The 114,361-nt window shown below is 62.5% G+C and carries 103 protein-coding genes, 1 tRNA gene and 5 pseudogenes; 54 read left to right on the top strand and 55 right to left on the bottom strand.

What is annotated here, in order from left to right:
- Positions 1–108: 108 nt before the first annotated feature.
- Both dnaA and K8M09_RS00010 read left to right on the top strand, forming a co-directional pair.
- Positions 109–1,560 (top strand): chromosomal replication initiator protein DnaA, encoded by a 1,452-nt coding sequence (dnaA, locus tag K8M09_RS00005; protein WP_206366680.1) that lies wholly within the window; start codon positions 109–111, stop codon positions 1,558–1,560.
- A gap of 80 nt (positions 1,561–1,640) precedes the next feature.
- Positions 1,641–2,141 (top strand): GNAT family N-acetyltransferase, encoded by a 501-nt coding sequence (locus K8M09_RS00010; protein ID WP_160786642.1) that lies wholly within the window; start codon positions 1,641–1,643, stop codon positions 2,139–2,141.
- Between the two features lie 129 nt (positions 2,142–2,270).
- Here K8M09_RS00010 and hemW read toward each other — a convergent pair whose 3' ends face one another.
- Genes hemW through rph form a run of 4 tightly spaced genes read right to left on the bottom strand, consistent with a single transcriptional unit; the run spans position 2,271 to position 5,270 of the window.
- The gene (gene hemW, locus K8M09_RS00015; protein ID WP_160786641.1) at positions 2,271–3,464 is read right to left on the bottom strand and encodes a radical SAM family heme chaperone HemW; all 1,194 of its coding nucleotides are present in this window, start codon (positions 3,462–3,464) and stop codon (positions 2,271–2,273) included.
- A 6-nt stretch (positions 3,465–3,470) separates the two neighbouring features.
- The gene (gene rdgB, locus K8M09_RS00020; protein ID WP_160786640.1) at positions 3,471–4,115 is read right to left on the bottom strand and encodes an RdgB/HAM1 family non-canonical purine NTP pyrophosphatase; all 645 of its coding nucleotides are present in this window, start codon (positions 4,113–4,115) and stop codon (positions 3,471–3,473) included.
- 8 nt (positions 4,116–4,123) lie between these two features.
- Positions 4,124–4,540 carry a VOC family protein gene (locus tag K8M09_RS00025; protein WP_160786639.1) on the bottom strand — a complete coding sequence of 139 codons (417 nt, stop codon included), beginning with the start codon at positions 4,538–4,540 and terminating at the stop codon, positions 4,124–4,126.
- Positions 4,541–4,553: 13 nt separating this feature from the next.
- Complete coding sequence (gene rph, locus K8M09_RS00030) at positions 4,554–5,270, bottom strand: ribonuclease PH (protein ID WP_160786638.1); 717 nt, start codon at positions 5,268–5,270, stop codon at positions 4,554–4,556.
- 151 nt (positions 5,271–5,421) lie between these two features.
- On the opposite strand from rph, the gene hrcA reads away from it, so the two are divergent.
- Together hrcA and grpE are read left to right on the top strand one after the other, a co-directional pair.
- On the top strand, positions 5,422–6,501 hold the full coding sequence (gene hrcA / locus K8M09_RS00035; protein WP_160786637.1) for a heat-inducible transcriptional repressor HrcA: 1,080 nt from the start codon (positions 5,422–5,424) through the stop codon (positions 6,499–6,501).
- Positions 6,502–6,590: 89 nt separating this feature from the next.
- A complete protein-coding gene (grpE, locus tag K8M09_RS00040; RefSeq protein WP_160786636.1) occupies positions 6,591–7,202 on the top strand; it encodes a nucleotide exchange factor GrpE in 612 nt (203 codons plus the stop codon).
- Positions 7,203–7,348: 146 nt separating this feature from the next.
- Here grpE and ptsN read toward each other — a convergent pair whose 3' ends face one another.
- From ptsN to lptC, 6 genes are all read right to left on the bottom strand, one after another.
- Positions 7,349–7,813, bottom strand: coding sequence for a PTS IIA-like nitrogen regulatory protein PtsN (gene ptsN, locus K8M09_RS00045; RefSeq protein ID WP_160786635.1), 465 nt, complete (start codon positions 7,811–7,813; stop codon positions 7,349–7,351).
- Between the two features lie 73 nt (positions 7,814–7,886).
- The gene (hpf, locus tag K8M09_RS00050; RefSeq protein ID WP_160786634.1) at positions 7,887–8,462 is read right to left on the bottom strand and encodes a ribosome hibernation-promoting factor, HPF/YfiA family; all 576 of its coding nucleotides are present in this window, start codon (positions 8,460–8,462) and stop codon (positions 7,887–7,889) included.
- A 251-nt stretch (positions 8,463–8,713) separates the two neighbouring features.
- Positions 8,714–10,261, bottom strand: coding sequence for an RNA polymerase factor sigma-54 (gene rpoN / locus K8M09_RS00055; RefSeq protein WP_160786633.1), 1,548 nt, complete (start codon positions 10,259–10,261; stop codon positions 8,714–8,716).
- A gap of 129 nt (positions 10,262–10,390) precedes the next feature.
- A complete protein-coding gene (lptB, locus tag K8M09_RS00060) occupies positions 10,391–11,188 on the bottom strand; it encodes an LPS export ABC transporter ATP-binding protein (RefSeq protein ID WP_380734963.1) in 798 nt (265 codons plus the stop codon).
- Between the two features lie 23 nt (positions 11,189–11,211).
- Positions 11,212–11,775, bottom strand: coding sequence for an LptA/OstA family protein (locus tag K8M09_RS00065; RefSeq protein ID WP_160786632.1), 564 nt, complete (start codon positions 11,773–11,775; stop codon positions 11,212–11,214).
- A gap of 7 nt (positions 11,776–11,782) precedes the next feature.
- On the bottom strand, positions 11,783–12,448 hold the full coding sequence (gene lptC, locus K8M09_RS00070; RefSeq protein WP_380734965.1) for an LPS export ABC transporter periplasmic protein LptC: 666 nt from the start codon (positions 12,446–12,448) through the stop codon (positions 11,783–11,785).
- Between the two features lie 205 nt (positions 12,449–12,653).
- On the opposite strand from lptC, the gene sppA reads away from it, so the two are divergent.
- From sppA to K8M09_RS00085, 3 genes are read left to right on the top strand one after another with little or no spacing between them, the layout of a single operon-like run.
- Entirely contained in the window at positions 12,654–13,601 is a 948-nt protein-coding gene (sppA, locus tag K8M09_RS00075; protein ID WP_160786630.1) for a signal peptide peptidase SppA, read from the top strand.
- A gap of 27 nt (positions 13,602–13,628) precedes the next feature.
- Entirely contained in the window at positions 13,629–13,928 is a 300-nt protein-coding gene (locus K8M09_RS00080; protein ID WP_117367685.1) for an integration host factor subunit beta, read from the top strand.
- Between the two features lie 29 nt (positions 13,929–13,957).
- The gene (locus tag K8M09_RS00085) at positions 13,958–14,302 is read left to right on the top strand and encodes a lipopolysaccharide assembly protein LapA domain-containing protein (RefSeq protein ID WP_160786629.1); all 345 of its coding nucleotides are present in this window, start codon (positions 13,958–13,960) and stop codon (positions 14,300–14,302) included.
- Here K8M09_RS00085 and K8M09_RS00090 read toward each other — a convergent pair whose 3' ends face one another.
- The gene (locus K8M09_RS00090; protein ID WP_160786628.1) at positions 14,303–14,752 is read right to left on the bottom strand and encodes an SRPBCC family protein; all 450 of its coding nucleotides are present in this window, start codon (positions 14,750–14,752) and stop codon (positions 14,303–14,305) included. It abuts the gene before it with no gap.
- Positions 14,753–14,889: 137 nt separating this feature from the next.
- Between K8M09_RS00090 and K8M09_RS00095 the strand changes: the two genes are divergently transcribed.
- From K8M09_RS00095 to K8M09_RS00115, 5 genes are all read left to right on the top strand, one after another.
- On the top strand, positions 14,890–15,984 hold the full coding sequence (locus K8M09_RS00095) for a class I SAM-dependent rRNA methyltransferase (protein WP_160786627.1): 1,095 nt from the start codon (positions 14,890–14,892) through the stop codon (positions 15,982–15,984).
- Positions 15,981–16,835, top strand: coding sequence for a TrmH family RNA methyltransferase (locus K8M09_RS00100; protein WP_160786626.1), 855 nt, complete (start codon positions 15,981–15,983; stop codon positions 16,833–16,835). Before K8M09_RS00095 ends, K8M09_RS00100 begins: the two co-directional genes overlap by 4 nt.
- Complete coding sequence (lspA, locus tag K8M09_RS00105; RefSeq protein WP_160786625.1) at positions 16,832–17,323, top strand: signal peptidase II; 492 nt, start codon at positions 16,832–16,834, stop codon at positions 17,321–17,323. Before K8M09_RS00100 ends, lspA begins: the two co-directional genes overlap by 4 nt.
- Before the next feature lie 56 nt (positions 17,324–17,379).
- Positions 17,380–19,629 (top strand): hybrid sensor histidine kinase/response regulator, encoded by a 2,250-nt coding sequence (locus K8M09_RS00110; protein ID WP_160786624.1) that lies wholly within the window; start codon positions 17,380–17,382, stop codon positions 19,627–19,629.
- An 84-nt stretch (positions 19,630–19,713) separates the two neighbouring features.
- Complete coding sequence (locus K8M09_RS00115) at positions 19,714–20,592, top strand: GNAT family N-acetyltransferase (RefSeq protein ID WP_160786623.1); 879 nt, start codon at positions 19,714–19,716, stop codon at positions 20,590–20,592.
- A gap of 61 nt (positions 20,593–20,653) precedes the next feature.
- Here K8M09_RS00115 and K8M09_RS00120 read toward each other — a convergent pair whose 3' ends face one another.
- Entirely contained in the window at positions 20,654–22,939 is a 2,286-nt protein-coding gene (locus tag K8M09_RS00120) for an NADP-dependent malic enzyme (protein WP_160786622.1), read from the bottom strand.
- A gap of 137 nt (positions 22,940–23,076) precedes the next feature.
- On the opposite strand from K8M09_RS00120, the gene mutS reads away from it, so the two are divergent.
- From mutS to murJ, 3 genes are all read left to right on the top strand, one after another.
- A complete protein-coding gene (gene mutS, locus K8M09_RS00125) occupies positions 23,077–25,812 on the top strand; it encodes a DNA mismatch repair protein MutS (RefSeq protein WP_160786621.1) in 2,736 nt (911 codons plus the stop codon).
- Between the two features lie 94 nt (positions 25,813–25,906).
- The gene (locus K8M09_RS00130; protein ID WP_229342040.1) at positions 25,907–28,750 is read left to right on the top strand and encodes a [protein-PII] uridylyltransferase; all 2,844 of its coding nucleotides are present in this window, start codon (positions 25,907–25,909) and stop codon (positions 28,748–28,750) included.
- A complete protein-coding gene (gene murJ / locus K8M09_RS00135; protein WP_160786620.1) occupies positions 28,747–30,327 on the top strand; it encodes a murein biosynthesis integral membrane protein MurJ in 1,581 nt (526 codons plus the stop codon). Before K8M09_RS00130 ends, murJ begins: the two co-directional genes overlap by 4 nt.
- A 4-nt stretch (positions 30,328–30,331) precedes the next feature.
- Here murJ and K8M09_RS00140 read toward each other — a convergent pair whose 3' ends face one another.
- A complete protein-coding gene (locus tag K8M09_RS00140; protein WP_229342042.1) occupies positions 30,332–30,808 on the bottom strand; it encodes a YcbK family protein in 477 nt (158 codons plus the stop codon).
- A gap of 269 nt (positions 30,809–31,077) precedes the next feature.
- On the opposite strand from K8M09_RS00140, the gene trpS reads away from it, so the two are divergent.
- From trpS to trmB, 15 genes are all read left to right on the top strand, one after another.
- Positions 31,078–32,145, top strand: coding sequence for a tryptophan--tRNA ligase (gene trpS, locus K8M09_RS00145; protein ID WP_160786619.1), 1,068 nt, complete (start codon positions 31,078–31,080; stop codon positions 32,143–32,145).
- Positions 32,146–32,180: 35 nt separating this feature from the next.
- Positions 32,181–32,672 (top strand): universal stress protein, encoded by a 492-nt coding sequence (locus tag K8M09_RS00150; protein ID WP_160786618.1) that lies wholly within the window; start codon positions 32,181–32,183, stop codon positions 32,670–32,672.
- Positions 32,673–32,769: 97 nt separating this feature from the next.
- Entirely contained in the window at positions 32,770–33,339 is a 570-nt protein-coding gene (locus tag K8M09_RS00155) for a NifU family protein (protein ID WP_160786617.1), read from the top strand.
- A gap of 30 nt (positions 33,340–33,369) precedes the next feature.
- Positions 33,370–34,017 carry a tRNA (adenosine(37)-N6)-threonylcarbamoyltransferase complex dimerization subunit type 1 TsaB gene (gene tsaB / locus K8M09_RS00160; RefSeq protein WP_160786616.1) on the top strand — a complete coding sequence of 216 codons (648 nt, stop codon included), beginning with the start codon at positions 33,370–33,372 and terminating at the stop codon, positions 34,015–34,017.
- Between the two features lies 1 nt (position 34,018).
- Positions 34,019–34,513 (top strand): GNAT family N-acetyltransferase, encoded by a 495-nt coding sequence (locus tag K8M09_RS00165; protein WP_160786615.1) that lies wholly within the window; start codon positions 34,019–34,021, stop codon positions 34,511–34,513.
- Positions 34,514–34,549: 36 nt separating this feature from the next.
- Complete coding sequence (locus tag K8M09_RS00170) at positions 34,550–34,975, top strand: Fur family transcriptional regulator (RefSeq protein WP_160786614.1); 426 nt, start codon at positions 34,550–34,552, stop codon at positions 34,973–34,975.
- A 70-nt stretch (positions 34,976–35,045) separates the two neighbouring features.
- Positions 35,046–35,834, top strand: coding sequence for a lysophospholipid acyltransferase family protein (locus K8M09_RS00175; RefSeq protein ID WP_160786613.1), 789 nt, complete (start codon positions 35,046–35,048; stop codon positions 35,832–35,834).
- Positions 35,835–35,885: 51 nt separating this feature from the next.
- Entirely contained in the window at positions 35,886–37,256 is a 1,371-nt protein-coding gene (gene miaB / locus K8M09_RS00180; RefSeq protein WP_229342044.1) for a tRNA (N6-isopentenyl adenosine(37)-C2)-methylthiotransferase MiaB, read from the top strand.
- Between the two features lie 27 nt (positions 37,257–37,283).
- Positions 37,284–38,336 carry a PhoH family protein gene (locus K8M09_RS00185; protein WP_160786611.1) on the top strand — a complete coding sequence of 351 codons (1,053 nt, stop codon included), beginning with the start codon at positions 37,284–37,286 and terminating at the stop codon, positions 38,334–38,336.
- 14 nt (positions 38,337–38,350) lie between these two features.
- Positions 38,351–38,860: an rRNA maturation RNase YbeY gene (gene ybeY, locus K8M09_RS00190; protein WP_160786610.1), complete on the top strand. Its 510-nt coding sequence runs from the start codon at positions 38,351–38,353 to the stop codon at positions 38,858–38,860.
- Positions 38,861–38,869: 9 nt separating this feature from the next.
- Positions 38,870–40,009, top strand: coding sequence for a hemolysin family protein (locus K8M09_RS00195; protein ID WP_160786609.1), 1,140 nt, complete (start codon positions 38,870–38,872; stop codon positions 40,007–40,009).
- Positions 40,010–40,126: 117 nt separating this feature from the next.
- A complete protein-coding gene (lnt, locus tag K8M09_RS00200) occupies positions 40,127–41,710 on the top strand; it encodes an apolipoprotein N-acyltransferase (RefSeq protein ID WP_160786608.1) in 1,584 nt (527 codons plus the stop codon).
- Between the two features lie 148 nt (positions 41,711–41,858).
- Positions 41,859–42,278 carry a helix-turn-helix domain-containing protein gene (locus tag K8M09_RS00205; RefSeq protein ID WP_160786607.1) on the top strand — a complete coding sequence of 140 codons (420 nt, stop codon included), beginning with the start codon at positions 41,859–41,861 and terminating at the stop codon, positions 42,276–42,278.
- Positions 42,279–42,479: 201 nt separating this feature from the next.
- Positions 42,480–43,718 carry a methionine adenosyltransferase gene (gene metK, locus K8M09_RS00210; protein ID WP_160786606.1) on the top strand — a complete coding sequence of 413 codons (1,239 nt, stop codon included), beginning with the start codon at positions 42,480–42,482 and terminating at the stop codon, positions 43,716–43,718.
- Positions 43,719–43,725: 7 nt separating this feature from the next.
- Positions 43,726–44,427 (top strand): tRNA (guanosine(46)-N7)-methyltransferase TrmB, encoded by a 702-nt coding sequence (gene trmB, locus K8M09_RS00215; RefSeq protein WP_160786605.1) that lies wholly within the window; start codon positions 43,726–43,728, stop codon positions 44,425–44,427.
- 18 nt (positions 44,428–44,445) lie between these two features.
- Here trmB and K8M09_RS00220 read toward each other — a convergent pair whose 3' ends face one another.
- Both K8M09_RS00220 and K8M09_RS00225 read right to left on the bottom strand, forming a co-directional pair.
- A complete protein-coding gene (locus K8M09_RS00220) occupies positions 44,446–44,703 on the bottom strand; it encodes a BQ00720 family protein (protein WP_064332367.1) in 258 nt (85 codons plus the stop codon).
- A 132-nt stretch (positions 44,704–44,835) separates the two neighbouring features.
- Positions 44,836–45,267 (bottom strand): Hsp20 family protein, encoded by a 432-nt coding sequence (locus K8M09_RS00225; protein ID WP_160786604.1) that lies wholly within the window; start codon positions 45,265–45,267, stop codon positions 44,836–44,838.
- Positions 45,268–45,449: 182 nt separating this feature from the next.
- Here K8M09_RS00225 and K8M09_RS00230 point away from each other — a divergent pair, with 182 nt between their 5' ends.
- Both K8M09_RS00230 and K8M09_RS00235 read left to right on the top strand, forming a co-directional pair.
- On the top strand, positions 45,450–46,391 hold the full coding sequence (locus K8M09_RS00230; RefSeq protein WP_160786603.1) for a nucleoside hydrolase: 942 nt from the start codon (positions 45,450–45,452) through the stop codon (positions 46,389–46,391).
- Positions 46,391–46,750: a hypothetical protein gene (locus K8M09_RS00235; RefSeq protein WP_160786602.1), complete on the top strand. Its 360-nt coding sequence runs from the start codon at positions 46,391–46,393 to the stop codon at positions 46,748–46,750. The genes K8M09_RS00230 and K8M09_RS00235 overlap by 1 nt, the downstream gene beginning before the upstream one ends.
- A 93-nt stretch (positions 46,751–46,843) precedes the next feature.
- Here K8M09_RS00235 and K8M09_RS00240 read toward each other — a convergent pair whose 3' ends face one another.
- The 3 genes from K8M09_RS00240 to K8M09_RS00250 all read right to left on the bottom strand — a co-directional run bounded on the left by K8M09_RS00240 (position 46,844) and on the right by K8M09_RS00250 (position 51,553).
- Positions 46,844–49,171: a methyl-accepting chemotaxis protein gene (locus tag K8M09_RS00240; protein WP_160786601.1), complete on the bottom strand. Its 2,328-nt coding sequence runs from the start codon at positions 49,169–49,171 to the stop codon at positions 46,844–46,846.
- 242 nt (positions 49,172–49,413) lie between these two features.
- A complete protein-coding gene (locus tag K8M09_RS00245; protein ID WP_160786600.1) occupies positions 49,414–50,316 on the bottom strand; it encodes a ribokinase in 903 nt (300 codons plus the stop codon).
- A gap of 43 nt (positions 50,317–50,359) precedes the next feature.
- A complete protein-coding gene (locus tag K8M09_RS00250) occupies positions 50,360–51,553 on the bottom strand; it encodes a DNA recombination protein RmuC (protein ID WP_160786599.1) in 1,194 nt (397 codons plus the stop codon).
- A 111-nt stretch (positions 51,554–51,664) separates the two neighbouring features.
- On the opposite strand from K8M09_RS00250, the gene def reads away from it, so the two are divergent.
- Genes def through truA form a run of 3 tightly spaced genes read left to right on the top strand, consistent with a single transcriptional unit; the run spans position 51,665 to position 53,918 of the window.
- Entirely contained in the window at positions 51,665–52,189 is a 525-nt protein-coding gene (gene def / locus K8M09_RS00255; RefSeq protein ID WP_160786598.1) for a peptide deformylase, read from the top strand.
- 44 nt (positions 52,190–52,233) lie between these two features.
- Complete coding sequence (gene fmt, locus K8M09_RS00260) at positions 52,234–53,175, top strand: methionyl-tRNA formyltransferase (RefSeq protein ID WP_160786597.1); 942 nt, start codon at positions 52,234–52,236, stop codon at positions 53,173–53,175.
- Complete coding sequence (truA, locus tag K8M09_RS00265) at positions 53,175–53,918, top strand: tRNA pseudouridine(38-40) synthase TruA (protein WP_160786596.1); 744 nt, start codon at positions 53,175–53,177, stop codon at positions 53,916–53,918. Before fmt ends, truA begins: the two co-directional genes overlap by 1 nt.
- 6 nt (positions 53,919–53,924) lie before the next feature.
- Here truA and K8M09_RS00270 read toward each other — a convergent pair whose 3' ends face one another.
- The 4 genes from K8M09_RS00270 to dapD all read right to left on the bottom strand — a co-directional run bounded on the left by K8M09_RS00270 (position 53,925) and on the right by dapD (position 57,034).
- Entirely contained in the window at positions 53,925–54,521 is a 597-nt protein-coding gene (locus K8M09_RS00270; RefSeq protein ID WP_160786595.1) for a hypothetical protein, read from the bottom strand.
- Positions 54,508–55,707 carry a succinyl-diaminopimelate desuccinylase gene (dapE, locus tag K8M09_RS00275; protein ID WP_160786594.1) on the bottom strand — a complete coding sequence of 400 codons (1,200 nt, stop codon included), beginning with the start codon at positions 55,705–55,707 and terminating at the stop codon, positions 54,508–54,510. The genes K8M09_RS00270 and dapE overlap by 14 nt, the downstream gene beginning before the upstream one ends.
- A gap of 79 nt (positions 55,708–55,786) precedes the next feature.
- Positions 55,787–56,173, bottom strand: coding sequence for a DUF805 domain-containing protein (locus tag K8M09_RS00280; protein WP_160786593.1), 387 nt, complete (start codon positions 56,171–56,173; stop codon positions 55,787–55,789).
- A 3-nt stretch (positions 56,174–56,176) separates the two neighbouring features.
- Complete coding sequence (gene dapD / locus K8M09_RS00285) at positions 56,177–57,034, bottom strand: 2,3,4,5-tetrahydropyridine-2,6-dicarboxylate N-succinyltransferase (protein WP_160786592.1); 858 nt, start codon at positions 57,032–57,034, stop codon at positions 56,177–56,179.
- A 175-nt stretch (positions 57,035–57,209) separates the two neighbouring features.
- Between dapD and K8M09_RS00290 the strand changes: the two genes are divergently transcribed.
- Complete coding sequence (locus K8M09_RS00290; RefSeq protein ID WP_160786591.1) at positions 57,210–58,106, top strand: LOG family protein; 897 nt, start codon at positions 57,210–57,212, stop codon at positions 58,104–58,106.
- Between the two features lie 59 nt (positions 58,107–58,165).
- Here K8M09_RS00290 and K8M09_RS00295 read toward each other — a convergent pair whose 3' ends face one another.
- Both K8M09_RS00295 and K8M09_RS00300 read right to left on the bottom strand, forming a co-directional pair.
- Positions 58,166–59,119, bottom strand: a complete 954-nt coding sequence (locus tag K8M09_RS00295) for an EF-hand domain-containing protein (RefSeq protein ID WP_160786590.1) — start codon at positions 59,117–59,119, stop codon at positions 58,166–58,168.
- A gap of 138 nt (positions 59,120–59,257) precedes the next feature.
- Entirely contained in the window at positions 59,258–59,953 is a 696-nt protein-coding gene (locus K8M09_RS00300) for a pyrimidine 5'-nucleotidase (RefSeq protein WP_160786589.1), read from the bottom strand.
- A gap of 94 nt (positions 59,954–60,047) precedes the next feature.
- Here K8M09_RS00300 and K8M09_RS00305 point away from each other — a divergent pair, with 94 nt between their 5' ends.
- Positions 60,048–60,965 (top strand): DMT family transporter, encoded by a 918-nt coding sequence (locus K8M09_RS00305; protein ID WP_160786588.1) that lies wholly within the window; start codon positions 60,048–60,050, stop codon positions 60,963–60,965.
- 13 nt (positions 60,966–60,978) lie between these two features.
- On the opposite strand, the gene argB is transcribed toward K8M09_RS00305, so the two are convergent.
- The gene (gene argB / locus K8M09_RS00310) at positions 60,979–61,866 is read right to left on the bottom strand and encodes an acetylglutamate kinase (protein WP_160786587.1); all 888 of its coding nucleotides are present in this window, start codon (positions 61,864–61,866) and stop codon (positions 60,979–60,981) included.
- Positions 61,867–62,140: 274 nt separating this feature from the next.
- On the opposite strand from argB, the gene K8M09_RS00315 reads away from it, so the two are divergent.
- Complete coding sequence (locus K8M09_RS00315; RefSeq protein ID WP_160786586.1) at positions 62,141–62,704, top strand: hypothetical protein; 564 nt, start codon at positions 62,141–62,143, stop codon at positions 62,702–62,704.
- A gap of 29 nt (positions 62,705–62,733) precedes the next feature.
- Here the strand turns inward: K8M09_RS00315 and yihA are convergent, their stop codons facing one another.
- The 4 genes from yihA to rpmH form a co-directional block, all read right to left on the bottom strand.
- Positions 62,734–63,390 (bottom strand): ribosome biogenesis GTP-binding protein YihA/YsxC, encoded by a 657-nt coding sequence (gene yihA, locus K8M09_RS00320; RefSeq protein WP_160786585.1) that lies wholly within the window; start codon positions 63,388–63,390, stop codon positions 62,734–62,736.
- 127 nt (positions 63,391–63,517) lie between these two features.
- Positions 63,518–65,320 carry a membrane protein insertase YidC gene (gene yidC / locus K8M09_RS00325; protein WP_160786584.1) on the bottom strand — a complete coding sequence of 601 codons (1,803 nt, stop codon included), beginning with the start codon at positions 65,318–65,320 and terminating at the stop codon, positions 63,518–63,520.
- Positions 65,320–65,709, bottom strand: coding sequence for a ribonuclease P protein component (gene rnpA, locus K8M09_RS00330; RefSeq protein WP_160786583.1), 390 nt, complete (start codon positions 65,707–65,709; stop codon positions 65,320–65,322). Before rnpA ends, yidC begins: the two co-directional genes overlap by 1 nt.
- 31 nt (positions 65,710–65,740) lie before the next feature.
- Positions 65,741–65,878, bottom strand: coding sequence for a 50S ribosomal protein L34 (rpmH, locus tag K8M09_RS00335; protein WP_119257473.1), 138 nt, complete (start codon positions 65,876–65,878; stop codon positions 65,741–65,743).
- Positions 65,879–66,301: 423 nt separating this feature from the next.
- Between rpmH and K8M09_RS00340 the strand changes: the two genes are divergently transcribed.
- The 3 genes from K8M09_RS00340 to K8M09_RS00350 all read left to right on the top strand — a co-directional run bounded on the left by K8M09_RS00340 (position 66,302) and on the right by K8M09_RS00350 (position 70,154).
- Positions 66,302–68,296 carry a HAMP domain-containing methyl-accepting chemotaxis protein gene (locus K8M09_RS00340; RefSeq protein ID WP_160786582.1) on the top strand — a complete coding sequence of 665 codons (1,995 nt, stop codon included), beginning with the start codon at positions 66,302–66,304 and terminating at the stop codon, positions 68,294–68,296.
- A gap of 158 nt (positions 68,297–68,454) precedes the next feature.
- Complete coding sequence (locus tag K8M09_RS00345) at positions 68,455–69,939, top strand: sensor histidine kinase (RefSeq protein ID WP_160786581.1); 1,485 nt, start codon at positions 68,455–68,457, stop codon at positions 69,937–69,939.
- 138 nt (positions 69,940–70,077) lie between these two features.
- Positions 70,078–70,154: transfer RNA gene (locus K8M09_RS00350), tRNA-Arg, on the top strand.
- Here the strand turns inward: K8M09_RS00350 and K8M09_RS00355 are convergent.
- From K8M09_RS00355 to K8M09_RS00410, 12 genes are all read right to left on the bottom strand, one after another.
- Positions 70,125–71,789: a recombinase family protein gene (locus K8M09_RS00355; protein ID WP_160786580.1), complete on the bottom strand. Its 1,665-nt coding sequence runs from the start codon at positions 71,787–71,789 to the stop codon at positions 70,125–70,127. The two genes, K8M09_RS00350 and K8M09_RS00355, sit on opposite strands and share 30 nt — an antisense overlap.
- A 91-nt stretch (positions 71,790–71,880) precedes the next feature.
- Positions 71,881–72,429, bottom strand: a complete 549-nt coding sequence (locus K8M09_RS00360; protein ID WP_160786579.1) for a hypothetical protein — start codon at positions 72,427–72,429, stop codon at positions 71,881–71,883.
- 50 nt (positions 72,430–72,479) lie between these two features.
- On the bottom strand, positions 72,480–72,719 hold the full coding sequence (locus tag K8M09_RS00365) for a hypothetical protein (RefSeq protein WP_160786578.1): 240 nt from the start codon (positions 72,717–72,719) through the stop codon (positions 72,480–72,482).
- Positions 72,709–75,330, bottom strand: a complete 2,622-nt coding sequence (gene mobF / locus K8M09_RS00370) for a MobF family relaxase (protein ID WP_160786577.1) — start codon at positions 75,328–75,330, stop codon at positions 72,709–72,711. The genes K8M09_RS00365 and mobF overlap by 11 nt, the downstream gene beginning before the upstream one ends.
- Positions 75,331–75,371: 41 nt before the next feature.
- On the bottom strand, positions 75,372–77,156 hold the full coding sequence (locus K8M09_RS00375) for a helicase HerA-like domain-containing protein (protein ID WP_160786576.1): 1,785 nt from the start codon (positions 77,154–77,156) through the stop codon (positions 75,372–75,374).
- Positions 77,157–77,780: 624 nt separating this feature from the next.
- Positions 77,781–78,320 (bottom strand): hypothetical protein, encoded by a 540-nt coding sequence (locus K8M09_RS00380; protein ID WP_229342045.1) that lies wholly within the window; start codon positions 78,318–78,320, stop codon positions 77,781–77,783.
- A 2-nt stretch (positions 78,321–78,322) separates the two neighbouring features.
- Positions 78,323–79,534: an IS256 family transposase gene (locus K8M09_RS00385; RefSeq protein ID WP_160788268.1), complete on the bottom strand. Its 1,212-nt coding sequence runs from the start codon at positions 79,532–79,534 to the stop codon at positions 78,323–78,325.
- 129 nt (positions 79,535–79,663) lie between these two features.
- Positions 79,664–80,044 (bottom strand): type 2 periplasmic-binding domain-containing protein, encoded by a 381-nt coding sequence (locus K8M09_RS00390; RefSeq protein ID WP_229342047.1) that lies wholly within the window; start codon positions 80,042–80,044, stop codon positions 79,664–79,666.
- Positions 80,045–80,264: 220 nt separating this feature from the next.
- Positions 80,265–81,254: a DNA cytosine methyltransferase gene (locus tag K8M09_RS00395; protein WP_160788200.1), complete on the bottom strand. Its 990-nt coding sequence runs from the start codon at positions 81,252–81,254 to the stop codon at positions 80,265–80,267.
- Between the two features lie 139 nt (positions 81,255–81,393).
- Entirely contained in the window at positions 81,394–82,962 is a 1,569-nt protein-coding gene (locus tag K8M09_RS00400) for a hypothetical protein (protein WP_160788199.1), read from the bottom strand.
- Positions 82,963–83,449: 487 nt separating this feature from the next.
- Entirely contained in the window at positions 83,450–84,301 is an 852-nt protein-coding gene (locus tag K8M09_RS00405; protein ID WP_160788198.1) for a hypothetical protein, read from the bottom strand.
- A 205-nt stretch (positions 84,302–84,506) separates the two neighbouring features.
- Positions 84,507–84,719: a hypothetical protein gene (locus tag K8M09_RS00410; protein ID WP_160788197.1), complete on the bottom strand. Its 213-nt coding sequence runs from the start codon at positions 84,717–84,719 to the stop codon at positions 84,507–84,509.
- Between K8M09_RS00410 and K8M09_RS00415 the strand changes: the two are divergent.
- The 11 genes and pseudogenes from K8M09_RS00415 to tnpC (K8M09_RS00465) form a co-directional block, all read left to right on the top strand.
- A pseudogene (locus K8M09_RS00415) lies at positions 84,652–84,795 on the top strand (ATP-binding protein); the annotation flags it as partial. The gene K8M09_RS00410 and the pseudogene K8M09_RS00415 overlap by 68 nt on opposite strands.
- 351 nt (positions 84,796–85,146) lie before the next feature.
- A protein-coding gene (locus K8M09_RS00425) for an IS3 family transposase (protein ID WP_160788196.1) occupies positions 85,147–86,234 on the top strand; the annotation gives its coding sequence in 2 pieces (ribosomal slippage) (positions 85,147–85,408 and positions 85,408–86,234; 1,089 coding nt in all).
- A gap of 48 nt (positions 86,235–86,282) precedes the next feature.
- Positions 86,283–86,624, top strand: a pseudogene (locus K8M09_RS00430) (IS66 family transposase); the annotation flags it as partial.
- 83 nt (positions 86,625–86,707) lie between these two features.
- The gene (gene tnpA, locus K8M09_RS00435; protein ID WP_160788234.1) at positions 86,708–87,178 is read left to right on the top strand and encodes an IS66-like element accessory protein TnpA; all 471 of its coding nucleotides are present in this window, start codon (positions 86,708–86,710) and stop codon (positions 87,176–87,178) included.
- Positions 87,175–87,531: an IS66 family insertion sequence element accessory protein TnpB gene (gene tnpB / locus K8M09_RS00440; protein ID WP_160788235.1), complete on the top strand. Its 357-nt coding sequence runs from the start codon at positions 87,175–87,177 to the stop codon at positions 87,529–87,531. The genes tnpA (K8M09_RS00435) and tnpB (K8M09_RS00440) overlap by 4 nt, the downstream gene beginning before the upstream one ends.
- A 48-nt stretch (positions 87,532–87,579) precedes the next feature.
- Entirely contained in the window at positions 87,580–89,154 is a 1,575-nt protein-coding gene (gene tnpC, locus K8M09_RS00445) for an IS66 family transposase (RefSeq protein ID WP_160788236.1), read from the top strand.
- On the top strand, positions 89,151–89,714 hold the full coding sequence (locus tag K8M09_RS00450) for a YecA/YgfB family protein (RefSeq protein ID WP_064334525.1): 564 nt from the start codon (positions 89,151–89,153) through the stop codon (positions 89,712–89,714). Before tnpC (K8M09_RS00445) ends, K8M09_RS00450 begins: the two co-directional genes overlap by 4 nt.
- A 60-nt stretch (positions 89,715–89,774) precedes the next feature.
- Positions 89,775–89,879: pseudogene (locus tag K8M09_RS23760) on the top strand (transposase domain-containing protein); the annotation flags it as partial.
- Between the two features lie 280 nt (positions 89,880–90,159).
- Positions 90,160–90,618, top strand: coding sequence for an IS66-like element accessory protein TnpA (tnpA, locus tag K8M09_RS00455; RefSeq protein WP_113460323.1), 459 nt, complete (start codon positions 90,160–90,162; stop codon positions 90,616–90,618).
- Complete coding sequence (gene tnpB / locus K8M09_RS00460) at positions 90,599–90,952, top strand: IS66 family insertion sequence element accessory protein TnpB (protein ID WP_037160879.1); 354 nt, start codon at positions 90,599–90,601, stop codon at positions 90,950–90,952. The genes tnpA (K8M09_RS00455) and tnpB (K8M09_RS00460) overlap by 20 nt, the downstream gene beginning before the upstream one ends.
- 54 nt (positions 90,953–91,006) lie before the next feature.
- Positions 91,007–92,599, top strand: coding sequence for an IS66 family transposase (gene tnpC / locus K8M09_RS00465; protein WP_160787948.1), 1,593 nt, complete (start codon positions 91,007–91,009; stop codon positions 92,597–92,599).
- Between the two features lie 84 nt (positions 92,600–92,683).
- Here the strand turns inward: tnpC (K8M09_RS00465) and K8M09_RS00470 are convergent.
- The 13 genes and pseudogenes from K8M09_RS00470 to K8M09_RS00535 form a co-directional block, all read right to left on the bottom strand.
- A pseudogene (locus tag K8M09_RS00470) lies at positions 92,684–92,968 on the bottom strand (transposase); the annotation flags it as partial.
- An 87-nt stretch (positions 92,969–93,055) separates the two neighbouring features.
- The gene (locus K8M09_RS00475) at positions 93,056–94,273 is read right to left on the bottom strand and encodes a glycosyltransferase family 4 protein (protein WP_160787947.1); all 1,218 of its coding nucleotides are present in this window, start codon (positions 94,271–94,273) and stop codon (positions 93,056–93,058) included.
- Complete coding sequence (locus K8M09_RS00480) at positions 94,270–95,577, bottom strand: glycosyltransferase (protein WP_160787946.1); 1,308 nt, start codon at positions 95,575–95,577, stop codon at positions 94,270–94,272. Before K8M09_RS00480 ends, K8M09_RS00475 begins: the two co-directional genes overlap by 4 nt.
- Positions 95,574–96,623, bottom strand: coding sequence for a non-hydrolyzing UDP-N-acetylglucosamine 2-epimerase (wecB, locus tag K8M09_RS00485; RefSeq protein WP_160787945.1), 1,050 nt, complete (start codon positions 96,621–96,623; stop codon positions 95,574–95,576). Before wecB ends, K8M09_RS00480 begins: the two co-directional genes overlap by 4 nt.
- Positions 96,620–98,260, bottom strand: a complete 1,641-nt coding sequence (locus K8M09_RS00490; protein ID WP_160787944.1) for a class I SAM-dependent methyltransferase — start codon at positions 98,258–98,260, stop codon at positions 96,620–96,622. Before K8M09_RS00490 ends, wecB begins: the two co-directional genes overlap by 4 nt.
- Positions 98,261–98,270: 10 nt before the next feature.
- The gene (locus K8M09_RS00495; RefSeq protein WP_160787943.1) at positions 98,271–100,055 is read right to left on the bottom strand and encodes an ABC transporter ATP-binding protein; all 1,785 of its coding nucleotides are present in this window, start codon (positions 100,053–100,055) and stop codon (positions 98,271–98,273) included.
- Complete coding sequence (locus tag K8M09_RS00500) at positions 100,048–100,833, bottom strand: ABC transporter permease (RefSeq protein ID WP_160787942.1); 786 nt, start codon at positions 100,831–100,833, stop codon at positions 100,048–100,050. Before K8M09_RS00500 ends, K8M09_RS00495 begins: the two co-directional genes overlap by 8 nt.
- The gene (locus tag K8M09_RS00505) at positions 100,830–103,106 is read right to left on the bottom strand and encodes a D-glucuronyl C5-epimerase family protein (protein ID WP_160787941.1); all 2,277 of its coding nucleotides are present in this window, start codon (positions 103,104–103,106) and stop codon (positions 100,830–100,832) included. The genes K8M09_RS00500 and K8M09_RS00505 overlap by 4 nt, the downstream gene beginning before the upstream one ends.
- Entirely contained in the window at positions 103,103–105,700 is a 2,598-nt protein-coding gene (locus K8M09_RS00510) for a glycosyltransferase (protein ID WP_160787940.1), read from the bottom strand. Before K8M09_RS00510 ends, K8M09_RS00505 begins: the two co-directional genes overlap by 4 nt.
- Entirely contained in the window at positions 105,697–107,628 is a 1,932-nt protein-coding gene (asnB, locus tag K8M09_RS00515) for an asparagine synthase (glutamine-hydrolyzing) (protein ID WP_160787939.1), read from the bottom strand. Before asnB ends, K8M09_RS00510 begins: the two co-directional genes overlap by 4 nt.
- Before the next feature lie 3 nt (positions 107,629–107,631).
- Positions 107,632–108,759, bottom strand: coding sequence for a DegT/DnrJ/EryC1/StrS family aminotransferase (locus K8M09_RS00520; RefSeq protein ID WP_160787938.1), 1,128 nt, complete (start codon positions 108,757–108,759; stop codon positions 107,632–107,634).
- On the bottom strand, positions 108,759–110,321 hold the full coding sequence (locus K8M09_RS23700) for a Gfo/Idh/MocA family oxidoreductase (RefSeq protein WP_160787937.1): 1,563 nt from the start codon (positions 110,319–110,321) through the stop codon (positions 108,759–108,761). Before K8M09_RS23700 ends, K8M09_RS00520 begins: the two co-directional genes overlap by 1 nt.
- Positions 110,322–110,336: 15 nt before the next feature.
- Entirely contained in the window at positions 110,337–111,686 is a 1,350-nt protein-coding gene (locus tag K8M09_RS00535) for a nucleotide sugar dehydrogenase (protein WP_160787951.1), read from the bottom strand.
- A 236-nt stretch (positions 111,687–111,922) separates the two neighbouring features.
- Between K8M09_RS00535 and K8M09_RS00540 the strand changes: the two genes are divergently transcribed.
- The gene (locus K8M09_RS00540) at positions 111,923–112,108 is read left to right on the top strand and encodes a hypothetical protein (RefSeq protein ID WP_160787936.1); all 186 of its coding nucleotides are present in this window, start codon (positions 111,923–111,925) and stop codon (positions 112,106–112,108) included.
- 133 nt (positions 112,109–112,241) lie between these two features.
- On the opposite strand, the pseudogene K8M09_RS00545 reads toward K8M09_RS00540, so the two are convergent.
- A pseudogene (locus tag K8M09_RS00545) lies at positions 112,242–113,351 on the bottom strand (IS1380 family transposase); the annotation flags it as partial.
- A gap of 80 nt (positions 113,352–113,431) precedes the next feature.
- Here K8M09_RS00545 and K8M09_RS00550 point away from each other — a divergent pair.
- A complete protein-coding gene (locus K8M09_RS00550) occupies positions 113,432–114,100 on the top strand; it encodes a helix-turn-helix transcriptional regulator (RefSeq protein WP_160787935.1) in 669 nt (222 codons plus the stop codon).
- Positions 114,101–114,361: the final 261 nt, after the last annotated feature.

Genomic DNA, 114,361 nt, shown 5'->3' on the forward strand with positions numbered 1-114,361 from the left:
ATGCAGATGAATACGGCCAGAGCGGCTGGTGCATTCGTGAACGGGGAAAATGCACGACAGGCACTTCCGCAAGAAGGGGTGCGAGAGGCGGCGGGAGTTCCATCCGACATGAAACATGACGCGCTTTTCGAACGGGTCAGTGCGCGCCTGAAGGCGCAGGTCGGTCCGGACGTCTTCGCGAGCTGGTTCGGTCGCCTCAAGATCCATTCGGTTTCCAAGAGCGTCGTGCGCCTTTCGGTGCCCACGACCTTCCTGAAGTCCTGGATCAACAACCGTTACCTCGACCTCATCACCAATCTCTTCCAGCAGGAGGATGCTGAAATCCTCAAGGTGGAAATCCTGGTGCGCACCGCCACCCGCGGCGTCCGCGCCGGCATGGCCGAGGAAACGGCCGTTGCTGAGCAGCCCGCCCCGCAGGCGCAGCAGCGCCGCCCGGCCGGCGGCCCGCAGCCGGTGGCCAATGTCGTCGCATCGGTAGCCGCCACGGCCCAGCCGCGCGCGCCGCAGTCCGGCCCGCTCTTCGGCTCGCCACTCGACCAGCGCTACACGTTCGACGCCTTCGTCGAAGGCACATCGAACCGCGTCGCCCTTGCCGCTGCCCGCACCATCGCGGAAGCCGGCGCCGGCGCCGTGCGCTTCAACCCGCTCTTCATCCATTCCAGTGTCGGCCTCGGCAAGACGCATCTCCTGCAGGCGATCGCGCTCGGCGCGCTCTCCAGCGCCCGCAATCCGCGCGTCGTCTACCTGACGGCCGAATATTTCATGTGGCGCTTCGCCACCGCGATCCGCGACAACGATGCGCTCTCCCTCAAGGAGACACTGCGCAACATCGATCTGCTGATCATCGACGACATGCAGTTCCTGCAGGGTAACTCGATCCAGAACGAGTTCTGCCACCTGCTCAACATGTTGCTCGATTCCGCCAAGCAGGTCGTGGTCGCCGCCGACCGCGCGCCCTGGGAACTGGAATCGCTCGATCCGCGCGTGCGTTCCCGCCTTCAGGGTGGCGTCGCCATCGAGATGGAAGCGCCGGACTACGAGATGCGCCTTGAAATCCTCAAGCGCCGCCTCGCCGTGGCGCAGCAGGAGGACGGCTCGCTCGATATCCCGGTCGATATCCTCAGCCACGTCGCCCGCAACATCACGGCCAGCGGCCGCGAGCTTGAAGGCGCGTTCAACCAGCTCCTCTTCCGCCGCTCCTTCGAGCCGAACCTGACGATCGAGCGCGTCGACGAACTGCTCGGCCATCTGGTCGCCGCCGGCGAGCCGCGCCGCGTGCGCATCGAGGACATCCAGCGCGTTGTCGCCAAGCACTACAACGTCTCGCGCCAGGAGCTGGTCTCGAACCGCCGCACGCGCGTCATCGTCAAACCGCGCCAGATCGCCATGTATCTCTCGAAGACGCTGACGCCACGCTCCTTCCCGGAGATCGGCCGCCGCTTCGGCGGGCGCGACCACACGACCGTGCTGCATGCCGTGCGCAAGATCGAGGAACTGATCTCGGGCGACACCAAGCTCAGCCATGAGATCGAGCTTCTGAAGCGCCTGATCAACGAATAGGCCGTCGGCCTTTCCAACGAGCGCCGTGCCGTCCCCGAGACGGCACGGCGTTTTGCCGTTCAAGGGGGGGGGCTACCGGCATGAGACTGCTCGTCACCTATATGGAACTGTGCACCCCACCGGCGAACCGGCCGGCGCTGACCGTTCCCTCCGCCGGCCTGTCCATTCAGCCGGAACGTCTCTCCGTGGTGGATTATGTCGCGCTCTACCGCGCGGTCGGCAAGCCGCTCGACTGGGATTCCCGCCTGCGCTTGCCGCAGCCGGCGCTGTCTGCCTTCCTGTCCGCCCCTTCGACGACGATCGTCGTGCTGCGCGAGGCGGGGGAGGCGATCGGCCTCTGCGAGTTCGATGCCGTCGATACGCCCGATATCGAACTCACCCATTTCGGCCTCGTCCCGGCCGCCTATGGCCGGCGACTCGGGCCTTTCCTGCTGGACACGGCCCTGCGGGCCGTCTGGAGCGGGACGACGCGACGGCTCTGGCTGCATACGGATACGAAGGACCACGCCAAGGCGCAGGCGACCTATGCCCGGGCGGGCTTCACGGTCTTCAAGGAGCAGGTCGAGGAATTTCCGGACTGAGCCATCAGGCTTGCCCCCATCGACGCGCGTCTTCTGAGGGTGTTTTCAGACAAGCGTGCGCGGTGGATGCCGGAAGGCATCAAATGCGCGAGCCAAACGGGCGGAGCGCTTGCATGAAGCGGAAGCGCTTTAGCAGGCAAGGTCCGCGACGACGGCGTCGAGGATCAGCATGCCGGCCGGCGTGCAGCGCAGCCGCGAATTGCCGAGCCGTTCGATGAAGCCGTGATCGATGAGGAACTGTTCGCGGTCCGGGTCGAGGTCGCGGCCGGAAAGGTTTTGCCAGCGGGCAAGGTCCACGCCCTCCTTCAGCCGCAGGCCCATCAGCAGAAGCTCGTCCGCCTGCGCCTCGTATTCCAGCACTTCCTGATCGACCATGCCATGGCCTTCGGCCTCGACAAGCGACAGCCAGCCCTCGGGTTTCCGCTCCGTCGCGGTCGCGATCTTCGCGCCACCGGTCGTCAGCCGGCCATGAGCGCCGGGGCCGATGCCGACATAGTCGCCATACCGCCAGTAGGTGAGGTTGTGGCGGCTTTCAGAACCCGGCCGGGCGTGGTTGGAGACCTCGTAGGCCGGCATGCCCTCGCGCTCGGTGATCTCCTGCGTCGCCTCGTAGAGTACGGCGGATTGTTCGCCGTCGGGCACGACGAGCTTGCCGGCCTTGTGCAGGCCGTAGAAGGGCGTGCCTTCCTCGATGGTGAGCTGGTAGAGCGAGAGGTGGTCGACCGCGTAGGACACGGCCTCCTTCAGCTCCCGGTCCCATTCCTCCACCGTCTGGTTCGGGCGGGCATAGATCAGGTCGAAGGACATGCGCGGGAAGATGTCGCGGGCAAGGCGGATCGCCTTCAGCGCGTCGGCGACGTCATGCAGCCGTCCGAGGAATTTGAGGTCCCGGTCGTTCAGCGCCTGCACGCCGAGCGAGACGCGGTTGACGCCGGCGGCGCGGTAGCCGCGAAAACGCTCGGCCTCCACGCTGGAGGGGTTCGCCTCCATGGTGATCTCGATACCATCGGGCACATGCCAGTGGCGGGCGATGCCGTTCAGGATCGCATCCACCGTCTCCGGCGCCATCAGCGAGGGCGTGCCGCCGCCCATGAAGATGCTGGTGACGGAGCGCGAGCCGGTCAGCCGGCGCATCGTCGCCATTTCCTTCAGGAAAGCCTGCACGAAGCGCGGCTGGTCCACCGGCTGGTGGCGTACATGGCTGTTGAAGTCGCAATAGGGGCATTTGGCGGCACAGAACGGCCAGTGCACATAGATGCCGAAGCCAGGATCGGAAAGGTCCGCTCCCATGCTCGGCCGGATATCGAAGGGCACTGCCGTCATGACGTCTCAGGCCTTCAGGCAGGTTTCGACGAAGATCTTGAAGGCGCGGGCGCGGTGCGAGAGGGCGGTGGCGTCACCGGGCTTCCAGCCGTGCTTTTCCTCTGCGCTCATCTCGCCGAAGGTCGTCTCATAGCCTTCCGGCTGGAAGACGGGATCGTAACCGAAGCCCTTGTCGCCGCGCGGCGGCCAGACCACATGGCCTTCCACCTCGCCGCGGAAAAGCTCCACATGGCCGTCCGGCCAGGCAAGGCAGAGCACGGAGACGAAGCGTGCGGTGCGATCCTTCGCGTCCGTCGCGCCTTTTTCGGCCAGAGCCTTCTCGACCTTCTCCATGGCCATGGCAAAGTCGCGCGTGCCGTCTTCCTTCTCCGCCCAGTTGGCGGTGTAGACGCCCGGTGCGCCGTCGAGCGCATCGATGACGAGGCCGGAATCGTCCGAAAGCGCCGGCAGGCCGGAGGCCTTCGCCGAGGCGAGCGCCTTGATCGTCGCGTTTTCCTCGAAGGTCGTGCCCGTCTCGTCCGGTTCCTCGAATTTCAGCTCGGCGGCCGATTTGGCGGAAAAGCCGAAGGGGCCGATCAGGTCCTCGATCTCGCGGATCTTTCCGGCATTGTGGCTGGCGACGACGATCGTCTTGGTATCGAGCTTGCGCATAAGGGTTCCTAAGCGATGTTCCAGAGACCGGGCTCTGCACATTCGAGACTGTTGCCGGCGGGGTCGCGGAAATAGATGGAGCGGGCGCCGTTCGGCCAGCGAAAATCCGCTTCGATGGCGATGCCGGCTTCTTCCAGCTTTTTCACCCAGAAATCAAGCGCGGGGCCGGGAATGCGGAAACAGGCGTGGCCGGGGCCGCGGGTGCCATGCACCGGCACGGGAAAGGCCTGCGGCGGCGGGGGCATCGCGGTCTCCTTCGCATTGAAGATCAGGAGAACGCCGGGGCCGCAGCGAAAGAAGACGTGGCGGTTGCCGTGCCGCGTGATTTTTTCGAGGCCGAGAATGCCACCATAAAAGGCTTCCGCCGCGTCGAGGTCGTCCGCATAGAGCGCGGTTTCGAGAATGCCTTCGATCGCGGCGGTCATGACGATGCCCTTCTCAGGCGATGGCCTGCTTCTGCAGGGCGACGAGGTCGGTAATGCCGGCGCGGGCGAGCGCCATCAGGCTGGAGAATTCCTCCTCCGTGAACGGCTTGCCTTCCGCAGTGCCCTGGATTTCGACGATGCCGCCCGAGCCGGTCATGACGAAATTGGCGTCGGTCTCGGCGGCGGAGTCTTCAAGATAGTCGAGGTCGATCACCGACTGGGCGGCGAAGATGCCGCAGGAAATGGCGGCGACATGGTCCTTCAGGACCTTCTCCACCTTGATCATGTTGCGCGCTTCCATCCACTTCAGGCAGTCGTGCAGGGCGATCCATGCGCCGGTGATGGAGGCGGTGCGCGTGCCGCCATCGGCCTGAATGACGTCGCAGTCGACGGTGATCTGGCGCTCGCCGAGCGCTTCGAGGTCGACGATGGCGCGCAGCGAGCGGCCGATGAGACGCTGGATTTCCTGCGTGCGGCCGCCCTGCTTGCCGGCGGCGGCTTCACGCTTCATGCGGTCGCCGGTGGCGCGCGGCAGCATGCCGTATTCGGCCGTCACCCAGCCCTTACCGCTGTTGCGCAGCCACGGCGGCGTCTTGTCCTCAAGGCTTGCCGTCACCAGAACGTGCGTATCGCCGAACTTGACGAGACAGGACCCCTCGGCATGCTTGGAAACGTTGCGCTCGAAGGAAACCTTGCGCATCTGATCGGTTTTTCTGCCGGACGGCCGCATTGCGAACTCCTGTCTGAGATATGTGTGAGGCTGCTTTAGACCACTTCGCCGGGCGAGGGAATGCCGCAGGCCGGGGACCGAGGAAAATCCGTTTTGCGCCGGCCGGCGAAATCACTATATTCCGGGCGGACAACAGGGTTGCAGTTCAAAGATGGTTTTGAGATCTCCGGGACCTGACATTCAGGCGGCGCTCGACGAGCGTTCGGGCGAAATTTTCCGCCGTATCGTCGAGACCTATCTGGAAAACGGCGAGCCGCTCGGCTCGCGCAACCTGTCGCGCATCCTGCCCATGTCGCTTTCGCCCGCCTCCGTGCGCAATGTGATGAGCGACCTTGAGGAACTCGGCCTTATCTATTCGCCGCATGTCAGCGCCGGCCGCCTGCCGACGCAGCTCGGCCTGCGCTTCTTCGTCGATGCCTTCATGCAGGTCGGCAACATCTCCGCCGAGGACCGCGCCTCCATCGAGCGCCATGTACGCCCGCACGGCCAGAAGCACACGGCCGTCGAGACCATGATGAACGAGGCGAGCCAGGCGCTGTCAGGCATGTCGCGCGGCGCGGGTCTCGTCATCACCACCAAGAACGACGCCGTGCTGAAACACGTCGAGTTCATCCGGCTGGAGCCGACCAAGGCGCTGGTCGTGCTCGTCGGCGACCACGATCAGGTGGAGAACCGCATCATCGAGCTGCCGGCCGGTGTCACCGGCTCGCAGCTTACCGAGGCGGCCAATTTCCTCAACGCGCATCTCTCGGGCAACACGCTGCTGGAGGCGCGCTCGCAGCTTGAGCGCCTGCGCGGCGAGATCAGCAGCGAGCTCGACAAACTGTCGCAGGACCTCGTGGAGCGCGGCCTTGCCGTCTGGTCGGGCGGCTTCGAGGAGGCAAAGCCGACGCGGCTCATCGTGCGCGGCCGGGCAAACCTTCTCGAAGGCCTTGCCGGCGCCGACGATATCGACCGCCTGCGCATGCTCTTCGACGATCTGGAGCGCAAGGACAGCCTGATCGAACTGCTGAATCTCGCGGAAACCGGGCCGGGCGTGCGCATCTTCATCGGCTCGGAAAACAAGCTCTTCTCGCTCTCCGGCTCCTCGCTCATCGTCGCGCCCTACCGGGACGGCGACGACAAGATCGTCGGCGCGGTCGGCGTCATCGGGCCGACGCGGCTCAACTATTCCCGTATCGTGCCCATGGTGGACTATACGGCCCAGCTCATGTCGCGGCTTTCGCGCTGAACCGGCTTTCCGGCCCGCAGGCCTTGATTTTTCAGGCCCAAAGCTCGATATCGGGCGCAACCCCTTAGAAATGCAATTCGGAGACCGTCATGACCGACGAGAACAAGAAACACGGACCTGACGAAGCGGTGGAAAACAACTTTGCCGCTGAAGCTGACGTGACCGCCGAGGCCGAGACGCCCGCCGAGCCCGACCCTGTCGATGTGCTGCGTGCGGAAAACGCCGACCTTCGCGACAAATACCTGCGCCTTGCCGCCGAGATGGACAATCTGCGCCGCCGCACCGAACGCGACGTGAAGGACGCCAAGTCCTATTCCGTCGCCGGTTTCGCCCGCGACATGCTGGCCGTGTCGGACAACCTGCGCCGCGCGCTGGATGCCATTCCGGCCGATGCCCGTGAGGGCGGCGATGCCGGCCTCAATGCGCTGGCGGAAGGCGTCGAGATGACCGAGCGCTCCATGCTGGCTGCGCTCGAGCGCCACGGCGTTCGCAAGCTCGATCCGATCGGCGAAAAGTTCGACCCGAACTTCCATCAGGCCATGTTCGAGGTGCCGAACCCCGAGATCGCCAGCAACACGGTCGTGCAGGTCGTGCAGGCCGGCTTCGTCATCGGCGAGCGCGTGCTGCGCCCGGCCATGGTCGGCGTCTCCAAGGGTGGCCCGAAGGCCCCTGCCGGTGAGGCGAGCGCCGCACAGGCCTGACAGGCTTTTCCTTCGACAATCGAAACGCCCGCATCAGCAATGGTGCGGGCGTTTTTCTTGCGCCGTTTTCGGTGGCCAGAAAAAACGAAAACCGCCGCAGGACGCTGGTCCGCGGCGGCTTCGCAAGCAATCGATATCTGGCGGCTTTACGCCGCGTTGGACGCCTGTTCCTCGCTGAGGCAGGCGTAGATGGCGCTCTCGGTGTCGGAGGCGCGCAGCTTTGCGACCATTGCGGGGTCGCGCAGCACGCGGGCGATCCGCGAAAGCGCCTTCAGGTGGTCCGCGCCGGCGCCTTCCGGCGCAAGCAGCAGGAAGACGAGGTCGACCGGCTGGTCGTCCAGCGCCTCGAAGTCCACGGGCGTTTCGAGCCTCGCGAAGAGGCCGGTAATCTGCGAAAGCGCCTTCAGCTTGCCGTGCGGAATGGCGATGCCATTGCCAACGCCGGTCGAGCCAAGCCGCTCCCGCTGAAGGATGACGTCGAAGATCTCGCGTTCGGGAAGCCCGGTGATCTTGGCCGCTTTTGCCGCCAGCTCCTGAAGCAGTTGCTTCTTGGAATTGGCCTTCATCGCCGGAATAATCGCACTCTGCTGCAGTAGACCTGCCAATGCCATGCTCTTGTCCTCGTGCGCTGGGTGAAGGGTTTGAAGAAGCGTGGCGCCCGTCCCGGCGCCACGCTCCCGTCACTCAGCCTTTGATATTGGCTGCATCGATCCAGCCAATATTTCCGTCGTTGCGTCGGTAGACGATATTGAGCTGCTCCGACCCGGCGCTGCGGAAGAGAAGAACCGGCTCGTCCGTCATGTCGAGCGCCATGACGGCGCTTGCGACGGACAGGGTCCGCAGTTTCTTCGTGCTTTCCGCGACGATGGTCGGCGCGTAGTCCTCGGGAAGCTCTTCGTCTTCGTCGGGGACCGAATCCATCACCGTGTAGGCCACTTCCGCAAAGGCGTCGTGACCGTTGCCATTGTGGTGTGCCTTGAGTTTGCGCTTGTACCGGCGAAGGCGCTTTTCGATCCGCTCCGAGGCTGCCTGGAAGGCCGCCAGCGGATCGTTCGCCTCGCCATTGGCCTGCAAGGCCGTTCCCGTATCAAGGTGAAGCTTGCAGTCCGCACTGTACCGCGATCCCGCTTTTTCCACGGTGACCTGGCTCGAATATCCTCCGTCGAAATATTTGGTTACGGCTTCTCCGACCTGCTCTTCAATCCGCTGGCGGAAGCTGTCGCCGATTTCCATATGTTTACCGGACACACGCACACTCATGGAGGTTACCTCTCTTTCATGATTTGCGCGCACCAGTCTATTCCAACCTCATCTGCGTTCCAAGCTTTTCACGCATGCGCTGTTTGCTGCATCGCACGCTCAAGAAAAGCGGGGATATGTTTTGGAAGTCCGGTATGCCTTTCCTTCGAAAGTGGGGCGCGCATTAGCCCTTCCAGCCGGTGGAGTCAATCGGCCGATTCAGCTATCGTTAACTTCTGGCAGCCTGAAACGGCGCTTATCCCGGCTTTGTTTCAGCCGCCGGACGCCTTGGCGAGCGCGCGCTTTTCGCGCCTGCGCTGCACGGAGGAGGGGATGTTCATCGCCTCGCGGTACTTGGCCACCGTCCGGCGGGCCAGCTCCACGCCGCCTTTGTGCAGCGCATCAACGATATCGTCGTCGGAAAGCACCGCCTCCGGCGTCTCCTGCGCGATCATCGTGCGAATCCGGTGGCGCACGCTCTCGGCCGAATGGGAATCGCCGCCCTCCGCCGAGCCGATGGAGACGGTGAAGAAATATTTCAGTTCGAACAGGCCGCGCGGCGTCAGCATGTACTTGTTCGAGGTGACGCGGCTCACCGTCGATTCGTGCATGCCGATCGCCTCGGCCACGGTCTTGAGGTTCAACGGGCGCAGGTGGTCGACGCCGTGCATCAGGAAGCCGTCCTGCTGGCGCACGATCTCGTTTGCCACCTTCATGATGGTGCGGGCGCGCTGGTCGAGGCTGCGCGTCAGCCAGTTGGCCGTCTGCAGGCATTCGTTGAGGAAGGCGTAGTCCGCGCTGTCGCGGCTCGTGCGGCTGGAGACCGCGGCATGGTAGTCGCGGTTGACGAGGACGCGCGGCAGGGTGTCGGGGTTGAGTTCCACATGCCAGGAGCCGTCCGGCGCGGCGCGCACGACGATGTCGGGCACCACGGCCTCCGAGGCGCTGGTCTCGTAGCGCGTGCCGGGCTTCGGGTCGAGCTTGCGGATTTCCGCCAGCATGTCGAGCAGGTCTTCCTCGTTCACGCCGCACAGCTTCTTCAGCGTCGCGAAGTCGCGCCGGGCGAGCAGCTCGAGATTGTCGACCAGCACGGCCATGGCCGGGTCCAGCCGGTCGAGGGCGCGGAGCTGGATGGCGAGGCATTCGCTGAGCGTGCGGGCGAAGACGCCGGGCGGGTCCAGCTCCTGAAGGCGGGCAAGCACGCGCTCGATATTGGCGACGGGCTTGCCGAGCTTCAGCGCCGTCTCGGCGGTGCTGCCCTGGAGGTAGCCGGCCTCGTCGAGCTGGTCGACGAGGTGCTGGGCGATCAGCCGGTCGATGGCGTCCGTGAGCACGAAGGGGATCTGCTCGTTCAGCACGTCGCGCAGCGTCTTGCGGCTCGCCACGAAGTCGTCGAGGTCGTAGCCCTCGCCATCCTCGCTGCCGCCGGGCATGGATTTCCACTGGCCGAGGAGCTCCGGCGCATCCGCCGCACGCGGGCCGGTGTCGTCGGGAAAGACATTGTCCAGCCCGCCGTCGAGCGTTTCCGGCGCGCTGCCGGCGCTGCCCGTCGTGGCATTGTCGTAGAGGTCCGGCTGAAAGCTGTCCTCGCCGCCGGCATTTTCGGCATGGGAGGGCTCGTCGCCGGTGAAGGGATCATCCGCGCCGCGACCGTCCTCGCCGGCGGCGATCTCGAGCAGCGGGTTCTTCTCGACTTCCTGCTCGATGAATTGCGTCAGCTCCACATGCGTCATCTGCAGGAGCTGGATCGACTGCATGAGCTGCGGCGTCATGACCAGCGACTGGTTCTGGCGCAGGAAAAGGCTGGCGGCGAGGGCCATGCGGACGCTCTGTTCTCCCGGAAAGCGGCCTCCGGCCATCGTGGCCGGGACGGCAAAATCCAACTGGCCCGAAAATTGCGTTTTTACGGGGTTTGGTCAAGCCGTGGCCGGGAACGTGGTGAAGATCGGCTAGAGGCTGAAATTGTCGCCGAGATAGAGCCGGCGCACGTCGGCATTGTTGACGATGTCGTTCGCCCGGCCATGGGTCAGCACCTCGCCGGCATGGATGATATAGGCGCGGTCGATGAGGCCGAGCGTCTCGCGAACGTTGTGGTCGGTGATGAGAACGCCGATGCCGCGCGAGGTGAGGTGGCGCACCAGCGCCTGGATGTCGGCAACCGAGATGGGGTCGACGCCCGCGAAGGGTTCGTCCAGCAGCATGAAGGTCGGGTCGGTGGCAAGCGCCCGGGCGATTTCGAGGCGGCGGCGCTCGCCGCCCGAAAGGGCGACGGCCGGCGACTTGCGCAGATGCGCGATGGAGAATTCGGCGAGCAGGCTGTCGAGCTTCTCCTCGCGCCGCGCCTTGTCCTTGTCGTGGACTTCCAGCACGGCGCGGATGTTCTCTTCCACCGTCAGGCCGCGGAAGATCGAGGCTTCCTGCGGCAGATAGCCGACGCCGAGCCGGGCGCGGCGATACATCGGCATGGTGGTGACGTCGTGTCCGTTGATCTCGATGGAGCCCTCGTCGACGGGCACGAGACCGGTGATCATGTAGAAACAGGTCGTCTTGCCGGCGCCGTTCGGGCCGAGCAGGCCCACGGCCTCGCCGCGCCTGACGACCAGCGACACGCCGTTGACGACCCGGCGGTCGCGATAGGTCTTCGTCAGCCCGCGGGCGATCAGCGTGCCTTCATAGCGCGACAGGTCGCTGTTGCGCTGCGGCTCCGGCGCGGCCTTCTTCTGGCGGCGCGTCAGTCGGGTGAGCAGGGAGGAAGACACGTGGCGCTATATCAGTTCGTTTGCTTGCGGGATTTCGGATCGAGCTGGATCATGACGCGCCCGCCGCAGGCGTCGAGCTTGGCTTCGCCGGTCTTCATGGCCACGGTGAGCTGGCAGCCGACGAAGACGTTCTCGCCCTCCGACAGCACGACCTTGTCGCCCTTGAGCAGCAGCGTCTCGTTGACCATGTTGAAGGTGCCGGTGTCGGCCGTCGCTTCCTGGCTCTGCGACTTCAGGTAGACCTTGTCGAAGACGTCGATCGTCTCGATATCCGCGTCGCCGCCGGAGATCGAGCCGGCGCCGCCCGACTTGTAATGCACGACCATGCGGCCGGCCTGCAGCGTCGTGGTGCCCTGCACGACCTTCACATTGCCCGTGAACTCGGCCTTGCTCTCCTGGTCGCGGATCTCGAGCTTGTCGCTCTGGATCTGGATCGGCTGGTCGTTCGACAGCTTCATGCCCTTCATGTTGCTCGACGTCTGCTGGGCGCCGGCGGAACCGGCGGCAAGCACGAGGCCGGCGGCAAGAGCAAAAAGGCTGGCGGCCCGAAGGGGGGCGGAGAAACTGGCGGACATGGGGCTCTTACTTTTCCCGGTTGCGGATGGCGGCAGGATCGACGTCGACGACGACCTTGCCATCGAAGACGATGACCCGGCCTTTATCCGTCATTCGCAGCGACTGCGCAACAATGGATGCGGAGGGCGCGCGGATTGAAACCGGCTCCGTCGTCGACATGGTTCCGCCGCTGACGTCGAGGTTGGCGGAACGGAAGGCGGCGGTCAGGCCGTTGTTGAGATTGATGGTGAAGGGCGCGGTCATGTCGAGCAGGTTCTTGCCGCGGTCGTAGACGCCCGTTTCGGCGAGCACTTCGGCGGTCGTCTTCTCGTCGACCGGCATTTTCGCCGTGATGTTCTCGAGCGTGATGACGTCGGGCTGCTTCATGTCCTGCAGCGCCCGCTCGGCCTTCATCGAATAGCTGATGCCGTCGTCGTTGCGCCCGGCGATGGCCGGATAGCGCATGACGAGCTTGCCGTCCTCGATGGTCGCGCTCTCGACCTGGAGATTGGACGGAATGTAGGTGCGCACGATCGAGACGACCGCGAAGACCGCGCCGATGAGGAGGGCGGCGACCGGCAGGGCAATCTTCAGGAGGCGCACGCGCCGGGAATGCCGCGTGGCGAGGCGGTAAGCCTCGGCGGTTCCGCCCATGCCCTGCGCACCCGTCGGTGCTTCTGCCACGTTGTCCAGCATCCTGCCTGCTTGAATATCCGTTCTGGTCGTCGCCGCCAAAGGGCCGCAACCATAACGGGCCTGATATGGCGATTATTCCTGAACAAACAATGGATGTCCAAGAAAGTTCGGCGACGAATTGCCATTTGCGCCGGGAATGCCATATCGATAGGGCCTTCCGCAAGCCACCTTGAGAGGCGGCAGCCAGCATCGAGGATACGACATGGACCAATCCGCCATCGCCGACCGCCGGCAACTGCGCCGCAAGCTCACCTTCTGGCGGGTCGCGGCCGTGCTGATCGCGCTCGCCGCGGTCTTTGCGGTGGTCGCCTGGCGCTGGCCGGGCGATACGCAGGACCACATCGCCCGCGTCAGCATTTCCGGCGTTATCCAGGACGACCGGGAGCTTCTGGCGCGCCTCGACGCCATTGCCGAAAACGAGCGGGCCAAGGCGCTCGTCGTGACGATCGCTTCGCCCGGCGGCACGACCTATGGCGGCGAGGTCATCTTCAAGGCGCTGCGCAAGGTGGCGGAAAAGAAGCCGGTCGTTTCGGATGTGCGCACGCTGGCGGCCTCGGCCGGCTATATGGTCGCCACGGCCGGCGACACGATCATCGCCGGCGAAAGCTCGATCACCGGTTCCATCGGCGTGCTCTTCCAGTATCCGCAGATGAAGGAGCTGATGGACAAGATCGGCGTCTCGCTGGAGGAGATCAAGTCCGCGCCGCTGAAGGCCGAGCCTTCGCCCTTCCATCCGGCGAGCGAGGAGGCCAAGGCGATGGTCCGCGCCATGGTGATGGACAGCTACGACTGGTTCGTCGATCTCGTCGCCGAACGCCGCAAGCTGCCGCGCGCCGAGGTGCTGCGCCTTGCCGACGGCAGCATCTTCACCGGCCGGCAGGCGCTGGCCGCAAAGCTGGTCGACACGCTCGGCGGGCCGGAGGCGATCCGCGCCTATCTCGACACCCGCAAGGTGCCGAAGGACCTTCCCTTCGTCGATTACGAGGCGCCGCGCCGCTCGGCCATCCCCTTCCTCGGCGGCAGCATCCGCGAGCTTGCCCGCTCCGTGCTCGGGCTGCCGGTCGACCTGCAGCCGACGATTGAAAAGCTGACCGGCGAGAAGTTGTTTCTTGACGGTCTTGTTTCGGTTTGGCAGGTTGATCGCGATTGAAAAACAAGAATTTTTGAGGGGGATACAGTGATCAAGTCGGAACTGGTGCAGATCGTCGCAGCCCGCAATCCCCACCTCTATCACCGCGACGTCGAGAACATCGTCAATGCGGTGCTGGACGAGATCACCGATGCGCTGGCCGCCGGCAATCGTGTCGAGCTGCGCGGCTTCGGCGCCTTTTCCGTCAAGAACCGTCCCTCGCGCTCCGGCCGCAACCCGCGCACGGGCGATGCGGTCTTCGTCGAGGAGAAGTGGGTTCCGTTCTTCAAGACAGGCAAGGAGCTGCGCGAACGCCTCAACCCCGGTCAGGCCGACCAGGACGATTGAGGCTTCGCCGCTGCCGACAAGGTGACGTTATGATCAAGAGAATAGTCAACGTCGTCATCCTCATCCCGGTCGCCATCGTGCTGATCGTGCTGTCGGTGGCGAACCGTCAACCGGTGACGCTGGCGTTCAACCCGTTCCGGCCGGAAGACAGCATGCTCTCCGTCACCGCGCCCTTCTTCGTCTATCTCTTCCTCGCGACGATCCTCGGCCTCGTGCTCGGCGCGCTCATCACCTGGTTCGCGCAGGGTAAGTACCGCAAGCGCGCGCGCCTCGAGGCAAGCGAGGCGGTGAAATGGCACACGGAGGCCGACAAGCACCGCGGCCGCGCCGAAGCTCTCGCCTCTCAGGCCGTGGTGCCCGTTTCCGGAAAGTGATCAGGCGGCCCCGCCGTTCAGCTTCGCGCCGAGATCGGCAAAGAACTGCGTCGCCAGCTTCTTCGACGTCGAATCGATGAGGCGCGAGCCGAGCTGGGCGAGCTTGCCGCCGATCTGTGCCTTCACGTCGTAGGCAAGGATCGTCTCGCCGCCGTCTTCGGTGAGGCGCACATCCGCGCCGCCCTTCGCAAAACCGGCAATGCCGCCCTTGCCCTCGCCGGAGATGGTGTAGCTTTCCGGCGGGTTGAGGTTGGAGAGTGTCACTTCGCCGCTGAAGCTGGCCGAGACGGGGCCGATCTTGATCTTCACCGTGGCTTCCAGCTCGGTCGGCGATTTCATGGTCAGCGACTGACAGCCCGGAATGCAGGCCTTCAGGACCTCCGGATCGTTGAGCGCCGCCCAGACGGCTTCGCGCGGGGCGGCAATGCGTTCTTCGCCGGACATGTCCATGGTCGATCCTCCTCCCGGAATGGTTCGGAATTTATCGCAATCGGAAAGCGCTTTGCCAAGTGGGGGAGGGATGGTATGGGAGCCGCTTGTTTTCCGGCGCTGCCGGCTCATTTTCAACCGACGACGGACGATCGATCGTGAAGGACAAACACCGCCGGCCGAAGAGCGGCCCCGCCGCGCCCGCAAGGACGCAGGCCCACAGCCGGCCGGCCGGCAAGGCGACGCCCGCCGCAGCCCCGAAGCCCGCCCAGGCTCCGAAGAAGGAGCCGCGCCCCGCGCCCGAGGCCCCCGCCCGCCCGCTGATGCGCCGCGAAGGCGAAAAGCCCGCCGAGCGCGTGCCGGTCATCCTCGAAACCGCCGGCTCCAGCCAGTACCGCCTCATCGATAGCGGCGCCGGCGAGAAGCTGGAGCAATACGGCCCCTACCGCATCGTGCGCCCCGAGGCGCAGGCGCTCTGGCAGCGCAGTCTGCCGGCCGCGCTCTGGGACAAGGCCGACGCCCTCTTCACCGGCGATACGGACGAGGACGGCATGGGCCGCTGGAAGTTCCCCAAGGCGGCGCTCGGCGAGACCTGGCCGATGCAGCTCCTCGGCATCGATTTCCACGGCCGCTTCACCGCCTTCCGCCATGTCGGCGTCTTCCCCGAGCAGCTCGCCCACTGGAGCTGGATGAAGGAGAAGGTCGAGACCGCCGGCCGCCCCGTCAAGGTGCTGAACCTCTTCGGCTATACCGGCGTCGCCTCGCTGGTGGCCGCCAGCGCCGGAGCCGAAGTCACCCATGTCGACGCCTCCAAGAAGGCCATCGGCTGGGCGCGCGAGAACCAGACGCTCGGCCGCATGGAGAAGCTGCCGATCCGCTGGATCTGCGAGGATGCCATGAAGTTCATCCAGCGCGAGGAGCGCCGGGGCAGCAAATACGACATCATCCTCACCGACCCGCCGAAATTCGGCCGCGGGCCGAACGGCGAGGTCTGGCACCTCTTCGACCACCTGCCGCTGATGCTCGACATCTGCCGCGAGATCCTGTCGCCCAAGGCCATCGGCCTCGTGCTGACGGCCTATTCGATCCGCGCGAGCTTCTATTCCATCCACGAGCTGATGCGCGAGACCATGCGCGGCGCCGGTGGCATGGTGGAATCGGGCGAACTCGTCATCCGCGAGAGCGGCCCGGACGGCGGCGACGCCGGCCGCGCGCTCTCCACCTCCCTCTTCAGCCGATGGATCAGCGCATGAGCCAGGACCACCACGGAGCCCGCCGCGTCGGGCAGGTGAAGGAAGTCACGAGCCTTTCGAACCCCATCGTCAAGGACATCAAGGCGCTGGCCAACAAGAAGGACCGCGACGAGACGAAGAGCTTCATGGCCGAGGGCCTGAAGCTTGTCATCGATGCGCTGGAACTCGGCTTCGAGATCAAAACGCTGGTCTATGCCAAGAACGTCAAGGACAAGCCGCAGGTCGTGCAGGCCGCGACGAAGACCGTGGCGCGCGGCGGGCTGGTGCTTGAGGTCAGCGAGAAGGTGCTCTCCTCGATCACGCGGCGCGACAATCCGCAGATGGTCGTCGGCATCTTCACCCAGCGCTGGACGAGCCTGCGCGATATCCGCCCGAAGGCCGGCGAGACCTATGTGGCGCTCGACCGGGTGCGCGATCCCGGCAATCTCGGCACGATCATCCGCACGGCGGACGCGGCGGGCGCAAGCGGCGTCATCCTGATCGGCGAGACGACCGACCCCTATTCGATGGAAACCGTGCGCGCCACCATGGGCTCGGTCTTCGCCCTGCCGCTGGTCAAGGCCAGCCCCGCCGATTTCCTCGCCTGGAAGAAGGGCGCGGGTGTTTCCGTCGTCGCCACGCATCTTGCCGGCGCGGTCGACTACCGCACCATCGATTACAGGAAGAAGCCCGTCGTCCTCCTCATGGGCAACGAGCAGCAGGGCCTGCCGGACGAGCTTGCCCGCGAGGCCGATGCGCTCGCCCGCATCCCGCAGGCCGGCCTTGCCGATTCGCTGAACCTTGCTATCGCCACCGGCATCATGCTCTTCGAGGCGCGCCGCCACCTGCTGACGCTGGAAGAGCGCGAATGAGCGAGCGCATTCCGCTGTTCTCCCGGCCGCTGCCGGTCGTCGTCCTCATCCTGTGCGCGCTGCTGCTGGATCAGGCCGTCAAGTTCGCCGTCGAAACCTGGCTTCCCTTCCAGGAGCCGGTGCATGTCATGCCCATGCTGGCGCTCTACCGCACCTACAATTACGGCGTCGCCTTCTCCATGCTGTCGGGCATGGAGGGCTGGTTCATCGTCACGCTCCGGCTCTTCGTCGTCGCCTTCGTCGTCTGGCTCTGGCGGCAGACGCCCAAGGCGCGCGGGCTTGCCCATGCCGGTTATGCCTTCATCATCGCGGGCGCCTTCGGCAATCTCATCGACCGCGCGCTCTTCGGCTACGTGATCGACTATATCCTCTTCTACACCGAGACATGGTCCTTCGCCGTCTTCAATCTTGCCGACAGCTTCATCACCATCGGCGCGGGCCTCGTCGTCCTTGACGAGCTTCTGCTGCTGCGCCGCCCGAAAAGCTAAAATTCGAACGACTTGCTGAAGCCGATCTGAACGGACCCTGTGGTAATGGGGTCCGCATGAGCGAACCCGTCAAGCTTCAGAACCGGCTCCAGGCCGAATTCGCCGAACCGCCGCGCCGTACCGCCCCCATCCCGGCCGTGGGGAATGAGGCGGGCGATTTGCCTGCCGCCGCACCGGCCGGCCATGCGGCCATCCGCAACGTGATCGCCGGCCTCGGGCTGCTGATGGCGGTGCTTGTCTTTGCGGCGGGCATGACGGCGGGGTTCTATGTCGCCGCCATCGGCCTCGGCCTTGCGGGCATTGCCGGCGCTGTCTTCCTTCTGCGTGCTCGCCTGCCGGCAACCGGCATGGAGGCGGCGCATGACCGCTCCTGGGAGCGCAGCGAGACCTCGCAAATCCTTTCGGCCATCCATGACGTGCTTGGCGATATCGTCGTCATGCGCGCGCTCGACGGCCGCATCCTCAGCGCCAATGCCGTGCTCGGCACGCTGACGGGCATCGCCGATGTCGAGGGCAGGACCTGCGAGGCGCTGGGCCTTGCCTTCCGCTCGCAGGCGACCCCCCATCGCTACGATGTCGACGTTGCCGGGCGCATCTATTCCTGGCACGACGTCACCGTGCGCGATCCGGCCTCCGGCGACCTCGTGATCCATTCCATCGCCCGCGACGTGACGGAGGAGCGGCGGGCGGAGCGGGAGCGCGAGCATGCCCGCCAGCGGGCGGAGGAGGCGAGCGCTGCGAAATCGCGCCTGCTGGCCACCGTCAGCCACGAGATCCGCACGCCGCTGTCGGGTATCCTCGGCATGTCGCACCTCATCGGCCAGACGCGCCTTTCGGCCGAGCAGAAGAACTACCTTTCCGGCATGCGCCAGTCGGGCCATGCGCTGGTCCAGCTCGTCGACGACCTTCTCGACTTTTCCTCCATCGAGGCCGGCCGCTTCCAGCTTCGCCCGTCGGAGGAGCCGGTGCGCCCGATGCTGGAAAGCGTCGTGGAAATGCTCTCGCCGCGCGCGCATGAGAAGGGCATCGAGATCGGTTCCTTCGTTTCTCCCGAGGTGCCGGGGCTTCTGCTTTACGATGCGCCGCGCCTGCGCCAGGTGCTCTACAATGTCGTCGGCAACGCCGTGAAATTCACCCATACGGGCGGCGTCTTCCTCGAAACGACGCTCGACCGTAACGCCGTCATCATCCGCGTCACCGATAGCGGCCCCGGCATGAGCGCCGGGGAACAGGCGCGTATCTTCGAGGAATTCGAGCAGACCGGAAGCGCCGCCCAGCGCAGCGGCGGCACCGGCCTCGGCCTTGCCATCTCGGCCCGCATCCTCGCCGAGGCGGGCGGCGCGCTGACGCTCGAAAGCGCGCCCGGCAAGGGCAGCACCTTCACCATCCGCATGCCGGTCGACCTGCGCACGGTGGCCGCCGGCGGGGCGCGTGGCGGCGTGCTGGCCGGCAGCCTCGTCTTCCTGCTCGCGCCCGAAGGGCCGGCCGCCCGGGCGCTGGTGCGCACCGTCGAGGCTCTGGGCGGCGCGTGCCATCTCGCCACCACCGTCGCCGAGGCGCTGGAACGCATCCAGTCCCTTGCCGGCCGCAGGGCGGAACTGACCGATATCATCGTCGACAACCGCCTTGCCGGAGCCTTCCGCCGGGAACTGGCCGACCTTGCCTATCTGCGCGACAGCGGCGCGCGGCGCATCTATCTCGTCAATCCGGAAGAACGCGGCGCGCGGGCGATCGGCAATGGCGAGGGCTACGATTCCTGGCTCATCCGGCCGCTGCGCGAGCGCTCGCTGGTCGAGGTGCTGCGCGGGCGCATGAAGGGCATCGAGGTGCGCGACGCCATCAACGACAATCGTCCGATCCTGAAGGACCTGCCGCCCGCCGTGTCCGACCCGGTGCCGACCGCCCCGACGGGCGCACGCATCCTCCTTGCCGAGGACGACCCGGTGAATGCCATGCTGGTGCGGTCCGTGCTGGAGCGGGCGGGCCATACCGTGCGCCATGTGCCGGACTATCCGGCCCTCGTCGCCGCGCTCGGCGGGGCGACGGATGCCGGCCCCTTCACCGCCGATCTCATCGTCACCGATCTCGGCATGCCGGGCGGCGAGGGCAGGGAGATGATCGCCCGCATCGCCAGGGGCGACTACGGCAATGCGCCGCTGCCGGTGGTCGTGCTGACGGCGGACAGCCGCGCCGGTCTTGGCGAGGCGCTGCGCGATGCCGGCGCGAGCGCGGTTCTGGCCAAGCCCGCGGATCCGGCCCGATTGGTCGCGGAAATCGCCCGCCTTGCGCGCCGCGCCACCGCATGAGGCTACACAAGCCGGCCCTGCGTCATTATCTTGTTGCAGAATCGTGGTTTAAACCACGCAGTTTCGCATGACAGGTACAGTATCATGACGCTCGACCTCGCCCCGACCATCGCACCGCAGGAGACGGCCCAGAAGCCGGCTTCCGTCGCCGGCCGTTCGGGCACGGACGTGCTCGGCCGCATCGGCAATCTCGAAACGCGCATCGCCCGTTCCGTCTCGGAGATCGACGCCGCGCAGGCCGTCCGCTACCGCGTCTTCGCCGAGGAAATGAACGCCACGCTCTCGTCCGATGCCGTGCGCCGCAAGCGCGATATCGACGCCTGGGACATGGTCTGCGATCACCTGCTGGTGCTCGACACCACGATAGAGGGTGACGCGGAAGAACAGATCGTCGGCACCTACCGCCTCCTGCGGCAGGATATTGCGGCCGGCTCCGGCGGTTTCTATTCCCAGTCGGAATTCGACGTCGATGCGCTGATCGCCCGCCATGCGGACAAGCGCTTCATGGAACTCGGCCGCTCCTGCGTGCTGCCCGCCTATCGCACCAAGCGCACGGTGGAACTGCTCTGGCAGGGCGCCTGGGCCTATTCGCTGCGGCACGGCATCGACGTGATGTTCGGCTGCGCCTCCTTCCATGGCGTGGTGCCAGAGGAACATGCGCTGGCGCTCTCCTTCCTGCACCACAACGTTCTTGCGAAGGACGAATGGAGCGTCTCGGCCCGGCCGGAACGCTTCCGCACCATGGACCTGATGCCGGCGGAGGGGGTCGATGCGCGCAAGGCGCTCGTCGCCATGCCGCCGCTCGTCAAGGGCTACCTGCGCCTCGGCGCGGCCATTGGCGACGGCGCGGTCGTCGACCACGGTTTCAATACTACGGATGTGCTGATCGTCCTGCCGATCGGCAAGATCTCGGGCCGCTACCTGAATTATTACGGTGCGGATGCGGGGCGGTTCGCCAGTTAGCCTTTGAGCCGCTTCGGTTGGTTTTCCGCCCGCTCCAGAGCTTTGGAGCGGGCGGTTTTCGTTATACGCCGGAATTGTAGGCGGCGAGCGCGGCCATGTTGACGATGTCGCTGTCCTTCGCGCCCATCGAGACGATCTGCACCGACTTGTCGAGACCGACGAGCAGGGGGCCGATGACCGTCGAGCCGCCGAGTTCCTGCAGCATCTTGGTCGAGATCGAGGCCGAGTGGAACGCGGGCATGACGAGCACGTTGCCGGGAGCCGACAGGCGGCAGAACGGATATTGCTCCATGATGCGCGGGTTCAGCGCCACGTCGGCGGCCATCTCGCCGTCATATTCGAAATCGACGCGGCGGCGGTCGAGGATCTTCACGGCCTCGCGCACCCGCTCCGAACGCTCGCCCGAGGGATGGCCGAAGGTCGAGTAGGCGAGCATCGCCACGCGCGGCTCGTAGCCGAGGCGGCGGGCAAGACCTGCCGCTTCTTCCGCGATATCCGCCAGCTCCTCCGAGGAGGGCATGTCATGCACGGCCGTATCGGCGACCAGCACGGCGCGGCCGCGGCAGAGCGCCAGCGAGGCGCCGATGACCCGGTGGCCGGGCTTGGCGTCGATGCAGCGGCGCACGTCTTCCAGCGCGGTCGAGTAGTTGCGCGTCAGGCCCGTCACCATGCCGTCCGCATCGCCCAGCGCCACCATGCAGGCCGCGAAATGGTTGCGGTCGTTGTGGATCAGGCGCTGCGCATCACGGAAGAGGAAGCCCTTCCGCTGCAGGCGGGCATAGAGATAGTCGATATAGACGTTGTTGCGCTTGGAGATGCGGGCATTGACCAGCTCGATGCCGGGCCGGTCGAGGTCGATGCCGGCCTTTTCGGCCGTTTCGCGCATCTGCTCCTCGCGGCCGAGCAGGATGGCGGTGCCGAGCTGCTGGTTGGCGTAGGAGACGGCGGCGCGCATCATCTGCTCTTCTTCGCCCTCGGCGAAGACGACGCGCTTCGGCTGGCGGCGCACGCGGGCGTAGATCTGCTGTAGCGTCGAGGCGATCGGGTCGCGGCGGGCGCGAAGGTCGCGGGCATAGGCATCGAGGTCGGGAATGGCCTTGCGCGCAACGCCCGTATCCATCGCCGCCTTGGCGACGGCAACGGGGATTGCCGAGATGAGGCGCGGGTCGAACGGCACGGGGATGATGTATTGTGCGCCGAAGCGCGGGCGCACGCCCTGATAGGCGGCGGCGACGTCGTCCGGCACGTCTTCCTTGGCAAGATGCGCCAGCGCCTCGGCGGCGGCGATCTTCATCGCGTCGTTGATGGTGGAGGCGCGAACGTCCAGCGCCCCGCGGAAGATGTAGGGGAAGCCGAGCACGTTGTTGACCTGGTTCGGATAGTCCGAACGGCCGGTCGCGACGATGGCGTCGTCACGGATGCGGGCGACTTCTTCCGGGGTGATTTCCGGGTCGGGATTGGCCATGGCGAAGATGATCGGCTTCGGCGCCATGGAGCGGATCATCTCTTCTGAGAAGGCGCCCTTGGCGGAAAGGCCGAACACCACGTCCGCGCCCACCATCGCCTCGGCCAGCGAGCGGCGGTCGGTCTTGACGGCATGGGCCGACTTCCACTGGTTCATGCCGTCTTCGCGGCCCTGGTAGATGACGCCCTTGGTGTCGCAGAGGATGACGTTTTCCGGGGCGAAACCCATCGCCTTGATAAGCTCGATACAGGCGATGGCGGCCGCGCCCGCGCCGTTGCAGACGAGCTTGGTCGTCTTGAAGTCGCGGCCGGTCAGCGCCAGAGCGTTGATGAGGCCGGCGGCGGCGATGATGGCGGTGCCGTGCTGGTCGTCGTGGAAGACCGGGATGTCCATCAGCTCGCGCAGGCGCTGCTCGATGATGAAGCAGTCGGGAGCCTTGATGTCTTCCAGGTTGATGCCGCCGAAGGAGGGGCCGAGATAGCGCACGCAGTTGATGAACTCGTCGACATTCTCGGTGTCGACCTCGAGGTCGATGGAATCGACATCGGCGAAACGCTTGAAGAGGACGGACTTGCCTTCCATCACCGGCTTGGAGGCCAGCGCGCCGAGATTGCCGAGGCCGAGGATGGCGGTGCCGTTGGAGATGACGGCGACCATGTTGCCGCGCGTCGTGTAGTCATAGGCGGTGGCCGGGTTCTCGGCGATGGCCTTCACCGGCACGGCGACGCCCGGCGAATAGGCGAGCGCGAGGTCGCGCTGCGTCGCCATCGGCTTGGTCGGCGTGATTTCCAGCTTGCCGGGACGGCCGTTGGAATGGAAATCCAGCGCCTCCTGGTCCGTGACGGTTGCCCTCTGGCGATCTGATTTGTCGGTTCCCGGCATGCTCCCCCCTTCACACTCCTGTGGGCGATAAGCCCATGACTGCATACGGCAGTTGTCATCTATAGCTCCGCGTGGCTAGGGTGACACCTCTTTTTTGGGAAGAACAGACCCTCCGTTTTGGAAGAAACAGTATCTCCGTGAACGATCAGATCGTGCGAGCGAACGACATCCTGTCGACGGCAGAGCTTGCCAGCGACGAAAGCCGCGCATCGGCCACGCCGATGATGGAACAGTATATCGAGATCAAGGCGACCAATCCGGACAGCATGCTGTTCTACCGCATGGGCGACTTCTACGAGCTGTTCTTCCAGGACGCGGTGGACGCCTCCCGCGCGCTCGGCATCACGCTGACCAAGCGCGGCCAGCATATGGGCCTCGATATTCCCATGTGCGGCGTGCCGGTCCATGCGGCGGACGACTACCTTCAGAAGCTGATCGCCGTCGGCTTCCGCGTCGCGGTCTGCGAACAGGTGGAAGACCCGGCGGAGGCCAAGAAACGCGGCTCGAAATCGGTGGTGCGCCGCGATGTGGTCCGCCTCGTCACGCCCGGCACGCTGACCGAGGAAAAGCTGCTCTCGCCCTCCGACGCCAACTACCTGATGGCCGTCGCCCGTATTCGCGGCGGGGCGGAGCCGGCGATGGCGCTCGCCTGGATCGACATTTCCACCGGCATCTTCCGCCTGTCGGAGACGGCGCAAGGCCAGCTTCTCGCCGATATCCTGCGCATCGACCCGCGTGAGCTGATCGTGCCGGACACGCTGTTCCACGACCCGGAATTCCGCCCGGTGCTGGACGTCGTCGGCCGCGTCGCCGTTCCCCAGCCCGCCGTGCTCTTCGACAGCGCGACGGCGGAGGGCCGCATCGCCCGCTATTTCGGCGTCTCGACGCTCGACGGTTTCGGCACCTTTTCGCGCGCCGAACTGGCCGCGGCCTCTGCCGCCATTTCCTATGTCGAGAAGACGCAGATCGCCGAGCGCCCGCCGCTCGGACGGCCGGAGCGCGAAAGCTCGGCCTCCACGCTCTTCATCGACCCGGCGACGCGCGGCAATCTCGAACTGGTGCGCACCCAGTCCGGCGACCGCGCCGGCACGCTGCTGAAAGCCATCGACCGCACCGTCACCAGCGGCGGCGCGCGGCTTCTCGCCGAACGGCTGATGTCGCCGCTGACCGATCCCGACGCGATCAACGTCCGCCTCGATTCCATCGCGATGCTGGGCGAGTGCCCGTCCTTCAGCGAGGACCTGCGCCGCGCGCTGAAGGCGCTGCCCGACATGCCGCGCGCCCTTTCGCGCATCGCGCTCGGCCGTGGCGGCCCGCGCGATCTCGGCGCCATCCTGCAGGGCCTTTCGGTATCCGCCGGCATCGCCCAGACGATGGTGGTGGAAGACCTCGGCGGCGAGCTCGCCGGCGCTCGCGCCGCCATCGCCGCGCTGCCGATCGACCTGTCGCACCGCCTCGCCGTGATGCTGGCCGATGAACTGCCGCTCCTCAAGCGCGACGGCGGTTTCATCCGCGAGGGGGCGGATGGCGAGCTGGACGAGATGCGGGCGCTGCGCGACCAGTCCCGCCGCGTCATCGCCGGCCTGCAATTGCAATATGCCGAGGAAACGGGCGTCAAGTCGCTGAAGATCAAGCACAACAACGTGCTCGGCTATTTCATCGAGGTCTCGGCCGGCAATGCCTCGGCGCTGACCGACGGCGACGAGGCGAAAGCCCGCTTCATCCACCGCCAGACAATGGCTGGCGCGATGCGCTTCACGACGACGGTGCTCTCCGAACTGGAAACCAAGATCGCCAACGCCGCCGACCGTGCGCTCGCCATCGAGTTCGCCGCTTTCGACGGACTGGTCGAGGCGGTCGTCGCGGAGGCAGAGGCCATCAAGGCGGCGGCGCGCGCGCTCGCCGTGGTCGACGTCTCCGCCGGCCTGGCGGCGCTTGCCGAGGAACAGGCCTATTGCCGGCCCACGGTCGACAGTTCCACCATGTTCGCCATCGTCGGCGGCCGGCATCCGGTGGTGGAGCAGGCGTTGCGCCGCCAGCAGGCCGCCGCCTTCGTCGCCAATTCCTGCGATCTTTCGCCTGACGACGGCAAGGGCCACGGCGCGATCTGGCTGCTGACCGGCCCCAACATGGGCGGTAAGTCGACCTTCCTGCGTCAGAACGCCCTCATCGCCATCCTCGCGCAGATGGGCGCTTACGTTCCGGCGGAAAGCGCCTATATCGGCGTGGTCGACCGGCTCTTCTCGCGCGTCGGCGCGTCGGACGATCTGGCGCGCGGCCGCTCCACCTTCATGGTCGAGATGGTCGAGACGGCGGCGATCCTCAATCAGGCGACCGACCGCTCGCTGGTCATCCTCGACGAGATCGGCCGTGGCACCGCCACTTTCGACGGCCTTTCCATCGCCTGGGCCGCCGTCGAGCACCTGCACGAGGCGAACCGCTGCCGCGGTCTCTTCGCCACCCATTTCCACGAGCTGACGGTGCTTTCGGAAAAGCTCGCCCGCCTTTCCAATGCCACGATGCGCGTCAAGGAATGGGACGGCGACGTCATCTTCCTGCACGAGGTCGGGCCCGGCGCGGCCGACCGCTCCTACGGCATCCAGGTGGCGCGCCTTGCGGGGCTTCCGCCATCGGTCGTGGCGCGGGCGAAGGATGTGCTCGCCAAGCTGGAGGATGCCGACCGCAAGAACCCGGCAAGCCAGCTTATCGACGACCTGCCGCTGTTCCAGGTGGCCGTGCGCCGCGAGGAAGCGCAGCGCAGCGGGCCGTCGAAGGTCGAGGAACTGGTCAAGGGCCTCAGCCCGGACGACATGACGCCGCGCGAGGCGCTGGATGCGCTCTACGCGCTGAAGAAAGAACTTGGCAAAGCCTAGCGGCTCGGATCATTGTCCTTGCATGCTGAAAGGGTCTATAGGCATGCGAACCGAACGGGCGATGGACGACAAGCGGGACGCAGGCCGGAATCCGATGGAAAAGAAGCTTCTGGCGCCGGCCGAGTCCGGCCTGCTCGACGTTCCGGCGTTGCGCGCCCGCTGCGAATTCATCGCCAGCACCAATGCCGATTTCCGCGACCGCATGCGCCGCGAGCTTCTGGCCGAGTTCAAGAAGGTCAATACGGCCGGCCGCGCCCGCGCCCGTGAACTGCTTTTCGAAGATGGCAGCGGCCTGCAATGCGCCGCCCGCATCTCCTGGCTTCAGGACCAGCTCATCGCCGTCCTGCACGATTTTGCCCTCAACCACGTCTTCAGCGCGGGACAGGCCCCGCCCGATACGCGCATCACGGTCACGGCCGTCGGCGGCTATGGACGTGGCACGCTGGCCCCCGGCTCGGATATCGACCTGCTCTTCCTGCTGCCGGCAAGGCCGGCCGCCTGGAGCGAGCCGGCCATCGAGTTCATGCTCTATATCCTGTGGGACCTCGGCTTCAAGGTCGGCCACGCCACGCGCAATCTGGAAGAATGCATCCAGCTCTCCAAGGGCGACATGACCATCCGCACGGCAATCCTCGAGGCGCGCTATATCTGCGGCTCGGTGGCGCTGTTCGAGGAGATGGCGGTGCGCTTCGACCGCGAGATCATGCGCGGCACAGGCCCGGAATTCATCGCCGCGAAGCTCGCCGAGCGCGACGAGCGCCACCGCAAGGCCGGCGACACGCGCTATCTCGTCGAGCCGAACGTCAAGGAAGGCAAGGGCGGGCTTCGCGACCTGCACACGCTGTTCTGGATCGCCAAGTATTTCTATCATATCAAGGACCCCGCCGAACTGGTGAAGCTCGGCGTGCTCTCCCGGCAGGAATACAAGCTCTTCCGCAAGGCGGACGATTTCCTCTGGGCGGTGCGCTGCCACATGCATTTCCTGACGGGTAAGGCGGAGGAGCGGCTTTCCTTCGATATCCAGCGCGAGATCGCCGAATGCCTCGGCTACCAGCCGCATCCGGGCCTGTCCGCCGTCGAGCGCTTCATGAAGCACTATTTCCTCGTGGCCAAGGACGTCGGTGACCTGACGCGCATCTTCTGCGCCACGCTGGAGGACCAGCAGGCCAAGGAAGCGCCCGGCATCACCGCCGCCATCAGCCGCTTCACGCGGCGCACGCGGAAAATCGCCGGCACGCTGGAATTCCTGGAGGATCGCGGCCGTATCACCATCGCCGACCCCGATGTGTTCAAGCGCGACCCGGTCAACCTCATCCGCCTCTTCCATATCGCCGATATCAATGCCCTGGAGTTCCACCCGGACGCGTTGAAGCAGGTGACGCGCTCGCTGGCGCTCATCAATAGCACGCTGCGCGAGAACGAGGAGGCGAACCGCCTCTTCCTCTCCATCCTCACCTCGCCGCGCGACCCGGCGCTGATCCTCCGCCGCATGAACGAGGCCGGTGTGCTCGGCCGCTTCATTCCGGATTTCGGCAAGATCGTCGCGATGATGCAGTTCAACATGTATCATCACTATACGGTCGACGAACACCTGATCCGCTCCGTCGGGGTGCTGGCGAATATCGACCAGGGCCGCGAGAAGGAGGCCCATCCCCTCAGCTATCAGGTGATGCCGAGCATCGAGGACCGCATCCCGCTCTATGTCGCGGTGCTGCTGCACGATATCGCCAAGGGCCGCCCGGAGGATCATTCCGTGGCGGGCGCGAAGGTCGCGCGAAAACTCTGCCCGCGCTTCGGCCTCTCGCCCAAGCAGACGGAACTGGTCGTCTGGCTGATCGAGGAACACCTGACCATGTCCATGGTCGCCCAGACCCGCGACCTCAACGACCGCAAGACCATCGTCGACTTCGCCGACAAGGTGCAGTCGATGGAGCGCCTGAAGATGCTGTTGGTGCTGACGGTCTGCGATATCCGCGCGGTTGGTCCCGGCGTGTGGAACGGCTGGAAGGGCCAGCTTCTGCGCACGCTCTACTACGAAACGGAACTCCTCATCTCCGGCGGCTTTTCCGAATTGTCGCGCAAGGAACGGGCGCAGGCCGCCCGCGAAATGCTGTCCCAGACATTGCCGGACGACTGGAGCCAGAAGGATCGCAAGACCTATGCGCACCTTCACTACGAACCCTATCTCCTCACCGTGTCGCTGGAGGATCAGGTCCGTCACTCAGCCTTCATCCGCGAGACGGACCGGGCGAAGCAGACGCTCGCCACCATGGTGCGCACCCATTCCTTCCATGCCATCACGGAAATCACGGTGCTTTCGCCCGACCATCCGCGCCTCCTGACGGTCATTGCCGGGGCCTGCGCGGCGGCCGGCGCGAACATCGTCGACGCGCAGATCTTCACGACCTCGGACGGGCGCGCGCTCGACACGATCCTCGTCAACCGCGAATTCCCCAACGATGCGGACGAGATGCGCCGCGCCGGCACCATCGGCCGGATGATCGAGGACGTGCTGTCCGGCCGCAAGCGCCTGCCGGAAGTGATCGCGACGCGGGCCAAGAGCCGCAAACGCACGCGCACCTTCACGGTCTCGCCGACCGTCACCATCTCCAACGCGCTGTCGAACAAGTTCACCGTCATCGAGATCGAGTGCCTCGACCGTCCCGGCCTTCTGTCCGAGGTGACGGCCGTGCTCTCCGACCTTTCGCTCGACATCGCCTCGGCGCATATCACCACCTTCGGCGAGAAGGTCATCGATACCTTCTACGTCACCGACCTCGTCGGCCAGAAGGTCACCAACGAAAACAGGCAGGCCAATATCGTCGCGCGGCTGAAGGCCGTCATGGCCGACGAGGCGGATGAACTGCGCGACCGCATGCCGCCCGGCATGATCGCGCCCGTTCCCGCCGTGGCGAAAAGGATCAGGGCAGAACAATGAGTCTCGTCAAGAAATTCGCGACCGTGGGCGGCGCGACGCTCGGCAGCCGCGTGCTCGGCTTCGCGCGCGAAACGCTGATGGCCGCTGCCCTCGGCACCGGGCCGATGGCCGACGCCTTCTACGCCGCCTTCCGCTTCCCCAACCTCTTCCGCCGGCTCTTCGCCGAGGGCGCCTTCAACGCCGCCTTCGTGCCGCTCTTCGCCAAGGAGATCGAGGCCGGCGGCATCGAAGGGGCCAAGCGCTTTTCCGAAGAGGTCTTCGGCGTGCTCTTCACCGTGCTCATGGTGCTGACCGTCGCGATGGAGTTCCTGATGCCGCTCCTCGTCGCCTGGGTCATCGCGCCCGGCTTCGTGGGCGATCCGGAGAAGTTCGACATCACGGTGCGGCTTGCCGCCGTCATGTTCCCCTATCTCATGTGCATGTCGCTGACGGCGATGCTGTCGGGCATGCTGAACTCGCTGCACCACTATTTCGCCGCCGCCGTTGCCCCGGTCTTCCTCAACGTCGTGCTGATCGGCGCGCTCGGCTACGGTCTCTGGCAGGGCGCTTCCCCGCTGGAAACGGCCTGGTATCTCTCCTGGGGCGTGCTTGCCGCCGGCATCCTCCAGATGGCCGTGCTCTATGCCGGGGTGCGCTACGCCGGCATGCGGATCGGCTTCCGCCGCCCGCGCATGACGCCGAACGTGAAGCGCCTGCTCTGGCTCGCCTTCCCGGCGGCCGTCACGGGCGGCATCACCCAGATCAATCAGCTCATCGGCCAGATGATCGCCTCCACCCGGGAGGGCGCGATTTCGGCCCTGCAATATGCCGACCGCGTCTACCAGCTTCCGCTCGGCGTCGTCGGCATCGCCGTCGGCGTGGTTCTGCTGCCGGAACTGGCGCGGGCCCTCAAGGGCGGGCACGAGCGCGAGGCCGGCAACCTGCAGAACCGCTCCCTGGAATTCGTGCTGTTCCTGACGCTGCCGGCCGCCGGCGCGCTCTGGGTCATCTCCGACGAGATCGTGCGCGTGCTCTATGAGCGCGGCGCCTTCAACCCGCAAACGACCTCCATCGTGGCCGGGACGCTCGCCATCTACGGCCTCGGCCTGCCCGGTTTCGTGATGATCAAGGCGCTCAATCCCGGCTTCTTCGCCCGCGAGGATACGCGCACGCCGATGCGCATCACCATGCTGTCGGTGGTCGTCAACTGCGTGCTTGCGGTCTCGCTCTTCCCGCTCTTCCACGAGCGCGGCATTGCCACCGCAGAAGCCGTTTCCGGCTGGCTGACGGCGCTCATGCTCTTCGTCACGCTGGTGCGCCGGGGCCACTGGCCGCTGGAAAAGGCGCTCGTCTGGCGCGTCGCCAGGCTGCTCGTCGCCACGCTCGTCATGGCCGCCGCACTGGAATACGCCTCCGGCTACCTTGCCGACTATCTCGGCTCGGCCGCGCCCATCTACACGCAGATCCTCGCCCTCGGCCTGCTCGTGGCGCTGGCCATGGTCGTCTATTTCGCGGTCGCCTTCCTCATCGGCGGGGCGGATCTCGGCATGATCCGCCGCAACATGAAGCGCAAGCCGAAGCCCGCCCCGTCGGAATGAGACGTCAGCGCGCTGCGAACCGCGCGCGCTTCGTCAGCCGCGCGAACCCGCTGCCGCCGCAATAGTGCCAGCGCCGCTTCGGCCCGACATCGACATGCACGATGCCGTTGCAATAGGTGCCGATGCCGCCGATGGCCGGGGCGGTGCTCGCCGCCGCGATGATCCGCTTCACGGAAACGCCGGGAACGCGGATATCGGCGGCGAGGCATTTGCGGTGATAGGAGCCGCGCCGCCCGTTCGAGCGATGGCCGGAGGTGACGAGCGGCCGGCGGCCGACGACCCGGGCGATATGGGTGAGAACCCCGCGCAGCTTGCCGGGAAAGCATCGGTGCCGCACGCGCGGCGTCTGGATCGTGTAGATTTTCGCCTCCAGGCCCTTCTCGGCTCTGGAAGCATGTTTACGGCCTGCCGTGGTCTCGGTCGCGAAGAGCGATGTCAGCGCGACGACGCAGGCAAGCAGGATGGAACCGTTTTTCTGCACGGGTCATCTCCGTTTTGCGCCCCTTCGTCACAAAACGGCCGATCGGGACCGGCCTCCCCCCCAAATCCCCGGGGGGAAGGGACAACCGGAAAATGTCTTTTATAAGGATTCTCTCATGCGCGTTGCCGCTCTCGGCGCGCCCTCTTGATCGCGGTCCCCGCGCCGTGCATAAGCGCGACGTATTTTTACGCAGTTCCGGCACAGGATTTTCCCGGAATTGCTCGTGTAACAGGGACCAGGCCCTCCACCCGCCTGAAGGAAACACCGTCATGAGCGCATTCAAGCCTCTCGTCTTCTCCGGCGTCCAGCCGACCGGCAATCTCCACCTCGGCAACTATCTCGGCGCGATCCGCAAGTTCGTCGCCCTGCAGGAAGACAACGACTGCATCTATTGCGTCGTCGACCTGCACGCGCTCACCGCGCAGCTCGTGCATGAGGACATGCGGAACCAGATCCGCTCCATCGCCGCCGCCTTCATCGCCTCCGGCATCGACCCGAAGAAGCACATCGTCTTCAACCAGTCCGCCGTGCCGCAGCATTCCGAGCTTGCCTGGATCTTCAATTGCGTGGCGCGCATCGGCTGGATGGAGCGCATGACGCAGTTCAAGGACAAGACGGGCGGCAAGAATGCCGAGCAGGTCTCGCTCGGCCTGCTCGCCTATCCGAGCCTGATGGCCGCCGACATCCTCGTCTACCGCGCGACCCATGTTCCGGTCGGCGACGACCAGAAGCAGCATCTCGAGCTGACCCGCGACATCGCGCAGAAGTTCAACATCGATTTCGGCGGCCATATCCGCAAGGCCGGCACGGGCGTCGATATCGTCGTCGGCGAAGAGCCGGTGCATGCCTATTTCCCGATGGTCGAGCCCCTGATCGGCGGCCCTGCGCCCCGCGTCATGAGCCTGCGCGACGGCACGAAGAAGATGTCGAAGTCGGATGCCTCGGACCTCTCGCGCATCAACCTGCTGGACGACGCCGACACCATCTCCAAGAAGATCCGCAAGGCCAAGACCGACCCGGACGCCTTGCCGAGCGAGGTCGAGGGCCTGAAGGGCCGTCCCGAGGCGGAAAACCTCGTCGGCATCTATGCCGCGCTCTCTGACAAGTCCAAGGCCGATATCCTTGCCGAGTTCGGCGGCCAGCAGTTCTCGGTCTTCAAGCCGGCGCTGGTCGATCTCGCCGTCAACGTCCTCTCGCCGATCACCGACGAGATGCGCCGCCTGATGGACGACACGAGCCATATCGACGCGATCCTTCGGGACGGCGGCGAAAGGGCGCGGGCGCGGGCCGAAAAAACCATGAAGGAAGTTCGCGACATCATCGGCTTTGTGCAGTAAGGTCGCCGCGAAAAGACCGCATATCAGGAGCGCGCATGGTTTCTCGCCGACTTTCCCGCCTTGAGGGTCACCGCCGCAAGTTCCTGGCGGTCATCGACGATACGCCGGAATGCCAGCGTGCCGTCCACTATGCGGGAATGCGCGCGAAGAACTCCAGCGGCGCCGTCGTCCTGCTCTATGTGATCGCCAATGCCGATTTCCAGCAATGGCTCGGCGTCGAGGAGATCATGCGGGCGGAAGCGCGCGAGGAGGCGGAAGCCGTGCTCGCCAAGGCGGCGCAGGCGCTGCGCGAGGCGATCGGCATCGAGCCGGAAACGGTGATCCGCGAGGGCGTCGCCAGCGAGCAGATCAACAGCCTCATCGACGAGGACCGCGATATCGCGATCCTCGTTCTGGCCGCCGGCTCCGCCAAGGAAGGGCCGGGGCCGCTGGTGTCCTCGCTCGCCAGCCGCGGGCAGGCGTTCCCCATTCCGGTGACGGTCATCCCGGACCAGCTCAGCGACGAGGAACTGGACGCATTGAGCTGACCTTCCGTCTTGAAGAGCGGGGCGGAAACGCCTATCTTCTTTTGAATTATTCTAAATGTATGGGCCGACCGAAGCGCCTGGCCGCACGGAGAGAAAGATGTTCATCCAGACCGAAGCGACGCCGAACCCGTCGACCCTGAAGTTCCTGCCGGGCAAGGTGGTGCTGGAGACCGGCACGGCCGAGTTCCGCGACGAGACGGAAGCGCGCGCCGCATCCCCGCTCGCCGCCCGCCTCTTCGGCATTCCCGGCGTCAAGGGCGTGTTCCTCGGCTACGATTTCATCACCGTCACCAAGGACGATGCCGACTGGCAGCATATGAAGCCGGCCATCCTCGGCAACATCATGGAACACTTTATGTCCGGCCTGCCGGTGCTTGCCGGCGGCGCGCTCGGCGGCAGCGACGAAGACGAGGGCGAGTTCTTCAACGAGGGCGACGAGACCATCGTCGCCACGATCAAGGAACTGCTCGATACGCGCGTTCGCCCGGCCGTGGCGCAGGACGGCGGCGACATCACCTTCAAGGGTTTCCGCGACGGCGTCGTCTATCTCAACATGAAGGGTGCCTGCTCGGGCTGCCCGTCCTCGACGGCGACGCTCAAGCACGGCGTCCAGAACCTTCTCCGCCATTTCGTACCGGAAGTGCAGGAAGTTGAAGCCGTCGCATAAGGCCCTTTCCGCGAAACCCGGATGCCCGGCATGATCGTCCTGGCGATCGATACGGCGGGCACCGGCTGCTACGCGGCGCTCTATGATTCCGATCGGGATATCGTTCTCGGCGCTGCCGGTGACGATATCGGCCGCGGCCATGCCGAGCGGCTGATGGAATTCGTCGATGCGGCGCTCGATGCCGCGGGCACGGATATCAAGGCCGTCGGCCGCATCGCCGTCACTGTCGGCCCCGGCTCCTTCACCGGCATCCGCGTCGGCGTCGCCGCCGCGCGCGGCCTTGCGCTTGCGCTTGGCGTGCCCACGGTCGGCGTTTCCAGCCTTGCCGCGCTCGCCGCCGATCACCGGACCGGCGCGCCGCTGATGGTCGCCATGGATGCCAAGCGCGACGAGGTCTACTGGCAGCGCTTCGCCGCCGATGGGGCGCAAGCTTCGCCCCCTGCCATCGCCACCGTCGTCGAGGCCCGCGCCATCGCCGCCGGCCATGACGGCGCGCTCGCAGGCTCCGCCGCCCATCTCCTGCGCGATGGAGAGCCGCCGGCAGCCGATGGCGTGTCCATCGTCACCGTCGCTCGCATCGGCGCGCACCTCGATCCCAAAAACCATCTGCCGAAGCCGCTTTACCTGCGCGGTCCCGATGCCAAGCCGCAGGCGGGTTTCGCGATCCGGAGGGCGTGACATGTCGCTCGCCGACTATTTCACCCGCAAGCCCGTCTTCGACATCTTCCCGCTGGAAACGGACGACGCCGGCATCGCCGCGACCTTGCACGGGGCGCGATTCCCCCAGCCGTGGAACGACGGCGAGTTCCATTCTCTCCTCACGCAGGAGCCGGTCTTCGGCTTTCTTGCGGTGAAGCAGGGCGCGCTCGGTCGCACGGCCGGCGGCTTCGTTCTGGCGCGCGCCACGGCGGGCGAGGCGGAAATCCTGACCATCGGCGTCGACGAGCGATTCGGTCGCGCCGGCCTCGGCTGGCGTCTGATGCTGGCGGCGCTGCATGAAGCCAAGATGCGCGGCGCGGAGGATATCTTTCTCGAGGTGGACGAGGGCAATGTCGCGGCCCGCGGTCTCTATGGCAAGCTCGGCTTTTCCAAGGTCGGCGAGCGCAAGGCCTATTACGCCGCCGCCGATGGCACCCGGTCCACGGCGCTTGTCATGCGGCGCGATCTTCGCTAGTCCCCTTTCGGGAGGCCGAACGAAAGGGCAGATCGTATGGCGGACGCGGAAAAATCGCTGGAAGAGCTTTGTGTCGAGCGCGGCATGCGCATGACCGAGCAGCGCCGCGTCATCGCGCGCGTGCTCGAGGCTTCCGCCGATCACCCGGACGTGGAAGAACTCTACCGCCGCTCCTCTGCCGTCGACGCGCGCATCTCCATCTCCACCGTCTACCGCACGGTAAAACTCTTCGAGGATGCCGGCATCATCGAGCGTCACGATTTTCGCGATGGCCGCTCGCGCTACGAGACCGTGCCGGACGAGCATCACGACCACCTGATCGACCTCAAGAACGGCCAGGTCATCGAATTCCATTCGCCGGAGATCGAGGCCCTGCAGGAACGCATCGCCCGCGAGCACGGCTTCAAGCTGGTCGATCACCGTCTGGAACTCTACGGGATTCCCCTCAAGGACGGCGAGTGAGGCCCGGCAGGGCGGAGGGGGGTAGCCCCGGAACGCTGGCCGGCGCTTGCACCTGTTCCAGGGTGCCCGCGTGATCACCTGGTTGCGCATCGCCATCGGCCTCGTCGTCCTCCTCGCGGTCACGCTCGTCCTGCTGCCGGTGCAGCTTGTCGGCCTGCGCTTCGACCTGAAAATTCGCCGCTATATCCCGCGTCTCTGGCACCGCGTCGCCTGCCGCGTGCTCGGCCTCAAGGTGCGCGTGCATGGCAGGCTGGAGACGAGCCGGCCCCTGCTGATCGCCGCCAACCATGCCTCCTGGAAGGATATCATGGTGCTCGGCTCCATTGCCGACGTCGTCTATATCGCAAAGTCAGAGGTGCGGGGCTGGCCAGTCTTCGGCATCCTTGCCCGTCTGCAGGCGACGATCTTCGTCGAGCGCGAGCAGCGCCAGAAAACCGGCGATCAGGTGGACGAGATCGCAAAGCGCCTGACGGGCGGCGAGATCGTCGTGCTCTTCCCGGAAGGCACCACTTCGGATGGCAACCAGCTCCTCGAGATCAAGACCTCGCTCTTCGGCGCGGCCGCCTCCGCCGTGCCGCATGCGCCCGAGGGCGTCGTCCACATCCAGCCCGTCTCCATCGCCTATACCGGCGTGCATGGCATGGCGATGGGCCGCTACCACCGGCCGCTCGCCGCCTGGCCCGGCGATATCGAACTCCTCCCCCATCTTCTCGGCATCGCGCGGGAAGGGGCGGTCGATGTCGATGTCGATTTCGGCGAGCGCGTCGATTACACCCGGGCGAGTAACCGCAAGGTGGTGAGCCGCACGGTGGGCGCGCGCATCCGCGCCATGCTCGGCGCGCGGCTGCGCGGTCGATAGAGGCCGGCGAGGGGCTTCAATTTCCGGCCTTTTTCCACTATGGAAGCGGCCATGAGCGAACAATCCCTCTCCACGCCGAACACCCGCAAGGTCTTCGTCAAGACCTACGGCTGCCAGATGAACGTCTATGACAGCGAGCGCATGACCGATGCGCTGTCGAAGGACGGCTATCAGGCGACGGACGTGCTGGAAGAGGCCGACCTCGTTCTCCTCAATACCTGTCACATCCGCGAGAAGGCGGCGGAAAAGGTCTATTCCGAACTCGGCCGCCTGCGCGAGATGAAGAAGGCCCGCGCCAAGGGTGGCCGCGAGATGGTGATCGGCGTCACCGGCTGTGTGGCTCAGGCCGAAGGCAAGGAAATCCTGCGCCGCGCCCCCGCCGTGGACCTCGTCGTCGGCCCGCAGACCTATCACCGCCTGCCGGAAGCGCTGCGCCGCGCCAAGGGCGGCGAGCGCGTGGTCGAGACGGACTATGCGCTGGAAGACAAGTTCGAGCACCTGCCCGCGCCGGAAAAGGCCAAGACTCGCGCGCGCGGCGTCACCGCCTTCCTCACCGTGCAGGAAGGCTGCGACAAGTTCTGCACCTTCTGCGTGGTGCCTTACACGCGCGGCTCGGAAGTCTCCCGCCCCGTCATGCAGATCGTCACCGAGGCCGAGCGCCTTGCCGAAGCGGGCGTGCGCGAAATCACCCTGCTCGGCCAGAACGTCAACGCCTGGCACGGCCTCGGCCCGGATGGCCGCGAATGGGGCCTCGGCGACCTCCTCTACCGCCTCGCCGAAATCGAAGGCCTCGCGCGCCTGCGCTACACGACCAGCCATCCACGCGACATGGACGACCATCTCATCGCGGCGCATCGTGACCTGCGCAAGCTGATGCCCTACCTGCACCTGCCGGTGCAGGCCGGCTCCGACCGCATCCTGAAGGCCATGAACCGCCGCCATACGGCAGCCGAATACATCGCCCTCATCGAGCGCATCCGCGCGGTCCAGCCGGAGCTTGCCATATCCGGCGATTTCATCGTCGGCTTCCCCGGCGAGACCGACGCGGACTTCGAGGACACGATGCGCCTCGTCGAGACCGTCGGTTATGCACAGGCATTTTCGTTCAAATATTCCACCCGCCCCGGCACGCCCGGCGCGGAGATGGATGGCCATGTCGAAGAGGCTGTGAAGGCCGAACGTCTTGAAAGATTGCAGGCTTTGCTCTTCCGCCAGCAGGGCGAATTCGCCCTCGGCTGCGTCGGCAAGGAGATAGACCTGCTTCTGGAGAAGCCCGGACGCAAGCCCGGCCAGCTCGTCGGCCGCTCGCCCTGGCTCCAGCCTGTGAATATTGATGCAAAAGGTTCGAAAATCGGTGACATTATCCGGGTACGAATCACCGATGCCGGGCCGAACAGCCTCTTCGCGCAAGCGATCGGTTGACGGGCGGATCACAAGGAGCTTGACCGCTTGAACGGACACGAACTGACGACGTCCTCGCCGCGCCCGTCGAAAAGCCAGACCGACGCCAATCAATTCGTGCTCACTTTCGAGAACAATCGATACGCAAGCGAGCTTTTCGGCCAGTTCGACCAGAACTTGAAGCTTCTGGAACAGCGCCTCCACATCGATGCGCGGGCGCGCGGCAATTCCGTCTCCATCTCCGGCGAGGTCATGGCCACCAACCAGGCCCGCCGCGCGCTGGATTATCTCTACGACCGGCTCCAGAAGGGCGGCTCGATCGAGCTTTCCGATGTCGAGGGCGCCATCCGCATGGCGATCGCCGCGGACGACCAATTGTCCCTGCCGACGATGGAGCGTAAGGCCAAGCTCACCATGTCGCAGATTTCCACCCGCAAGAAGACCATCGCCGCCCGCACGCCGACGCAGGATACCTATATCCGCGCGCTGGAGCGCTCCGAACTGGTCTTCGGTGTCGGCCCGGCCGGCACGGGCAAGACCTATCTCGCCGTCGCCTATGCCGCCCAGCTTCTGGAGCGCGGCGCGGTCGACCGCATCATCCTTTCCCGCCCGGCTGTCGAGGCCGGCGAGCGTCTCGGCTTCCTGCCCGGCGACATGAAGGAGAAGGTCGATCCCTATCTGCGCCCGCTCTACGACGCGCTCTACGATATGATGCCGGGCGACAAGGTCGAACGGGCCATCACCGCCGGCGTTATCGAGATTGCGCCGCTCGCCTTCATGCGCGGCCGCACGCTCGCCAATGCCGCGGTCATCCTCGACGAGGCGCAGAACACGACCTCGATGCAGATGAAGATGTTCTTGACGCGTCTCGGCGAAAACGGCCGTATGATCGTCACGGGCGATCCGAGCCAGGTCGACCTGCCGCGCGGCGTGAAGTCCGGCCTCGTGGAAGCCCTGCAGATCCTCAAGGGCGTCGAGGGCGTCTCGGTCGTCCGCTTCAAGGATGTCGACGTCGTGCGCCATCCGATGGTCGCCCGTATCGTGCGCGCCTACGAGGCGCAGACGGCCGTGCAGGACGAAAGCGAGCAGCCGGACCGCTGAGGTCCGGATATCCCATGAGCGAACTCGACATCCAGATTTCCATAGAGGAGGGCGCATGGCCCTCCGAGGAACGCCTTTTCGACATGAGCGGGCGCGTGCTCGGCGCGGCGGCGGACTATCTTCGCAAAGAGGAGAAGCAGCCCTTCCCCAAGGCCGGCGCGCCGGAAGTCTCCCTCGTCTTCACGAATGACGAGAGCATCCGCGCCATCAATGCGGAATGGCGCAGCCAGGACAAGCCGACCAATGTCCTGTCCTTCCCCGCCTTCCCGGTGACGCCGGGAAAAATGCCCGGCCCGATGCTCGGCGACATCATCTTTGCCCAGGAAACATTGACCCGCGAGGCGGCCGATCTCGGCAAGTCTTTCGACGATCATCTCACGCATCTGATGGTGCATGGATTTCTGCATCTCTTCGGTTATGATCATATGGAAGATGAAGAGGCTGAAAAAATGGAGGGGCTGGAGACTCGCATTCTTGCGGAGCTTGGCCTATCTGACCCCTACGGGGATAGCCCTGAAGAATAGTTTGGACCGATGAGCGACTTTAGAAACCAGCCGGCAGCGGCGGAAAAGAACGAGGCGGACGCCTCCAGTCAGGACGAGGCGGGCAGTAGTAGCAGCGCGCCGAAGCAGGAAAGCGGGGGCCGGTCATCCTTCTGGTCCCGTGCGACACGGCTTTGGCGCATGACGGGCGCCTCCACGCTGCGCAAGGACCTCGCCGAGGCCCTGATGACGGAAGATACCGGCGGCGAGCCGGCCTTCCTGCCCGAAGAACGGGCGATGCTGCACAATATTCTCCGCTTCCGTGAGGTTCGCGTCGAGGACGTCATGGTCCCGCGCGCCGATATCGAGGCCGTCGATCAGGACATCACCATTGCCGAGCTGATGGTGATCTTCGAGGATTCCGGCCGCTCGCGCATGCCGGTCTATAACGAGAGCCTCGACGATCCGCGCGGCATGGTCCATATCCGCGACCTCCTCGCCTATGTCACCAAGCAGGCCCGCAACAAGCGCCGCAACGGTGCGAAGCCCGCTGCCGCCGCCGGCGAAAAGCCGGCTCGCGCCCCGAAGGCCGAATTCGACCTCGGCCGCGTCGATCTTTCCAAGACCGTTGCCGAGGCCGGCATCATTCGTCAGGTTCTCTTCGTACCGCCGTCGATGCTGGCTGCCGACCTCATGGCGCGTATGCAGGCCGACCGCACGCAGATGGCCCTCGTCATCGACGAATATGGCGGCACGGACGGCCTTGCCTCGCTGGAGGACATCGTCGAGATGGTCGTCGGCGATATCGAGGACGAGCATGACGACGACGAGGCGATGATCCAGCGTGTCAGCGACGACGTCTTCATCGCCGATGCCCGCGTCGAGCTTGAGGAGCTGGCCGAAGCCATCGGTTCCGATTTCGATATTCGCGAGCAGCTTGAAGACGCCGATACGCTCGGCGGCCTGATCTTCGCCTCGCTCGGCCGCATTCCAGTGCGCGGCGAGGTGGTGCAGGCGGTCCCCGGCTTCGAATTCCACGTCCTCGACGCCGACCCGCGCCGCGTCAAGCGCGTGCGCGTCACCCGCAAGCGCGCCGGCTCCGTCCGCCGCCGCGAGCGCCGGGCGGAAGGCGAGGGCGCCGCTCCCGCCAAGCAGAGCGAACAGCAGAACGACGGTGCAGGCGCCGAATAAAGGCTCCGGGCTGTCTTCGCCAAATGATCCGCGCCTTGTCCCGCCGTAATACGGGACAAGGCGCTTCTTTTTTGGGAGACTGGCGCGGCTGATTCGGGGACATAAAAAGGGGACGGCATGGAGCGGCTCGCGGGCAAGGTCATGCTCCTGTCTGGGACAAGACGGGCGCTGGTGGCATTTCTTGCGGGTCTCGTCGGCGTGCTGGCGCTGCCGCCCTTCGGCTTCTTTGCCGCGCTCTTCGTTTCCTTCACCCTGCTCGTCTGGCTGCTCGACGGCGCGAGCGCCGCGCCGGAAGCCGGGTTCCTGCGGCGTTTTGCGCCCGCCTTCCGCATCGGCTGGTTCTTCGGCTTCGGCTATTTCGTCGGCGGACTCTGGTGGCTCGGCAATGCACTGCTGGTCGAGGCGGATGCGTTTGCCTGGGCGCTGCCGCTCGCCGTTCTCGGCCTGCCGGCCTTCCTTGCCATCTATTACGGTTTCGCCGCCGCGCTCGCCCGTCTGCTCTGGTCCGACGGCATGGGGCGGATCGCGGCGCTTGCCTTTGCCTTCGGGGTCGCGGAGTGGCTGCGCGGCCTTCTCTTCACCGGCTTCCCCTGGAACGCTGTCGGCTATGGCGCGATGCCTGTGCTGCTGCTCATGCAATCCGCCGGCGTCGTCGGCATTGCCGGCATGAATGCGCTTGCCGTCTTCGTCTTCGCCGCGCCGGCGCTATTGGGCACGCGGCGCGGCCGCGGCTTCGGTCTCGCGCTCGCGACGCTGCTCTTCGCCGCCCATGTCGCCTACGGTTATTACGCGCTCCATATCGCGCCCTCGCCGGAAAGCGAGGCGACGACCGTCCGCCTCGTCCAGCCGGCTATCGACCAGACCATGAAACTCGACGATTCCGCCCGGGCGGAGATATTCGAGCGGCATCTGGCATTGAGCGCAACCCCGCCGGAGGCGGGGGGCAAGCGGCCGGACGTCATCGTCTGGCCGGAAACCTCCATCCCCTTCATCCTGACGGACAACCCGGACGCGCTGGTGCGGATCGCCGAGGTGCTGGAGGATGACCAGATGCTGGTCGCCGGGGCGGTGCGCAGCGAAAGCGCCGGCTCCGGCAAGGCGCCGCGCTACTACAATTCCATCTACGTCATCGACGGCAAGGGGCAGATCATCGCCGCCGCCGACAAGGTGCATCTCGTGCCCTTCGGCGAATACATGCCCTTCGCGGACGTTTTCGAAAGCCTCGGCGTGAGCGCGGTCGCCATGCCGGGCGGCTTCTCCGCCGCCCGGGAGCATCAGGTGCTGACCGCTGCCGGCAAGGGCTTCTATCCGCTGATCTGCTACGAGGCGGTCTTCCCCTCGGAGATCGCCGCGACGGCCGATGGGGCGGCCGCGCTCCTGAACATCACCAATGACGGATGGTTCGGCGATACGCCCGGTCCCTACCAGCATTTCCTTCAGGCGCGCCTCACCGCGATCGAGCGCGGCATGCCGTTGATTCGGGCGGCCAACAACGGCATTTCGGCCGTGATCGACGCGCGGGGGCGGCTGGCCTCGGGACTGGCTTACGGTGCGGCCGGTGTAGTGGACGCAACCCTTCCGGGAAGATTTGCTTCGAAAGAAGAGGCGAAGTGGCGGAACTGGACGCTTCCGCTCCTGCTGGCCGTGCTCTTCGCCCTGGCGGCCATTTCCCGCATTGGTTTTAGAAACAGGATGAATTGACCCAAAACCCCTAAAATAGCATAGTGCCCCCCGCCGGCGGTTCTCCTGTATTGTAGCGACCCTGAGAGTTTGCGCATGCAACGCGACGTTTTGGTCGCGTGGGGCCATCGGTAGGGTAGGGGCCATATCCGCGTTAGGACTTAAAGTGATGATGGAAAACAAGAAGAAGCCGAATCCGATCGATATTCATGTCGGCAGCCGGATCAGGCTTCGCAGGACCATGCTCGGAATGAGCCAGGAGAAGCTGGGCGAAAGCCTCGGCATCACCTTCCAGCAGATCCAGAAATACGAGAAGGGCACGAACCGCGTCGGCGCCAGCCGTCTGCAGAACATTTCGAGCATTCTCAACGTGCCCGTCTCCTTCTTCTTCGAGGATGCGCCGGGTGATCAGGCCGACACCCAGACCGGCCTTGCCGAGGCCTCCAGCTCCAATTATGTGGTCGATTTCCTGTCCTCTTCCGAAGGCCTGCAGCTCAACCGCGCCTTCGTGAAGATCGGCGATCCCAAGGTGCGCCGCAAGCTTGTCGATCTGGTGAAGGCGCTGGCCGCCGAATCCGAGATCGAATGATCGGGTCCTGAGCGTGAATGAAAGAGCGGCCCTTCGGGGCCGTTTTTTATGGGCGATCTGCCTGTAGCCTGCGTGCGACAGCCCTTGAGAAACGGCATTTCCCAAGGGATATAAAGACATTCTTATGTCCTTGTGTGCTTGTCTTTGCCCGGCGAGTTGAATAACAACGTCGCAGTCTTTTTCTTTGAGGGGAATTCCCGCATGCGCAGCAGCTATCTCTTCACCAGCGAGTCCGTCGCCGAAGGCCATCCGGACAAGGTTTGCGACCGTATTTCCGACGAGATCGTCGATCTGGTCTACCGCGAGGCCGTGAAGTCGAAGATCGATCCCTGGTCGGTCCGCATCGCCTGCGAGACGCTTGCGACGACCAACCGCGTGGTGATCGCCGGTGAAGTGCGCCTGCCGCCGAGCCTGCTGAAGAAGGACAAGGACGGCAAGGACGTCATCAACCCCGCCAAGTTCAAGTCGGCCGCCCGCAAGGCGATCCGCGATATCGGCTACGAGCAGGACGGCTTCCACTGGAAGACGGCGAAGATCGACGTGCTGCTGCACTCCCAGTCCGCCGATATCGCCCAGGGCGTCGACAATGCCGCCGACAGGCAGGGCGACGAGGGCGCGGGCGACCAGGGCATCATGTTCGGCTATGCCTGCCGCGAGACGGCGGAACTGATGCCGGCCCCGCTCTACTATTCGCACCGCATCCTCGCCCTTCTCGCCGATGCCCGCAAGAAGGGCGTGGGCGATGCCGGCAAGCTCGGCCCGGACGCCAAGAGCCAGGTCACCGTGCGCTATGTCGACGGCAAGCCCGCCGACGTCGCCTCCATCGTGCTCTCGACGCAGCATCTCGATGCAAGCTGGGATTCCAATAAGGTGCGTGAGGTCGTCGAGCCCTACATCCGCGAGGCGCTGGCCGACATCAAGATCGCCGACGATTGCTCCTGGTACATCAACCCGACGGGCAAGTTCGTCATCGGCGGCCCGGATGGCGACGCCGGCCTGACCGGCCGCAAGATCATCGTCGACACTTATGGCGGCGCAGCCCCGCATGGCGGCGGCGCCTTCTCCGGCAAGGACACGACCAAGGTCGACCGTTCGGCCGCCTATGCCGTCCGTTACCTTGCCAAGAACGTCGTGGCCGCCGGCCTTGCCGAGCGCTGCACGATCCAGATTTCCTACGCCATCGGCGTTGCCCAGCCGCTATCGATCTATGTCGATCTGCATGGTACGGGCAAGGTGAGCGAGGACGACGTGGAAGCCGCGATCCGCAAGGTCATGGATCTGTCGCCGTCGGGCATTCGCCGCCACCTCGACCTCAACAAGCCGATCTACGCCAAGACCGCCGCCTACGGGCATTTCGGCCGCAAGGCCGGCCGTGACGGTTCCTTCTCCTGGGAGCGCCTCGACCTCGTCAAGGCTCTCAAGGACGCCATCAAGAACTGAGGCCGACATGACCGATGCAGAACGCCGCAGCCGCGCGACCGAAGCCTTCTTCGGCCGCCGCAAGGGAAAACCGTTGCGCGAGCGGCAGGCGCTGCATCTGGAAACGCTGCTGCCGGCGCTGAAGGTCGACCTGTCGACCCCTGCGCCGGCGGATATCGCCACGCTCTACGATTTCAAGCCCGCCCGCATCCGCCTCGAAATCGGCTTCGGCGGCGGGGAGCACCTGATCCATCGCGCGCAGGAAACGCCGGATACCGCCTTCATCGGCGTCGAGCCCTTCGTCAATTCCATGGCCAAGCTTATCGGCAGCGTCGAGGAGACGGGCGTAAAGAACATCCGGCTTTACGATGACGATGCGACGGAATTGCTTGATTGGCTGCCGGCAGCCTCGCTCGACCAGATCGATCTTCTCTATCCGGACCCGTGGCCGAAGAAGAAGCACTGGAAGCGGCGCTTCGTGTCCAAAGTCAATCTGGACCGCTTTGCCCGGGTGCTGAAGCCGGGCGGCGTCTTCTGCTTTGCGTCCGACATCGACACCTATGTCAACTGGACGCTGATGCATTGCGGGGCGCATCCCGCTTTCGTGTGGACCGCGGAGAACGCGGCCGATTGGCTGACGCCCTATGCCGGCTGGCCGGGCACGCGCTACGAGGCCAAGGCCAGGCGCGAGGGCCGCAAGTCGGCTTACCTTACCTTCCGCCGGCTCTGACGGAAGGTTCCGATCGCGTCAGTGCAGGCTGACCGTGCGCAGGTCGTCCTCGGCAGCCTTGTAGAAGGTGCTGGAACGGTTGTCGGTGAGCAGGATCGGCGTGCCGTCCGCGCCGAACAGCGCCCACAGGTCGAGGCTCGGGTCGATTTCGGGCGCTTCCGGGAAGACGCGCGAAACCTCGTCCGCCTTCATCTTGCGGATATAGCCGACTTCGCCCGCGCCGAGATGCGCGAGATCCGCCTTCGATACGGTGGGGGTAACGGTTTTCAGGCCCATTTTTGCCTCCATGGCAATGCCGGATAGTCCGGCCACCGGACGTCCACGGCCACAATGGCCCATCGGTACGTCAGGCGATCAGGTTACGCTTGAAACGTTCCGGCGGGTGTTCCCGCAGGAACGGCTCATGACCTAGTCTGATACGGAAATGTTAATTTTCTTTACCATTCGTACAGGCTCCGGCCGGACGAGATCGACCGAGAGCAGGCCGTTCTTCAGCTCCGCGCCCTGCACGCGCATGCCGTCGGCAAGCACGAAGGTGCGCTGGAACTGCCGGGCCGCGATGCCGCGGTAAAGATAGTCCCGCTCGCCGCTGTCGATCTGGCGGCCGCGAATGACGAGCTGGTTCTCCTCCGTCGTCACGTCCAGCTCCTCGTCGGAGAAACCGGCGACGGCAAGCGTGATGCGCAGGCGCTCGGGCGCGCCCGTCTCGCCGTTCGGCCGCAGCCGTTCGATATTGTACGGAGGGTAGCCGTCATTGCCCTTGGCGATGCGCTCAAGGGTTTTCTCCATGGCGTCGAAGCCCAGGAGCAGCGGGCTGGTAAAAGGGGTCATGCGTGTCATCGTCCAGTCCTTGGCTTCAAGCGACTTTCGCGGGACCCGGCTTCGGCATCCCGACGGCTGCAATATGGTGATTGCGGCTCCCCGGCGCAAGACGCTTGCGAAAGGCGGCGTTGCAAATATAGTCCCCGCTTCGCTCGCGCGGCGCGGGCTGGAAACACGAGATTCGAAGGAACGGTAAGGGCATGTCTGAGCCACGGAAAATCATCATCGACACGGACCCCGGCCAGGACGACGCCGCGGCCATCATGCTGGCGCTCGGCAGCCCCGAACTCGATATCCTCGGCATCACCACCGTCGCCGGCAACGTGCCGCTGTCGCGCACCTCCACCAATGCCCGCATCATTCTGGAGTTCTGTTCCCGGCCCGAGGTGAAGGTTTTCGCCGGCGCCGACAGGCCGATCGCCCGCCCGCTGGTGACGGCCGAGCATGTCCACGGCAAGACGGGCCTCGACGGCCCGGAACTGCACGAGCCGGCAATGAAGCTTGAAGAGCAGCACGCCGTCGATTTCATCGTCGAGACGCTGCGCCGCGAACCCGCCGGCACGGTGACGCTCTGCACGCTCGGCCCGCTGACGAACATCGCGCTCGCACTCGAAAAAGCCCCGGACATCGCGGGCCGCGTGCGTGAGTTGGTCATGATGGGCGGCGGCTTCTTCGAGGGCGGCAACATCACGCCGGCCGCAGAGTTCAATATCTATGTCGACCCGGAAGCGGCCGCCGCCGTCTTCGCGGCGGGCATTCCCATCGTCATGATGCCGCTCGACGTCACCCACAAGGTGCTGACGCTGAAGAGCCGCGTCGAGAAACTGCGTGCGCTCGGCAACCGTCCGGCGCTGGCGCTCGTCGCGATGCTGGAATTCTTCGAGCGCTTCGACATCGAGAAATACGGCTCCGACGGCGGCCCGCTGCATGACCCGACGGTCATCGCCTATCTGCTGAAGCCGGAGCTTTTCGGCGGCCGCGACTGCAATGTCGAGATCGAGACCGCATCGCCGCTGACCGCCGGCATGACCGTCGTCGACTGGTGGCGGGTGACGGACCGCAAGCCGAATGCGCGCGTCATGAAGGATGTCGACGCGGATGGCTTCTTCGCGCTGCTGACCGAGCGCATCGGCCGCCTTTGATGCGCGGGCCTCGCAGCGCCGGCCCCGATGTGGAGGCCCGCTTCCACAAGGAGATGCTGGGCCTCTATGAGCGCTTCGCCGAACTCGGCTTTCGTCCGGCTCTCCTTCGGCGCTGCGTCACGCTCAATGGCGGCGTGGCGGCGGCCCGGGAGCTTGTCTTCAATCCCGGCACCACCGGCCTCGAGCGCCTGATCGATCTGCGTAAGCCGGAGCTTTCGATGGAAGCCCTGATGCTGCGCCCCGAATATCTGGGCCTCTTTTCCGATCTGGAGCTGAAGGAAGCCGCGCGACGTCTTGTGAACGCCGCGCCCTCCCGGTCCCGCGGCCGCCTGCAGGCGCAGCCGACGGAGCGCAAATAGCGCCGGGCGGGCTGGAAGACCGGATGCCCGCGCCGGAAAGGAAAAGGGCCGGCGTTTCCGCCGGCCCTTTCCTGTTCTGCTGTTCCGTCAGGCTCAGAACTCTTCCCAGTCATCCTGGGCGAGCGCCGTGTTGCCGGACACCTGCGGGATGGCGCGGGCCGTCGTGCGCGGGGCCTGGTAGGCGGAGCGCTGCGGCTGGGCCTGCGTGCGGGTCTGCTGCACGGGCTGGTGAGCCGTCCCGGCGCCGGCGCGGAAGCGGGCGACGAGCGATTTCAGCGTCTGCGCCTCGTCGTTCAGCGCCATCGAGGCGGCGGTGGTTTCCTCCACCATCGCGGCGTTCTGCTGCGTCACCTGGTCCATCTGGTTGACGGCCGCATTGATCTCCTTGAGGCCGACGGCCTGTTCGGAGGCCGAGGACGAGATCTGGCGGATGAGGCCGTTGATCTGGATGACCTGCTCGGCGATGTTCTCCAGCGCGCCGCCCGCCTTGCCGACGAGATCGACGCCTTCGCGAACCTGCGTTTCCGAGGTGTTGATCAGCGTCTTGATCTCCTTGGCGGCATTGGCCGAGCGCTGGGCGAGTTCGCGCACTTCCTGGGCGACGACCGCAAAGCCCTTGCCGGCTTCACCGGCGCGTGCCGCTTCCACGCCGGCGTTCAGCGCCAGCAGGTTGGTCTGGAAGGCGATGTCGTCGATGACGCCGATGATGTTGGAGATTTCGTGCGAGGAGGTCTCGATGCCGCGCATGGCGTCGATGGCCTTCTGCACCACTTCGCCGGACTTGCTGGCGTCGTTGCTGGCCGTGTCGACCGACTTGGCGGCGACGCGGGCGTTCTCCGCGCTGGAATTGACCTGCGAGGTGAGCTGGTCGAGCGCCGCGGCGGTCTCTTCCAGGCTTGCGGCCTGCTGCTCGGTGCGGTGCGAAAGGTCGGCCGCGCCCTTGGAGATTTCGCCGGTGCCGCCGCCGATATTGCCGACCGAGGCGTTGACCGTCTGGATCGTCTCTTCGAGGCTGGCGATGGCCGAGTTGAAGTCGGTCTTCAGCTTGCCGTATTCGCCCGGGAAGTCGCCGGACAGGCGGAAGGTCAGGTTGCCCGAGGAAAGCTGGGCGAGGCCATCGCCGAGGCGGGCGACGATATCGCGCTGCAGCGCGCTCGATTCGGCCCGTTCGGCTTCCGAGCGGTTGCGTTCGGCTTCGGTGAGCTGGCGCTGGTTGTTGGCGTCGGCCTCAAGGCGCTTGGTGTCGGCAAGCTGGTGGCGGAAGCCTTCCAGGGCCTTGGCGACGGCGCCCGTCTCGTCCGAACGATCCTGGCCGGCGATCGGCTGGGTATAGACGCCCTTGCCGAGCGTCGTGACGTCGTTGACGAGGCCGGCGAGCGGCTTCTGCACGAAGAAGCGGACGGCGAAATAGAGACCGGCCAGAACGGTGCCGAGCACGATCAACCCGCCGATGATCATCATGGTGGTCTGTTCGTTGACCGGCGCGTTGATCGCGGCGCGCGGCACGTCGACCAGAACGGCCCAGGTCGTGTTGATGTCCGGCAGGGCGAAGGGATAGACCACGCGGTCGAAGGTGGCGAGTTCGTCGAAGGAAAGGTTCTCGATGCGGGCCGGCTTGCCGGTGGCGAGAGCCTTCTGGACCAGATCGGCGCCCTGGCCGTCATAGACCTTCATCAGCAGCTCTTCGGTGGGCGCGACGATCCAGTTGCCGGTCTGCGACACGAGGAGGACGCGGCCTTCGCCGAAGGGGCGAAGCTGGCTGAGCTTTTCGTAGAGCGCCTTCAGCGAGACGTCGACGCCGGTCACGCCGATGCGCTTGCCGCCGGAGACGACCGGATAGGCGATGGAGGCCATGGTGAAGTTCTCACCCGTCGAGTCTTCCTTGTAGGGCTGCGTCATCGCGCCCTTGCCGCTGGTTGCCGCCAGCGAATACCACTCGGCCTTGTAGTCGGGGGCGAAGGTGGAAAGCGCGATCGTGCCGTCCTTACGCTTCGTCCAGTAGGGGTCGAACGAGCCGTCCTTGAAGGTGCCGCTCGCCAGATCCTCGGGCAGTTCGCGCGACTTGCCGTCGAAGGCGTTGGGCTCCTCGGCGAACCAGCTACCGAGCGCGAAGGTGTTCTTTTCCGCATTCGCCTTGATGATGTCGACGACTTCCTTGCGGTCGAAATGCCCGCCAGAATGGCCCTGCTCGATCACGCCGGCCATGGAGCGTGCGGCGCTCGCAAGCTGGCCGATGTCGGTGGCGATATCGGCGGCGATGGATTTCGCCTCGTTATCGGCCCCGGAATAGACGAGTTCGGCGACGCGGCCCTGGGTCTGGCCGATGAGAACGGTGTTGGAGGCGAGCATCACCAGGGCGATCGTGCCGCCGGTGACCACGATGAGCTTCGTCGCGAGCGACTTGGCCTTGAACTTGAACATGAAATCCTCACCATGAGAGACGCCCGCGGCAGAGAGCCGCGAAGAGGCACATTCGTTTTTGGAAGTCTCCATCATGGAGGGCGGGGCGCGTGACCAGCGCCAGAGACGGCCGCGCCTTTAAAGGCGCAGTGTCTGATCACTTCAGTAACCGATAGAATATTAATAAATAGCAAGTTTCGCCGCCGTCCGTGGGCGCAACCGGCTGATTTTCGGGCGTCGCGACGATGCGACGCCCGAATGTTCTAGATTTCGGCGTCGACGGCGGGGGCGAAGGGGATGGAGGGCTGTGCGCCCGGTTTCAGGCAGGCGAGCGATCCGGCGACGGCCGCACGGCGCAGCGCGTCCTTGAAGGCAAGGCCGGCATCGAGCGAGGCGGCGAGATAGCCGCAGAACGTGTCGCCCGCCCCGACGGTATCGATCGGCTCGATCTTCAGGCCGGCGGCGCGGAAGACCTCGTTCTTGCGGATGGCGACGACACCGTCGGCGCCGAGCGTGACGATGATCGTCTGCCCGCTCTCGGCATGGAGCGCGCGCATGGTCGCCTCGCGCTCCGCGTCTGAAAGCTCGCCCTTGCCGACGAAGAGGTCGAATTCCGTCTCGTTGGCGACGAGGATGTCGGCCATCACGCCGAGCCGCCGCGTGGCGGCGCTGAAGGGGGCGATGTTGACGATGGAGATGACGCCTTTCTGTTTCGCGGCGACGAGCGCGGCCTCGATGGAGGCGTCGGGAATCTCGAATTGCAGCATCAGGTAGTCGCCGCGCGACATGGCGGCGACGGTGCGCTTCGCATCTTCCTCGCTGACCGTGGCGTTGGCGCCCGGCACGACGACGATGACGTTTTCGCCGTCATCCTCGGCGACGAGGATATGGGCGGTGCCGGTGGCCTCGGCGGGCGAGCGCACGCCGTTGAGGTCGACGGCGGCGTCGGCAAGGAGCGCCAGCGCCTGGCTGCCCAGCCGGTCGTCGCCGACGGCGCCGGCCATGCGCACCATGGAGCCGGCGCGGCGGGCGGCGAGCGCCTGGTTGGCGCCCTTGCCGCCGGCGGCGGTGGTGAAGCTTGTGCCCATCACCGTCTCGCCGGGCTTCGGCAGGCGTTCCGGTGTGGCGATGAGGTCCATGTTGATGGAACCGAAGACGGTGATCATGAGAGCTGCCCCTTGTCGTTTCCGCGGACACTGCCCGAGGCGGTCAGTCCTCGTCAACTACCCTCAGCCGCAACTGGCCCGTCCGGCTCTCCGCAGCCTTTTCCTTTGGCTGCGAAAGCTCGGAAACCGTCTCGAATTCCAGCTCGCCGATGCGCGCGCCGCGGCGCGCAAGCTTCTCCGTGGACGTGAGAATCTGGTCCACATCCTTCTGCGCGGCGGTGAAATGGCCGTGCAGCTTGCGCACCCGGTCGTCGAGCCGCGTCAAATCGTCCATCAGCCGCGCGACCTCGCCCTGGATGACATGGGCCTGCTCGCGCATCCGCTGGTCCTTGAGCAGCGCCTGAAGCACCTGCACCGAAAGCATCAGCAGGGAGGGCGAGACGATGACGATGCGGGCGCGGTGCGCGCGCTGCACCGTGGGTTCGAAATTCTCGTGGATGCTGGCGAAGATCGATTCCGAGGGCACGAAGAGGAAGGCGGTGTCCTGCGTCTCGCCGGGAAGCAGATACTTTTCCGCGATATCCCGGATATGCACCTCCATGTCGCGGCGGAACTGCTGGGCGGCGATCTTCGCCGCCTCGGGCGAGCGACCGTCCGACATGGCGTTCCACGCCTCCAGCGGAAATTTCGCGTCGACGACGAGCGGCGGCTGGCCGTTCGGCATGCGGATGGTGCAGTCCGGCCGCACGCCGTTGGAAAGCTGCGCCTGGAACTGGTAGGCACTGGGCGGCATGGCGTCGGCGATGATCGTCTCCATGCGCGACTGGCCGAAGGCGCCGCGCGTCTGCTTGTTGGAGAGGATCGCCTGCAGCCCGACCACGTCTTTGGCCAGCGACTGGATGTTCGTCTGGGCATTGTCGATCACCGCCAGCCGCTCCTGCAACCGGCGGAGATTTTCGTGCGTCGCCCGCGTCTGTTCGGAGATCGACTGGCCGAGCCGCTGCGTCAGCCCGTCGAGCCGGGCATTGATCGTCTGGCTGGTCTCCGACTGCTTGCTGCCGAACACCTCCGCCATGGCCGCGACGCGGCCCTGCATCTCCGTCTGCGCCCTCAAAAGCTCGGCAAAGCGCCTCTCCGCCGTTACCGCCGCCTCCCGCTGGCGGGCATGGCTGCGGCGTGCGGAAAACACGCCGAAGACCGCCAGCAGCCCGGCGGCAAGCAGCACGAGCGCCGGCCCGAGGCCGCCGAGCCGATCGAGGAAGGACGTAACGAGCGTGTCGAGAGCGGGATCGATCATGCCGGGACCATAACACGGATTGCGGCGAAAACCAGATCATAACGTGAACAAATCGCATTGACCTCCGGCGAAGTCGATTGAAAGCGCAAACAAACCGCGCTAAGGAGGCGCATGACCATCAAGCCGCTGATTATCCTTCCCGATCCGATCCTCCGCCAGGTTTCGAAACCCATCGAGACCTTCGACGGCGAGGTGAAGAAGCTCGCCGACGACATGCTGGAAACCATGTACGATGCCCCCGGCATCGGCCTTGCCGCCATCCAGATCGGCGTCGCCCGCCGCATGCTCGTCCTTGATGTTTCCAAGGACGGCGAGGACAAGAAGCCGCTCGTCTTCATCAACCCGGAAATCGTCGCCTCCTCGGATGCGCGTTCGGTCTATGAAGAGGGCTGCCTGTCGATCCCGGATTATTACGCCGAGGTCGAGCGCCCGGCGACGATCACCGTCCGGCATCTCGACCGTGACGGCAAGGAGCAGATGACGGAAGCCGACGGCCTGCTGGCGACCTGCCTCCAGCACGAGATCGATCACCTGAACGGCGTGCTGTTCATCGACCACATTTCCAAGCTGAAGCGCGAGATGGTGATCCGCAAGTTCACCAAGGCCGCGAAGATGCGCGGCAGCAAGGCGCTCTGAGGCGGCGTCAGCCGCCCCCGCACTCTTTTCACGGAGGCTGACCGATGGCCCTTCGCATCATCTTCATGGGCACGCCGGACTTTTCCGTCGCGACGCTGGAGGCGCTTGCCGAAGCGGGCCACGAGATCGTCGCGGTCTATTCACAGCCGCCGCGCCCGGCCGGCCGCCGTGGCCTCGAACTGGTGAAATCCCCGGTGCATCAGGCGGCCGAGCGGCGCGGCATTCCCGTTTTCACGCCCGTCAACTTTCGCGAGGAAGCGGACCGCGCGGCGTTCCGCGCCCATGGGGCGGATGTCGCGGTGGTCGTCGCCTATGGCCTGCTGCTGCCGGAAGCGATCCTCACCGGCACGCGCCTCGGCTGCTACAACGGCCATGCCTCGCTCCTGCCGCGCTGGCGTGGGGCTGCGCCCATCCAGCGGGCGATCATGGCGGGCGACGAGGAAACCGGCATGATGGTCATGAAGATGGACAAGGGCCTCGATACCGGCCCCGTCGCGCTCACCCGCCGCGTGACCATAAGCGAGACCATGACGGCCGGCGAATTGCACGATGCCTTGATGCAGGCGGGCGGCGCGCTGATGGCGGAAGCCATGGGCAAGCTCGAAGCCGGCGACCTGCCGCTGACGGTGCAGGCGGAGGAGGGCGTGCTTTACGCCGCCAAGATCGACAAGGCCGAGACGCGCATCGATTTCTCGAAGCCGGCGAAGGACGTCCACAACCATATTCGCGGCCTCTCGCCCTTCCCCGGCGCATGGTTCGAACTGCCGGTCGCCGGCAAGCCGGAGCGGGTGAAGGTGCTGGCCAGCGAACGGACGGGCGACGGCGTGTCGAAGCCTGCCGGCACGGTTCTCGACGACCGGATGACGATTGCCTGCGGTGAAGGGGCGGTGCGCCTCGTGCGTCTGCAGAAGGCCGGCGGCAAGCCGCTGGACGCGGCGGATTTCCTGCGCGGCACGCCGGTCGCGGCGGGCGAGGTGCTGGCCTGATGCCGCGCTATCGCCTGCGCATCGAATATGACGGCACGCCCTATGTCGGCTGGCAGCGGCAGGACAACGGTCCTTCCGTGCAGGGCGCCATCGAGGCGGCGATCCTGTCGCTGACGGGTGAGACGGTCTCGATCCGCGGGGCGGGGCGCACGGATTCCGGCGTGCATGCCATGGGGCAGGTCGCCCATGCCGATCTGTCGCGCCCGTGGAAGGAGCACACGCTCAGGAACGCGCTCAACGCGCATCTCGGCATGGCCGGCGAGCGTGTCGCGATCCTCGACGCGGCTGAAGTGCCGGACGATTTCGACGCCCGCTTTTCCGCGGTGAAGCGGCATTATCTCTACCGCATCGTCTCGCGCCGCGCGCCGCTGGCGCTGGAGGCGAACCGCGCCTGGTTCGTCGCCAAGGAACTGGATCACGAGGCCATGCATGCGGTGGGGCAGGTGCTCGTCGGAAAACACGACTTCACCACCTTCCGCGCCGCGCAATGCCAGGCGAACAGCCCCGTGCGCACCATCGACAGGCTCGAGGTGACGCGCAGCGGCGACCTCATCGAGATGCGCGTGTCGGCGCAGAGCTTCCTGCACAATCAGATCCGCTCCTTTGCCGGCACGCTGAAGCTGGCGGGCGAGGGCAAGTGGACGGTGGAGGACGTGCGCGCCGCGCTGGAGGCGCGCGACCGCAAGGCCTGCGGCCCCGTCGCCCCGCCGGACGGGCTGTATTTCATGGCCGTCGATTACTGATCGGTCCTAACCCGGCAGCGTGCCCAGAAGCCGCTGCAATTCCTGCCCGACGATCATCGGCGGCAGCACGTAGATGGCGGTCATCGCGGCGGCGAGCAGCGTCTGCTTTCCGACGCACATCCAGACAAGGCGGAATTGCAGCATGACGCTTGCACCGAGCACGGCATAGATGAGCAGGCCGGCCAGGGGCGCGCTTGTGGGCAGCACCAGCGTCAATGCGAAGGGGACTGCGAAGGCGTAGCACAGCGGCACGGTGAGCCAGTTGCCGGTGGTGACGACGACGGCAAGATATTTGCCGTAGCCGAGCGGCCGGGCGAGCGCCGCAAGCAGCGCCAGCGGCAGCAGCCAGCCGATCATGTCGACAAAGGCGAGCTTGACGAAAAAGCCGGGGCCGGTCTGCGTTTCCGCCGGCATGCGGGAAAGATAATAAAGCCGCCACGACGCCCAGGTGACGGCAAGGGCCGGCAGGCACCAGACGAAGGCCCAGAAGGAGCGCATAAGGCCGCGCCAGCTCAGGTCCAGCCAGCCGAACCCCTCCTGCTTCTGTTTCAGCAGCAGGTAGATGCCGTTGAGGTAGTGCAGGACCTCGTCAAGACCGGGCATCGCCGAACCAGCGCTCGATGAAGGTCTCGTAGATCACGGTCAGCGTCTCGAGATCGGCCACCGCCACCCGCTCGTCCACCATATGCATGGTCTGGCCGACGAGGCCGAATTCCACGACGGGGCAATAGTCCTTGATGAAGCGTGCATCGGACGTGCCGCCCGTCGTCGACAGTTTTGGCGCACGGCCGGTCACGGCCTCGACAGCGCCGGACAGCGAGGCGATGAGCTGGTTGTTGCGCGTGAGGAAGACGTGGCTCGGCCGTTCGGCCCATTCGATGTCGTAGCGCACGGGGTCGCGGCCGGGGCGGAGCCTTTCGTCCTGCGCGGCGGCGTCGAGGCGGCGCACGATCTCGGCCATCACGGTCTCGGCCGTCCAGCTATCGTTGAAGCGGATGTTGAAGCTGGCGCTCGCCCGCGCCGGCACGACATTGGTGGCGCGGTTGCCGGTGTCGATGGTCGTCACTTCGAGGTTCGACGGCTGGAAGCTTTCCGTGCCGGCGTCGAAGGGCGGATGCATCAGCGCGTCGGTCAGCGCGATCACGCCGCGAACGGCATTGTCGGCAAGATGCGGATAGGCGGCATGGCCCTGCACGCCATGCACGGTAAGCGTGCCGGAGACGGAGCCGCGCCGGCCGATCTTGATCATGTCGCCGAGCTGGTCCGGATTGGTCGGCTCGCCGACGAGGCAGGCATCCCAGCGCTCGCCGCGTGTCGCCGCCCATTCCAGCAGCTTGATCGTGCCGTTGACGGCCGGGCCTTCCTCGTCGCCGGTGATGAGGAAGGAGAGCGAGCCTTTCGGCGGGCCGTTCTTCCCGATCTGGCGTGCGACGGCGGCGACGAAGCAGGCGATGCCGCCCTTCATGTCCACCGCGCCGCGGCCGAACATCTCGCCGCCGGAAATCTCCGCGCCGAACGGGTCATGCGTCCAGGCGGCCTCGTCGCCGACGGGCACGACGTCCGTATGGCCGGCGAACATCAGGTGGGGTCCCTCGGTGCCGATACGGGCATAGAGGTTCTCGATATCGGGCATGCCCGGCTCGCGGGCGATCATGCGTTCCACCGTGAAGCCGAGCGGCTCCAGCATGGCGGCAAGCGCCGTCAGCGCGCCGCCCTCGGCGGGCGTCACGGAGGGGCAGCGGATGAGGGTGGCGAGGTTTTCGATCGGGTCGGCGGAGGTTTTGGGCATGCGTCACGGCACCTGAAAGGGAGGGAATCGAGGTTTAGCCGATCGGCCGGGGCGTGTCACGCGCGGCCGATGCGCGCGCTCAGTCCTTCGGCCGGTCCGGCAGGCGACCGTAGTCGTTCGGGCCGGGCGTGCCGGGCCAGACCATGAAGGCGATGAGCGCGAAGAAGGAGATGGCGGGAATGAAGAGGCAGATGATCAGCGCCAGCGGCAGGTTCATGTCGTGCAGCCGCTTGATCGTCATCATGATGGTGGAGACCGTCGAGACGAGCGCCACGCCGAAGAACACGAAGCCCCAGAAGAGGAAGGCGGGATCCTCCTTCGGCACGATCATGATGCGGGCGAGCGCGGCCGAGAGCAGCATGAGCCAGAAGGCCCAGCCGAGCGCGAAGGGCGCCCGGCTCAGCCGGCCGGACCAGCCGAAGAAGAGCCAGGTGAGGTTCGGCCTCTGCCCTTCCACGGCCGCCATGGCTTAATCCCGCAGCAGTTCGTTGATGCCGGTCTTGGAGCGGGTCTGGGCGTCGACGCGCTTGACGATGACGGCGCAGTAGAGGCCGGGGGCCGGCAGGCCGTTCGGCATGGTCTTGTCGGAGGGCATGGAGCCGGCGACGACGACGGAGTAGGGCGGCACTTCGCCATAGGTCACTTCGCCCGTCGCGCGGTCGACGATCTTGGTCGACTTGCCGATGAAGACGCCCATGCCGAGCACGGAGCCTTCACGCACGATGCAGCCTTCCACGACTTCCGAGCGGGCGCCGATGAAGCAATTGTCCTCGATGATCGTCGGGCCGGCCTGCATCGGCTCCAGCACGCCGCCGATGCCGACGCCGCCCGAAAGATGCACATGCTTGCCGATCTGCGCGCAGGAGCCGACCGTCGCCCAGGTGTCGACCATCGTGCCCTCGCCGACATAGGCGCCGAGATTGACGAAGGAGGGCATCAGGATGGCGTTGGGCGCGATATAGGCCGAGCGGCGCACCACGCAGTTCGGCACGGCGCGGAAGCCGGCCTTCTCGAATTCGTTGACGCTCCAGCCGTCGAACTTGGAGGGCACCTTGTCCCACCAGGACGATTCGCCCGGGCCGCCCTTGACGATTTCCATCGGGTTGAGGCGGAAGGAGAGCAGCACGGCCTTCTTGAGCCACTGGTTGACCGTCCAGTTGCCGTCCTCGCCGCGCTCGGCGACGCGCACCTTGCCGCCGTCGAGCAGGTTGAGGGCGGTTTCAACCGCGTCGCGCACTTCGCCGCGCGTGGACGTGTTGATGCCGTCCCGTTCCTCGAAGGCACGGTCGATGGTTTGGGAAAGGGCGGCGAGGTTGGACGTGTTCATCGGAATTCCTTAAACTTCGAGGCTTATTTTCGATTATCGGGATGCCGGAAGGTCGATTTCATCAATCAGCAAAATGCTCTAGAGCAACTGCCGGGAAAGATGAAGCCCCTTTCCGGCAGATACTGTCGCACGGGCGAAGTGGTAATCCCGTGAAGGTTGAAAGCAGGAAAACGACATGGCGAGACTGAAGAAGAAGAACCTGCGCCGCAAGGACGGCGTGTGGGATCCGTTGGCCGACAGCGCGCAGGACAAGCACCGCGCCGCCGTGGTGCCGCAGACGGCGCAGACGGCCCATCCGGCCTATCGCCTCGCCTATGCCGACGACGATTTCCTCTGCCGCGAGGAGCTGCGCCCGGTGCGCCTGCAGCTCGAACTGATGAAGGTCGAGATGATGCTGGCCGAGCGCGGCATCAAGTCCACCGTCGTCATGTTCGGCGGCGCGCGCATCCCCGCGCCCGGCCAGGAGGCCTGGGCGGCGCGCAACGAGACGCAGCGCGCAAACCTCGAGGCCGCCTCGGTCTATTACGAGGAAGCCCGCAAGTTCGCCCGCATGTGCTCGGAGCGGTCGGCCGCGCTTGGCTTCAAGGAATATGTCGTCGTCACCGGCGGCGGGCCGGGCGTCATGGAGGCGGGCAATCGCGGGGCCGCCGATGTCGGCGCGCCGTCGATCGGCCTCAACATCGTGCTGCCGCACGAGCAGGCGCCGAACCCCTATGTCACGCCGGAACTCAGCTTCAACTTCCACTATTTCGCGATCCGCAAGATGCATTTCCTGCTGCGCGCCAAGGCCGTCACGGTGTTCCCCGGCGGCTTCGGCACGCTGGACGAACTGTTCGAGACGGTGACGCTGATGCAGACCGGCCGCATGGCGCTGGTGCCGCTGATCCTCTTCGGCAAGGAATTCTGGCACAAGATCATCGACTTCGACGCCCTTGCCGCCTTCGGCACGATCTCGCCGGGCGATGTCGAGCTGATGCAGTTCGTCGAGACCGCCGACGAGGCCTGGGACATCATCGTGAAGTTCTACGAAGCGCTGGAAGCGGAACACGCGGCCGTCGCCGCGCACGGCTGATCGACAAAAAACGCCCCGGCATGGCCGGGGCGTTCCAGTTGGACGTGCTGCGGGAAGACTTACCTGTCGCGCCGCTTGCCCATCTCGTCGATGGTGATGAAGCCATCGCCGTTGCGGTCGCGCTTCTTGAACATCGCATTGGCGGCCGTTTCCATTTCGGTCCTGGTGAGCGTGCCGTTCCTGTCGGTGTCGGCGCGTTCGAACAGGCGCAGGCCCATGCGGTCCATGCGTGCGTCGCGAAGCGCCGCCCGGGCGGCATCCCTTGCCTCGCCCTCGGTCGCCTTGACCGCGCGGAAGGCCTTGCGGGCGTCGCGGAAGGCTTCGCGCTTGGCATCGACCTCCGCCTTCGTCACCTCGCCGTTCCTGTCCGTGTCGAAGCGCTCGAAGGCCCGGTTGGCGCGAGCGAGCATCTCGGCCTGCGAAATCCTGCCGTCCTTATCTGTGTCGAGCCGGTTCAGCATGCGCTCGGCGCGCTGTTCGCCGCCCTTCCCGTGATGCCATTTGCCCTTGCCGGAACGGGCGTCCGCCGCGTCGAGCACGCCGTCCTTGTTGCCGTCGCGGCGCTCGAAAATCCTTTCTGCCGCGGCGAGAACCTCGGCCTTGGAGAGCGAACCGTTCCTGTCGGTGTCGGTCTTTTCGAACATCTTGCCGGCGCCCGGCAGCCTATAGGGGCCGCTGGCGCGCAGCGCCTCGCGGGCCTTGTCCCTGTCGGCCTCGTTGGCATTGCGCACGGCCTTGCGGGCATCCTTGAACGCGGCGTGGCGGGCCTTGATCTCGTCCTTCGTCACTTCGCCGTTGCCGTCGGCATCGAAGGCCTTGAAGGCGGTAGAGGCATTCGTCTTGAATTCGTCGAGCGAGACCTTGCCATTCTTGTCGGCGTCGAGGCGCTCGATCATCGCGGCGTGGCGCTGGTGGTGCTTGCCCTCGCCCTTGGCGGCGAAGGCGGGGGCGCTGGCGCCCGAAAGAAGAAGGCCGGCGGCGACTGCGCCGAGAAGGAGTTCCTTTTTAGCCATGGTCGTTCCTTTCATCCATCATCGTCCCTTGAGGGGCAGGATAGGGGGAACGCCGGCCGGCGCCAGTTACAAATTGGTAATTCAACCTTTTGACCGGAAAGGATTTTTTCCGTGTCGGGAATGAGGCCGCGGAACCGGCTAGAGAAGCGCGTTGAGGAAGCCCGTCAGGTCCGACGTCGCATAATCGATGTGGTGGTCTTCCGCCGTGCGCTTTTCCCAGGCGTCGGTGAATTCGTGGCTGGCGTCACGCGGGGTGAGCAGCACGGTCTTCATGCCGAGCGTCTTGGGCACGACGAGGTTGCGCGGCAGGTCCTCGAACATGACCGCATGGGTCGTGTCGACCCGGTGCAGCGCCATGAACTTGTCATAGGTCGCGCCCGCCGGCTTCGGCACGTATTCCGCCGCGACGATATCGAAGACGTCGTCGAAATGGTGGAAGATGCCGAGGGCCTTCGCCGCCATCTCGGCATGTTTCACGCTGCCATTGGTGAAGATGAACTTGCGGCCGGGCAGGGCCTGGATCGCCTCGCCGAGCGGCAGGTCGGGCGCCAGCACGCCGTAATTGATGGCGTGCGCCTTTTCCAGGAAGTCGGACGGGTCGATGTCGTGGTGGATCATCAGCCCCTTCAGCGTGGTGCCGTGATCGAGATAATAGCGCTTCTGGAGCGCGCGCGCGTCGTCGCGCGAAAGGTCCAGCAGGGCCGAGACATAGGCCGTCATGTTCTTGTCGATCTGGGCGAAGAGATCGACGTGGTGCGGATAGAGCGTGTTGTCGAGGTCGAAGACCCAGTCACGCACATGGGAAAAGTCGGCTTTGTTCGGAAGATCGCTCATGGCCCGTCTTATGGCACGGCGCATGACGGAGGGAAACGGAATTTTCCGCACGGGAGCGATGGATTCGGCGGGGTCTCCATGCTAGCGGGCTGGCATGGAAATCTGGGTTCTCATCACCATCGCCGCGGCCTTCCTCCAGAATGTCCGCTCCGCCATGCAGAAGCACCTGAAGGGACGCATGGGCACGACCGGCGCGACCTTCGTGCGCTTCGGCTTCGGCATGCCCTTCGCGCTCGCCTATATGGCGATCCTCGCCTTCGTCCTGGCGCGGCCCCTGCCGGTCCCGAACGGCGCGTTCTTCTTCTGGGCGGTTGTCGGCGGCGTCGCGCAGATCGCGGCCACCTTCCTGCTCGTCCACCTGTTCTCCTTCCGCAATTTCGCGGTCGGCACGGCCTATTCCCGCACGGAACCGGCGCAGGCCGCGCTCTTCGGGCTCGTGTTCCTCGGCGAGCGCGCCTCGGCGGGCACGCTCGTCGCCATCGCGGTCTCCGTCGCCGGGGTCATGGTGATCTCGGTGGCGCGCAGCGTGGTGTCCGTCCGCTCGCTCTTTACCTCGGTCCTCACGCGCACGGCCGGGATCGGCCTCCTCTCCGGCACGTTCTTCGGGGTTTCCGCCGTCGCCTATCGCTCGGCCTCGCTGGCGCTGGCCCCGAGCCTGCCCGCACCGGACTATGCGGTGCAGGCGAGCTACACGCTCGTCTTCGTCATCGTGATGCAGACGGTGCTGATGCTCGGCTGGATTCTGGCGCGCGAGCGGGACGAACTGCCGCGCATCGCGGCGGCATGGCGGCCCGCGCTGCTCGTCGGCTTCGTCGGCGCGACGGCATCCTTCGGCTGGTTCATGGCCATGACATTGCAGCAGGCGGCGGTGGTGAAGGCGCTGGCGCAGGTGGAAATGCTCTTCACCTTCGCCTCCACCGTCTTCATCTTCAAGGAGCGCATCAACCGGCTGGAGATCGTCGGCTGCGCGCTCATCGTGGTCGGTGTGCTCGCGCTCCTCGCCTACGGCTGAGCGCGCCGCCGGATCAGGGCACCAGAAGCGTGCCCGCGCCGTGCTCGGTGAAGAGTTCGAGCAGCACGGAATGGGCCGTCTTGCCGTTGAGGATGACGACGCCCTGCACGCCCGCCTTGATGGCGTCGATGCAGGTCTCGACCTTCGGGATCATGCCGCCGGAAATCGTGCCGTCCTTGATGAGCGCGCGGGCCTCGGCGACGGAAAGCTCCTTGATGAGCTGGCCGTTTTTGTCGAGCACGCCCGGCACGTCCGTCAGGAAGAGGAGGCGCGTCGCATTCAGCGCGCCGGCAATGGCCCCGGCGAAGGTATCGGCATTGATGTTGTAGGTGTGGCCGTCGCGGCCGGGCGCGACCGGGGCGATGACCGGGATCATCTCGGACTTGGCCAGCAGGTCGATCAGCGTGCGGTCGACTTCGACCACCTCGCCGACGAAGCCGAGATCGAGGATGCGCTCGATATTGCTGTCCGGGTCGACGACGGTCTTGTTGGCCTTTTCGGCGAAGACCATGTTGCCGTCCTTGCCGCACAGGCCAATCGCCCATTCGCCCGTCTGGTTGATGAGCGCGACGATCTCCTTGTTGATCGAGCCGGCCAGAACCATCTCGACGATCTCGACCGTCTTCTGGTCGGTGACGCGAAGCCCCCCTTCGAACTTGGATTCGATGCCCATCTTGGTCAGCATCGCGCCGATCTGCGGGCCGCCGCCATGCACGACGATGGGGTTGACGCCGGACTGCTTGAGAAGCGCGATGTCGCTCGCGAAAGCCTTGCCCAGTTCCGCATTGCCCATGGCGTGGCCACCGTATTTCACCACGATGGTCTTGTTCTCGTAGCGCTGCATATAGGGCAGGGCCTGGGCGAGAAGGCGGGCTTGGGTTTCGCTTTCGGATAGGGACATGGCGGCCTCGTGGAATTGGACGGGGCCTGTTTAACGCATGTTTTGCGACGATGGAATGATCCGCCCGCCACATTGATGCCGGATGGCGGAAAAAGGGTGCCGGGGGTCTCGGGCCGTTGGTAAGGCGGGTTTTGAGGAATAGAATGTCGCCCGGCGCATTTGCACGAGCAAAAGCGCGAGTGCATGCCTATATAGGAGACAAGCGGGGTTGCGCCCCGCGGCAATCCGTCGAACGAAGAGAGTGCGTGAACCGATGACGGCGTCCGGGCGAGAGATGAGGGAACCCTGCTGCGACGAGGTGATCGCGGGCGAATATGTGCTCGGCGCCCTTTCCGCCGAGGAGCGCCGCAAGGTCGAGGCGCGGCTTGCGAAGGACCGGCAGTTCGCCGCCATGGTCAGCCGCTGGAAGGAAAATCTTTCCACGCTCGACGACGAGCACGAGGGGCTGCATCTGCCGCCGCATCGTTATCCCGCCGGCCAGCATATTCTTGCCGGCACGACGCCCGATGCGGTGCTTTCCGGCAAGGTCGCAGGCGGGTGCTGGCATTCGCTGATGCTCTGGCGCGCCCTTGCCCTCGCCTCGCTCGCCGTCGCCGCCGGCCTCGCCTTCTCGATGGGCGCGCTGCTCGGGCCGCGCGCGGGCGGTGAGGTGCTGGAGGTCTGGCTGACCGAGGAAGGCAAGGCGCCCGTCTCGCTCGGCGTGCTGGCGAAGGAAGGCAAGGACGGGCTGGTCGTCCCGGCGGGAATGCACGAGCGCCTCTCCGGGGGTGGGAAACTGTCCGTCAGCGTCCGGCCCACCGGCAAGGCGCTGGAGCCGGTGGCCGCGCGGCTCGATTGAACCTTGCTGCCCTCCGGGATCGCCGCGGCCTATCGCGGTGCGATGGCCGTGAGGATGGCGCTGCGCAGCTCATCGAGGCCGCGGCCCTTTTCCGATGAGGTGGCGAGCACGTCGGGATAGGCGGCGGGATGCTTGGCGATCTTCTGCAGCGTTTCCTCGATGAGGCGCGGAACGCCGGCTTCCTTGATCTTGTCGGTCTTGGTCAGCACCACCTGATAGGAGACGGCCGCCTTGTCGAGCAGGGAGAAGACCTCGTCGTCGTTCTTCTTGATGCCGTGGCGGCTGTCGATCAGCACATAGACACGCTTCAGCGTGGAACGGCCGCGCAGATAGTCGAAGACGAGCTTCGTCCAGGCATCCACCTGTTCCTTCGGGGCCTGCGCATAGCCGTAGCCGGGCATGTCGACCAGCGCCATCGGCGGCAGGTCGCCTTCCTCGCCCGAAAAGCCATCCGGCACGAAGTAGTTGAGTTCCTGCGTGCGGCCGGGGGTATTGGAGGTGCGCGCCAGACCCTTGTGGCCGACCAGCGCGTTGATCAGCGACGACTTGCCGACATTCGAGCGGCCGGCGAAGGCGATCTCCGGCGGGCCTTCCGGCGGCAGGAATTTCATGGCCGGAACGCCGCGGATGAAGATCCACGGCCTGCCGAACAGGGGCTTGTCGTCCTGCGACGTCGTCTCGGTCATTGGTCCTGCCTTTGTTGTATTGCCCCCGGCTTCCCGGTTTTGGCCGCGAAAGTCAAGCGCAGGCATGGACGCCAAAAGAAAACCCCGGCGCGAGGCCGGGGTTCGTTGTCTGCGATCTGGTGCGCCGTCAGGATGGTTTCGGCTTCTTGCTGAACAGGCCCTTCAGGTTGTCGAACAGCTCGATCTTCACACCATGGCGCTTCATGATGATCGCCTGCTGGATGATCGAGAGCGTGTTGTTCCAGGCCCAGTAGATCACGAGGCCGGCCGGGAAGGTCGCCAGCATGAAGGTGAAGACCAGCGGCATCCAGGTGAAGATCATCGCCTGGGTCGGGTCGGGCGGCGTCGGGTTCATGCGCATCTGCAGGAACATGGTGACGCCCATGATCAGCGGCCAGACGCCGATCATCAGCATATGCGGCACTTCGAAGGGCAGCAGGCCGAACAGGTTGAAGATCGAGGTCGGATCGGGCGCCGAAAGGTCCTGGATCCAGCCGAAGAACGGCGCATGGCGCATTTCGATCGTGACGTAGATCACCTTGTAGAGTGCGAAGAAGACCGGGATCTGCAGGAGGATCGGCCAGCAACCCGCCAGCGGATTGATCTTCTCCTCCTTGTAGAGCTGCATCATGGCCTGTTGCAGCGCCATGCGGTCGTCGCCGTGCTTGGCCTTCAGCTCTTCCATCTTCGGCTGCATCTTCTTCATGTTCGCCATGGAGGCGTACTGCTTGTTGGCCAGCGGGAAGAAGAGGCCCTTGACGATGATCGTCGTGAAGAGGATCGCGATGCCGAAATTGCCGAAGTAGCGGTAGATGAAGTCCATCAACTGGAACATCGGCTTGGTGAAGAACCAGAACCAGCCCCAGTCGATCATCAGGTCGAACTGCGGAATGGCATAGGTCTTCTTGTACTGGTCGATGATCGGCACTTCCTTGGCGCCGCCGAAGAACAGGTTCTTGACCTCGATCGTCTGGCCGGGCGCGATGGTGATGTCTTCCTGGCGGTAGTCCGCCTGGTAGCGCGGACGGCCGTCGGTGAAGTGGGAGAAGCGCGTCTCGAAGGGGCTTGCCTGCGGCGGCACCAGGGCGGTCGCCCAGTATTTGTCGGTGATGCCGAGCCAGCCGCCGGTCGCCTTGCCGGGCGCGACGGTCGTGTCGTCCTCGGTTTCCTTGTACTTCACCTCATGCAGGCCGAGGTCGCCGAGCACGCCGATGAAGCCTTCGTGCAGCACGTAGACGGACGGGGTCGTCGGCTTGAAGAAGCGCGCCGTGCGGCCGTAGGGTGAAATGGCGATCGCCGCATCCGTGGTGTTCTGGATGCTGTCGGTGATGGAGAACATGTAATGTTCGTCGACCGAGATGGTGCGCAGGAAGGTGACGCCCCGCTCGTTGGTGTAGGTCAGCGTCACCGGGGTCGTCTGCGTCAGCTTGCCGTCGCCCTGCTGCGCCCAGAGGGTCTGCGGGCCGGGTACGGCGCCGGTCGCCTCGCTGCCGACATAGCCGAATTCGGCGAAGTAGCCGTGTTCGGTCTCGGCCGGGCTGAGAAGCGTGATGATCGGGCTGGTGTCGTCGACGGTCTCGTGGAACTGCTTGAGCCTGAGGTCGTCGAAACGGGCGCCCGTCAGGTTGATGGAGCCGGAGAGCGAGGGCGTGTCGATCTGGACGCGGGCGGAGCGGGCGAGCGCGTCTTCACGCGTCTCGGTCGCCGTCGCCGTCGCTGCGCCACCCGGCAGCGCGCCGCTGGTGCCGGCCGCCGGGGTCGTGGCGGCCGTGCCGCCGCTAGCGGTCGTCTGCTGCGTCTGGGCGGCCTGCTGGGCCTCGAGCGCGGCGCGCTCCTTCTCGAGCTTGGGGTTCACATAGAGGAACTGCCACGCGACGAGGATCAGCACGGACAGCGCGATCGCCACGAAATAATTGCGGTTTTTTTCCATCACTCTTTCCCGGGAGCAGCAGGGCGCTGCTGCTTGTGTTTCTGCCGCGTCGCGATCCGGTCCTTCAGGCCGTCCTGCAAGGCTTTGAAGGACGCGCCGAGCACGTCCCGTCTGGCGACAACCACATAGTCGTGTCCGGGCTGCATTGCAAACCCGGCCGATAGCCGCACCGCCTCTTTCAGGCGCCGCCGCATGCGATTTCGCTCCACGGCATTGCCGTGCTTCTTTGTAACGGTGAAACCGACGCGGGGCGCTTCGTCCGGCATCTGCCGGTCGCGCACTTCGAGAAGGAACAGCGGTCCCTTGCGCCTCTCGCCCTCGCGCACAAAAAGAAACTGCGGACGGCTTTTCAGCCGTCCGACAGCGGATTTTTCAACAGTCTTCGTCATTGCCCGTCGATCCTGTTCGGGCAGCCCGGCCTTAGGCCGAGAGACGTGCGCGGCCGCGAGCGCGACGTGCGGACAGGACCTTGCGGCCGCCTGCCGTTGCCATGCGGGCGCGGAAGCCGTGACGACGCTTGCGAACAAGCTTGGAGGGCTGGTAGGTACGCTTCGACATTTATTTAATACCGCGGTGTGCGGCCCTTCTTGGGTTTGCGTTTACGCAAGGAGCGTGAAAGTCCGGCACGGGCTTGCCCTCGCGGGAAGCCGAGCTTTCCGGACGTGCGCGGCTTATAAGGGCAAAGCCGGTCAAAAGTCAATTGCGTCCGCGGCCTCCCCGAAACCGCCACAGGCGTTAATGGAAATTCCCCTGTCGGTTGTGCGCAGATTGCGCCCCGTTGTCTCAAGACCCTGTAATCGCGGGCGAAAAAACTGCGGCCTACGCCGGAATCCGGCCCTGCGGCGCAGGGAGGGGTGCGGCAAGTGCCCGGATTTCCAGCAGGTTGTATCAAAACCTAATTAACTTTTAGCATTTACTGTTGTTGTCAAATGGCCGGGCGCGTGCGTCCCGCCGATCCGTACCGACGTTTTGGAGTATGACGTGAAGATACGCGGCAAGATTTATCTCATCGTGGGCGTGATGGGCCTCATCTCGGTCCTCATCGGCGGCATCGCCGTCCATGTCGTCTCGGAATACAGCGACAAGATCCACCAGTATGAGAACGCCTCCGACCGCGCCTTCCTCGGCGAGCACCTGAACCGCCAGGTCACGGCCGTCGTGATGGAAGCGCGCGGCATCTACGCGTCCAAGGATACCGATGGCGCGACCAAGTTCGCCGAAGGCATCGGCAAGGGCCTCGACGGCATCGACGAGACGCTGGACAAGTGGCGTCCGCTGGTGCCGGAAGAGCAGAGGGCCGCCTTCGATGCGGTCGTCGCACGCGCCGCCGAGTTCCGCACCTTCCGCACGGAAACCGCGCGCCTCGGCACCACGGTCTCCATCGCCGCTGCCAACGAGCAGGGCAATAACGAGGGCAACCGCGCCAACCGCAAGGCCTTCCAGAAAGAGATCGACGCCGTCGTGGAGATGGACACCCAGAACCTCGCCGCGATCAAGGACGACATCGCCGCCTTCGAGACGCTCATGCTGACGCTGGTGCTGGGCACCGTCGGCGCCGGCCTCGTGCTCGGCGGCGGTATCGCCTTCTACATCGCGACGAACGAACTCAGCCGTCCGATCCAGAACGTCACCGAGACCATGAAGCGCCTTGCCGGCGGCGACCTCGACACCGAGGTTCCCTATGCCGACCGCAAGGACGAGATCGGCGAAATGGCCGCCGCCGTCGCGGTCTTCCGCCAGAACGCCATCGCCGTGCGCGACCTCAACGCCCAGGAACAGGTCCTGCGCGAAAAGAGCGCAGACCTGCAGACCTCCATCGCGAGCGTCGTGCATGCCGCCGCCGCCGGCGATTTCTCCTCGCGCATCACCAAGGACTACCAGAACGAAGACCTCAACCGCTTCGCCCGCAGCGTCAATGAACTCGTCACCGGCGTCGAGGAGGGCATTGCCGAAACCGGCCGCGTGCTCGGCTCGCTGGCCGAGGGCGACCTGACGCAGAGCATGGAAGGCAGCTTCCGCGGCGCCTTCGCCGAGCTGCAGCAGAACGTCAACGCGACGCTCGCCACGCTTCAGCGCACGATGCGGGATGTGCGCACCGCGACGGACGCCATCAACGGCAATTCCGGCGAGCTGCGCACCGCCTCCGACGACCTTTCCAAGCGCACCGAGCAGCAGGCCGCCGCGCTGGAAGAGACCTCCGCCGCGCTGGACGAGATCACCGTCGCCGTCAAGAATTCGACGGAGCGCGCCAACGAGGCGAGCGTCATGGTCGGCGAGGCGACGCAGAGCGCCAAGCAGTCCGGCGCCATCGTGCGCAACGCCATCGACGCCATGGGCCGCATCGAGCAGGCTTCGAGCGAAATCAGCCAGATCATCTCGGTGATCGACGAGATCGCCTTCCAGACCAACCTCCTGGCGCTGAATGCTGGTGTCGAGGCCGCCCGCGCGGGCGAGGCCGGCAAGGGTTTTGCCGTCGTGGCGCAGGAAGTGCGCGAGCTTGCCCAGCGCGCCGCGAGCGCGGCGAAGGACATCAAGGGCCTCATCACCAAGTCGGGCGCGGAAGTGTCCGTCGGCGTGAAATACGTGCAGGAGACGGGCGCGGCCCTGTCCGATATCGAGGACCGCGTCGTCACCATCAACGAGCGCATCCACTCCATCGCCACGGCCGCCCGCGAACAGGCGACCGGCCTGCAGGAGATCAGCACGGCCATCAACCAGATGGACCAGGTCACCCAGCACAATGCCGCCATGGTGGAGGAGACCTCCGCCGCCACGCACAAGCTGAAGGGCGAGGCCGATGGCCTTGCCGATCTGGTCGCCCGCTTCCGCACCGGCGATGCGGCGCAGCACGTGGCCGCCGCACGGGGCGATGCCCGCCCGGTCGAGTCCCCGGCCCGCCGCATGATGGGCAATGTCGCCCGCGCCTTCGGCGGCAACCGCGCCGTGGCCGCGCAGGAGAGCTGGGAAGAATTCTGATCCGCAGGACGGATCGGGGGAATGCGCGCGGCGGCCTTCGGGCCGCCGCTTGCGTTTTGCGGGCACGTTGGAAAAGGCGCCGCAATCTCCTATAATCGGCCGTCGTCGATCTGGGTCGCGATACGATTGCCGCGTCGCGGCCTCACCGGAGTGGAGACATGGGCGAGAAAGGAGGGGTGGAAAGAGAGGGCACGCCGCCCCTGACCGAGACACCGGTGCCCTCCGTCGGTTTCCTGTCCGGCCTTTCGGGCCGGCTTCTGCTTTTGACGGCCGTCTTCGTGCTGATCGCCGAAGTGCTGATCTTCGTGCCATCGGTGGCGAACATGCGGCTGATGTGGCTGCGCGACCGGCTGAATACCGCCGCCGCCGCGAGCGTCGTGATCGAGGGGCTGCCGGATCAGGAATTGCCGCGCAACGTGCAGGAGGAGGCCCTTCTGGCCACGGGCGCCAAGGCGATCGTGCTCAAGCGGGCGGACGCCTCACGCATGGTCGCGGCCGTCGACATGCCGCCGAGCGTCGACGCGCAATACGACCTTTCCGATGTCTCGACGCTCACCTCGATCTACGACGCCTTCGACACGCTGCTTTTCGGCGGCGACCGCATCATCCGCGTTTACGGGCCGGTGGGCGAGACGACGACGCGCATCGAGTTGCTGCTGGACGAAGGCCCGCTGCGCCGCGCCATGCTGCGCTACGCTCGTAACGTCTTCATCCTGTCCATGATCATATCGCTGGCGACCGCAAGCCCGATGTTCTTCGCGCTCAACCGGCTGCTCATCCGCCCGATCCGCCGCATGACGGCCAATATCCGCGACTTCGCCGCCGATCCCAGCAATCCCGCGCGCGTGCTGGAGCCGTCCGGCGGGCGCGACGAGATCGCCGTTGCCGGCATCCACCTTTCGGCCATGCAGCAGACCTTGCAGCGCACGCTGAAGGAGCAGAAGAACCTCGCCGATCTTGGCCTTGCCGTGTCGAAGATCAACCACGACATGCGCAACATCCTCTCCTCCGCCCAGCTCATGTCCGACCGCCTGTCGGATGTCGACGATCCCGTGGTCAAGCGCGTCGCGCCCAAGCTGCTGCGCAGCATCGACCGGGCGGTGGGCTACACCAAGGAGGTGCTCTCCTACGGCCGTATGCGCGAGCCGGAGCCGCGCCGCCGCTTCGTCGCCCTCAAGCCGCTGGTGCAGGAAGTCTCCGAGGTGCTGGCCATCGATGCGCGCGGTGATATCGATTTCGTCGTTGAGGTGGAGGCCGGCCTGCAGGTGGATGCGGACGGCGAGCAGCTCTTCCGCGTCATCCACAATCTCTGCCGCAATGCCGTCGAGGCGCTGTCGCAGGAAAGCGGCCTTGCGCGGCGCGTCGTGCTGGTCACGGGCCTGCGCACCGGCAGCGTCGTTTCCATCGCCATAGACGACAACGGCCCCGGCATGCCGGAAAAGGCGCGCGAGAACCTTTTTGCCGCCTTCCGCGGCTCCGTGCGCTCCGGCGGCACGGGCCTCGGCCTTGCCATCGCCCGCGAACTGGTGCTCGCCCACGGCGGCACCATCGCGCTCGTGGAAAAGGCGACGCCCGGAACGCTCTTCCGCATCGAGCTTCCCGACCGCCCCGTCCCCCTCGACGCCTTCCGCCACCGCGCCTGATCTTCTGGGTCTTTTCCCGCGTCGGCGGGGTGCTCGATGAAAAAAGTGCACATTTTCTCAGAAAGGCGCTTGCAATAAGTCCATGTACCCTTTAGAGAACCGCCTCGCAGCCGGGCACAACGACCCGCAACTGCCAGCGCACCCGTAGCTCAGCTGGATAGAGCACCAGACTACGAATCTGGGGGTCAGGAGTTCGAATCTCTTCGGGTGCGCCATTTCCGTTCAAAACCGCGAACACTCTGGTAAATTTTTTTGCCGCCAGTCATGGCGCGTTCGAGCGCGTGTTTGCTTCCGATGATCCGGACCTGTTTGTCGTCGACGATGACCTCATCGATGATGGATTTGAGCCATGCCTTGCGGAACGGAATGTCGCCGTTGGCGATGTTTTCCCGCATGAGACTGCCGAACTCGGCGATGATTTGATCCGGGATCGCATCGGTCGGGATGGCGTTGGTGCGAACCTGATCGAGCGATGCCTGGATGCGATCGCGGTCGAGTTTTAGGGATGTGATCCGGTCGCGCAGGATATCGTCCATTTCGGCAATGCCGTCCTCGACCATTGTGTAGAGCCGCTTGAGGCGTGTCTCTGCCTCGTGCAGTTCCTGGGTTAGTCGTGTGACGCGTCCATCGACTTCGGCAGCCTTGGCGGCGCGGGCGCTGGTGATGGAGGCGAGGATTTCGCGCAAGCGATCCGGAGTGAGCAGCCGCTCGGTCAGGCCTTTGATGACGAGATCGTCAAGTGTGTCCATGCGGATCGAGCGGCCCTTGCAGACAGACTTGCCGGAACGGGCAGCAGCCGAGCAGGTGTAGTAGCGATGGACGGTGCCGTTCTTCGAGGTGCCGGTGCGGAGTGTCATACCGCCGCCGCAGGTCGCACAGGTCGAAAGTCCGGTAAGCAGGATCGGACCGGTCGTGACGCGTGGCGGCGTGACCTTGGGATTGCGGAGCTTGAGCGTTTGCTCGACCGCTTCGAACTGGTCGCGGTCGATGATGGCCGGGACTGGCATGACCACGTGCTCGATCGCAGGCTTGTTCTTCAGGGTACGGGAGTCGCGCCGGTTGAATGTCCACTCGCCGATATAGACGCGATTGGTCAGGATGGCGTGAAGGGTTCCGACGCCAAAGCTTGCGCCCCTGCGGGTCCTGTAGCCCTGCCCGTTCAGCCGTTTGACGATCTCCTTGATGCCAAGCGGGCCCGATCTTCCATCGCCTTCAAGATATAGACGGAAGATCAAGCGGACGGTTTCGGCCTCGACGGGATCGATGGCCAGATGCTTCTTCGACTTTGCCCCACGCCGTTCGGCTTCCGTTGTCCGATAGCCAAGCGGAACCGGGGAGCCGTTATAAAAACCCTGCCGGGCATTTTCCTTCATCGCGCGGAGCACGTGCTTTGCATTCTCGCGGCTCTGGTATTCATCGAAGAGGGCGATCACCTGTCGCATCATCACCTGGGCCGGATCATCGCCCAGTTCCTGGGTAATGGAGATCAGGCGAACATCGGCCTTGGCAAGCCGTCGGATATACATCTCAAGACCAAAGCTGTCGCGAAAGAAGCGGCTGTAACTATGGACGATAACAACATCGAAGGGATGGTCGCCATCGGTTGCCCGCTCGATCAGCTGCTGGAATTCCGGCCGGGCATCGTCGGTCGCCGATGCGCCGGGCTCGACATATTCTGCAACAAGCCTGAAGCCTCTGGAGAGGCAGTACTGCGTGATCTGCTTGCGCTGGTCGGGGATCGACAGATCGCTCTCGGCCTGCCTACCCGTGGAAACGCGGAGATAGGCAACGGCCCGAAGCGCTGGCATTGCGGACAGGATTTCCGTGTCGTGGCTGATCGGCCTGTTCATGTGGCGCTCCCGTCAGTTGGCGTTCTTGTCCATCTGGGGTAGCGCGGGTGGAGCAGGATGTCCGGCATTTTGTGGGTAGCGGGCATAAAGGTCACCGGTCCTTCCCCTTCGACGGTATATGCATTTCGGGGGCGAACATGCGGTCGATGACGAAGACATCCCGGACCACCCTGCGACGGCCGGGTGCTTCGTTGGCATCTATGACCAGACCGTTCGAGATTGTGTCGCAGAACTCCCAGCCTCTGATCGCAACGGCATGGCCGGTCACCCGGACGATGGTTGGATTGGTTCGTTCCGCTCCCTTCCGGTTCTCAAGCCATGCGGCAAGGCTTTGAGCCTGACATGGGCCTTTCCAGCTGCCGCCAAAACCGAAGAGCCGAAGTGTGGCTTCCAGCTCTTCGATGCTGACGCCCATGATGGCCGGCGAGCGCGCCCAGTTCACCCAGTCCTTGCCATGGCGGACAAGGCGGAAGGCATTGCGGACCACCGATATCGGCTGGCGAGCGATACTGGCGACAACGGTCGGCCCGCAGAACGGACGGGATTTCGTGTCATTGACGACATCGCGAAGCGCCCAGCTGGCCAGTGCCGGTGCCGATACGGGAGTGATGTTCGGTATGCGTCTTACGTAAAAGTTCATGCTTTGTATCCTTTTGTCCTTTGACTGTTGCGGATGGGGGAATGGGCGGCTCAGCGCCGCCGGGGGATGTCTTTCAGCAGCGCGTCGATGCGCTCGCCGAGGAAGGTTTCGATCGCCGCCACCTCGTGCGCCGAGACGGGAAACGGATCGGGAAGGTCAAGCTGGAGATCGAGAAGACTGGCTGTCGCGCGGCTGCTTCTGCGGACATTGCGCCTGCGCGGCTCCGGGCGCGGCACGCCGGGACGATAGCGGACGGTCGGACGTATCGAAGAGACTGCATCAGAGCGCATGGTCGTTCTCCCATGCCCGCTTGCGCTCGGGACGAGGCTGAGGTTCTAGCCTCTCCAGCGTCCCGTAATCGAGCGTCGTTTCCTTGATGTGCGCCGCCGACATCCTATTAGCCAGGAGTTTGCGGCGGGCCTCTTCGTCGATCTCGACGGCTTCAGATCCAGTTGCCCGGATTTCCTGGTCGATCCGGCGGCGATCGACGACAAGCGTGGTCGTGCCTCTTGCTCGGCTGGCAGCCACATAGATGTCGTGCCGATCAAATGCCGGGCTCAAAAGGACAACGGCGTCCTCTACGGTCGCGCCTTGAGCGCCGTATATCGTCGATGCATAAGCCCAGCCAAGCCTTGCACGCCCCGTATCGTCGGCAAGCTCGCTTGTGTCGAAGCGGATCGTTGTCTCCCCGATCTGGGCGGTGATGACCGCATGTCGGGATTGGCTGTCTTCTCTGGAGCCGCCATGCGCCTCGATCCCGATGACGGTCGCAACGCTGCCGTTGATGACGCCGATCCGGTCGTTGCGGGCAAGGAAGCGGATCCGATCACCTTGAGCCAATGACAGGCTGACGGAATGGCCGGAAGGGGATGCGGCATCGACGTTGATATCCGTGCCGGTCAGCATCTGGCGTTCCCGCATGCGGCGGCGAACTTCCGCGCCAAGCGCAAGGACTTCGGCATTCGTCTTTGCAATAATCAGGAAGTCGTTCGCTCGTGTCGAACCCAGCCGTTGATCGACATGATGGGCGACGGCCATGATGGCAGCTCTTGCACCATCCGCCTCGACCAGTCGGCCCCGCTCGACAAACGCGCCAAGCGCCTGTTCGGCCTCCCCCTTGCCAAAGCTAGTGACGGCATCCCGAGCCCATGCCTCGCGCTGCCGGACTATCGTTCGGACATTCGCGACCTCGATGGCCCTCGCAACGATGGCCAGTCCCGAGCCGGCACCGATTGCCTGCAATTGCATGCGGTCGCCGACAAGCAGGACCTTCGCGCCGGAACGACTGGCCGCGTCGAGAAGGCCATGCATGTCGCGCGATGACAAAAGACCGGCCTCGTCGACGATCAGAACCGACTTGGCGTCCAGGAAAGACTGTCCGGCCTTCTCGCGGGCAAGCCATGAGGCCGTCGCACGCGCTTCGATGGAAAGATCATCGCGAAGAGCATTCGCGACCTTCCATGCACTGGCGGCACCGACGACCCGGTAGCCAGAAGCTTTCCAGGCAGCAACCGCAGGCGCAAGTAATGTCGTCTTGCCGGTTCCAGGTGCCCCCTCGATCAGTGCGAGCCGACCCTTCGAAATCGCCCGTTCCACGGCCTCGCTTTGCTCGGTGTTCAGCCCGCGCTGAGCGCAGTCTGCCATGACCCGTTCCGGATCGATTGCAAAGTCGTTTGCCTCGCTCATCGCGACTGCTATGCTGAAGACTTCGCGCTCAAGCCGGATCATCTCTGGCGTTGAGTAGCGCGGCAGCCCAAGACGATCCCGACCGAGTTCGACAACCGCACCATCGGCAATAAGACGCTCGACTTCCGCATCGATGTGGTCCGCACCGATGCCGGTTCCAACAAAGGCTTCAGCCACGGCACGAACGACATCCCGGCGCTCGACCACGCTGCGGATTTCTGTCAGTTGCGCAGGTATTGCAGAAAGCCGTTCCGCAAGATGTGCGTCGCGGTCCCGCTGGGTCGTGTCAGCTTTAAGGTCTCTCGTGATGGATGCGTCGACCTCAAAGCCGATCCGCCCTGCGGCCTCTCTCCAAGCCTGCTCACGGGGAACGGTGTCCGCGACCTTCGCGGCTCTCGTGATCTTTGCGACCATTGCCGCAATTCCCACCGCCTGATCGCTCGTTAAACCGGCGTCCGCCAATTCCTCAACGATCTCGTTTCGACGAGCAGAGAAGTAGTGGATCGCGTCGTCGCCAATACCCGCAAGCTCGAAGATGCCGTTCTTGCCGAGACGGTCGATCGAAAGGCCGGCCTTCATCAGACCGGCCGCAAGGCTAGCGTGATAGGTCGCGCCTGCGGCCATTTTCCAGTCGCGCAGGATTGTCGAATGAAGCGCGCCTACCGTCCCGTCAGCACGCGTTGCGAGGTTCAGAATGACGCAATGTGTGTGAAGGTTGGGGTCAGCAAAGATTGCGCCATTGGCATGTTCCGCCGGTCTGCTCTCACCGTGGCGGAACAAAGCCGCAGAAAGCGGCACGCGCTCAATGCGGCCCCCGCCCTGGCCGCGTCGGGCAAAGGCTGCCTCGCGCTCAAGGAGTTCCAGAGTATCGCGCACCGCCGTCTGATGCGCGGCCTCGATCACTAAGCGAGTGTCGTCATCGCCCAGCGCCCAGGCCAGAGAAACCGACCGTGGCGCTGAAAGCGTGACGTCGAAAGCCGGCACTCGGTCAAGCCGGCCGCCGCCGTTCGATATCAGGGATCGTCCGTCTTTGCTCCGGCCAGCAAAAAGCCGTTCGAACACATCGGCGTTGACGGTCGTGCCATCGACAAGCCCAAGGTCACTACCCGGCGCAAACCAGACGCCGTCCGGTTCGACACCCGCACCACCGGTGTAATAGCCGGTCTGATGGGTGTAATATCCGGCATTCGCCGCTGGGTTCCACGTTGCAACCATCTCGTCATCTCCTTCGATGACTCCATGATCGCCTGGCCGATTCACGAAACCGGTGTAGCGACTCCCTGTTTCCCAGCGGAACGGTACATCTTCCGTTCAGAGGCTCCATTCACCCACCGGCCGACGGGCCAGGCAAGTCGAGCAACGTTACCATGGCCAATGACGAGTGCATGAACACGCAAGCTGCCAGTGGGCGAGCAGGAAAGTCCAAGCTCGTCGGATAGCAAGGATGGATCGACGACCGGAATGTCCTTCATCCGTGCTTCGTGTCGTACGGTCCCTCGTGCGTCGGATGCGACTTCCTCAGACCACCGGACTGTTCTTTCGCCGATCCAGGTTGAAGAGATCTCTATGGCTGTTTTGCCAGAGGAAACGCGGCTAACAATCTTTGTTGCGAGATTGTCGATTAGGCCTTGGGCGCCTTCTATCCCATATGTCTCGCGAAGCTGTGCCGGAGACTGCACGATCGCAACTAGACGAACACCCGCCGATCTTCCGATTGCAGCCAGTCGAGTGACTGCCGCACATCTGCCAAGCTGCGGCAGCTCATCAAGAGCAAGCCACACGGGATCAGACCCCTGAAGCAGGGGCCGCGCGACAACCGTATCGGCAACGATCTTCAGTACGAGCCTGGCGATTGTTGAGGATAGCTCAGGCTGCCTTGCGGATTGGTGCAAAATAAGGGCTTGCGCGCTGCGCCCTTCTGCCCATTCCCGTATGGACAGTCCGTGTACTTGCCGGCCTGAAGTGCTGCTGGCACATGCGTTGACGACGAGACCCGCGCAGGTGATCAGCACCAGGTAGAAGCTCATGGCCTGCTTTAGCGTCGCGTCGTTGCTGACATCAATGAATGAAGCCTCAGCGGGATAATCTGCTTGCAATAGACGGTGCAGGTCCGACACCGGCTTCTGGAGCAGAGTGTCAAGATGACGCCAATTCCAGACTTTGCCCTGTGACGCCGATTTCTTCTGCAGAAGCCCGACCAAGGCTGCCAGTACCCGACGTGCGCCGCTACTCCATGAAGGATCGGACGTTTGCGGGATCAGTTCGATCGCTAGTTCGAGCGCGTCACTCCGCGTCAGAATATCCCGTCCGACGTCCCATCTCGCTGCATCGGCATCGCTTAGTGAGAGGACGGCCATGTCGGCACACGGTAATCGCGCCTTCAGGTCACCCTTGACGTCTAGCACGAGGATCCGATCGCCGCGTTTCAGGGCGCTATCAAGAATGGTTTCTAGAATAGTTGTCTTGCCTGCGCCGGTACCACCTGTGATGAGAATATGTTCCGCTTCGAGCGCTCTCGGCATCTGGACGTCGGGAGCAAGGTAAACACCATCTCGGACTTTACCGAACCGACGCGTCCACGCCGTCTGTAGACTGCCGGCAGCCACCCTGCCGGATAGCAGTTTTGGCCCTTTCACATGCTCGACAGCTGGCTCTGCCAGAGCCGCATCGAGTATAGCACCTCTAACGAAAGCTGCCGCCCAGCTGCCTAAGATTATAGCAGAGAGGATGCGTACGCTTAGCGGTAGAGCGATATCGAACTCCTTTGCCAGCGCGATAGTCTGGGCGGGAAGTTCAACGAACATTACTGCCAATCCGAGGGGGCCTTGCCCCCTGCCCGGATCAAGGAGTGATGCAAACACTTTCGATAGAAATTGCAGATCCGCGACGAGGGGCCGATCAAGTGCGGGGACCCACGCGATTAAGGGGAATGCAGCGTTCAGGAACAGGAATGAAACGAGGGTGAGAAATGCCCCGGTCAGGCAGCCCGCGACGGTCGCGTGAAGTAACGGTTGACGTGGAGAAAGCGGATGCAGGCTCATGGTCGGTTAGCCTTCAGTTCTAGCCGGCCACGCCAGACGACGACTTTTGATCCGGGCTTGAGAGGGGACCGAGAAGCCGAAAGCAGGTGACGGTTAACTGCCACAAGATCCGGCACCGGCATCGCCAGATGGTTGGCAATATCCGCCAAGCTAGTTGACCCCTTAACCGTCCGATACAAGCAGCCGTCGACATAAGGAGCGAGCCTTTGGCAGGTAGGCCAAGTCGACACATCCACCCGCCGCCATCCGGGATCATTCATTGCCGCCGCTAACGGGCGCAGATGCTCCGCGCCTGCCCCCGCGAGCAAGATCAACAAGATCAGCAGGCCGGGGAACACCGTGCGTCTCACAGACCCCTTACGGACCGCTCCTACAGGCTCCGTGGGATCTGGCATACCACTCAGCGGTCGCCCATTCGGGGTTAAGCCTGAGGGTAGGTCGTCTCTTGCCTGAGTGAGTGCCGCAAGGCCGCTTGCACCCAACATAGCCAGGGTCGATGGCTTCACCCTTGCAAGGTCTTCCACCGGAAGGGCCGCGAGCCGTGCCACCAGCTCCGTTCGCCCAGCATTCCCCTCAGACATCGCCGTTTTGAGCATTGCATCGAAGTTAAACGTCGCCTTCTGTTCAGCAACCATTTGAAGCCTCCCTGGAAAGGGCTGCTTGAACCGAGGCAAGAAAAGCTGCAACGTCCCCCCTCAACACTTTGGCAGCTGGACGACTGCGGCCGGTCCAGGCACGCACCTGATCGATTTCGGCACCGACAACCTCAACCGGACGCTTACCCGCCGCTTCGAATGGCACCCAAGACCCAGCCGCGATCGCGGGGACATCGATGTGTCCCAGCGTTGCGCAAAGCGGCTGGAGTTCTTCCCGCCAGAACCTGTCGGCGGGAGAGTTGGGATAAAAGCGGAACTGTCCGTCACGCTGGTTGAGGACGACCCGCCGCTTCACCGAAGGCAGTACTTGCCCGATTGCCTTCGCCGTTCTAACGGCCCCCTTCATTGCTTCAGGTTCTGCGGTCGCGGGGATCAGCCATTGGGCCTCGATACCCGCTTCAACGAGATCTGCATCGAGATCGACCAGGGCGAGATATTCTTCAATGACCGTCTGTTGGATAGCGTCCGTCAAGTTGGTGTAATTTCGGGTGTAGGACCGGGCCGTCATGATCAGGCGGCTCTGGGTGTAATCTGAAGTGTAGTTTCCTCTTCGATTGTTGGTGGGTTTAGCTCGGCCATTGCCTCGACCTGCATGTATCGGCTCAGGAGCTGCCATTCGTCGTTGGCTTCGAGCAGAACCGCGCCGATGAGGCGAACGATGCTGTCCTCGTTGGGGAAGATGCCGACGACATCGGCACGGCGCTTGACCTCCTTGTTGAGGCGTTCGAGTGGATTCGTTGAATGTAATTTCGTGCGGTGCTGGGCGGGGAAGGCCATGTAGGCCAGCACGTCGGCTTCGGCATTGTCCATGAAGGTACCGAGCTTGGGCCATCTGGCGCGGAGCTGGTCGGCGACATGCCGCCAGGTCTGCACGGCATTGTCATGGTCGGGCTGGATGAAAGCCTGACGGATCGCGGCGGCGACCATGGTGTGCTGGCCCTTGGGAACGTAGGCCAGCGCATTGCGTGTCGCATGAACACGGCAGCGCTGCCATGTCGCGCTGAGGATACGGGTAATGGCCGCTTTCAGCCCTTCATGGGCATCGGAGATGACCAGCTTGACGCCGGTGAGGCCTCGGCGGACCAGATCACGCAGGAAGCTCGTCCAGAACGGCTCGGCTTCGGAGGGGCCGATGTGCAGGCCGACAATCTCCCTCTTCCCGTCCGTGTTGACCGCCACCGCGATTATCGCCGCCACCGACACGATGCGACCGCCCTCACGCACCTTCAGATAGGTGGCGTCGAGCCAGAGGTATGGCCAGTCACCGGAAAGGGGGCGCTTGAGGAAGGCGTTCACCCGCTCGTCGATATCCTTGCACAGCTTGGAGACGGAGGATTTGGAGATGCCGGTCATGCCCATGGCCTGCACCAGCTCATCGACCTTGCGCGTCGAGACGCCGTTGATCCACGCCTCCTGGATCACGGCCACCAGCGCCTTCTCCACCATCTTCCTCGGCTCCAGAAAGCCGGGAAAGTAGGCTCCCTGTCGCATCTTCGGTATCTTCAGGTTCAGCGTGCCGAGCCGGGTGTCGAGCGAGCGGTCGCGGTAGCCGTTGCGCCATGTCTGGCGGCTGTCGCCACGTTCATAGCGCCCAGCGCCGATCAGGCCATCAACATCGGCTTCCATGATCAGTTGCAGCACGCTTTCGGCAATCGTGCGCAGAAAATCGCTATCGCCACTCTTCGCGGCAAGCTCGGAAAGAGCTAATCTGTCGTCGGTCATCGGGGTTCCTTTCGGCTGGTTGAAGCTTTGCAACTCCACCTTCTCCGACAGGCCCGGTGCCCACCTTGCGCTCAACGAATTCGGCAGCTCATTCTCCACCGCCGTTTCCACCTCAATGCGCCTCCGAAATTACACCACGTGCGCGGACGCTACCGTCTGTTGCGGTCCACCCACATCGACAACGAGCGGCACGCGCTCTTGCATCATTACCTCGACTGCCGCGTAGAACGGGTCAAAGGCCGCAACAATAAAGGCTGGATCACGTCTGAGGTCATCGAGCGATGCCGGAACGACAGTAGTCACCCGACCTGGATAAAGCGCTGGCAGACGGTCCTGATCGTCAACCTGGACAATATGAGCCACGGTTCCGGTCACTTCCATGAGGTCGGTGATGACAGTCGTGATAAACGACTTGCCGATCCCGCCTTTGTCACTGCCAACGAAGGTCAGCAGGGGAGCTGAGGAGGCGCGGTTGCCATCCGCTCGTTTCTTTTGAGGTTTTGCGTTCATGTGTATCTCCTGTAGTTTTTTGACCGCAGGACGATTTGAGCACACCTGAACATGTAAACTGGCGTAGCGACTCCTATGACGCTCCAACCAGTTATCCCCGCATATACGCAAGCCGACCATCGACCGTGGTGCGTAATTGCAGGGAATGGCAAAACGGCCACCAGGAGCCTCCGGTGGCCGTTTCTCGAACCTGCTGAGCTTGGATCAACTGCCGCAGATGTTACGCCGCGGCTCTGATCCCTTCCGTGTGGGCCGCGCAGTAAAGGCTGCGGAGGATAGATGCGGCTATCGGGACAGGCCAGGAATTGCCAATGAGCTTGTATTTAAGAAGATCGTTCAAAGCACGCCCCCGGTATGTGATGTCGTCGAGCCAGTCGTCTGGAAACCCCTGTCCACGCAGCGCTTCCTTTGGTGTAGGCCGCCTTACCACCAACCCCATGCCCTCAAACTCCTGAACGACAAGAAAATCGAGTTCATGCCCTCGCATCCCGGCCTTCACCAGACCGGATGCACTGGCCATCAGCGTGCCGAGGATCGGCGGATGGTGGACAGCAGAGCTTCGAGCAGGGGAGCCGGCAGCTTGTATCCCAGTCTGCTTGCCCGTTTGAGAACGCCTGCGCAGGCTCTCGGCGTCAGCGAATACTTCATCAGCTCCGTAGAAGGCATCTCTGCAATGTCCGAGAATGAACAGCCTCCGGCGGCGTTGCGCAACGACTTCGGCGGCATCAATGATCCGATGACCATACGTGTATCCGGCAGCCACGAGTCCGTCGCCAAGCTCCCTGAAAGCTCGTCCGTTTTGCACGGTTTTGTAACGCGTGACGTTTTCAATGAAGACGTAGCGGGGTCGGACTTCGTGAATGATCCGCACGATCTCGGACGTGAGTTCGCGCTGGTCGTCCGTGCCCTGCTGCTTGCCTGCGATAGAGAAGGGCTGGCAGGGGATGCCTGCGGTGAGAATGTCGATTTTTCCATTGAATTTACTCCAGTTATTGAATTTGATAATGTCGCCGACGTTCTCGACGAGTGGAAACTTCTGGGACAAAAATGCTGCTGCTACAGGGTCTCGTTCGGCGAACGCCAAAACCTTGTGGGGCACGCCTGCCATCGTGAAGGCTGCGACGTCGCCACCTATGCCCGAGCATAAGCTGAGCACCGTCAACGGTCGTCCGTCGACCAGGGGCGGATCTGCTATTGTTTTGTGATACATGAATTTTCTCCTGTGCTTGATCACAGGATTAAGAATGCCGCAGTCGCTCGGCTAAACCGGCGTACCGACTCTCGCAACCTTTTGCTCGACTAGAACCAACGCGATCCTCCCGGAACTTTAGACGTCGATCGAGTTACGCTTAGTGCTTGCCAGATTTACGGCGCGTGATCGTTTCGATCAGAGCCGTTGCGCTTGCAACAATTCTCTCGTCTCTAGCGCTTTCAGCGAGGCTCGCTTTCAGCTGAGGAAATTTTGGAACCTTGAGGTACCCCTCCCGTTTACTCCTGTCATACTGGCCTCGATAAAGTCGCCAGTGCAAAGAACGGCGCCATGTCCGCAGCGCAAGGACAGTTGCCTCAAGAACATCGACCCGCTCTCTGTTGAGTTGCTCACCTCCCCTATCCAAATTCCGGGCTTCAACCAGCCTGCTGTTAAGACGCGAGACGGTCTGGTCGAGTTGGAGGATCGCATGGCGTAAACTGGCAATCTCCTTAAGGTGCGCGGGATTGTAGTCACGGCTCGCAGAGCCGCCAGTGTTGCCAATGCCGCTGGAGCTAGATCTTCTGGCGGCATCTGGATTGACCGCTCTCTTGCGGTCCGAGTTAAAGAGAACCTCGCCATATCTGAACGTTGCCATCACGAGATTGGCCACCGGTTCCTGTTCGCCCTTGTTGAGCGCCCCTCTGTGAGCCGGCCATACTTTATCCAGGACCTCGATAATCAGCAGCCAGCCTGCATGTGGTGAGTAATCTCGCGTTATGCGGCGGCCAAGACCATTTGGGTTTCCCACTTTATCAAACTGCTGTTCGAGCAGCGCCTTCAGATGCTTTACAGCTCCCCTGAACCCTGTCTCATTCACGTTCGCCAGCTGCAGCAATACCGCTTTTTGATGGGTAGGCTTAACTGTACGAAAAAAATCTTCGATTGACTCGGCAAAGAACCGGGCGACATCCCCCCGAGTTTCCACAAGCCTCTCTGCGTCTTCGACAATCTTGCCAACCTGCGTTGCCAGAAATTGCTGAAACAAATCTGTTTTTCGGCTCGATTGACCAAAGGCTTGCAAGAATGTGCTCACTGAGTCTCGATCAACATAGGCGGAAAGGGCAAATACTTTTCGGCCTAACCGCTCAATGAGGTGTAGTTCCTCCTCAGGTGCCAACGCTTGTGAGCGAATAGCCCGCACCATGGCCGCCATCATCAGGCCAAGAGCTTCAGTGGTGGAGTAAACGCATAGGATCTCGAAAAAACCTTGTTGTCTGCGCCTCGCTACAAAGCCAGAAGCGCTTTCGTCGATTGCACGCTTCAGCTCCTGCCCCTCAATGTCTTCGTCGCCGGAAGCAACAAAACGTCCATCACCGGGGACCTGCACTATGCCTGAACCAGCGGCATCGAAAGGCAGTTCCGTCAACGTCATAGACGCGACGGGATATGCTCCGGCAATAGCTCCCAAGGTCCAATCCTCAAGCCCGTCGAATCGTCGGGGCCACCTCTTGTCAATTGGGGCCTTTTCCAGATCGCCCAGCTGTTCGAGAACTTTGGACACGGGTACAACATGAAGCTCATCAAATCGCCGCAGGCTGTAGCGTTCCGCGATTGCTAGCAACGCGTTCTCAGTTGGTTGAGTATCCAGACCCAAGGCCCGACAAGCTGGATTTGCGAAACTGCGGAAGTCCTTAAGATCTTGCTCATCACAAGATTCGTCTGGCATGTCATGCTCCTTTACGGGTCTGGCGAAGAGCAAGTGCCCGGTTCATTCGCGCGGTGATCTCGGCATCCACCGTTAACAAATTCGGGTTTGTCGAAATATCATCGACGTGCTCTATGTCGAAATGCGCAGCGGCGTGGACCGGACGAGATGGTGTCAGGTCCAGATCACGTTCAGACTGCGCGCCCCTGCAAGCCCTAGCGTATGTCGCTCTGAGGACACTTTCGCTGATAGGAAGACCGCGCCTCGTGCACACGCCAACCTGACGCAGGAGTTCCGCGATCTGAGACCAGCTCGCTCCAGTGGCCCGAAGCTCTACGAAGAATTCAATATTCGCCCGAATGGTCCGCTCAACTGGCAGTCGACCCAACGGTCCGTTTGATGCGGCTACCATCCTTGCCGCGCGTTTGCGGATTGTCTTCAAGTCGTTCATAGGAAAATGCTGCCATGAGATTTCGTCGGCCGCAAATCCGGAGCCGCCATGGCCGCATTAATCAACTGAGAAGTGCTGCGGCAAGGGCGCAACACCGCCGTGTCCACGATTGACCACGCATTCGCGCACCGTCGTTTCCCGGCCATCGGCATATCGGCGCTTGTGAGCCCGTCGATGATGCTCCTTCGGAGACGCATGTCCGCCTATAGCATTCGTTCCTCGGTACTGAAGCGCCTCCACGGAAATCCGCACCGTTGTCTGATGGGCGATTGTCTCCCTGCCCCGGCGGCGGCGCTCCCGGTTCGTACGTTCGTCAACTGGTTTCGTTTCCACGGTAGCCTTGGGATGGCACAGCATACGGAACAGTCTGGCCAGCATGTTCGCATGTTCGTAGAATTCGTCGATCTCGTAATCGTCGGCATATTGCGTCAGGGCATTGAAAACCTTCACCGTGCCGCGTCGGCCAAGATCGTCGATCTCGTTCTGCGCCACAACGACATAAGTCCCGAAGTGGGAAAGGGTACTGTTCTGCTGGTCGAACACAAGCGGGGCAGCCGTGAAACCGCGTCCCTCGTCCCGCGTAACATCCCAGATGTATATGCGCTCATCGGCGCCATCAGGGCCGTCGGCTGCGGTTTCGATCCAAACGTGTGGATGCGGCACGGGACAGGTCATCGCCTCTTCCCATTCCCATTCCTCCACCGTCGGGTAATGGACGATGAAATCGTTGTCTATGCAGATTTGAGAGCCTACCCAGACGAACTCGAAGATATCGGGGGCGGCGATGCGATCGAGAAGGCCGGCACGCATTCCCCGAAGTCGCCATTCGTCTTTCATAGGCAGCGGCACGGTACCGAATTTAAGGCGATTGGCCCGGTTTAGTTGTAGAATCCGGTTTCTGACGCGCAATACAGCCTCCATTCCTGGGCACATAGCTGGTGCCGCAACATCCGATTAGTGCGCTCTCCTGAAAAGCCGGTTATGAACGTGTCTAAAATTCTAGGTATGTATCGCTTCGATACCGCAGACGCGCAGTCATCCTATGCGTCTGGCTTCGCGCTTCGCGATCACGACCATGTTGTGGTTCGTTTCCAAATGCTTCAAAAAGTTTCAATCACACCTGTGCACCTGCCATCGCCAGCAGGTGGACGGTGGCAAGGGTGCCGGTCTTGGTGCCGTAACCCTCGGCGCCAAACAGCCGGGCAGGCAAAATCGCGCGGAAGATGAAGTTCAAACTCTGACCAACACCGAACTGACGGCAAACCGGCGCGGAATTGCTGTTCGAGTTGATCTCGCAACGATATGAGCGAGGCGCGACCCTGATCACGAGCAACCTTCCCTTTGATGAATGGACGGAGATGCTTGGGTCCGAGCGTCTGACCGGCGCACTGCTGGATCGTATCGCGGGCGTCAACGTGCGGGGAAAATAGCGCTTACGAAGAAAGGACTGGCGCAGGCCGATCCCATGGGTATTCCTCCGCCGAAGGCCGTCTGTCCTGACTGTCTAATTGGCTTTAAGTGCTTGCCTTATGTCATGCGCTACAATCATTTCGCCCATTGAGGTCTTGTCAGCCGATGATCTTGGTCGCCGGCGGGATTGGTCGGACGAAGAGAAGGTCCGGATCGTTGAGGAAAGTCTTCAGGGATTTCGGCAGGGCTCGGCGACGGCTCGGCGATATGGATTGGTAATCCTCCCCGCGAATAAGGGGCTTCAAAAGTAGAATTTTCTCGGCAAGATGCTCGAGGAGATTTTGATGAAGAAGAGCCGATTTACCGAAGCCCAGATCATGGCTGTGTTGCGCCAAGCGGAAGGCGGTGTCCCCGTACCTGAGCTTTGCCGGGAGCACGGCATCAGCAGTGCCAGTTTTTACAAATGGCGGGCAAAATATGGGGGTATGGATGCCTCTATGATGAGCCAGATGAAGGCTCTTGAGGACGAGAACCGCCGATTGAAGCGGATGTATGCCGATTTGAGCATGCAGGCGGATCTGCTGAAGGAGGCTCTCGGAAAAAAATGAGGCGGCCATCTCAGCGCCGAGAGCTGGCCGAGAAAGCAGTGGCGCAACGCGGCGTGAGTGTCGCGCTGGCATGCAGGACATTTGGCGTCAGCGAGACCTGTTTTCGGTATAGCCCAAAGCGCAATGCCGATAACGATGAGATCGCCGATCTGTTGCTTGGGCTTGTGAAGGTGAAGAAGACCTGGGGCTTCGGTCTCTGCTTCCTGCATATGCGCAATGTCCAAGGCTTTCGCTGGAACCACAAACGAGTCTACCGCATCTACCGCGAGCTTGAGCTGAACCTGAGGATCAAGCCCCGCCGGCGGCTGAAGCGCGAGAAGCCAGAGGAGCTGGCGGTGCCCGATGCGCCGAACGTGGTCTGGTCGATGGACTTCATGGCGGATCGCCTGGCGGACGGTCGCCAGTTCAGGCTTCTGAACGTGTTGGACGACTTCAATCGAGAGCGACTGGGGATCGAGGTTGACTTCTCACTGCCTGCAGAGCGAGTCGTGCGCAGCCTCAACCAGATTATCGAATGGCGGGGCAAGCCACTGGCAATCAGGGTCGATAACGGCCCCGAATACGTCAGTTCGAAGCTGGTCGAATGGGCAGAGAAGCAAGGGATCGCATTGAACTACATCCAGCCCGGCAAGCCTCAGCAGAACGCCTATGTCGAGCGCTACAACCGAACTGTTCGGCATGAATGGCTCGATCTGTATATTTTTGACAGCATAACGGAGGTGCAGGAGATCGCTACGGAATGGCTTTGGACGTATAACCACGAACGGCCCAACATGGGCATTGGCGGCATCACACCCGCTCAGAAACTGAAAATGGCCGCGTGAGTTCTACCGCTGAACCCCGTTAAAACGGGGAGGATTACCAGCTCACCGGACGCTCACCATCGCCGGGCAGTTCGACAGGCATTGTCCGCGCCGCTGGTGGATGAGTTCTTCACCTGGATCGCGGCCCAGGCAGAGCGTGTCTCACGCAAGTCCGACCTCGGAAAGGCGCTCGCCTACATGCTGACACGGCAGGAAGGCTTCCGGCTGTTCCTGGACGATGGCCATGTCGATATCGACTCCAACCTGGTGGAAAACGCGATCCGCCGCCCGGCCATGAACCGCCGCAACGCGCTCTTTGCAGGCCATGATGAAGGGGGTCGAAATTGGGCCCGGTTCGCAAGCCTGATCGGCACATGCAAAATGAACGGCGTCGAACCATACGCCTATCTCTGGTGAGCGCGACGAACACCCCACCTTTCCTTTTGCGATCGCGGCCGCGAGAACAGCTCCTTCACCGATAGGAGCGGAACGGGATGGTCGAAGATCGCGCTGATGCCATGCTTGAAGCCATGGATGAAGGCATGCATGAAGCCAGGCATGAGGGAAAGTATCGTCGGATCGAGGTGATCACGGGTCGACGCCAGCGGCGGAATTGGACCGACGAGGAGAAGGCGCGGATCCTTGCCGAAAGTGCAGAACCTGACGTGAACATCTCGGCGATCGCCCGGCGCTGGGGCGTCAATCGCGGTCTGCTGAACGTCTGGCGGCGCGAAGCCGGGCTGACCTCTCGACGATCCGCGCAAGCCGGCGCACAGCAGGCCATGTTCGTGCCGGTGACGGTGGTTGGCGATAGAACGTCTTGCGAGAACTCGCCGTCGGATGTCGCCCATGACGCCGCGGGGCGTATTGAGATCGAGATTGCTGGCGCGCGTATGACCGTGATCGGCTCGGTGGCGCCCGAATTGGCGCAGGCGATCGTGGCAACGTTGCGAGCACGCCGGTGATTGGACTTTCGCCTGGTGGAGTGAAGATCATGGTGGCGACGCAGCCGGTCGACTTCCGGCGCGGCATGAATGGGCTTGTTGCGCTGGTGGCGTCAGCGCTTGCAGCTGATCCCTACTGTGGTGACGTGTTCGTGTTCCGCGCCAAGCGTCTCGATCGCCTGCGCTGCATTTATTGGGACGGATCAGGCATGATCCTGGCGACGAAATGGCTGGAGGCTGGCACGTTCGTTTGGCCACCGATCCGTGATGGCGCGATGCAGATGAGTAGCCAGGAGTTCTCCCTTTTGCTGGCCGGTATCGACTGGACGCGGGTCAGGCGAAACACCGTAAAGCGGCCAACGAAAGCAGGCTGATCCTATTGGATTTGCTTGAAGATTCAGGGTCATGTGCTAGGGTCTGCCATGCCGCTTCGACCCGACCCTTTACCTCAGGATGCCGCGCAATTGAGCCGAATCATTCTCTCGCTCGATGCAGAGAATGCCGACCTCAAGGCGCGCGTTGCCTTCCTGGAGCGGCAGCTCTTTGGGCCGAAATCGGAGAAGATGACGGCGATCGACCCGAAGCAGGCGACGCTTGAGCTTGGCGATCTCAGCGACATTCCCGCGGCGGCCAATGACGATGTTGCACCCGTGGCTGACGGCCGAAAGCAGGAGCGGCGATCGCCGGCGCGCAACATCGGCCGGTTACCCAGGCATCTCCCACGGTATGAAGAGCTCATCGAGCCGGAGAGCAAGATTTGCCCGTGCTGCTCGTTCGAGCTGCATTGCATCGGCACGGACGTCAGTGAGGCGCTCGACATCGTGCCGGCGGTTGTCCGGGTGAAGCGGACGATCCGGCCGCGCTACGCATGCCGGGCCTGCGAGAGTGCCATTGTGCAAGCGCCAGCGCCGGCGCGTGTGATGGACGGCGGCATGGTGACCACGGCGTTTGCCGCCCATGTCGCCGTTTCGAAGTTCGCCTGGCATTTGCCGCTTCATCGCCAGGCGCAGATGCTTGCCTCCTGCGGCGTGATCATCGATCGCGGCACGCTCGGGGCCTGGGTGACGCGGGTCGCCTGGTGGCTTGAGCTTCTCTATGACGCGCTGCTTGCCTTCATCCGCTCCCAGCCAAGGGTGTTCTGTGATGAGACGCCGCTCCCGCGGCTTGATCCGGGGCGTAAGCGAACCAAGGTCTGCCAACTTTGGGCGCAGGCGGTCGACGATCGGCCATGGAATGGTCCGGCGCCGCCGGCGGTGGCCTATACTTTTGCCGAAAGCCGCAGCGCGCGCGAGGTCGAGGGGCAATTGTCGTCGTTTGCCGGCGTGCTCCAGGTCGATGGGTACCAAGCCTATAAAACCTTGGCCAAGCGCCGGGGGAGGAGCAATGTCGCTCCCATGCGGCTGGCCTTCTGCCTTGCCCATGCCCGACGCAAGTTCGTCGAAATCGTCAAGATGACCGGGTCTGCTGAGGCCCTGTCGATCCTTGCCAGGATTGCCGAGCTCTATCGGATCGAAGCGAAACTGCGCGGCGAAAATGCCGATACCCGGCTCACGGTGCGGCGTCGCGAGGCAGCGCCCATCATGAGCGAACTGAAGGCCCAGCTCACCGAACTGAGCGACGAGGTGTCGTCGAAATCGGCGCTTGGCAAGGCCGTCACCTACACGCTCAACCACTGGAACGGACTGGCAGCCTTCCTGGAGGATGGCCGGATCGAAGTGGACTCCAATGTGGTCGAGCGTTCGATGAAATCGGTGGCTCTGACGAGGAAGAACTCGTTGTTCGTGGGCAGCGAACGCGGTGGCAAGACGTTCGCGGTCCTCGCATCGCTCGTCAACACGGCAAAGCTCAATAGTGTAGACCCCGAAGCTTGGCTTGCCGACGTGCTCGAGCGCATCATCTCCGGCAAGGTGACCGCGAACCAGATGGATACGCTCTTTCCATGGACCTGGAAGGCCAACCGCGAGAGCATTGCAGATCAGGAGCGACGGGCGGCATGACACAGAACAGCCAAGGGGCTACGGCACGACCGAAGCTCGATGACGAGGCGTTCGAGGCGTTTATCAGGGCACGCCGTCCAGTCTCGCCGATCTGGTCGATGAGCGGCCTCGACGGCTATCTCACGGCTCTCATCATCGGCCCGAGGTTTATCGACCCGCGTCAGTGGATCCCGGAGCTGACTGGCCCGGATGCCCTGAACCTGCCAATGGAAACAACCGAGCATCGAGCCGTCCAGACCATCGTTGCGGAATACAACCGGATATCGGCAAGCCTCGCCGAAACGCCGAAAGATCATCGGCCCAGGTTCACCAAGATCGATGATCAAACCTTTGATCCCTTCGCTTGGGACCTCTGCTTTCTATTGGGAACAAGGTACGCGCCCAAGCTTTGGCAGCCCGTCCTTGGAGGTCATGCCGTCACTGGGGATATCGTCGCGCCCATCCGCAAGCTCGGCGAGGCAAAACGGAACGCGACCCGTCAGGATGCCGTTGCCGTCGCCGAAGCGCTCGTCAAGATCCGAGCCTATTTTATGCCGAAGCGGGCAAAGCAAAAGTTCTGACCGACAGCCGGAAGCCTATTCAGTCAATCACGGAAGCCGTGGGCTCTTCGTTGCGCTCACTATCTCTGCGACCTCTTCACCCGCCTCGCAAACGGCCACCTCGCCAAGGACATCGATGCCTTGATGCCATGGGCATACGCCGCCCGCATCAAAACCTCACAATGAGCTCGTCAGATACTATCCGGTGAGCTCACATCCCGCCCTCACCTCAGGCCGCACGACCGAGTAGCTGAAACCGAAAAATCAATGGGGCGTAGACGGCGCATACAGAGGAATTGGCAAATCAGCCGCCCCATATGCCGCGGTAGCGGCTTCGTTCAATCCCGAATCTCAAAAGCTGCGACACGCTTTAGCCGGTTCAACGTAAGCGCTAATTTCGGCGCACCTTTTACCACCGACGCCTCTGGCGGATGAAGTGTCCACTTAAAATAGGTGGACGCCAAATATGAGTGACGAAGAGCAGAAACTGCGAGTGCGGCTTGTGGGGCGTGATGGGCGACGCCGCTATGATCCATCGTCAAAGGCCCGGCTTGTAGCGGCCTGCCTTGAGCCAGGGGTTTCGATATCAGGCCTGGCGCTTGCCCATGGGGTCAACGCGAACGTTCTACGCAAGTGGGTCAAAGATGCCAGGGAATCCGGGCTGCCAACGGTATCATCACGATCGGCGTTTATCCCGGTCGTAGCCGCCGACTGTGGCCGGCCTGATGAGACCCGCTCGCTGGATGTGGAGGTCGCACGAGGTGAAAGCCAACCGGCATCACCGGGGCGGACAGCAGGCCCCTCTGGTTCTTCAAAGATCAGGGCTTTGCTGCCAAACGGCGTGAAGCTTTCGCTGGAATGTGGGGATGTGGATGCGTTGACGGCAATCATCGGAGCGCTTTGCCATGTTCAGACTAGGCGCTGATCTCAAGGTCTACCTGCATCGCGAGCCCATCGACTTTCGCGCCGGCATCAACAGCCTTGCTGTCCTGGTGCAGGAGACGATGGAGCTCGACCCTTTTGCGCCCGCGGTCTTTGCCTTTTGCAATCGCCGACGCGATCGGATGAAGTTGTTGTTCTTCGATCGGTCCGGCTTTGTGATGGTCCTGAAGCGATTGACCGAGGACAGGTTCCGGTGGCCGCGCCGGGAAACGGCGGTGGTGTCGCTTTCGACTGAGCAATTGCACTGGATTCTCGACGGCATCGATATTGATGCGATGGTCCGTCATCCGGTTCGGCAATACCAGATCGCCGGGTGACGGCTGCCGACTTCTTCTGTTGACGCGTCGGCGCGGCTCAGATTCAAGAATCTGATGAACCGACCCGACGAACCCAGCATTGCGGAACTGATGGCGCAATTGGCAGCGAATGCTGCCGAAATCGCCGCGCTGAAAGCCGAGAAGGAAGCGCTCAGCGCCCGCGTGGTCAAGCTCGAGGAAGAGTTGGCACTGGCGCGGCTCCATCGGTTTGCACCGAAGAGCGAAAAGCACGTCGATCGGCTCTTTGATGAAGCCGAGCAGGTTGCCGATGAGGAGGACACTGGCGACGCCGACGGCGATCTCGTCGACCTGCCGGACACGGGTTTGGCGTCAACCGAGAAACTGCAAGGCAAGAAGCGTGGCCGCAAACCCCTGCCAGCACATCTGCCGCGCGAGCGCGTCGAATATGACCTGACCGACGATGAGAAGGCCTGTCCGTGCTGCCATCACCAGATGCATCGCATGGGTGAGGCCGTCTCGGAGCAGCTCCATATCGAGGTAAAGGCCAAGGTCCTGCAGAATGTTCGGTTCAAATATGCCTGCCGTCATTGCGACCGGACCGGCATCAACACGCCTGTTGTCCTCGCACCGATGCCAGCGCAGCCCTTGCCGGGCAGCATCGCCACGGCCTCGACGCTGGCCTTCGCGCTCGTCCACAAATATGTCGACGGCACGCCGCTTTACCGCCTGTCCCAGGCCTTCGAGCGCGCCGGCGTTCCCATCAGCCGCGGCGCTCTCGGGCATTGGGTGATCGGATCGAGCGAGAGGCATCTCTCCCGCATCTACGATGCGCTGAAGCTCCGGCTTCGGGCCCAACCGCTCGTCCACGGCGACGAAACGACGGTCCAGGTTCTGAAGGAAAAGGACAGGGAGGCCACCAGCACATCTTATATGTGGGCGTATCGGAGCGGCGAGGACAGCAATGAGCCGATCGTGCTTCTCGACTACCAACCCGGCCGCGGCCAGATTTATCCGCAGGCCTTCCTCGGTGACTACCGCGGCATATTGATGACCGATGGCTACACCGCTTGGCGAACGTTGGAAGGGGCAACGCATGTGGGATGCATGGCCCATTCCAGGCGTCGCTTCGTCGATGCCCTGAAGACAAGGAAGAAAGGCGGCGGACCACCGGAGCAGGCGCTGAAGTTCTTCGAGCAGCTCTACCGGATCGAAAGCCAAGCCAGAGGAGAAAAGGCGGAAGCTGGAGAAACGCAAGCGGACTGCATTCGCCGTTTCCGCCAGCAGCACAGCGTCCCCATCCTGAACGCTCTCAAGGCATGGCTCGATGACATCGCGCCAAAGGTCCTGCCCGACAGCAAGCTCGGCGACGCCGTATCCTACACCCTGAACCAGTGGGAATACCTGACGCGCTACACCCAAGACGGCAGGATGCCGATCGACAACAATCTGCTGGAACGTGATATCAGGATTTTTGCCACTGGAAGAAAATCCTGGCTGTTCAGCGATACTGCGGACGGAGCCAAGGCCAGTGCCGTCGTCTACAGCATCATGCTGACCTGCCGCGCCTGCGGTATCGAACCATTGGCTTACTTGCGTCACATCCTCAGCGAATTGCCGCAGCGCGCATCGGATGCCGACATCTCCGACCTGCTGCCGTTCAACTTCGCCAAGACCGCTACTGCCTGATCCCAGACGAACGCTTGACAGCCACGACGGTCAAACGACACGCGTCAACGTGCAGGGAATTGAGCGCTTACGGTTCAACCATTCGATGGCCCGTAGGATCAGATGGCTGTCCGTTGGATATGCGACGGCCTTGGTTTGCACGGTGGTATCAACGGTGATGCGTTCAAGCTGGCGTTGGCTGACGGCCTTGGTCTTGATCGCAACTGCGACAGTTTCAGCCAGCCGGAGTTCCAGATCATCTGTTCCGATCCGTCTGCGCCAGCGGGTCATCGACGAACGATCAAATGGCAATCGATGCTGGAAATGGCACTCCCCACAGAAGGCCTGAAAGTATGGGTTCTCCAGCCAGGCAGCACAGGTCTGCTCGTCCTGCTCGACGGACCAACTGATTGCGATTAGGGGGCATTAGTGATAGGTTTAACAGACTGGCTCTATATACTCTGGAACTGGCGTCAATCACTCCATGTCGTACTTGCTGGACGCGTCATGCAGTTCGCCAACAAACCGCGCTATCGCTCCATTTCTGTGTTCAAGCGTAAACTCTTCCGGGAAGTCATTGGAACGACTGGCGCCAGATTCGTCGGGCCATTCCTCGGCCAGCGTCGAGACGGCATCAGCGAGTGAGCGCCCGTCGCCCGGTCGGTAAAGCGCCTGTGTTTTCGAGCCGTTCATGAGGGGAGTGATTTCCTCGAAATCGGGCGCGACGATGCCAAGCCCAGCGGCGATATAATCGATCAGTTTCGTCGGCAACGCGCTATTAAAAAGGGCAACATCCTTCAAGGTGCACAAACCTATATCGGCAGCCGCCAGCATCTTGAGGGTCTCTGTCTTGGGTTTGGGAGCGAGAAGCTCGATATTTTTCCGTGTCGCCGCCTGCGCGGCCACCAATGCGTGGCAGGCGCCGTCTCCGATGATGACGAAATGCACCGTTTCATGTTGCTCCAGTTTCTCCGCCGCAAACAGTAGAGTCTCGATATCCTGCGCATGGCCGAGCGTGCCGGCAAAGATCACCACACATTTGCCGTCCCAGCCATATTGTCGCCGGATATCTTGTCGGTGTGCTGCCGCTTCCTGAAAATCCGCGAGCGAAACCGCGCAGCGCGCGACAAGGACGGGGGCGCGCAATTCGCGCCGTTCGCCGAGCCGTCTGGCGATACCCTGTGTCAGCACAACAATACCGTCGCTATAACGATAGAGAAAGCGTTCCACCGCCGCCGTCACCGCAATCAGAAACTGGTTGCGCAAAAGCCCTAAAGCGACCGCCGATTCCGGCCACAGATCGCACACTTCAAGAACGAAACGAATGCCTCTGATCCGCGCCCATAACAAAGCCGGGAACATGGGGAAGATCGGCGGGCTGGACCCATAGATCACGTCGCATCGGCCAAGGCGCAGGAGAGCCAATGTCGAGGAAAGCGAAAACGCGAGGAAACTTAGCGCGCGACTGAAAAGACTGCGCGCTACATCATTGCCGGACCACACCCGGTGGATTGTATAGCCGGCAGGCACCTTCTGGTCACTACCTGCCGGTTTTCTGCCGATGCGCACATGGCGTCCCGAAATCACATGCACGTCATGGCCGTCCCCGGCAAGGGACTGCGCCATGGCGCTAAGAAGCGTGATGCCCGGCTGATCGGCAAGCTCGAAATATTGCGCGAGAATAATAATTTTCATGGCATCGATTCATCAAAAGCTGGACCATGCGTTTTCGGCGCGAGCAGGGCCCGCACCACGGCCAGATATTTTTCGCCCTCGCGCTCCCAGCAAAGCTCGCGCGATGCGCGTTGCAATCCGGCCGCCCATTCGCCTTTCCGCGCCGCCGCGCTGTCGAGCGCGCCGTCAATCAGCCTTGCAAAAGCCTCGGGGGTGGAGGTATCGCCGACAACGCCCATCCCATAGCCCGTGACGATGCCGCGAATTTCTCGAAGATCTGTTGCGATGACCGGCACCCCCGCCATGATAAATTCGAACAGCTTGTTGGGTGTGCAAAGTTCATTGTTGAGACAATTGGTTTGGTAGGGAATAATTCCGAAATCGGCCCCTTGCGTCAGAGAAAGGAGTGACGCCTGCGGCACGGCGGGATGAAAAAACACGCGGGAGCACAGATTGAGACGGCGCGTTGTCGCCTCCAGGACTGGCTTTGCCGCGCCATCACCAAGAAAAACGAGCGCCGTCGTCTGGCGACGCAATCGGGCAAGGGCCATCACGAGCATATCGAGATTGCGGCTCGGCGCAAGCCCGCCCTGATAAAGCAGAACCGGCACATCGGCGGGAAGAGAAAGTGCTGCGCGTAGACGGTTTCTTTCTTCGCGTACCGGCGCTCCATCGCGGCGCTCGGCATTGTGAACGATGACTGGGTCGGCAATGCCATGGCGTCTTGCCAGTTCCCGGCCGATCGAAGCATTGACGGTAATGACAGCATCGGCCTTGCCGATATGGCGCGCTTCCACCCGCCGCCACGCTTTTTGTTCGTGAGCGGAAAATTCCTGCTCGGGAAAAAGCTCGTGACTGTCGAATATGACCTTTCCACCATGGCGCTCGCGCGCCGCGAGCGCGACAGGCAGCATGGGCAGATCATGGGCGATATAGAGCCGCGCGGGTGCTTTTTCTATCGCGCCCCGGAACAGCAACGGATAGGGCCGCTCCGGCCCACCCGCGAGCGTGCGAACTGCAAGGCGCATAAAGCCGCGCAAAAAAGGCAGGCGATCGCGAAGGAACCGATAAACACCAAGGCCCGCCGCAAGAAAAGAGGGGCCGTCATACTGCGCGCCGGAAAGCCGGACAGAGGCGGGCTGAACGCCAGCCGTCGGCCGCGCGCCGATCCGCGTGATCCAGTCCGGTTCGCCTTCCAGCGCGCCCTCGGCCGGCGCGAAAAGGCGCACCGAAAGCCCCGCGTCCCGCATTGTCCCCGCCGCAAGCATGATGCGCCGGTCGATCTGACGATCAAGGGTGAACATCACGATATCGGCATGGCTCATAAAGGCTCACCAGCCAGAATGGTGCAGATTTCGTGCGCGGCATGGCCCGCGCCATAGTCGGCGATATCCTGGCGCTCGTGGTCTTCCCCCTGCTCCGTCCACAGGCGGTTCCAGCCCGCCGCTATGGTTTCGACCCATTCGGTTTCCCCACGCAGGGTGACGCATGGCTTGCGGTGGAAATAGGCCTCTTTCTGCAAGCCACCTGAATCGGTGAAAACCTTTGTGCAGTTTTCCAAGATCGCTGCCATATCAAGATAACCGACGGGATCGATGATGGTCAGCCCGTCAAGCGAAACACCAAACCATGCCGCCGCACTGCGCGTGCGTGGATGCAGCGGCAGCACCACTTGCCGCTCGCCCGCGGCCTCGCGGAGATAATCGATGGCACGCACCAGCGCCTCTCGCGTATCGGTATTTTCGGCACGATGGAGCGTTGCCACCGCATAATCGCCCGGCGCAAGCGAGAGACGTCCCAGAATGCTGGATTCCTGGCGCGCCCGATGGGTTGCATCCAGGGCTGCATCATACATCACGTCTCCGACATGAAAGACGCCCTCTTTAATCCCCTCGCGCTCAAGATTGCGTATCGCCGTCTGCGTGGGACAAAACAGCCATTGACTGACATGATCAGCAAGAACCCGGTTAATCTCTTCGGGCATGGCGCGATTGAACGAGCGCAAGCCCGCCTCGACATGGGCGATGGGAATATGCAGCTTGGCGGCAGCGAGCGCGCCCGCCAATGTTGAATTCGTGTCGCCATAGATAAGCACGATGTCGGGCTTTTCCGCCAACATGACAGCCTCGACCTCCGCCAGCATCCGCCCGGTCATCTCGCCGTGAGAGCCACCATGGATATCGAGATAGTGATGCGGGCGCGGAATGCCGAGTTCGCGAAAGAAGACATCTGACATATTGTCATCGAAATGCTGGCCCGTGTGCAGCATGATTTCCTCAAGCCCCGGCGTTTTGACAATTTCACGCGAGACCGCAGCAGCCTTGATAAATTGAGGCCGGGCGCCGACGATGGAGAGGATTTTTTTGGTCATGTCGTGCTGTTCTCTGCCTCGCTCGCAAGTAGATGGCGAATTCTCTGCTCACCTGCTGTGCGTTTGGCTTCAAGTTCTTCAGAAAGGTCCAGCAGTTTTTCTATTCTCTGTTCGGCCGCGGCGCGTCCTGCCTCCAACTCTTTGTTCTGAACAAGGAGCGCTTCGATTCTCTTTTCAGCCGCGGCGCGTTCCGCCTCCAACTCATTGTTCTGAACAAGGAGCGCCTCGATTCTGTCTTCGGCCGCTCCGCGTCCCGCCTCCAACTTATTGTTCTGAACAAGGAGCGCTTCGATTCTCTCTTCGGCCGCGGCGCGTCCTGCCTCCAACTCTTTGTTCTGATCAAGGAGCGCCTCAACCCGCTCTTCTCCCTCTTTACGCTTTGCCTCAAGTACCTCTGTGATACCCAAAAGTTCCTGCTCCCTACGCTCGGATATGGAACCTAGCGAGAAAGCAGACATATATTCGGGTGTGAGGGGATTGATTTCGCCATCCAGCATGATCGAGTCGAGTCGCTCGATTGCGGCGCCAACATGCATCACATATCCAAACGGTGATGCGGAGACCGGCGGAATCTTGAGCCATCCATCCACCTCACGCTCAAGTGGCACAGTTTTCTGCATTATAGGATCGAACATAACCAGGGGTATCTCGCCGGGTACGGGGCGAAGACGTGCAGGAAGACGAGGAAAAAGAAGCGTTGCGGCCTCTGGCGATTCTGAAATTACCCGGAAATTCTTGCCGTAACTGGTAGGATCAGGGATGCGCGGAATATCTTTGAGTATAACTTGTTCTGGAAGGGGGGCGGGTGATCCAGTCGTTTCTTCGTCAGGTAATGAAAGTGTTGAAGCATGAATCGTCTTGTCAAAGAGCATGACAATTTCGGAGTGGCGAGGCCAGGGAACCTTGCCCTTGGCAGCAAGCGCATAGTGCAGTGCGTCCAATCGGCGCCCTATAGCTATTGATTCCTGCGACAGAGCAGGCGGGTGATATGCAGTTCCACAATTCGGGCATAGCGCATGTTCAAACGGATAGTAACGGCCGTTGATGAGATGTCGTAGTTTAACGAGCAGCGGTGAACTAATCTGCCAGCGCGCCCCGCAAAAAACATGCGCCGCCACGCCTGCCCGCTCATGCCATAGTTGCGATAGACTTGCAGCAGAATAGTTACGCTGATGCCAATGCACATGGAACAGGTTGTTACAAGAAGCGCAATCAACTGTCGCTACGTCGAGTAGCTCATCATATGGCACAGCAATAAGCAACCAGCGTGCGGAAACGCGGTCAAGCTCATCCAGCGTTTTTGCGTAGGAGCTATCCGGAATATGCTCTAGGACATCCGTAGCTATTACCAGATCGAATTCCCCATCTGCGAAAGGAAGTGCCTGAAGATCGGCAACCTGGGTAGGATGGCGTACATGTGAGAGGGCGGCGGGCGAGATGTCGCAGCCAACAATACGGCGATCCTCCGGGAGAAAATTGGTAATTGCACCATTACCGCAACCGGCATCCAAAATACTGCGAGCCCCTTCAGGAACCAGCGAAAGAACGCTATCGCGCACCCCTTTGGCAGAGGCATCGATATCGCCGCCCCAGAGCACTTCCTGTTTATAGTAAAAGCCAGAATCCGGTTCTTCCATTCTTGTATCCCTATGTGATAAATCGTTGCCATACAGCATCGTGGAAGAATTCACCGACTTCCAATGACGCACCCGGCTGGGTCATGACTTTCAAGCGGAAACGTCGGTCAAGCACATGCAGGGGCTCTGCACCATGGCGATGCTCATCCTGCAGATTTTTGAAGATGCCGACAGAAACAATATACTCCATCGCTCCGAGGCGCACTGGCGATAAGGTCACTTGATCACGATGACGTCCGGCGGAACGGGAGGACGGTGAACTGACGATCTGCGCTGCACAACGTCCATCCATCCGGTAAATTGCTACGACAATCCGGCAGGATTCAATTTCGATGTCTGCTTCCCAATTGATTTCAATTGTCGCATCCTCCCCGCAAAGAAATGCGCGGCGTTCTTCTTTCTGTTCATCTTCGAGAGAAAAGAAACTTACGGTTTGGATTTTAACGCCGCCCTCACCATAAGAATCGCCATCCACAATATGATCATCATTCCGGGCGGACGCGGCGTCTTCGGCAGGGCTTTCGGGTAAACCTAACAGCTCGCGCGGCAGCGAGATGCGCTCCATGTTCCATGCGCTGTCATAGTCGGGTGAAAGTGTTGCCACTGTGCTATAGGTCTCACCCGATAATATCTCGACCCGCACCTCCTCGCCATCGGCTACGGCATGTTCAATATCAAGATAAACAGGCCCGGATATCGCATGGCTTGTCGGCAGGTTGATAGCAAAAGGTGCATGCAGATAGCGTCCCTTTTCATCAGAAAAATCGCGCCATACCACTTTGTCATTGCCTATTCTGGGGGGAGACCAGTTGGTAAAGCCTGGCGCATCCAGCAAATAGATAGCTTCCGCTGAATCATTGTCACGCGCATCCCCAAGCCGCAAACAAGCTTGCTCCTGCCCGGAAAAGGAAAGACGAAGCGAGCGGATAGAGTGACGTTTTTTGGGCGCAGATGGGGCGCCGGTTACAAAGCGGCCAGTCAGAATGGTCTTGTCAGGCCCTTTTTCGGCCGCGTCAGGATTTATGCCGGAGCCTGAAGCTTTCAGGCGCATATCTTCCTGTCGGCGAACTGCCCCCATATAGGATTTGCACAAGGTCAGCGTATCGCCTTCGGCAACAAGACGGCCCCGGTCAATCCAGGCGGCGCGGTCGCACATCATCTGAACCGAAGCCAGATCATGCGAGACAAGAATCAATGTCGCACCGGCGCTTGTCATTTCCTGCATTCGTCCCGCTGCCTTGATCGAGAAATAGGCATCGCCAGCGCCCAATATTTCGTCAACAATCAAAATGTCGGGCCTAACGCTTGTTGCAACGGTAAAAGTCAGACGCGCCTGCATGCCGGCCGAATAGGTCCGAAAGGGCTGGTGAATGAAATCGCCAAGCTCTGCAAACTCGATAATCTCCCCGGTTTTCGTTTCACTCGCCCTGCCGGTCAATCCGAGATAGGCAAGCGAAGCACGCACATTCTGCATGCCGGTCAGGTCGGGATGAAAGCCGGTGCCAAGCTCCATAAGGGCCGTCACACGCCCGGCAACCCGCAGCGAACCGCCGCTTGGGCGTATCAAACCGGCAATAAGTTTGAGCAATGTGCTCTTGCCCGCGCCATTGCGGCCAATAAGGCCAACACGCTCCCCGCGCTTCATGGTCAAATTGACATCACGAAGTGCCCAAAAATCCCGGGCAGATTCCCGTGGGACTGCTACCCCCAGAGCATTCAGCACACGCCAGCCCTTGGAGCTGAATAGCCGATAATGCTTGCTGACATCTTGCAGCGAAATGATGGGGTCAGACATGGTCGGTTGCCATTGCTTTTAGGCGCTGGATGAGCGTGAAGCCCAAGAGGAACAGCGCCAATGAAACGCCACCGAACGCGAGAAGATGGCGCCAGGGAATTACGCCGAAGTGAATGAGATCGCGGTAAATCGAAATCATGTAGTAAAGCGGATTTATAACCATAATCGGCATCATTTCCGGCGGGATCATGTCATTTGTATAGCCAATGGGCGAGACAAGCATCAAAAAAAGAATAAGTGGCGAGACCAGATTGGAGATGTCGCGGAAAAAAACATTGAAGATTGATAATATCCAGACGATTCCGACAGAGAAAAGGAATTGCACAAGAAACGCGAGGGGCAGAGCAAGTTGCGTCCAGAGCGCTTCGCCCCGGGCAATGAGAATGCCCATCAGCAAGGCAAGCCCGACCAGCATGGTGACCGAGGATACCAGCACCGATTTCATGGCAATGAGTTCGACCGGGAAGATTGTCCCTTTCATGAGCGAGCGGTTATCCACGAGACTGCTCACGCCTGAAGACAGCGCTTCGCTAAACCCCAGAAAGGGAATGAGCCCGGAAAATATGATGAGCGTATATTCAAACGAACTCTTCCCCGGCAGACGGATTTGCAGGATCAGGTTGAATACGAGGCTATAGAGCCCCAGAAATAATATTGGGAACAGCACTGTCCAGGCAAGGCCAAAGAAACTTGCCGCGTGACGCTGGCGCAGATCGTAGAGAAACGTCGCGATCAGCGTTTTTCGATGCTGCCAGATGAGGGTAAAAGGTAAAGTCACGGCCACTCTCCGCCTGATTTTGCGCAAGTCTGAAGATCAAGCGTACCTAATTCATCTGGCTCCACGCGGGATTTGCGGATAACGCCGCCGGTTTCCGCCCCGAGTGCGGAGATTTCATTATAGTAGACGTAACCAAGCTCTGTATTGTTTTCAAAGGCCATTCCATACAGCATCGGCGAGTCATTGCCACTCGCGTCAATATGCAGCGGATTGCCGGGTAATTTGATGAATGCGCCAGTAAAATCGCGGCAATAAGCGTTCCACACATGCCGTTCATCGGCGATCATTTCTTCCAGAAGGAACAATTGCACATCCTTATGAACAACGCCACCGATTGTATAGATTCCGGCCTTTGCCGCCCCGCGAGACGCCCAGACGCTGTTGGCCGCTGTCCATTGCGTGCCATCAGGTGAACGCGCGGACATAATGGCCTGAACACTGCCTTCATTGACCACATAGAACACTTCAAATCCACCATCCGGGTGGCGCATGAGCAACGGGTCGAGGACAAGGAGATCGCGCAGCACGGCTTGCGGCGCGCTCCATTGCGCGCCATCAGACGAATGGGACAGATAAAGCGTATCATATGTCACACTGGCTTTCGAAGCTGCCGCAAAAACCATGGTGTAACGCCGCGCGCCATTTTCCTCAAAGGCGATGACATTCGGGAAGGCATAATTGCCAGTAAAGGGTAATGTGCCATCGTCAAAAATCTGGCCCTGCCGCGTCCAGTTCTCGCCCATTTGAGAGGTGGCGAGATAAATCCGCCAACGACCATCTTCCCCGATGGCAGAATATAAAATCCGCTTCCCATCCGGCGTTGTGATAACACTCGGATATTCGACATGCCTGGATTCTTGCGAGTTAGGCACGAGATCAAGCACAGGCGTCGCCTCGTCAATCCACTCAAACTTGTGATCCGGAAGAGCTGCGAACGGCACCAATTGCGCCGATTGCCGCCAGCTATTGGCGACACGTGTAAGAGGCTTGGAGCTGGAAAGCGTGCCGAGGATCTTTGCGAGTTGAAAATTATCATCCCAATATTGGGGGTTCACTGCCGGTTTCGCGCCTTCCATAACACTTGCTGCACGGATCGATTCGCCGAGAGGAAAGGTGAATGTTGGCGCCGCTCCATTGATCTGTCCTATCGCCATATATTCAGCTCCTGTATAGAACTGGACATCAAGCGACCGGTTATCCTCGATAGCGGCTTCGATATACAAAGAGAGGTGTTCGACGCCTTCAGGAATGGTGAAAGTAAAGGGGGCGTGGTTGTATTCACCCTGATCTGGAATATAGCGCCGGAAGGTTTCATCTCCCTCGGAGTCCTTTTCGCCCCAGTTCTGATAGGCCGGATCATTCCATATATGGGTCGGGCTCGACATGGTATCATCACCGTCACTGCCAATATCGAGCCTGGCAATCACCTCGTCATCTGAACGCAATTCAAGTGTGTGGATTTTGGCCTTTGCCGCGCCAACAATGCGAAACAGGACTTCTGCGCGTTTCGGAGCGAGTGAATAACGCGAAATAATCGTCCTGTGGGTAGAACTGGCCAGCGTATAGCGCTCAATATTGTTTTCATACCAGCGCGTGGCCTCATCAAAGAGTTTGAGCGCGTCATCATCGGCAAAAATGCGTGCATAATCATGCAGGGCAATCGCCGCCACCGCCGAGCCATTAAGCACATGGGTCGCGGGCTCAGTTGGATATTCCTCGAAGGTGACGCCATCCGTATCGCGCCCGGCAAAACCGCCCTGATCCTTGTCTACGAGATAGCTGCGATAGGTGGTCCGCGCCGCATCAGCCCAACGCGCCTCACCCGTCGCCTCGTAAAGATAGCTGAACAGCCCCACTGCCAGCCCTTGCGTAAGACCCGAAACCCAGGGCGCTTTCATCTCATAAGGCCAGAAGGTTACAAGGTCCCATTGAAAGGGGAAGAACAGCCCGCGGTGTCGCCACTCGGCATGGTCAAGCAGCCATTGCCCGTGTTCCGCTGCCGCCGCCCGATTTCCGCGCAATATCAAGAGCAATCCGTCCGAGGCAACCTTTGTCGGATGATCGAGACATGATTTTCCTTCCGATTGCCAACCGATACGTGGTGCGACGCATGGCGTGACTTCCGGTGTGGTTTCCGTTCCAAAAGCATGCGTAACATCGCCATAAAACATCTGCAAGCCGCGCAGCTTTGCATCTGCAAATGCCAGCGTGGAAAAACAGAATGTCCATGCAGCAAGAAATGCAGCAAGGGCAAGACGAAACCAGGCGGTCATATATTGTGAATCCCTTCGGGCAAGCGCGCATAAATTTCCAGAAGCTTCTGCCCCTCCACATCCCAGTTGAGACGCAAACCTGCCTTGCGCGCGGCGGATTTGAGGGTGGCAAGGCGGTCTGGCTCTTCAAAGATTGAACAAACCGCTTCCGCCAAAGCCTCGGGGACATTCATATCAGCGACAAGGCCAAATCCATATTCATCGGCAATATCACGCAGAAATGGCAGATCATTGGCAAGGAACGGCACACCGGCCACGGCAAATTCAAACAGCTTGTTGGGGCTGCAATAGAGGTGATTGAGATCGACCGGACGATAAGGAATGACGCCCAGATCGGCTTCCCATGTGAGTTCTGCCAGCTCATCCGGCTCCATGCGACCCATAAAAATCACGCGCCCGTCATCCGTGCCCTGCTCGCGGCTGATCGCCTTTAATTGCGGCTCGCAATCGCCATAACCAACGAGCACAAGATGAACGCCTTCTGGGAAATGCGCTGCCGCCCGCACCAGCACATCAATGCCGCGCTCGGGCGACATCCAGCCCTGATAAAGCACGATGCGCGCCGCCTCAGGCAGTTTCAATCGCGCGCGCAAACCGCTTGACGCGCGGTTGTTTTCTTCTGCGAGCGGGGCGGCATTCAAAAGAACGGACGGAATTTTGCAATTATAATCACGCGCCATGATGCCTGCAATATAGGGATTGACGGTGATCGCCGCATCCACTGCGTGAATGAGGCGTTTTTCCTGCCGTTTATAGCGCCGCTGGACCCAGCCGGGCAGGATCTCTTGTCCGTGATAGAGTTCATGCGCGTCATAGACGAGCGTAGAGCCAAGCCGCTTTTTCACCTCAATGCCAACCCGCAGCAGTGGGAAATCATGAACATGCAGCACATCAAATCGCCGTGTCACAATCTGACGCAGCACAAAATGCTCAAAACTTGTTAATCCCGTAACAAGTGCGAGGGCCTTGCGTGTCGCACGCCATAAATAAGGCCAGGAACGGTTGTTGCGGTACTTGACGAAAGAGAGCAGCCTCTGCGCGCGCGTATCGTTCCAGTCAAACACGAAGCGGGAGATGTGGATGCCATCCAGGTCATAATCTGCCGGTTTCGGGCATTCAAACCCGGCCAGTATTTCCACCTGATGCCCCGCATCACGCAGGCTCATAGCCTCCTGAAGAATGCGCCGGTCGATCATCAAATGATCGGTGGATATCATTAAAACACGTTTTGGCATGGAGGCACTCGGTGTTGGCCCGCTTGCTCTGTTGGCTTTTTGAGTATCTTTGGTCTTGGACGACACGCTATCGGCCAGATATTTGTATATCGCTTCAAGTTTTCCGGTAACCGCTTCCCAGCTTTGCGTTTTCGCGATTTTTCCCGCCAATGTTCCAATATCGAAGTCGTTGTGGGTTTTTGCCATACGCACAACGCCTTCGCTTAATCCCTCCTCGCTATTTGGAACGATTAAACCGTTTTCTCCGTCGATGACAAAGTCTTCTGGTCCACCGCAGGCAGTTGTCAGAACAGGGCGCCCACAGGCGAGCGCTTCAAGTGCCACAAGGCTGAACGTCTCTTTATGGCTTGAAACGACGAGAAAATCATGCGCCCACATCGCCGCTGCAACGTCCGGCCGTTCTCCGGCTGGCAGGAAAGTGACATGCGGGCCCATGCCAATTGTATCGGCGAGTTCCCGCACGCCATCCAGTTCCCCGCCGCCCATCAGCGTCAGGTCCACCTCCGCGCCTTGCACATTCGCTCGCGCAAGCGCCCTGATAAGGCGATCAACGCCCTTGACCGCACTCACATGACCCACCCACAACATGCGTGCGCGCGCGCTTCTGGTTTGCCGCATCCGCTCTGGTGTGGGCCTTTGCGTCGAACCAGAAAAGTCTATCAGTTCTTCGTCTGCCTGGCCCTTCGGTTCGTCAAGACACTGCGGGATCTCAGGTGCTGTTGGGTGAGCAGGAAAATAAATGGTGGGATCGACGCCATTGCCGAGCACTTCCGCACGCTCAGCCACAGCGCCCAATTCCGCGATCATGTCGTTGCGCAGGGCCTGGCTCACCGCCAGCACCCGATCTGCCTTTCGCACCGCTACGCCCGTAAAATACCGCATGGCGACATTGCGTGTGAGAACCGAAAACGGACCCATGTGTTCCGTCAGCACAACCGGGCAGCCATATCGCTTCCCCAGTTGAACTGCCGTATATCCATCTAGAAAAGAGGTATGGGCGTGGATGATATCGAAAGGAAATCTGGCCCGAGCCGTATCGATTACACGCAGCGCTGCTTGCAAGTAAGATATGGCATGAACAAAATTGCGGAAAACACCGCCCACGCAATAAGGAAAGTACATAACCGGCACCCCGTCATGTTGGCACCAGCGCAGAGGCTGTTCCTGCCAAGCACGAAGTCCCTTTATAATGCGACGTGGCTTGCGCGTAGATATCCAGAACGGCTCACCAGACAGGACCGCAACCACGTTCCCCTGCTGCCTGAGTGCCTTGACCTGCTCATGAACAAAAATCCCGCCTATTGGGTAAGAGTCGCGCGGATACATATGCGACAGAACAAGAACGCGCGGGGGGGTCATGCATCAACACATTCTTGCGCAAGCATTTTTCTGTAATCGCCCGCACGATCATGGAAAGTCTGCTGCCACAATTCAAGGCTCAGAAGGCCCCATGTCTTGCGCGAAAAGGAGGCCTCGCGGTCGAAATTAGCCAAAACCGCGTCAGCATTGATGTAGGCACGGTGGCGCTCCTTCATGACGCAGAAGGTTTCTGCAATCATGCCGTTCAATGGCCCGGCAAACCATTCCTTGAGGGGCACAGGAAAACCCATCTTATCGCGCCGCTCAAGGATTGGTTTTGGTAATATATCGGCATAGACATTCTTGACGAGTTGTTTCAGACGACCACCGGGGAATTTGATATTTGCCGGCAGCGTTGCGGCAAATTCCACCAACGAATGGTCAAGAAATGGCACGCGGCTCTCAAGGCCATGCGCCATGCTCATACGATCCTCGACTGTAAGCAGGGCCGGCAACAGGCATTTGAAATCAAAATGCGTCATGGCATCGAAATAAGACTGCTTGCGCACATTGGCTTCGTTGTTGAATATCCCCTGGAACGTGCCAAACACGGATGCCATATTGAGTTCGTCCCAAGCAATTTCTTCTTGCATATCATTGGCGCGATTGGCGAGGCGGAAATAGCGCTCGTCCATTGGCCCAAACAAGCCGTCGCGCCAGAATTCACGCATCAAGGGCTTGTATTCTCGCAACAATCCGAGATTGGGAACGATCGATTCAATCGTAACGATAAAATTGCCGTTCTTGTAGTTCCCGTCAATCGCCGCTTTGATACTTTGCTCGAAATAGGCTAGGAGATAACGGGCATAGCCACCAAAAATCTCGTCGCCGCCCTGTCCGCCAAGAACGACGCGAACATGCTCGGAGGCAAGTTTCGAGACCATGAATTGGGGGAAGGAGCCTGGCCCCGCAATTGGGAAATCAAGATGATAGATGACATCGCCTATATGGCGACGAAAATCTTCATGCCCGATATCAGCAACATGCAACTCGCCGCCCATAGCATCCGCCGCCAGGCGCGCATAGCCACTCTCATCATAACCGGGATATTCGGTGAACCGCCCGTTGAAAGCCAGACGGTTGGCGCCATCATGACGTGCGGCGAGCACCCCCATCAGGCTTGAATCGATGCCGCCCGAAACATAGGCGCCGACAGGCACATCGCTGCGCAAATGCATACGCATGGAATCGTCAAGAATACCGCGCAACCGCTTCTCAAACCAGGCCGGGCTGTGGTCTTCATCCACTTCATAGCGGACATCCCAATAGCGTCGAACCTTGACCTTGCCATCTTCAACGACCAGCATATGGCCGGGCGACAGTTCCTTGATGCCCCGAAACAGCGTGTTCTCGCCGATGCAGTACTGGAAGGTGAGATATTCGGCGAGCGCGGACTCATCGGTCGCGATCTCCGGGAGGGACGGCAAGAGCGCCTTTGCCTCGGACGCGAAATAGAAAATGCCGTCAACCGTGGTGTAATAGAAGGGCTTGATGCCAAAACGATCGCGCGCGCAGAAGAGGCGCTGCCTTCGCTGATCCCATATCGCGAAGGCGAACATGCCGATAAGATGCTCAAGGCAATCCTCACCCCAGCGATCATAGGCGGCAAGAACAGCTTCCGTGTCCGTCTTGCTACGAAACGTCCAGCCTTGCGCTAATTGTTCGCGTAATTCGACGAAGTTGTAGACCTCGCCATTGTGGATGATGCAATCGCCAGATTGCGCCTCCATCGGCTGCGCGCCCGCCGAGGACAAATCGATGATGCTCAACCGGCGATGGGCAAATCCGACATGCTGCTCTGGCGTTTGCCATGTGCCCGCCCCATCTGGCCCGCGATGGGCAATGAGTTGGTTCATGACCCTGAGTCGACGGCTCATATCCGCGACGGGTCCGCCATCAAGGTGGATCAGGCCAGCAATTCCACACATGGCTCAGGCTACCTGGAAGCAGAAGGCACGGGCGGCAGAAATGATGCGATCCTGAGTATCCGTGTCGAGATAAGGATGCATCGGCAGGCTTATCACTTCGCGGGCAAGTTTGTCGCTGATCGGTAGCCCGCCTGGCGCAACCGGATACTGACGATAGCCCGTCTGCCTATGCATCGGAATGGGATAATAGACTGCCGTCGGAATGCCAGCCTCTTTCATATGTGCCGCAAATTTCTCGCGCTCGGCAACGCGGATCGTATATTGTGCCCACACCGAAGACAGGCCATCCGGCACCACAGGCGTTTTGATGACGTTAGCGAGTTCCTGAGTATAACGCACGGCCACCCGATCTCGCGCTACGATCTCGTCGGGAAAGATAGCGAGCTTTTCGATCAGGATGGCTGCTTGCATGGTGTCGAGACGGCTATTCACACCTACGCGCACATTGTCGTATTTATCGGTTCCTTTGCCATGGACCGCAATCGAGCGCAGAAGTGCCGCCTTCTCGTCATTATCCGTCAGTATCGCGCCGCCATCGCCATAACAGCCAAGTGGCTTGGCCGGGAAAAAACTGGTCGTCGTGTAGTGGCCAAGCGCTCCAGCAAAACGCCCCTTGTAGCGCCCGCCGAAACCCTGCGCCGAATCGGCGATCACGATCAGGCCATGGCTCGCTGCAAATTCATTGATCGCATCATAGTCAGCCGGTAGGCCGAACAGATCGACAGGGATTACAGCGCGCGGGTTCAATCCAAGTCTGCTCGCCTCCGCAACAGCAGCAGCCAGGCTATCCACGTCCATATTGAACGTGTCCTCGCGCACATCGACGAAAACCGGCGTTGCGCCGGCAAGCGGCGCGACTTCAGCAGTTGCCACGAAGGTAAAGGCGGGCACGAATACGGCGTCTCCAGCCCCCACCCCCTCCGCCATCAGGGCGAGGCTTAGCGCGTCCGTGCCGTTGGCGCAGCTTATGGCATGGCGGGCGCCGCAGAACGCAGCAAGCCGCTCTTCGAATGTCCGCACTTCCGGCCCGGAAATGTAAGCTCCATGCTCCAGCACGCGAGCCACGGCATCCGGAATACGTGATCCAAGCGCCGCCGCCTGCGCCTTGAGATCGATAAACGCAACTGACATCAAGCAACCTCTTGCAACAGCAAAGCATCCTCATCGAGGCGATAGCGCGTTCCGGTTTCCGGGCACGAAAAATCACTCCCAAGCCGGTGACCCGCCTTGCTCATCCAGCCGACGATCCGGGCGGGATTGCCAACGACCAGCGCATGGGCCGGAACATCTTTTGTTACAACCGCGCCAGCCCCAACGAAACTGTATTCGCCAAGAGTCGTTCCGCACACGATGGTCGCGTTGGCACCGATCGTTGCCCCGTGCTTGACCAATGTTGTGCGAAATTCGTTCTTACGTTCGATTTCGGCGCGCGGGTTATTGACATTGGTGAACACGCAGGAGGGGCCGCAAAACACCCCATCCTCCAGCATGACACCCTTATAAAGGCTGACATTGTTCTGGATTTTGCAATTGTCGCCAATGCTCACATCCGGGCCGATCATGACATTTTGTCCAACGCTGACATTGCGCCCAATCTTCACGCGCCCCAGCACATGGCTGAAGTGCCAGATCTTGCTTCCAGCGCCGATCTCCGCGCCATCATCGACAATCGCGCTGTCATGCACGAAGGCACCAGCAAATCGCTCCGCCTTTTCGGCGCCAAGCCCGACAACCTCACCCGATTTCAGGGACGCTTCGGCAGCATGAAGAAGCTTTAGGACGCGCACGCCCTCGGCGCCGTCGGTCAAGGCGCGCCCGCCTGCCGCGGCCACTTCCAGAAAGTGACGGCATTCGCATTTGAGCGGCTCATCCTGAGCGACAACCACCGCCTGCCCCTCCGCCTTGACGGGCTCCGGCACGCCACCTTGCCAATCGATGCGATGGGGGTAAATCGTCAGCTTCCGTTCCCAGGGCTGGCCGTCGTCGAACACCGCCATGGCGCGCTCACCAACCGCGACCAGCTTCTGCTCCTTGAAAGGATGCAGCCAGGAAACGAAAACATGCGCTTCAACGCCGCTCGCAAACGAGACATGCGCCGTAGCCGTATCGCACAATTGCTTGTGGAGCCAAGCTCCGCCCGTGGCGTAGACACGCTCCGGTTCTTCGCCCACTAGCGCCAGAATCATTGAGAGGTCGTGCGGCGCAAAGCTCCACAGTACATCCTCTTCGCGGCGGATTTTACCGAGATTGAGCCGATTTGAATAAACATGCCGCAATTGCCCGAGATCGCCTGCCGCAACCATCTCGCGCAGCTTCACGAACACCGGATGGTATTGCAGCAAATGCCCAACCATGAGCACGCGACCAGCCTCGCGAGCCGCGCGCTCCATTTCGCGCGCTTCATCGAGCGACAGGGCGATGGGCTTTTCCACAAAAACGTGCTTACCGGCCCTGAGCGCCCTCAGGCCAAGTGACGCATGCAGCCATGCCGGTGCGGCAATAGCGACAGCCCCGACAGCCGGATCAGCGAGAATGGCTTCAACAGAACGCGCGGGCGCGCCATATTCGTGCGCCATGTATCTGGCCACATCTGGATCGGGGTCATGCACCGCCGCCAGCGCACCCAAATCATGGAACGTTCGAACGAGGTTCTTGCCCCAATAACCGCATCCCAGTACAGCCACATTCATCATTGCAACTCAACCCCATCACGCCCTGACAATACGGTCCAGGCTACCGGAAACCGCACGCGTTGCGTTGCGCGTATCAACCACCACTCCGCTCCAATTGACCAGGGACTGATAATCGACTTCGTCATGGTCAGTGCAGATAAGAACCGCATCGAACCCTTCTATTGTTGCCTTGTCGAAGTTCACCGAACGCATGCCCGCGTACTGATTGTGCTCGCGCGTATGGCCAATGACAGGAATGAAGGGATCGAAATAGGCAACATCCGCCTTGCGCGCCTGAAGCATCTCCATGATGACGAGAGCTGGACTTTCTCGCATATCGTCCACATTCTTTTTGTAGGCGATGCCGGCAATCAGAATGCGCGCGCCCTTCAGTCCCTTGCCAAGACGATCATCCAGAGCAAAAGCAAGCCGCTCGACCACATAGGACGGCATCGCTGTATTGATTTCGCCAGCCAGTTCGATAAAGCGCGTAGTGATCGAATATTCGCGCGCCTTCCAAGTCAGGTAGAAGGGATCGATGGGGACACAATGCCCGCCAAGGCCCGGGCCCGGATAGAACGGCATATAGCCAAAAGGCTTAGTCTTGGCCGCATCGATGACCTCCCAGACATTTATACCCATGCGCTCGAACACGAGTTTCAACTCATTGACGAGCGCAATATTGACCGAGCGGAAAATATTCTCGCTCAGCTTGACCGCCTCCGCCGTTGCCGCCGAAGAAACTGGCACTACCTTTGTGATAAAAGAGCCATAAAGCTCCTGCGCGAGCACCCGGCTTGCTACATCATCAGCGCCGACCACCTTGGGTATTGTTGCCGTCTCGAAATTCGGATTGCCCGGATCTTCCCGCTCTGGCGAAAAGGCCAAGAATATATCGCGCCCGACCTCAAGCCCACTCCCCTCCAGAATGGGTTGCACGACTTCCTTTGTCGCACCCGGATAGATTGTAGATTCTAAAACTATCAACTGCCCCGCGCGCAAATAAGGAAGGATGCTTTCCGTCGTGGCAATGACATAGGAAAGATCGGGTTCGCGATAGCGCGTCAAAGGCGTCGGCACGCAGATCAGCATGACGTCGACTTGGCGAAGGATAGAAAAGTCGCCCGTTGCGGAAAAGCGATCACTATCGCTCATCGCCTGAACGCCCGCATCCGGGAAATGACGAATATAGGATTTCCCGGCGTCCAGGGCGTCGACTTTATCCGAGTCTATGTCGCAGCCGACAACAGAAAAATCCGCCCGCCACAAGCCGCGTACGAGCGGCAGCCCGACATAACCCAGCCCTATAACGCCGATTGTCGCCTGCCTCTGGGTTATACGAGAAAGAAGTTCCCCGGCGCCATGTAATCCTGTCGAAGCGCCGATGTCGTCGACAAGAAAGTCAGCGGCACTATCTTTCGCAGAAAACTCAAAATCCACAGATCACCCCCAAAACACAACGACCGACCAGAAGACTTCGAAAGAAGTCGCGGAGGCCACGGATCCGTCCAAACCAGATTATCATGCTCTACTCCTAACCTTCCAAAACCCGAAAATTCTGGTGTCTTATGCTACGCAAGTTGTCTGATCGCAACCCAATATGTCGATCGGGGCGTGAAATAATGCGCTGGATCACCAATGATCGCGCCAAGCCTTTCATGGACTGGTTCATGCAGAGTGGATGGCCAAATCGCAATGTGCAGATGGCGCGCATGATGGCAGTCGGCGAGCCACGCTTCATCAACCGACATTTCCCATATAACCTTCACTTGGTCGCCAATTTAGCAGCTCCCGTTACCAGAAAATAGAATTTTCTTCGATCGGTGATGCGACAGCCTCGATTTGACGGTTTGGTCAAGCTCAGGCCCCTGTTGGCAGTTTTTTGTCGTCATCCGAACGCACTTCTCCCATCTGGTTCCCTGTGCTGTCGATGATCCCGGCCTACGCCGGAGCGGGTCTTCGTCGCAGGTCGTCAATCAGGCTCAGGATTTTCCGGAACAGTTCCCTCGGCACGGCGACCTCCGCCATTTGGAAAGTGGCATAGCGGCCATGGCGAACGACCTTGGCTCCGATCTTGACCAGCTTCTCGCTCAGCGTCGTCAGCGACCAATGCTCGACCTCTTCTGGCAGGGCCAATGTCCGCATGAAGTTGGCGAGGTTGTAGGCCAGGGCATGAAGCTGAAGGCGAACCTCGTTGTTGCGGAACTTGCGGCACGACAGCCGGGTCCACTTGATGGCGTTCTTGCCTTCCTTGATGTGCTGCTCCGCCGTGCCACGGTGATTGTAAAACGCCACAACCCGATTGGCAGGACGAGACAGGTTGGTGACGATGAAGCCGACGCGGGGGTACAACTCGCCGGGATGCCATTCGACCTTGGCAACGACGCGGCGTTTTCTGTTCCACGATCCGGCCTGATAGCTGAAGCTGGCGTAATAGCGCCGCACATGGTTCGGTGGGCGACCGACGGGGCGGGTCAGCAGATGAGCAATGCATCCCTGGAGAATCTTGTTCGCTTTGAGGCGGATGGCGTAAAGAAAACCTTCTGCTTCCAGAAACTCGTATATGTCCGGCGAAGCGAATGCCGCGTCGCCTCGAAAATAAAGCCGAACCTTCCTTTCCTTGTAGCGGTTCACCACCGGCTCCAGAACAGCACGCCAACCATCGGCGCTGTGGACATTGCCGGGGCGCAGGGAGCATCTTTCCAGATCACCGAATTGGTTGAACAGGAATAGCGGATGATAGCAGCTGCAGCCGAAGTGGCCGTTGTATGCCGTTCCCTCCCGTTCGCCATGGGTCGGGCTAACGCTACTGTCCATGTCGAGAATGATCATCTTCGGTGGACGGCGGTCATGAACACGGTCAATCCACGCCCCGCTCATGTCGGTCAGGGATTCAAAGTTAGCATCGGCCGCCAGAATCTCAGTCACGAAGCGCCCCATCTGGCTGCTTGATGCAGCCTGTCTTTCGACGGCCTTGCCGCCAACAACCCAACACATGGCGGGATCATGTCCCAGGCGCTCGGCATCGTTCACGTCTTCATACGGGCACAGCGATAGGGGGACCGAGCGACCACAAGATCGTCATCACGATCCACAGGGCCTACGAAAGCGGCCCTATCGATTTCGAACGTATGGCGAGACTGACAGCCCTTAGGCCGCATATCGCTCGTGCCGCCTTCATTTCCGCTCGCCTCCGGCTGGAGCAGGCCCGCGGCGCCGTGGAGGCGCTGGCGCGGATAGGACTTCCTTCCGCGGCTTTGTCGGGGCCGGGCCGGATAGCCATAGCCAATTCACTTTTCGATGCGCTTGTTCCCAAAATCGTTGTTGATAGCCCCAGCCGAATGCAGTTCGTTGATCGTGACAGCGACAAGCTGTTCCTCGCACAAATCCGCCAGACACTGGAGACCGGGCGCACAAGGCTGGGCAAGACCATTCCTATCAAGGCTTCTGAACTTCAGCCCGCCTTTGTGGTACATATTCTTCCGGTGGCGGGCGCAAGCCACGACATCTTTTCCGGCACCGAATGGTTGCTGATCCTCATTCCCGTCGAACGAACAGCGACAGTTTCGCCGGATTTGCTTGGTGGGCTTTTCGACCTCTCAACTGCCGAGGCCAAGGTTGCAAATGGCATATTGTCTGGGCGCAGTCTTGACGAAATTGCCGCTTCCTTCGGCCTCTCGAAGGAGACTACGCGTACTCAGCTGAAATCCGTCTTCGCCAAGACCGCTACGAAGCGGCACGTTGAACTGGTCAGCCTACTATCGGCGTCCACCATATTGTCAAAGTCACGTGACAATTAAGCCAAGGCAACAGATCGCGAGGGACCACGAGCTGCGCCGTCAATTTTTGCTGGAAACTGGATGCGGACCCGCGATTCAACACTTAATTTATCTACATATTTCAATTGTGTAAGTGTTCGCATCTTTTTCCTTGAAGGCGCGCCATTTCTTTCCATTAAAATCGGTCGATGATCACGCTTATTCCAACGCCGTGTTGAGCTTGGCTCCGTGCAGGCAAGCTGGCAGATCGCCGCTCCGATTCACGTTGATTGGCAGCCGAGA

It is taken from the genome of Shinella zoogloeoides (genome assembly GCF_020883495.1).
Taxonomy (GTDB): Bacteria; Pseudomonadota; Alphaproteobacteria; order Rhizobiales; family Rhizobiaceae; genus Shinella; species Shinella zoogloeoides.

Bases quoted from the DNA above. Each gene is read 5' to 3' on its own strand.
- dnaA (WP_206366680.1), top strand. From the start codon at position 109: ATGAAACATGACGCGCTTTTCGAACGGGTCAGTGCGCGCCTGAAGGCG.
- K8M09_RS00010 (WP_160786642.1), top strand. From the start codon at position 1,641: ATGAGACTGCTCGTCACCTATATGGAACTGTGCACCCCACCGGCGAAC.
- hemW (WP_160786641.1), bottom strand. From the start codon at position 3,464: ATGACGGCAGTGCCCTTCGATATCCGGCCGAGCATGGGAGCGGACCTT.
- rdgB (WP_160786640.1), bottom strand. From the start codon at position 4,115: ATGCGCAAGCTCGATACCAAGACGATCGTCGTCGCCAGCCACAATGCC.
- K8M09_RS00025 (WP_160786639.1), bottom strand. From the start codon at position 4,540: ATGACCGCCGCGATCGAAGGCATTCTCGAAACCGCGCTCTATGCGGAC.
- rph (WP_160786638.1), bottom strand. From the start codon at position 5,270: ATGCGGCCGTCCGGCAGAAAAACCGATCAGATGCGCAAGGTTTCCTTC.
- hrcA (WP_160786637.1), top strand. From the start codon at position 5,422: ATGGTTTTGAGATCTCCGGGACCTGACATTCAGGCGGCGCTCGACGAG.
- grpE (WP_160786636.1), top strand. From the start codon at position 6,591: ATGACCGACGAGAACAAGAAACACGGACCTGACGAAGCGGTGGAAAAC.
- ptsN (WP_160786635.1), bottom strand. From the start codon at position 7,813: ATGGCATTGGCAGGTCTACTGCAGCAGAGTGCGATTATTCCGGCGATG.
- hpf (WP_160786634.1), bottom strand. From the start codon at position 8,462: ATGAGTGTGCGTGTGTCCGGTAAACATATGGAAATCGGCGACAGCTTC.
- rpoN (WP_160786633.1), bottom strand. From the start codon at position 10,261: ATGGCCCTCGCCGCCAGCCTTTTCCTGCGCCAGAACCAGTCGCTGGTC.
- K8M09_RS00065 (WP_160786632.1), bottom strand. From the start codon at position 11,775: ATGTCCGCCAGTTTCTCCGCCCCCCTTCGGGCCGCCAGCCTTTTTGCT.
- sppA (WP_160786630.1), top strand. From the start codon at position 12,654: ATGGACCAATCCGCCATCGCCGACCGCCGGCAACTGCGCCGCAAGCTC.
- K8M09_RS00085 (WP_160786629.1), top strand. From the start codon at position 13,958: ATGATCAAGAGAATAGTCAACGTCGTCATCCTCATCCCGGTCGCCATC.
- K8M09_RS00090 (WP_160786628.1), bottom strand. From the start codon at position 14,752: ATGGACATGTCCGGCGAAGAACGCATTGCCGCCCCGCGCGAAGCCGTC.
- K8M09_RS00100 (WP_160786626.1), top strand. From the start codon at position 15,981: ATGAGCCAGGACCACCACGGAGCCCGCCGCGTCGGGCAGGTGAAGGAA.
- lspA (WP_160786625.1), top strand. From the start codon at position 16,832: ATGAGCGAGCGCATTCCGCTGTTCTCCCGGCCGCTGCCGGTCGTCGTC.
- K8M09_RS00110 (WP_160786624.1), top strand. From the start codon at position 17,380: ATGAGCGAACCCGTCAAGCTTCAGAACCGGCTCCAGGCCGAATTCGCC.
- K8M09_RS00115 (WP_160786623.1), top strand. From the start codon at position 19,714: ATGACGCTCGACCTCGCCCCGACCATCGCACCGCAGGAGACGGCCCAG.
- K8M09_RS00120 (WP_160786622.1), bottom strand. From the start codon at position 22,939: ATGCCGGGAACCGACAAATCAGATCGCCAGAGGGCAACCGTCACGGAC.
- K8M09_RS00130 (WP_229342040.1), top strand. From the start codon at position 25,907: ATGGAAAAGAAGCTTCTGGCGCCGGCCGAGTCCGGCCTGCTCGACGTT.
- murJ (WP_160786620.1), top strand. From the start codon at position 28,747: ATGAGTCTCGTCAAGAAATTCGCGACCGTGGGCGGCGCGACGCTCGGC.
- trpS (WP_160786619.1), top strand. From the start codon at position 31,078: ATGAGCGCATTCAAGCCTCTCGTCTTCTCCGGCGTCCAGCCGACCGGC.
- K8M09_RS00150 (WP_160786618.1), top strand. From the start codon at position 32,181: ATGGTTTCTCGCCGACTTTCCCGCCTTGAGGGTCACCGCCGCAAGTTC.
- K8M09_RS00155 (WP_160786617.1), top strand. From the start codon at position 32,770: ATGTTCATCCAGACCGAAGCGACGCCGAACCCGTCGACCCTGAAGTTC.
- tsaB (WP_160786616.1), top strand. From the start codon at position 33,370: ATGATCGTCCTGGCGATCGATACGGCGGGCACCGGCTGCTACGCGGCG.
- K8M09_RS00165 (WP_160786615.1), top strand. From the start codon at position 34,019: ATGTCGCTCGCCGACTATTTCACCCGCAAGCCCGTCTTCGACATCTTC.
- K8M09_RS00170 (WP_160786614.1), top strand. From the start codon at position 34,550: ATGGCGGACGCGGAAAAATCGCTGGAAGAGCTTTGTGTCGAGCGCGGC.
- miaB (WP_229342044.1), top strand. From the start codon at position 35,886: ATGAGCGAACAATCCCTCTCCACGCCGAACACCCGCAAGGTCTTCGTC.
- ybeY (WP_160786610.1), top strand. From the start codon at position 38,351: ATGAGCGAACTCGACATCCAGATTTCCATAGAGGAGGGCGCATGGCCC.
- K8M09_RS00195 (WP_160786609.1), top strand. From the start codon at position 38,870: ATGAGCGACTTTAGAAACCAGCCGGCAGCGGCGGAAAAGAACGAGGCG.
- lnt (WP_160786608.1), top strand. From the start codon at position 40,127: ATGGAGCGGCTCGCGGGCAAGGTCATGCTCCTGTCTGGGACAAGACGG.
- K8M09_RS00205 (WP_160786607.1), top strand. From the start codon at position 41,859: ATGATGGAAAACAAGAAGAAGCCGAATCCGATCGATATTCATGTCGGC.
- metK (WP_160786606.1), top strand. From the start codon at position 42,480: ATGCGCAGCAGCTATCTCTTCACCAGCGAGTCCGTCGCCGAAGGCCAT.
- trmB (WP_160786605.1), top strand. From the start codon at position 43,726: ATGACCGATGCAGAACGCCGCAGCCGCGCGACCGAAGCCTTCTTCGGC.
- K8M09_RS00220 (WP_064332367.1), bottom strand. From the start codon at position 44,703: ATGGGCCTGAAAACCGTTACCCCCACCGTATCGAAGGCGGATCTCGCG.
- K8M09_RS00225 (WP_160786604.1), bottom strand. From the start codon at position 45,267: ATGACACGCATGACCCCTTTTACCAGCCCGCTGCTCCTGGGCTTCGAC.
- K8M09_RS00230 (WP_160786603.1), top strand. From the start codon at position 45,450: ATGTCTGAGCCACGGAAAATCATCATCGACACGGACCCCGGCCAGGAC.
- K8M09_RS00235 (WP_160786602.1), top strand. From the start codon at position 46,391: ATGCGCGGGCCTCGCAGCGCCGGCCCCGATGTGGAGGCCCGCTTCCAC.
- K8M09_RS00240 (WP_160786601.1), bottom strand. From the start codon at position 49,171: ATGTTCAAGTTCAAGGCCAAGTCGCTCGCGACGAAGCTCATCGTGGTC.
- K8M09_RS00245 (WP_160786600.1), bottom strand. From the start codon at position 50,316: ATGATCACCGTCTTCGGTTCCATCAACATGGACCTCATCGCCACACCG.
- K8M09_RS00250 (WP_160786599.1), bottom strand. From the start codon at position 51,553: ATGATCGATCCCGCTCTCGACACGCTCGTTACGTCCTTCCTCGATCGG.
- def (WP_160786598.1), top strand. From the start codon at position 51,665: ATGACCATCAAGCCGCTGATTATCCTTCCCGATCCGATCCTCCGCCAG.
- fmt (WP_160786597.1), top strand. From the start codon at position 52,234: ATGGCCCTTCGCATCATCTTCATGGGCACGCCGGACTTTTCCGTCGCG.
- truA (WP_160786596.1), top strand. From the start codon at position 53,175: ATGCCGCGCTATCGCCTGCGCATCGAATATGACGGCACGCCCTATGTC.
- K8M09_RS00270 (WP_160786595.1), bottom strand. From the start codon at position 54,521: ATGCCCGGTCTTGACGAGGTCCTGCACTACCTCAACGGCATCTACCTG.
- dapE (WP_160786594.1), bottom strand. From the start codon at position 55,707: ATGCCCAAAACCTCCGCCGACCCGATCGAAAACCTCGCCACCCTCATC.
- K8M09_RS00280 (WP_160786593.1), bottom strand. From the start codon at position 56,173: ATGGCGGCCGTGGAAGGGCAGAGGCCGAACCTCACCTGGCTCTTCTTC.
- dapD (WP_160786592.1), bottom strand. From the start codon at position 57,034: ATGAACACGTCCAACCTCGCCGCCCTTTCCCAAACCATCGACCGTGCC.
- K8M09_RS00290 (WP_160786591.1), top strand. From the start codon at position 57,210: ATGGCGAGACTGAAGAAGAAGAACCTGCGCCGCAAGGACGGCGTGTGG.
- K8M09_RS00295 (WP_160786590.1), bottom strand. From the start codon at position 59,119: ATGGCTAAAAAGGAACTCCTTCTCGGCGCAGTCGCCGCCGGCCTTCTT.
- K8M09_RS00300 (WP_160786589.1), bottom strand. From the start codon at position 59,953: ATGAGCGATCTTCCGAACAAAGCCGACTTTTCCCATGTGCGTGACTGG.
- K8M09_RS00305 (WP_160786588.1), top strand. From the start codon at position 60,048: ATGGAAATCTGGGTTCTCATCACCATCGCCGCGGCCTTCCTCCAGAAT.
- argB (WP_160786587.1), bottom strand. From the start codon at position 61,866: ATGTCCCTATCCGAAAGCGAAACCCAAGCCCGCCTTCTCGCCCAGGCC.
- K8M09_RS00315 (WP_160786586.1), top strand. From the start codon at position 62,141: ATGAGGGAACCCTGCTGCGACGAGGTGATCGCGGGCGAATATGTGCTC.
- yihA (WP_160786585.1), bottom strand. From the start codon at position 63,390: ATGACCGAGACGACGTCGCAGGACGACAAGCCCCTGTTCGGCAGGCCG.
- yidC (WP_160786584.1), bottom strand. From the start codon at position 65,320: ATGGAAAAAAACCGCAATTATTTCGTGGCGATCGCGCTGTCCGTGCTG.
- rnpA (WP_160786583.1), bottom strand. From the start codon at position 65,709: ATGACGAAGACTGTTGAAAAATCCGCTGTCGGACGGCTGAAAAGCCGT.
- rpmH (WP_119257473.1), bottom strand. From the start codon at position 65,878: ATGTCGAAGCGTACCTACCAGCCCTCCAAGCTTGTTCGCAAGCGTCGT.
- K8M09_RS00345 (WP_160786581.1), top strand. From the start codon at position 68,455: ATGGGCGAGAAAGGAGGGGTGGAAAGAGAGGGCACGCCGCCCCTGACC.
- K8M09_RS00355 (WP_160786580.1), bottom strand. From the start codon at position 71,789: ATGAACAGGCCGATCAGCCACGACACGGAAATCCTGTCCGCAATGCCA.
- K8M09_RS00360 (WP_160786579.1), bottom strand. From the start codon at position 72,429: ATGAACTTTTACGTAAGACGCATACCGAACATCACTCCCGTATCGGCA.
- K8M09_RS00365 (WP_160786578.1), bottom strand. From the start codon at position 72,719: ATGCGCTCTGATGCAGTCTCTTCGATACGTCCGACCGTCCGCTATCGT.
- mobF (WP_160786577.1), bottom strand. From the start codon at position 75,330: ATGGTTGCAACGTGGAACCCAGCGGCGAATGCCGGATATTACACCCAT.
- K8M09_RS00375 (WP_160786576.1), bottom strand. From the start codon at position 77,156: ATGAGCCTGCATCCGCTTTCTCCACGTCAACCGTTACTTCACGCGACC.
- K8M09_RS00380 (WP_229342045.1), bottom strand. From the start codon at position 78,320: ATGACGGCCCGGTCCTACACCCGAAATTACACCAACTTGACGGACGCT.
- K8M09_RS00385 (WP_160788268.1), bottom strand. From the start codon at position 79,534: ATGACCGACGACAGATTAGCTCTTTCCGAGCTTGCCGCGAAGAGTGGC.
- K8M09_RS00390 (WP_229342047.1), bottom strand. From the start codon at position 80,044: ATGAACGCAAAACCTCAAAAGAAACGAGCGGATGGCAACCGCGCCTCC.
- K8M09_RS00395 (WP_160788200.1), bottom strand. From the start codon at position 81,254: ATGTATCACAAAACAATAGCAGATCCGCCCCTGGTCGACGGACGACCG.
- K8M09_RS00400 (WP_160788199.1), bottom strand. From the start codon at position 82,962: ATGCCAGACGAATCTTGTGATGAGCAAGATCTTAAGGACTTCCGCAGT.
- tnpA (WP_160788234.1), top strand. From the start codon at position 86,708: ATGGTCGAAGATCGCGCTGATGCCATGCTTGAAGCCATGGATGAAGGC.
- tnpC (WP_160788236.1), top strand. From the start codon at position 87,580: ATGCCGCTTCGACCCGACCCTTTACCTCAGGATGCCGCGCAATTGAGC.
- K8M09_RS00450 (WP_064334525.1), top strand. From the start codon at position 89,151: ATGACACAGAACAGCCAAGGGGCTACGGCACGACCGAAGCTCGATGAC.
- tnpA (WP_113460323.1), top strand. From the start codon at position 90,160: ATGAGTGACGAAGAGCAGAAACTGCGAGTGCGGCTTGTGGGGCGTGAT.
- tnpB (WP_037160879.1), top strand. From the start codon at position 90,599: ATGTTCAGACTAGGCGCTGATCTCAAGGTCTACCTGCATCGCGAGCCC.
- tnpC (WP_160787948.1), top strand. From the start codon at position 91,007: ATGAACCGACCCGACGAACCCAGCATTGCGGAACTGATGGCGCAATTG.
- K8M09_RS00475 (WP_160787947.1), bottom strand. From the start codon at position 94,273: ATGAAAATTATTATTCTCGCGCAATATTTCGAGCTTGCCGATCAGCCG.
- K8M09_RS00480 (WP_160787946.1), bottom strand. From the start codon at position 95,577: ATGAGCCATGCCGATATCGTGATGTTCACCCTTGATCGTCAGATCGAC.
- wecB (WP_160787945.1), bottom strand. From the start codon at position 96,623: ATGACCAAAAAAATCCTCTCCATCGTCGGCGCCCGGCCTCAATTTATC.
- K8M09_RS00490 (WP_160787944.1), bottom strand. From the start codon at position 98,260: ATGGAAGAACCGGATTCTGGCTTTTACTATAAACAGGAAGTGCTCTGG.
- K8M09_RS00495 (WP_160787943.1), bottom strand. From the start codon at position 100,055: ATGTCTGACCCCATCATTTCGCTGCAAGATGTCAGCAAGCATTATCGG.
- K8M09_RS00505 (WP_160787941.1), bottom strand. From the start codon at position 103,106: ATGACCGCCTGGTTTCGTCTTGCCCTTGCTGCATTTCTTGCTGCATGG.
- K8M09_RS00510 (WP_160787940.1), bottom strand. From the start codon at position 105,700: ATGACCCCCCCGCGCGTTCTTGTTCTGTCGCATATGTATCCGCGCGAC.
- asnB (WP_160787939.1), bottom strand. From the start codon at position 107,628: ATGTGTGGAATTGCTGGCCTGATCCACCTTGATGGCGGACCCGTCGCG.
- K8M09_RS00520 (WP_160787938.1), bottom strand. From the start codon at position 108,759: ATGTCAGTTGCGTTTATCGATCTCAAGGCGCAGGCGGCGGCGCTTGGA.
- K8M09_RS23700 (WP_160787937.1), bottom strand. From the start codon at position 110,321: ATGATGAATGTGGCTGTACTGGGATGCGGTTATTGGGGCAAGAACCTC.
- K8M09_RS00540 (WP_160787936.1), top strand. From the start codon at position 111,923: ATGCGCTGGATCACCAATGATCGCGCCAAGCCTTTCATGGACTGGTTC.
- K8M09_RS00550 (WP_160787935.1), top strand. From the start codon at position 113,432: ATGGCGAGACTGACAGCCCTTAGGCCGCATATCGCTCGTGCCGCCTTC.